Genomic DNA, 115,343 nt, shown 5'->3' on the forward strand with positions numbered 1-115,343 from the left:
CTAGACTAAATTGCTTTTGCGCTTCTTTTGGGAAAGTACGGAATAAAAATTCCGTATTTGGCTTTGTATTCGACCCGGCGATTCGCTGAACAAGAGGCACAATATGCTCCCGTAGCTTTCCAAATACCTCGTCTAAGATTTCAACCGTCATCCCCGGTTCAAAAAGGTCCAATAAACGGTTATATTTGTTTCCTTCATAACCCCAATACTCCACAAACTTCTGATTGAACGCTACAATTTTTTCGAGGTACGGTTGAAATAAAGCAAAATCTGCTTTTTCTTTTGCGTCTTCCCAAACCGACTCCGCTTTTGAAGTTAACGTAACGTATTCTTTATATTCATGCGGAGGAATCTTTTTATTTAAGTCATATTCTTTTTTACATTCTTCCACTGCTTTTTTCGTAATATCGTTTATGTAAGGCTGTGACTCAGGGTTCGTTAATTTCTCAATAAAACCTGCCATTTCATCAGAAACAGAAAGATTGAACGCTTCTGATGACATCATGCCAATAACTTCAGAACGCTGATCCGCCCCTTTTTTTGGAGCACCCGTCCTCAAATCCCAGTACATCACTCCGATTGCCTCGTGATAACTTTTGATTTTATTCATGTATTCATAAAACTGTTTCTCAATTTTCTGTATGTCTTCTCTCATTGTTTTTCCTCCTTACTTTCCTTATTTCACCATAAATTATTTTATCATAATAGTAACGGCGTGTATATAACTGAATATTCAATCTATTATGCATATAAAAAAGCGCGGCTACAACCGCGCTTTTTTATATGTTTTCTATTTTCGTTGGGACATTTTGTTCAATGATTGAACGCACTTTTGAATCTGTGCTTTTTGGCATAAAGATCGTGATTAGACCCTTATCGTTATGAGAGCGAATCAGTCTTCCAACTCCTTGCTTTAAGCGAAGAAGCATATAAGGCATATCTGCATCCCAGAATGGATCGACTACTTGATTGCGCTTTGCTTCAAAGACCGGATCATTTGGTGGATACGGCAGAGACCAAATAATTACATTAGATAGCGAAGGTCCAGGAATATCCAATCCTTCCCACAAATGAACAGCGCATAAAATTGTTTCTTCTTCCCTTTGGAACTGAGATACTAATTTACTGATTTCTTGATCGCCTTCAAATAAAAATGTGTACTGATTTAACTCTTTGGAAACTTCTTTGAACATCTCTAGTTCTTCTTTGCTGTTAAACAGTAAAAGTGCCCGTCCGTTCGTTTTTTCGAGCTGTGCAACAGCAAAGGCGAATTTTTCAGCAAATGCTTCTTCTTGATCATCCGAAACATTTTTTACCGCAATTTTCATTTGCTCATCATAATCAAATGGCGATTCAACAGAAAAAGAAAGCGGCTTTGCAATTCCTAAGCTATATGCTAAATAATCGAACGATTGGTTATCTGAAAGAGTGGCAGAAGTGAAAATATATGGTATTTTCTTTGCAAATACTCGTTCTTTTAAGACGTCTTTTACTGCTTGCGGCATAATAACCAACGTCAGCTGCCAGTTATTTTCTTCTACCCAGTAGATGGCATTTTCGTTGTCCATAAATAAGCGCAGCGAATAATCAATTTGATCCAGGTACTCATCTACAATTCGCAGCGTATATTCGTCTACTGTATAGGTCTCACTCTCAAACACAAGCTCGTTTCCGATATGCTCAAGCAGCGATAAAAGTTCTTTTCCTACACTTTGTAATCCGTTTGTACGGGCTACTTCTTTACGGCTAGAACCAACGATTTCTGTACTTGCTTCACTTAAACGGTCAAAGAACATTGCATATACATCGATAGCATGCTCGATCTTCACAGCAAATTCTTCTCGCACGTCATTTTCTAATAGACGCGTTAACAAGTTTTCTAACGTATCTTCTTGAATGCGATATGTTAAAGCCTTTTGTGCAGCAAATTCCAGCAGGTGACCTTCATCAAATACAACACAGCTGCTTTCAGGAAGAAGGGGAAGCTGTCCTTCACGCTTGCGGGCTTCATATGTCCAAATGTGCTCCATGTAAAAATCGTGAGAGCAAATAATTAAGTCATGTGCTTTTCTATAGTGCTCACGTGAAAGCGTTAAGCCGCATCTATGACGCTGCTCACAGGAAGAGCAGTCTTGAAACGTATCCCAGTTAATTTGATTCCATTCCTCATCCGTTAAATGAGGATATTCTTTACGGTCTCCGTAGTGATAGAACGACTGCATACCGCTATGATCATGAACAAAATCAGGAAGCGTATCGTAAATTTCTTCAATGTTTTCATTATCTGTTCGTGCTGTCACAGCATCTAATTTCTTTAAACACAGATACTGATCTTGAGATTTTGCTAGGCGAACATCCATGTTAATATCTAAAATACCAGAGAGCTTTGCAATGTCTCCTTCGGCTTTTACTAACTGTTCAATTAATGTTTCATCCGCACAGGCAATAATAGCTGGCTTGCCAATATACCTTGCATAACAAATAGCGTACAGTAAATACACAATAGTTTTCCCTGTTCCTACACCTGCTTCTGCAAAGATTACATTTTTTTCTTTAAAAGCTCGTTCGATTTGAAAAGCCATAAAAATTTGTTCATCCCGAAGTTCTAACCCAGCGTCTGGAAGATGATCATAAAAAACATCACCTATCCATTCATTTAATTTGTCAAAAAAGTTTTCATCCCGCTCAATTGTAAAAGGCAACCGCTCTCTCATCATCGATACTGACTCCTTTATTTATGTAAATATCTATCAATAAAAATTAGCTTCACTTCTTTTTATCTAGTAAATTTCTCATGTAAGCAAAACTTAATTATTGACTACTTTATCTAAAATGTCAATAAAAAGAGCTGAACATAAAAAAGTTCTGCCTGTAAGGACAGAACCTTTTTGTATAAAAGCTGAGTGTATAGAACGCAAACGGAATAAGTGCTATTAAAAATTAATTACAGCGGAATTTTGAGTCCGTGGACTGAGACAATAAAAAGGCCGCTTCATACTCGGCTTTTGCTTGTTCCAGCTGAGTAAGCGTCTCTCCGCTTACTTCTATTCCCTGCTGCATTAAATGATAGCTGTTTTCCAACGCTTGACGAATCATAGTGAACTCCGTGTTTCTATCCATTTATAAACATCCTCTCTCTGTAGTGCTTACTATAAAAGTGAATACTATCATTCTATACACCAGCTGTTTATTTTATTCTCAAAACCAGCATCTCTAGCTTAATAAGTGGCTTCTTTCATTTAAGAAAATAATCGAACTTATTAAAATATTTTAATTCTCATTTGACATATAGGAATAATATATTTTAAAATTACTTACAGATTCAATCACTCAAAACTACATAATACAGGCTTACCGGTCAACCGATAGCCTCTAATTGCCAGATACACGTACCATCCGTCTGTGCAATTAGAGGCTTTTATTTTTTTAAAAGCCTGCTGAAAGGAGAAAAAATGGCAGAACTGCAGTTACAGCATGTGTATAAAAAATACGGAAAAGATAGTCTTGCAGTTGATAATTTCAATCTTCATATTCAAGACAAAGAATTTATTGTATTTGTAGGACCTTCAGGGTGCGGCAAATCCACTACCCTTCGAATGATCGCTGGTCTTGAATCGATAACAGAAGGAGAATTGCTTATTAATGGAGATCGTGCAAACGATTTACCTTCTAAGGACCGAGATATTGCAATGGTGTTTCAAAACTACGCGCTTTACCCTCATTTAACAGTTTACGACAACATGGCATTTGGCTTGCAGCTCCGCAAAGTCCCAAAACAAGAAATTGATGAGCGCGTTCGTGAAGCGGCTCGTATTTTGGACTTAGAACCCTATTTAAAACGCAAGCCAAAAGCGTTATCAGGAGGGCAGCGTCAGCGGGTGGCTTTAGGAAGAGCCATTGTACGGAATGCCCAAATTTTTTTAATGGATGAGCCTTTATCTAACCTTGATGCGAAGCTTCGCGTACAAATGCGAGCTGAAATTAGTAAGCTTCATCAGAAGCTGCAGACGACCATTATTTATGTAACCCACGATCAAACAGAAGCGATGACGATGGCAAGCAGAATTGTAGTTATGAAAGACGGAAAAATTCAGCAAATAGGTTCACCTATGCAAGTATATAATGCTCCAGAGAATACGTTTGTAGCTAGTTTTATAGGATCACCGGGAATGAACTTTTTCACAGGAAAAGTAGTGAACAGTAAACTGCACATCAGTGAACATGAGTTTCAACTGACAGAAAATCAAATGCATTCGTTACATGAAAAAGGCTACAACAATCAGTTCGTTACTATCGGAATTCGACCTGAGCATATTACGCGGGCCTCTTCTGATGCTCCTCATATTTCATTACCGGTAGATGTGTCTGAGTTATTAGGAGCAGAGTACATACTATACAGTAGTTTAGGAGACCAGCTCTTTGTGGCTAAAATCTCTGGGGATGAACATATTCAAGTTCATCAGCACTTTCCATTTCATTTTCAAACGAATCATGCTCATTTCTTTGATCAAGCATCTACCAACCGTATTAAAATTGACCAATAACTATCTAAAATGAATTCTATAAGTGGGGGAACTAAAATGAAAAAATTATTAATTCTGTTAGCAATGCTCACCGTGATCATCGCGGGCTGCGGCAAAAACAGTTCAACAAGCGGTGACAGCAGCGACTCTTCTAAAAAAGTAACCATTAACTTTACGCATTGGCGAGGAGAAGATTCGAAAGCTTTTGATTCTATCATTGAGCAATTTGAAAAGAAAAATCCAAACATTCATGTAGAAATGACCGTCTTTCCTTCTGATTCCTATCAATCACAAATTCAAGGATCTCTACTATCTGGAGAAGGTATCGATGTATTTGCTAGTTTTCCAGGAAGTCAATTTGAAACGATTCGCAAAGCAAACGGTTTTGCAAAGCTGGACGACCAAAACTTACTCAGCAAATTTGACGAAAAGCTAATCCAAGCGGGTAAAGCGGATAATACGCAATATGCTCTTCCTTATCAGCTAGTCTATAACATCCCTGTCTATAACAAAGGCATTTTTGAAAAATTAAATTTAGATGTTCCTAAAGATTGGAATAGCTTTTTAAAAACAGCTGAAACATTAAAGAAAAATGGATACACGCCGATCTTATTTTCAGGAGACGTAAGTCCTTCTCAATTTATTAATCCCATGATTATGAATAACGAACCTACAAACAACGCCCTTCATGAAGTAGAAACGGGCAAGCGCAAGCTAACTGATGAATGGTTTACCAAAACCCTATCTCAAATTAAAGAATTAAATGACAAAGGTTACTTCCAAAAAGATGCTCTTGGTACGAAAAAAGAAAGTGCTGCAGCACTTTTTGCTCAGGAAAAAGGAGCAATGCTTGCTCAAGGTTCTTATATGATGGCTACAGTCAAACAGCAAAATCCGAAGATTGATCAAGGTTTGCTTGCACCGATTACAGTGAATCAAGATAAAGCAAAATACGAAGGTGTTCATACCACGACATTCTTATTAGGTGTTGCTGAAAAATCAAAACACAAAGAAGCTGCTGAGAAATTTTTAACTTTCCTTGCAGATCCAAAGATTTCTTCTGAGTATGCGAATGCTACTGGCCAGTTATTAACGGTCAAAGACGTGAAATATGATTCACCTGAACTCAAAGAAAGCGCAAAATGGAAAGACAAAAAAACGGTCTTCCAACCTCGATTTACAATTTTAAATGAGCGCGTATCAAAAGCTGTTGAAACATCTGTACAGGACGTACTATCCGGTATGTCAGCGAAAAAAGCTGCTGAAAAAGCACAAGGAGAGGTAGAACGTGTCGCTAAAAACTAATACGTCTATTCAAGAAGAAGAAAAGAGAACCCCTTCGTTCTCTTTTCCTCTCTTTTCATTTAAAAGTATCTCTAAAAGCCGACATCTATGGTTGTTTTTACTTCCCGGCTTTATCATATATACTGTTTTCTTTGCCTTGCCAACGCTTTCTGCTTTATTTTTAAGCATAACTGATTGGAATGGATTGTCTTCTCAGTTCTCATTTGTAGGGCTTCAAAACTTCAAAGAAATTTTAACAAACGATGCTATTTTTACACAGTCTCTTACAAACAACTTAAAGTTCACAATTGGCGTGCTGATCTTTCAAACGTTATTGAGCTTGGGATTTGCACTTTTACTTTATAAAAATTCTGCATGGAATACATTTTATCGCTCACTCTTTTTTGTACCGACGATTATTTCGTCCGTGTCGATTGCCTTCACGTGGAACTTTATGTATGACCCCAACATTGGAGGAGTTAACCTATTTTTAAGTAAAATAGGCCTTGAGCATTGGACCCAGTCTTGGATTGGAAATGGACATATCGCAATTTACAGCTTGGCTTTTGTACAATTTTGGGCACATACTGGTCAAATGCTTATTATTTTTGTAGCTGGAATTCAAGCTATTCCCAGTGAGTTATATGAAGCTGCTAGTATTGATGGAGCAACACGATGGCAAAAATTCAAGCGCATTACGTGGCCTCTGTTAGCTCCAGCTACGACAATGGTTGTAGCTTATACGACCATACAAAGTTTTAAAGCATTTGATTTAATCATTGCAATGACAAATGGAGGTCCCTCCAACTCAACTGAAATTCTTTCGACACTTCTTTATCACGAAGCTTTTATTAATTTTCGTTTCGGCTATGCCTCTGCCATTTCAGTTGTATTTATGATTGTAATTGCTCTTTTAACGTTTCTTCAATTTCGCGTACTTCGCTTGACCAAAATGTAAAAGGAGATTCTTTTATGAAACAAAACCCATTCAGACAACTGATTTTAGGGATATACGGTTTGATCATTCTGTTGCCCTTAAGCTTGGTTTTATTAACAACCTTTAAAACAACGCCTGAACTTTACAGCAACCCAATCGGATTACCAGCAGGCTGGAATATTGAAAATTATAAACAGCTGCTCGTCAATGAACCCATCTTTGGCTATATTAAAAACAGCGTGATTGTTACCGTCTTTAGCACGTTTTTTATTCTATGGTTTTCAAGCATGATTGCTTATGCTATTATTCAGCTACCTCAAAAGCTTGGATGGATTGTATACGGCTTTTTTGTTTGCGGAATGATTGTCCCTACTCAAGTCAATATGATTCCTGTCTTTTTGCTGATGAATAAGCTTGGACTCGTCAATACGCTAACAGGCGTCATTATCGTCTCCATAAGTTTTTTGCTTCCCATCGGTGTGTTTATTATCACGGGCTTTATGAAAACTTTGCCAAGGGAACTATTCGAAGCTGCTCGCATGGACGGAGCGTCAGAGTGGAAAATATATTCAAAAATCGCTCTTCGACTCTCAATACCATCAATGGCTACAGTAGGAATTTTTTCGTTTGTGATTGTGTGGAATGATCTGTTATTCCCTTTGCTGTTGTTAAAATCTAAAGAAGTAAAAACGCTGCCTATTGCACTATTGGACTTTCAAGGGGAATTTCTGACTAATTACCCTATGCTGTTTTCAGCAGTCGTTCTTTCTTCTATCCCATTATTGATTGCGTACGTGTTTTTGCAAAAGCATTTCATTTCAGGAATGACATCTGGGGCATTAAAATAGCAGGCAAGAAAATCACGTTTCCCTGCCTGCCCCTTTATTCGATAGGATTTTTTTAAAAAGCACGCTGAGGTTTCGGTTTCTCTACTACTAGATGTTGGTAAACGTACATTAAAGCAGCTTTCAACAGAAAGATACCTAGCAAATGGTACTCTTTAAATGTGCCTACCCTAAAAAGCTTTGCACGGCTCATAGCTCGTTGAAAAGGATAAACAAAAAATGTATCTACGATTGCATTTAATAACATATACCTTCCAAAATGGCCATATGTGAACTTTTTAATCCATAAAGAACCTGCTAAAAATGGACCTAAAAGTAAAGCAGCTTCACCTGTTAGATATGGATGAGGAGGATTAGGGAATATCCACCACTTCTTTTTTTCAGCAATATAGCTTTCAACCATAATTAAAAAGGAAATAAACATAGTAGATGATAAATAGCGCTTAATATGCTGTCGTCCTATAAAAGGGATGGTTAACCATGAAAGAAGCATCAGCCCCCCAAAAATCCGTGCTGATCGATTTTTTCTCATTTTATCACCTCTTAGGTTTTAGTATGAGATTTCCCTTTCGTAAGTATGTTAGAAATAAGCTAATCATTTCTCGTTTTAGGCCTGCTATTGAAAAGAAATGAATACATATATTGCCCTGCTACTCGCTCATACTATAAAAAACATAATGGGGTGAGTATATGCATGATTATTATGACGGACTATATAAATACCTGCTTAATGCTACATTTTGGTTTATTTTATTAATTGTCGTGCTCGGTATAGGCATGTTTGGAATGCTAGCTTATCGAGGTTTGAAAAAGAAATAACGTACAAAAGCCAAGCTGGTTTTTACACCGCTTGGCTTTTGTATTTATTGATCGTTGCGTGGAGGACGAGGTCCCCAATATTGATAGTAGTCTGTTTTAATAAACCCGTTAAACAATTTGCGTTTTTTCGCTGCTTTTTTACCGTAGTATTGTTCAAATTGTTCATGAGATGTAAGCATATAAATCGACCACGTATCAAGCTTAGAAAACGCTTCGCCCATTTCAGCGTACATTTTTTCAACAGAAGGACGATCGCTTAAACGTTCGCCGTACGGAGGGTTACCAATAATAATTCCATATTCTTTCGGCGTCGTAAAATCGCGCACTTGCATTTGCTTAAATTGAATTAAATCTCCAAGTCCAGCTTCAAATGCATTTTGCTCCGCTACTTTTACCATACGATGGTCAATATCATGACCAGCAATATCTAGCACTTGGTCGTAGTTCGCTAAGTCTTCTGCTTCTTCGCGCGCTTTGTCCCAAATACTTGCTGACATCCATGGCCATTCTTCTGATAAGAAGTCACGGTTAAATCCTGGTGCAATATTTTGACCGATAAGCGCTGCTTCGATAGCAATTGTACCTGAACCGCAAAAAACATCGACAAACGGACGATCCGCATTCCACGGCGTTAGCATAATTAGAGCCGCTGCCAGCGTTTCTTTTAAAGGAGCTTCCCCTTGCCCAACGCGGTAACCGCGCTTATGAAGTCCTGCACCGCTTGCGTCAATTGTTAATGTAGCAACATCTTTTAATAGCGCTACTTCAATTTTAAACGTTGACCCTGTTTCTTCGAGCCAGCCTGTTGTTTTGTTATAATGTTTTTTCATGCTGTCAACAATTGCTTTTTTCACAATGCTTTGACAATCTGATACGCTGAACAATTTAGATTTAACTGATTTTCCCGATACAGGAAACTGTGCATCTACGGGCAAATAATCTCCCCAATTTAATGCTTTTGTTTGTTCAAAAAGCTCATCAAACGTACGAGCTTTGAACTGTCCAACCTGCACTTTAATTCGATCTGCTGTACGAAGCCATAAATTGCAGCGAGCAATTGCGAGCTCGTCCCCTTCAAAAATAACCTTGCCATTATCTACTTCACAGTCATATCCTAAAGCACGCACTTCTTTAGCGACCAGTGCTTCAATACCCATTGCTGCTGTTGCAATAATTTTATATTTCACCATTTTTCAACCTCATTTTGTTTCTAATTATCTACACTAAGTGTAAAAGTACCATATACATGCGCCGTAGTCAAAGCTTTCTCCGTCTTTTTATTAAAATGCAAAAACTGCTGGCTTTGGATAGAGCCAGCAGTTTCTTCACCTATGTCGCCTATAAATGTGTTTTTAAAAGCTTTTCACTTTAAGATTGCGCAATCGGTTGCTCAACTTGTTTATGAAAGTAAGTATACACGTGTTTCATATGGGTGCAGCGTACATTTTTCAAGCGTTTCATTTTTATCCAACGGATAATTATGAATCAGCACTTCTCTGTTTGAAAACGAGCTCTCTGAAAGAAACTCGAACGTTTGATTTTTCGGTGACATATTACAAATAACAACAGCGGTTTTACCTTCTAATGTTCGCGTATACGCGTAAATAGCGGAATCTTCTTCTGCCAATAGCTTATAAGTTCCATATACTAACACATCATGCTGTTTTCTAATTTTAATGAGCTGTTTGTAAAAATTCAGCACCGAATTCTCATCAATTTTCTGCTCTTCTACGTTAATATCTACGTAATTTGGATTCACCTTCATCCAAGGGGTACCAGTAGAAAACCCTGCATTTCTTTCTATATTCCACTGCATTGGCGTTCTTGAATTATCGCGGCCTGTTTCCCAAATCACTTTCATAATCTCGTCATGTGTATCGCCTTTTTCACGCTGGATACGGTAGTAGTTAATCATACCAACATCATCATAATCGTCAATAGAATCAAACTTAACATTGGTCATTCCAAGTTCTTGTCCTTGATAAATAAACGGTGTTCCTTTCATTAAAAAGTATAGTGCAGCTAAGCACTTTGCACTTTCTACTCGGTAAGCTACGCTGCCGAATTTATTTACAGAACGAATTTGGTCATGATTTTCTAAATATAAAGCGTTCCAGCCGTTGATTTTTTCTAAACCATTTTGCCAATTAGTTAAAATCGTTTTTAACTCGATTAAATCAAGCGGTTTTTCTTCTCCTTTATCCCATAGTCCCATATGCTCGAACTGAAAAATCATATTGAAGTTTCCGCCATCTTCAGCTACCCACTCATCTGCGCTGTCCGATGTTACACCATTTGCCTCTCCAACCGTCATAATATCATATTTGGCAAACGTATTTTCTTTTAGCTCTTTTAAATGTTCTTGAATTCCCGGTCGATTCATATGCCCTTCAAACGATGGCACATAATCTAGTTTTTCAGGGTTCGGTAGGTCTGGGAAGCCGGCCACTTTCTTAATATGCGAAATAGCATCTACACGAAAACCGTCAATTCCTTTATCTAACCACCAGTTAACCATTTCATAAAGCTCATGACGTACTTTTTCATTTTCCCAGTTTAAATCGGGCTGTTTTTTAGAAAATACGTGCATGTAATATTCTTTTGTCTTTTCGTCTAACTCCCAAGCTGATCCGCTAAAAATAGATTCCCAGTTGTTTGGCTCTTTGCCATCTTTACCTTCGTGCCAAATATAATAATCACGATATGGATTTTCTTTAGAAGACCTGGACTCTAAAAACCAAGGGTGTTCATCTGAAGTATGATTAATAACTAAATCCATAATCAGCTTCATTCCGCGATGGTGAACTTCATCTAGCAGCTCATCAAAGTCTTCCATTGTTCCGAAATCTTTCATAATATCTTTATAATCACTGATATCGTAGCCATTATCGTCGTTAGGAGACTGATAAATCGGGCAAATCCAAATGACATCAATTCCAAGATCAGATAAATAGTCTAATTTTGAAATAACCCCTTGAATGTCACCAATTCCGTCGCCGTTTGAATCCATGAAGCTTCGCGGGTAGATTTGATACGCAACAGCTTCTTTCCACCATTTCTTTTCCATGTGCTCAACCCCTCAAAATAGTGCTTTTACGTAAGCGTTTGCCTTTACGCATATCGCTATTTTATAATGAATACATGCAAAAAAATAGGTTTTTCACAAAAAAAATCGTTATTCTCTTTTGAATAACGATTCTCACTGCGCTAATTTGTGTTTAAAGGCGTAGATGACGGCTTGAGTCCGGTCCTGTACATCCAGCTTACTTAACAAATTGCTCACATGTGTTTTTACCGTCTTTAGCGCAATAAATAATTCGTCTGCAATCTCTTGATTTGTTTTGCCTTGTGTCATTAGCAGTAAAATTTCCATTTCACGAGCCGTCAGTTCTTCATGAGGTAAAGACGGTTTTCTCATTTTAGACATCATTTTACCGGTTACTTCGGGCTCTAATACAGATTGCCCCTCATATGTACGGCGAATAGCAGCTGCAATTTCTCCTGCTTTAGACGTTTTTAATAAGTAGCTTGTTGCCCCTGCCTCTAGAGCGGGATATACTTTTTCATCATCTAGAAAGCTAGTGACAATGATCACTTTCGCTTCTGGCCACTGCTTAATCAGTTGTTTTGTTGCTTCAATCCCGTCCATTTCTTCCATGACTAAATCCATTAAAATAATATCCGGGCGCAGCTGAAGCCCTAATTCAACGGCCTGTTGGCCGTTTGCTGCTTCAGCTATTACATGGATGTCTGCTTGAGCCGATAAATACGCTCCTACGCCAATACGAACCATTTCATGGTCATCCACTAACAGTACATTAATCATTTTGCTTCTCCTCTCTTTCTACTAACGGTACTTTTACTTCTAGCTTTGTTCCTTTGTCGGGCAAGCTAATAATTTTTAATAGGCCCCCAATTTCAACTGCGCGTTCGTACATATTTTGCAGACCGTACGATCCGACTTTTTCCTTTTCTACATCAAAACCAACTCCGTTATCAACAATACGTAAAATAATGGAAAAGTCACGTTTAATCAGCAACACATCTAAAGCTGTTGCATTGGCATGACGCAGCGTATTTGATACGGATTCTTGCAAAATTCTAAACAAGTGGTCTTCAATGCCTTTATCAAGTTCAAATCCTTCTATTTTCCAATTTAATTCAAGCGGTACTTTTTGAGCAAGCTCATTCATCAGTTCTTTCATTCCAGCCTGTAGCGATTTTCCTTTTAATGCTGCAGGACGAAGATGAAGAAGCAAAGCCCTCATTTCAAGCTGTGATTGGTTAATCATTTTTTCAACCATCTTTAATTGCTTAGCTTCAGAGTCTTGCAGCCTAAGATTGGACTCCGTAATAGCAGACATAAGCATCGAAGCGGCAAATAGCTGCTGACTAACGGAGTCATGCAGTTCTCTAGCAAGCCGATTTCGTTCCTGAGAAACAATTTCTTGCACTTGCTTTTGCTGATTTTCCACTTTTTCCGTTGCCATCTTTTGAGATTGCTGTGCTTGAAGAATCATTTTATGATCTACTTTATTTAAACGGCTTATAATTCGAGACGTTTCTTGAATAAGCGGTTCATTTGCCGACATATGCCGGTGGCCATTTTCTATTTCATATAATCGGTTTTCAACATATGTCCACTGCTGTCTCCACATAAACCCCATGATTCCTCCAATCACGCTTCCAATCGTAAGGCTCAAACTGAAGGAAAACAGCACAAAAGGCATGCCAAATACGCTTGTTTTCCATAAGTCGCTAAGTTGAAAAACAGGATATGCAAAAAACACGGTAAGGAGCACGGATACAAATACAAAAAAACTTAGGAAAATCCCCCATAATAACTGCCGTTGAAGAATACTCATATCCTTTGCACCTCTAAATCTCCAATCACAACAGTTGTAACAATCTTCACCCTATGAGCAGATTGATCAAATTCCTCTGTTTTGATAGACAAATTTTCATTGAACGAAAAGCCGCGCTGATGTCCAAAAACCGTTACGTTTCCTGCTAGTTTAGAATGATTCACAGATACTTCCGTTTCGTAAGGAATAAGCACTTTAATATTTCCAAACACTTGACGAATAAAAATAACCGCATCGCCTTTTGGCAGAACGGTATTGCTTAAATCAACCACAATGTCGCCCCATACGCTTTGAATATTAATATCATCCCATTCGTATACGGAGTCTTCGGTTCTTTGACTACCAAGAAGTTTATTCGTCAAAACCGGCCGGACCTGCACCAAACTTTGGTTTGGCTGCTGGGTAAATTCGTCAGTTGGTCTGAATTCAACCGGATGCTTTCTTGATTGAATAAATCTAAGTAAAAAATACAGAAAAAGAGCAATAACTAAAAACTTAAAGGCAACCGTATTAAATATATTCAACACAAGCCCAATAACGCCAATCCAAAATAAAATGCGCCCTAGTTTTCTTCTCATTTTTTTTCGCCCAATATACATGAACGCACCGGCAATTAATACAGAAAAGATCAAGCCGCTGTGAAAAAACATAATTTCAATAAACAGGACAAATAAACTGCAAATAAAAATGAACATAAGAGATTCTGTTTTGTTTACGCTTTGCACAGCTCTCTCTCCCTTCTCCTCGTAGATGACATAGCGTTCTTTGGATGCCGCAGGTATCTATTCTCTCACCTTAAAAAGACGCAGAAACCTACGCCTTTTTTAGAATACCATGTTTTATGCAGAAACACTGATTTTTTACGATGATTTTACTCTTTTTTCTAATTCAGCAATCTTGCTGTCTACCGTTTGTCTATAGTAATTTGTATTAATTTGATTTTCAAGCTGGTCAATATAGGTTTCCATTTCGTCAAACTGGCTGTAAGACGTATAAGATGCTTCTGTTTTCATTACTGAATTCATACGATGATGCGCACGAGCAATATTTTCGCGCCCCATTAGTTCCATACGGCGAATATGCATATCTTTTACCTTATGCTTCATTTCTTCATACTTTTGTTCGAGCTCTTCTAACTGCTTGGATGCATCTTCATAAGATTCTTTTACGCGCTTTGCTCTCTCTTCGTAGTGAGCATGTTCTTTTAAAATAAATTCATGTAATTCCGCTTCTTCAGCTGCTTGTGCTACTTGTGCTTGTTCATGGCGCTTTTTCATCATGTCAAGGGCCAGATGATATTCGCGATTAAACTGTTCTTTTAACGTGTGCTGTCGCTCAACAAGCTGCCTTACCTTTTCGGTCTCCTGCTCGCATTGACGCAAATAGTGGTTTAGTGCAGCAATTGGATTTTTTTGTTCTTTGTGATCAAGCAATTGATGAAGGTCTGCAGAAATCGTTTCTTTCATTCGAGTAAATAAGTTTCTCATTTTGTTCATCTCCTTAGATAATAAAGTAAACTTTTATTATTTTTGATTTAAGTCAGCCCACTGACGTTCAAAATGCTTAAACGGATCTTCTTTTTCCGTTTTTATAGGGCTGCTGCTGTTCCACTTTTTATATACAATGTAAAGTACGACTGCTGCGATGATACCAGCAAGGGCCGGGAGGTTTGAAACAGTTGTTAAGAGTACGACAACACCAATAAACCCCCAGAGCCATTTTTTAAAGGGGGTCTCTGCTTTAACAAACCCTTTAAATGCTACGTACAAAATAACCAAGCCAAGTGCAAGCCCTACCATCGGACCGGCATTTGCAAGAAGAACGATAGCAGCTACCACTCCAATCAAAAACAAACCAACTTTTTTCATTTTGTCTCCTCCTTTCGCTTATCTATATACTTAGTTTAAGGATTATGACGTTTTTTCAAAACGAGCTAAAGCTTTATTTTCTCCTAAGACCTGAGGCTGACAACAAGCTCAGTCTGACTGTACAAAAAAATGACAGCTTATGATAAGCTGTCATTTTGACATAAAAAAAGCTCTTCCATTATACGAAGAGCTGGGTTGGATTAAAATATAGTGTATAACAACAAGTGTCGATTGCTTTTCAATAACGTTCTGTAAGCCATGTTTTGTACCATTGTACTGCAAGCGGCTAGCTACCTCGTACTCCGGTGGCAATTATCTATCTACAAAATGTAACCATTTTGTCCTTCCTTCCGTTCAGTTCCTTCCAGAAAGTTCCCCTACCATTATTTGGGTTTCTCGCTCGAGGGGTTTACCTCGTTCCACTCTTACCATTTCTGATAAGACTTCGTCACTGTGGCACTTTCAGAGTAGTCAAGCCATATCTTAAAAAAGACTTAGGCTTTTTCCCCGCCGTTAGCTTTTAACAGCTACCCTAGCTTATGACTTCGCTAGGCACGAACACTACAGACATCGCAGTCTGTGCGAGCATGGACTTTCCTCTACATCCTCATATGTGATGCAGCAATTACCCGAACGTTATTGATAACGACTTTCCTTAGTATAATAAAAATAGGAGTTGAATGCAACTCCTATTTTTAGGTTATTCGTATAATTTACTTCCAAACACATGTTTTTCTAAGTTCGACAAACGTTTTAAAATATCAAAGTTTGTCGTACCCGCTTGCTGCTGCTGTTGAGCCGGCGGCGGGGTAAACGAAGGTTGTTGCGGCTTTTTAGATAACTCTTCTACTTGCTTTTTTAAGCGTAAATTTTCGGTTTGTAATGCTTCAATTTCTTCATGAAATGCTTCATAATCTTTAATAACAGAATCTAGATACTTATCTACTTCTTCTTGATTATAGCCTCTCATGCCTGTTTTAAATTCTTTTTCTAAAATTTCTTTGGCCGTTAAACGGATTTTATCAGCTAACATCTCTATCACCTCGAATACGATAAACCTTATCTTTATTATAATTCATTTTTTCAAAAATAGCTTCAAATGTCAATTTATCTTTTAAAATGTTTCGCCAAGTGGCGTTAAAAAGACGAAAATTTTTCTTCATCCACGATATCCTGTAAGTCGTGAGACGTCACCATTATAATAGGGTATTCTTCTCGTTCAGCACGTTTTTTAGCCGTTTCTAACATATACTGAGGACTTCCTTCGTGCTCTTCGTCGTAAACTAAACAAATACCTTCACTTTTTTCTACTAAAAATTGATTTTTCAACCGAAACTGTGCTGGACTTTCATATTTCTTTTTTGTGATGCTATCTACATAATCTGCTTGACTTAAGACGAATTCATACAATTCTTTATTGACGTCATTCCATTTTTCTTCTTGCTCCAAAAACGGTGTTAAAACAGCTAACTGAAGCTCGGGATAATCGAGCTGAAGATCAAATACCACTTCTGCTGCCCAAATTTCTACTCCTAGCTGGCCGCTAATCAATACCCATTCTAATCCATCTTCTACTAATTCCTGTAATTTTTTATAGAGCGCTTTTTTTATATATGTAATACCTTGATGTTTTTCATTAAAAATGCCAAGTTCGAATGGCTTATAACCGGTAACTGTTAGCACCTTCATTATATAACTCCTTTGTAACAAAATAGAATAGGAACTGATGTAATCAGCTCCTATTAGCGTACATTATCTAAAATACCCTGAATTTGGTCCTTGATGCGCGCCTTTTGTATGACAGCTTCCTTGGCCACAGCCTTTGTGTCCCGGATAACTAGCACCTGCTACTTGACCTGGGTAGCCTGCTCCTGCCACTTGACCTGGATAGCCTCCCATTTGACCTGGATAACCAGCACCTGCTACTTGGCCTGGATAGCCTCCCATTTGACCTGGATAACCAGCACCTGCTACTTGACTTGGATAGCCTCCCATTTGACCTGGATAGCCTGCTCCTCCTACTTGAGTTGGATATTGCTGCGCGCCGCCAAAAAACTGTTGGTTTGAAGTTTCATTTACAACAGATTGCGTTTGCGGGAAGTAATGTACGTGCTTCACATTTGTATGATTCACCAATGTATTATGACTTGGATGAATGTGAGGTACTACTACCTCCTGAGAAGTAAACTGCGTGCAGCATTTTGTTGGATGCACAATTGGTGGCATACATTTTGTTGGTCTTGGATACATATCCTTTTTCCCCTTTCACTGTTTAGTTATTACACTATTACAATATGTGAAGGGCAATGTACATGTACTAAGACAAACACCTATTTTTGACCTACATAAAGGAGTTATACGAATTTTTTAAACTGCTTAAGACAATTACTGTTAAACAAATTAATGCGAAAAATGATACTAAAATCACATTTTTCATGGGGCCTCTCTCCATCTCACCAAAGTTCTATTTTTAAGCTGTAAGAATAAGTCTTACATTGACTAATTTTATCAATGACTGAAAAATAGAACAATATAAAACATCTACAAAAACAAAAGAATAATAATTCTGAATTTTTTAAAATAAATCAGCTGAAGTCTATGCTTTAGCTGATTTATTTTTTAGTCTAAGAAGTCTTTTTTCAAGCGCTTCCTTCGACGTTTTTTTAGTCATTCCTCTGAGTTGATTCCACTTCTCCAAGGCTAGCTCAGTATATAGAAGTGCTTGATGAACATCTTTGAGACGATGCTCATAAATTTTAGCTAGCTCAACCAATGCTTCTATAGCGACGTCACCTTCACATGTTTGAACCAAGGGTTCAAACATGTCCACTGCCTCTTTCCAACTCTTCTCTTTTTTATAATGATAAGCCATCGCTAGCCGAGCTTTTTCATGCTCTTCTTTTTCTTTTTCTGCTACGCCCTGATAAAGAGAGAAAGCGTGCTTGTTCTCCCCTAACTGCTCGTACCACCTTGCTACTTCGTACGTTTCTTTTTCTGTAAACTCCTCACTAGTAAGGAGATGCTTTGATAAATGAATGTATAAGGTAATAAGCGATAAAATATCATGTTCATTATGTTTCATAATATCGAATAAGCCTCTTGGATTCTTCGTTTCAATAAAATCAAAATAAATCATGGGAGCTAAAAAACCTGGAATATCATCAACTCGTTCAATTCCAAGTATTTCTTTTTCGACATTCGCAAGCTTCACCGAACTCATTTTGTGTTTCCACAGCCTTCTTGACGCATGCAGCAAATCAAAGTGACCGAACTTAGGCAGCTTGGGCAAATGATCTCTCAATAGCGTATGGCGAGTCTTCACGTGAGGCCAATCGAAAGATTTCCCATTATAAGTCACAAGCGTCGTATAGTCTACTTCTTTTAAAAAACTTTCGTAAAATGCTACTTCTCCACTTGGCTCCGTTAATATATGCTGACGAAAAACGACGGAATCTTTTAGCACCCTTGCATATCCTAGCAAAAAGATAGTCGTTCCCGTACCTGTACTAAGCCCCGTCGTTTCCGTATCAAAGAAAAATAAATCTGAATATGTGTGGCCTTTCGATGAAAGCGGATGAGCAACTGTAGACCGATTCCATACTTCCACTACTTTTTTCAGCTCATTAAATTCATAATGTCCATGTTTGTAGTCGAGCGGGTAAACCACTTCTCTAATCATACAGTAGCTGTCTTCCGCAAAGTAAGGCACAGCATAATTTCCCTTCCATTCCTGCTCATAGGGAATAGATGCGCTCTTAGGTCGCTGCGGGTTACTTTCAACCGGCGGCTTTGCTTCTGTAACATGAAGATGCTTTTTCATACGGTTTAATTTATTTTTAAAAGACAAGAGTTCACCTACTTTGCAGTTGTTGTAGCAGCACGAGCGCATCGCTTTTTGCGTGTTCTCCCTGTGCTTCCATACCGATACAAGACGGACAGCCGCTTTCGCAAGAACAATTTACAATTAATTGATTGGTTTGACTTAGCACATCATTCATTTGTTCGTACACTTTGTCACTTAGCCCAATGCCTCCCGGGTATCGATCATATAAGAAGATAGTCGGCTGTTCGTTGTGCACCGCTTTTACCTGAGGCACTACATGTAAATCAGACGGATCGCACATCACCATAAGCGGTGCAATTGACTGAAGGGCATTTGCCACGGAAATGAGCGCTTGTTCCAATCGTTGTTCTTCAGATTCGTAAAACTGTTCTTTTTCAAAGCTTAGCCACACGGCATTTGTATGAAGCTCTTCTTCTGGAAGTGAAATGGGACCTGACCCTATGTTTTCATGCGTCTCAAACTTTATTTTTTTAAATATCGTAGCCATAGCGCTGACCATTACATCGCCATAACCAATTGAATATGTTCTCTCCATCCGTTCTTTATCAGCTTCTAGCACCTTTAAGTTAACCGCTAAGTTTGCATCGGTGAAATAGTCTACATCGACTTCACGAACATACGCTTTTTTCTCATCCCAGTCCAAGTATTCTACCTGATACTGAATGCCTTGATGCAAGTAAATCGCCTCATCATGAAGAAGCGTCATGGCACTAAAGCGATCCATTTCTCCAATTACTTTCACATTTGCAACGTCCGATTGATCAATGATGACAACATTTTCTTGGGATGCAGAACGCAGACTGATATTATGAGCTGGGAACGAATCATTCATCCAGTACCATTTGTCTCCGCTAAAATGAATCACTCGCTCTTCTTGCAAAAACTCCAGCACATCTTCAATTTCTACCCCATCAAATGTTTCTCCCTGCTTAAACGGCAGCTCATAGGACGCACATTTTAAATGATCGACTAAAATAACAAGATTATCAGGATTAATTCGAGCTGTTTCTGGGTTTCTGCTAAAAAAGTAGTCCGGATGCTGAATCATATACTGATCAAGCGGACTTGAACTTGCGACCATCACAATGACGGCTTCTCCGTGACGTCTCCCTGCTCGTCCTGCTTGCTGCCAAGCACTTGCAACCGTGCCTGGATAACCTGTCATCACGCACACCTGCAGCTGCCCGATATCCACTCCTAGCTCTAAAGCATTCGTACTGACTACCCCGTAAATACTCCCCTCTCGAAGTCCTCTTTCTATTTCCCGTCGCTGCTTCGGCAAATATCCTCCGCGGTACCCTTGAATAGACTTATTTTGAAACTGGTTTTTTACGAGCTCCTGCAGATACGTTAAAATAATTTCTACTCGTACTCGGCTTCGTGCAAATACAATCGTTTGAATTTTATTTTTCAAAAACTCTCCTGCAATATTTCGCACTTCAAGCGTAGCACTTCTTCTAATGTTTAACGGTTTATTAACAATAGGCGGGTTATAAAAAATAAAATGCTTGCGGCCGCTAGGCGCTCCGTTGTTATCTACTAACATAACATGAGCTCCCGTTAAATGTTCAGCGAGTTCTTTTGGGTTAGCGATGGTGGCTGATGTACAAATAAAGATAGGATTGCTTCCATAGTAGCGGCAAATTCGCTTTAACCGGCGTATAACGTTGGCTACGTGGCTTCCAAAAACACCGCGGTACGTATGAAGTTCATCAATCACAATGTATTTCAGGTTTTCAAACAGTGATACCCATTTAGTATGATGAGGTAAAACAGCTGAATGAAGCATATCTGGATTCGTAATAACAATATGACCTGCTTTTCTTACCTTTTGACGGATATTTGCCGGAGTATCTCCATCATACGTGTAGCTATTGATTGGCACTTCCATTTCTTCAATGATTTCATTTAATTCACTTTTTTGATCTTGAGCAAGGGCTTTTGTTGGAAACAAATAAAGAGCTCTAGCCTGATCATTCTCCATAATACTTTGGAGTACTGGCAAGTTGTAGCACAATGTTTTCCCCGATGCTGTCGGCGTCACAGCCACAACATTCTTCTTAGCTGTCGCCAAATCAAACGCTGTTTTTTGATGCGTATAAAGCGAACCAATTCCTCGGTTCTCAAGTGCTTGCCGCAGTTTCGTATGCAAAGAAGCCGGAAATGGCGCAGTTTTAGCTTCTTTCTCTTCGATTGTATGCCAATGAACAATATTTTTTTGATATGACGGATTCGTTTGCAAGATATCCATTACTTCTTGTAAGTTTTTTCGTATTCTCATTTTCATCACCTGCTTCTATTTTAACGAATGAACGTTCGATAGAAAACCATAAGTTTTTGTATGTTTTTGGGGGATTCGGACATGGTATTAATACAGTAAATTTTTCAAGGAGATGTTAAAAATGGGAAGCCCTTATCTTTGCCCTAGCTGCAAAACAAATCGAACGCGCTTTAATATTATTGAACAAAATGCAAAACCTGTAAAAATGGACCCAAGAAGCGGAGACGTCGTAGAAGAATACACAAACGATACGCTCGATGCCTTTCACGCTGCTTATAACGGACCGCAAAAACGTATTCAGTGCGGAGCTTGCGGCTTAGTAGAAGATGAGACCATGTTTGTACGACATGCTGAATCCAATAAACTTCAATAAAAAAGGTGAGGCTCTTTGGCCTCACCTTTAATCATGTAAATCTTTATGCTTTTTCTTGATCAAAAAGCAGGCATTCTCATCTAAAAAATTCATGTCTTTTCTTATACAAACATGCTAAAATACCTAAAAAAAGATATGGAGATGATGGTCATGTCATTTCTTCTTTCGCTTTTACCTTTCTCCTTTCTGAAGAAATGTCATTTTCCTTCAGGAAGAGAAGTTAATGAAGATAAAATGTTCGATAAAACGAATGTAGAGATGCTTCAACAGAGAGTCAAGCTAGTTTCACTTGCTCTTGTAGTTTCCTATCCTATTTATATTTATATAGGGTTTTCTTTACTTCAACATGCGGGGACATCTCAGTTTAGACATACACTAATTGGTATTCATTTCACTAGTTTTGCTCTCTCCTCTCTTTATTTATTTTTCTATTATGTTAGTAAGAGAAAAGAACGGTTTGCTAACTACTTAAGCACCATTGTATATGGCTATATACTTTATTACGTATTTGCTGCAGCACTTTCTACTATTAACAGTCAGCTTTTCACAGGTCGCGTAGACGTGTATATGATGATTTTGATTTCCACAGCTGTTTTATGTCCTATGAAATTAAAACATCTGTGCATCATTTTTATTCCTAACCATCTTTTTTTACTATACGGCTTATCACGATATGTACCAGATTCTTTTTCTCTTATTTCAAAGCAGATCAATACAACTGCAGCAGTTGCTATCGCTTTACTTATTTCGTACATTCTTTATACATACCGTCACAAAGAATATATGAATCATTTACAGCTAAAAGAAAGCGAACGTAATTTTTTTACGCTGTTCAAAATTAATCCCTATCCTTTACTATTAACGAGATTATCCGACCACAAAGTGCTGCTCATTAACAATAAAGCTATTCATTTTTACAATCTTGCTGCTCAAGATCTTGATCAAATAGACGGATTTATAATCTATCCTACTGATGAAGATCGAGAGGAGATTTTAAAACGTCTTCAACAAAAGAAATATGTAAAAAACCACATCCTAGAAGCACGTGAACATGGAGATTCTAAGTGGGTTATGATCAATTATGAATTACTAGAGTATCAAAGCGAAAGCTGCATACTCGCAGGTATTACCGATATAACCGATTTAAAAGCGGTTGAGCATGAATTGAGCTTACACGCTTCAACTGATATGCTAACCGGAATTTTAAATCGAAGAAGCGGAATGGAAAAACTGCAGCTGGAACTGCTGAGAGCTAAAACCAATCATACATCTTTTCTATTATGTTTTATCGATATTAATTCTTTAAAACTAGTAAATGATCAATACGGTCATAGAGAAGGCGACTGGCTTATTAAAACAATAGCAGAATCAATTAGTGGTTATATTAGCAAAGATGATACGCTCTTTCGCTACGGAGGCGATGAGTTTTTATTAATTGCTCCTGAACAAACGGAAGAATACGTACAAGAGCTGTGGCAAAATATTAATGAACAGCTAGAAGATAAAAAGAAAGAATTTAATAAGCCATATGCCCTGTCTGCGAGTTACGGATTTATTATATGTGCGCCTTCAGACGACACCAACCTAGATACATTAATTCAAAAAGCAGATGCTGCCATGTATAAGCAAAAACATACGCGCGTTTCTTCCGCCTTTAAGTAAATCATCGAAGTTCTTGCGCCATCGATTCGCTAAATAGAATGATCAAGGAATAAATCCGTGCATGGATTACGCATGCACTTTCTTTCTTTGCAAAGAAAAACTATAATAGATGATGCAAGCATTTTACTGATATATGGAAAGGACGTACATATGTTTACAATTAAAGAATATACAGCTGAACAATTGCAGGATCCATTTGGTCTCCTTCTAGGTGAACGCTATGAATTTCATTTATACATTGAGGTAGAAGAAGATGATGAATTATATACGGGCAACGACCTAGCACTACGCTTAGTATATATTAAAGGCAAAGATAACACTTCTATTGCCCAAACTCATTTTTACGAAGTTTCAACAAATAAAGTATTAGACTTCGACCTTGAAGAAGAGGAAGAAGAAGCTGTAAAAGAGTTTTGCGGGAAGCACTTACCTTCAGAGGAAGGTACAAATAACGAGGAATAATTAAAAGAGACTGGGACAAACGTATTTTAGTTGAAGGAAAATCCGAACAATGAATCGAGATTCTTGGTAGAGAATCAAACTCGTTCGGATTTTTTCATTGGTAGAGTGAACATAGGTTTTATGTATGTAACTGCTTCTAGCTGTTGTGTAAAAAACGATCCCTACTAGCTCATTTATCTCATTTGTTCGTCTGTAGATTAAATTGATTGCGTTATGTCCAATCCTCATTTTTGATTTCGTTTTTCCATTAGCTTTTTAACTACTTCTTTTGGCTCCCAGCATGTAAACTGATAAGAAGGACGGGTTTCATAGCCCAGTCTTTTGCATCGATATTTCATTCCCTTATCCAATTTAATACTTTGAAAATGTTGACATGTGGCACAGCAATGAAATGAACTCATGCCTTCCCTTCTTCCCTACTTTAATCTATTTTCTTAATCATACAAATAAAACAAATTTGTATAAAAAAAGCTGCCTGTCGGCAGCCTTCATATGTAGCGTTGAATTATAATTTTACAACATTCTCCGCTTGAGGTCCACGTTGACCTTCAACGATTTCAAATTCAACTTTTTGGCCTTCTTCTAATGTTTTGAAGCCTTCAGATTGGATAGCTGAAAAATGAACGAATACGTCATTTTCGCCTGGTACTTCGATAAAACCGAAGCCCTTTTCACTGTTAAACCATTTTACTGTACCTGTAGTAGCCATGTAAAAAACCTCCAAAAAATGTAAAAATTTTAATATGTTACTCTATATTTACATTTATACCGTAAATAAAAAATTCACATATTATAAAAGAGACCTACGCGAAGTAGATCTCCTTTATAACAAGTGAATTTTCACTAAATCTAATTCGAGTGTATGGTCAAACGTAGTATTCATTACATTTATTAAATTTGGTTGCGTTTACATTATACTATATCTATATGTAAAATGCAAATATTGGGCCATTCTTAGTATATGGCTCAGCCGTTTTGCAAAATATTGATCTTCCTTACGTCAACATGTTATCAATATGGGCGTCGATAATTTCTTTTCGTTTATTTTGCAGGGTCTCAAATAATAACTTAGCTTCTTCTGAAGTTAGTGCAAACGTTGTTGTTTCTTCATGGTTTTCTTCTTTTGTATGAAGCACAAATATGCTTTGTTGAATTCCACTCATACATATTCCTCCTTTTTCGATAGTATAGGCTTTTTTATATTTTTCATGTATGCTTCACACGTTTTTAACAAATTATAAGAAAGGTTAAAACTTATAAGGAGTGATACTATGAAGAAATCGTTTTTGTTTGTTGTAGGCTGCATGACGACCCTTTCTTTATTCGGCTGCAGCACAGCAGATCAAGGTAAAGATGGCGTCATTGATGATGATACAGTCCGCAACGTCACATATGAAAATGGAAACAATAAAACGAAAATGAATGACGTGAACGATACGCAAGATGTACAGCGTAACGAAAAAGAACAATATAACCAGTCGGGCGGAATGAGAGTAGCCGATGTGGCGGCTGATCGTATCGTAGCATTAAAAAACGTTAAAGATGCTAACGTAATCGTAACCGATCATACAGCTTACGTAGCAGCTGTGTTAGACGATAACAAAGAAGGTAATCTCACAAAAGATATGGAGCATAAGATCGCACATGAAGTGAGAAAAGCTGACGGCAGTGTTCATCGAGTGTTTGTATCAACAAACCCTGACTTTGTAAACCGTATGAACGGATATGTAGACAAGCTTCAAACCGGCAAACCAGTCTCTGGACTGTTTGATGAGTTTTCAGAAGTTGTTCGCCGCGTATTCCCGAACTCACGCTAATATACATGAATGTCAAAAGAGCATTTTACGAAATGCTCTTTTTATTTTATTTTTTGCATAAAATATTGCATAAAAAATGCGCTTATAAATTTCTGAATATTTTTATTTTACTTTATTTTGAAAACGATTTCATTTCTATAATATAAAGGTTTAGGGGATTTTAGACTTAGGTAATTTACGGTTTTGTGGGTTGATAGTAAGGGGAAAGTTTGTTAGTTTTAGAAACCATAAGATGTTTGCATGGCGAGCACTGCTCGTTTCATGCATAAAAAATGCATAAAGGGGAGATTTGGTGGATATTGGTGTTTATATTTCACTGGGCATTTATTTTGTAGGAATGCTTGGAATAGGATGGTATGCCTACACAAAAACAACTCAGGACGTATCGGGTTACATGCTAGGCGGACGCGGACTAGGTCCGGCCGTTACTGCGCTTTCAGCTGGCGCTTCAGATATGAGTGGATGGATGTTAATGGGGCTTCCAGGATCCATGTATGTGACAGGTCTTTCAAGTTTATGGCTTGCAGTAGGTTTATCTATTGGTGCTTATTTAAATTATTTAATCCTCGCTCCGCGTCTTCGCACTTATACGGAAGTAGCGAATGACTCCATTACAATTCCAGACTTTTTTGAAAATCGCTTTGGCGACCATGCCAAGATTCTTCGAACCGTATCAGCGATTGTTATCTTTATTTTCTTCACTCTTTACACTTCAGCTGGTATGGTATCAGGCGGACGATTATTCGAATCGGCATTTGGTGTGAATTATCAAATTGGCTTATTTGTAACAGCATCTGTTGTTATTGCCTACACCCTTTTCGGTGGATTTTTAGCCGTTAGTTTAACAGATTTTGTTCAAGGTGTTATTATGTTTCTTGCCTTAGTTTTAGTACCTATTGTAGCTTTCACCAATGTTGGAGGCGTTAACACAACAATAGATATTGTACAGGACATTAATCCAGCATACCTTGACATTTTTAAAGGTACGACCGTTTTAGGTATTATATCTTTCTTAGCCTGGGGACTTGGCTATTTCGGACAGCCTCATATTATCGTTCGCTTTATGGCTATCTCTTCTGTTAAGGAGTTAAAACCCGCACGTCGTATTGGAATGAGCTGGATGATTATTTCTATTATTGGTGCTATGCTGACAGGACTGGTTGGGATTGCATATGTAGAAAAAACAGGTATGAAATTAGCAGATCCTGAAACTATTTTTATTAAATTTGCGGATATACTCTTCAATCCGTTAATTACTGGATTCTTATATGCAGCTTTACTAGCGGCAATTATGAGTACCATTTCTTCTCAGCTGCTTGTAACGGCAAGCTCTGTTACAGAAGACTTTTATAAAACATTTTTCCGACGCAAGGCCTCTGACAAAGAGCTTGTAACGGTTGGAAGAGCTGCAGTTTTAGGTGTTGCAATTATTGGCATTTTGCTTTCTTTAAAACCTAGTGATACGATTTTAGGACTGGTTGGATATGCTTGGGCTGGATTTGGTTCAGCTTTTGGTCCTGCTATTTTACTAAGTCTTTACTGGAAACGTATGACTCGATGGGGAGCACTTGCAGGGATGATTGTAGGTGCTGCTACAGTATTAATTTGGGTAAATACTCCATTGAAGGATGCCCTTTACGAAATGATTCCTGGATTTTTCTTAAGCTTGCTGGCTGTTATTGTAGTAAGTCTGTTAACAAAAAAGCCTTCAAAAGCTGTAGAAGATCAATTTAGAAACATGGAAAGCGTATTAGAACAGCATACAAAATAGTAAAAAAAGTACACAAGTCGTAACTTGTGTACTTTTTGCTTTTAATGCAAGCCATGTTGTCATATATATGTACTAAAGACAGATTAAGGAGGGTTTTTACATGCAACATTCTTATTTCCCTTACGAACCTACACAGCAACTGCGCGTAGATACACAAAATAGAGAAATTAAAGTAATTGGTGAAGGAAGTGTTTCAGCAGTTCCAAATGAAATTTCCATGACGATTGGAACCCGCACGGAAAACCGAGACGTTCAAGAAGCCTTAAAAGAAAATTCAGCTGTTTCAAATACTTTGCTGCAAGAAATAAAAAAACTTGGAATCAATGACCAGCAAATTGAAACAGCTTCGTTCACCATAAATCCTAAATATGATTACAGTGATGGAAAATCGACTCTTACTGGATACGAAGTACAGCACTTATTTAGAGTAAGAGTACAAGATGTAAAACAAGCTGGCGATGTCTATAACGCTACTTTTTCAAGCGGCGCCAACGTAGCGCAAGATCTTCAATTCCACGTTACAAATGATGATAAATATGAACAAGAAGCGATAAGTAAAGCTTTGCTTAACGCTAAAGAAAAGGCCTTTACCATTGCCAACACGCTGCAGCTCCCTATTAACCAAATCCCCATTTTAATCGAAGAAGGCCCCGTCTATCAGTCATCTGGCTCCTCGCCTAAGTTATTAGCAGCCTCTCCCCCTATTCAAGCTCAGTCCTTGACTGTATCTGCTTCTGTAAAAGTTACGTACACGTATTAATACTTATGGTAAACTATAGATTATTATAATGAAGAAACTAATCTAAAGGAGCTCTTTGCACAATGACTTCTGAACATTTACTAGCAGCTTATCAAACCCTATGGTTGAACCGTTCGTTCGCTTCTAAACAAGCCATGACAAGTGAAGATCAGCTTCACGAAGCCATTATGAAGGATTTAAAAGATGAAATGACTCATCCACGCGTCCGGCAAACACCGTATGTAAAATATCACCTTGGCATAAAAAGAATTCTAAACAGCAGTCTTTCCTCTGATGAAAAAGTTGCGCTTACGTCCCTATACACAAACCTTTTAGATAGCTGTATATAACGGATATCAATCCAGTGTAAAGACGAACAAATGGGATAAAGGAGCTGAACCGCTAGAAGCAACGAAATAGATGAAACCTACGTTCACCGTGACAACAAAAAACAAGAACTATTAATCAGTAATTTTGATTAATAGTTCTTGTTTAACTTTAACTACAATACTTTTGTCCCAGTCTCTTTTCTTTATTTAATTAACGCCTTTTCTTCTAAGCTTTGAAAAACAGCGTTAAAGTCTTGCTTCAAATCCTCAAATTCCTCTAACCCTACTGAAAGGCGAAGAAGTGAATCAGTAATTCCTTTTTCTTCACGCACTTCTTTTGGGATACTCGCATGAGACATTGTTGCAGGATGCGTTAGAATGGATTCAACTGCACCTAGACTAACGCCAATTGAAGCCAATTTGACTCCTTGTAAAATATGTCGCGCTACTTTTTCATCCTGTACTTGGAAAGAAATCATAGCTCCGTATCCATTTGCTTGTTCTGAAATCAGTTTGTGGTCCGGATGACTTTTTAAGCCCGGGTAGTATACACGGCTCACTAGAGATTGTTCTTCAAGCCACTTTGCAAACTGCAGCGCTGTTTTTAACTGCTGATCTAAACGAACTTTTAATGTCTTAATTCCTCGAAGCAGTAAAAAACAATCCTGCGGTCCTAAGATAGCACCAAAAGCATTTTGTACAAACTTTACTTCTTCTGCTAGCTTTTCATCGCTTACCACAACTAGACCGCCAATGACGTCACTGTGACCGCTGAGATATTTTGTAGCACTATGAATCACAATATTTACACCAAGGTCAATCGGCTGCTGTAGATAAGGTGTTAAAAACGTGTTATCCACAATTGTAAGGAGGTTGCGCTCCTTCGCCAAACTTGCTACTGCTTTAATATCCGTTACCTGTAAAAATGGATTTGAAGGGCTTTCGATATAAATAGCCTTCGTATCTTTTGTGATAGCTTCTTCTACTTTCTCAACCTTCGTTGTATCAACAAAAGTTGTTTTGATACCAAACTTTGAAAATAATCGTGTTAATACACGATATGTCCCGCCGTACGTATCATGTGAAACTAAAATTTCATCCCCTGATTCAAAAATAGATAACACCGATGAGATAGCAGCCATACCTGATGAAAAAGCAAAACCAGCGTATCCATTTTCTAGCTGAGCAATGGTGTTTTCTAAAGCCTCACGAGTTGGATTTCCTGAACGAGAATAGTCATAGCGGCCGTTGTTCGTCTCATCTTCTTGGTTAAATGTAGATACCTGATAAATAGGTACGTTAACCGCTCCAAAATGACCGTCAATTCCTGTATTTGCATGAATTAAGTTCGTACCAAATCTATGTTTATTATTGTTGGTATGCATCAAATGCCTCCTTCAAATCTTTAATTAAATCATCTGCGTGCTCAATTCCAACTGATAACCGCAGTAAACAGTTTGTTACTCCGACACGATTTCGAATTTCTTCCGGAATATCAGCATGTGTTTGACGAGCTGGGAATGTCATTAAACTTTCCACGCCTCCTAAGCTTTCTGCAAATGTAATAACTTTGACATTTTCTAAAAGTACTGACACGATGTCAGGGTGTGAGACAGCAAAAGAAATCATGCCTCCAAATCCAGTTGCTTGTTTCTTCATGATTTCATAGCCTGGATGTGTTTCAAGACCAGGGTAATACACTTTTTCCACGAGATCATGAGCAGTAAGCCAATTTGCAATTTTCAGTGCATTTTCATTATGCTTTTCCATACGAAGCGCTAGCGTTTTAACACCACGTAATAACAGCCAGCTATCCTGTGGACCTAAGATTGCCCCAGCTGCATTTTGATAAAAACGAATTTTCTCTCCTAAGCTACTACATCGAGCGACTACAAGACCAGCAACTACATCATTATGACCCCCAATGTATTTGCTTGCACTATGTATCACAATATCTGCTCCAAGCTCTAAAGGACGCTGATAATAAGGGGACATGAAGGTATTGTCAACGATGGTAAGCAAATCATGCTGTTTAGCTAACGCAATTGCTTCTGGCAAATCAGTCACGTGCATCATTGGATTCGTAGGTGTTTCAATAAATAAAGCTTTCGTATTGGGACGAAGCGCATCTTTTACTTGTTCGAGATGGGCTGTGTTGACGTACGAAACAGTAATTCCTTGCTCTGAAAAAATTTCATTTAGTACTCGGTACGTTCCTCCGTATAAATCCTCTGATACAATTAAATGATCTCCGTTTTTAAATAGTGCTAAAACTGCCATTACACCCGCCATTCCTGAAGCGAATGCTACTCCTACTTCTCCTTTTTCCAAAGCAGCAATTGCTTCTTCTAATGCTGTACGAGTAGGATTTGCCGTACGTGCATAGTCAAATCCTGTACTTTGCCCTAAAGCAGGATGAGCAAATGTTGATGCTTGGTAAATAGGGGTTGTAATAGAACCTGTTGAAGGGTCACGACCTACTCCTGAACGAACTAATAAAGTTTCAATTTTCATCTATTTCTCTCCTTAACTCAAAATAAAAAACACTCTTCACAGATGGAAGAGTGTTCGTTTATACACGATTTCTCTCATCTGTTAGAACAATACTGATGTTCCACAGGAATTAGCACCGTTCAAATGAATGTTTCATTTGATGGTTGCCGGGCATCGCAGGGCCAGTCCCTCCGCCACTCTGGATAAGAGTTCTATATAATTGTTGGTGGTTAACGTTTGTTGTTAATAACTTTAATAAAGATTTTCTATATTGTCAACATAATTTTCTAAAAAATTTAAATCGTCTCATTTGTTTATTCAATATACTTGTCCTGATAAACACATAAAAAAAGAGACGAAAGCGAGGTCTCTTTTTTTAAGGCAAGTGTACAGATTTTACGTGAGCTAACTTCCAATACATACTTTCTCCATTTGCCGTAATTAGTTCAACAATATTATTAGAAACTTCTTTAAGTACGCCAATCTTTTCTGATTGATCCCCTAAATCTAATACGACCAGCTGATTTTCATATTTTTTAAGCTGCTCTTCAAAGTTTCTGACAAAAGGTGCAGAGGCGGGCCTTACGGGGAGCTCTTTGTCACTTAAAGAATAAGGGGTTAACTCATTACTGTAAGGGGTAAGCCATTTCAAATGATGCAGAGAAACAAAGACATTTTTATACACTGGAGAATAAAACACAAGATAATCATTCAGCACGCTTGTGATATAGCCATGCAATGATTTCCCTCCCGTTACATAAATTTCAATAAATTTCCCTTTTGCCTGCTGTAAAATATTACGATAAGAAATCCGCTGACTTTCTTCTATCAAATTCTCTTCTATTTCACGTAAAACCGTATAGTCTTCTTCGGATACTTCCCGCAAACGATGCATGTGTAAAAGAGGAATATACAAATAATCATGTCCATTATACAAAACCATAATATCTAATCCAAGATCAATAAGTCTGCCAACAAATCTCGTTTTACCTGAAATATCCAACTCCACAATTTTATTGATATAATGATTCATACTCATACTCATTCTCCTCCTTTTTTCTATATGTTAGAAAAGGTGCTTTATAAGCACCTTTTATGTTCCATTTCATCATGCTTTCCAACGATAATTTTTCGTTTTAATAACTTTCTCGGCCGGTGCTGAAGAGCGTGAACCCGTACGGCGTCCTCGAGAGCGATCGTCTGTGCGTCCACCCGTACGGCGTCCTCCCGAGCGATCGTCTGTGCGTCCACCCGTGCGGCGTCCTCCCGAGCGATCGTCTGTGCGTCCACCCGTGCGGCGTCCTGTACGTTCTCCCGTACGGCTTCCTGTACGTTCTTCTGTAGACTTCGCAGCTTCAGCCTCTCCATTTTCTTCTGTTTCTTCATTATTTTGATTGTTATCGTTTTGCTTAAAAGCCCCTTTTGCTCCCACACAAATGGTTTTAACGTGTCTTGGCTGTAAGCGTAATACTTGATTATTCTGCACAAGTGTAAATGTACCATTTCGGCTTTGTACTAACACGCCCTCTACAGCTTCAGGTCCTCCATTATTGATTGATACCCATTTATGAGAAAGGTGGGCAAAAAGATCGTTAAAGCTTTTGGATTTCATATATTCTGGTTCTTGGCTCACTAAGAGTTCATTTGCAGATTGACTAGTTTGATCTCCGTTGTTGTTTTGATATTCACTCACACTCTTAACGTGTTCAGTATTAATATAGACGACACCGTCGTCCTCTGTGAGTAATACTATATAAGCAGATTCAAATGAACCTAAGACATCAAGAAGCTGACCTGCTTTTTTCTCAGGTCCACCTTGGTTAACCTGCACATATTTAGTTTTCATCAATGATAAAGTTGTAGCAAAAGTTTTTCCTCGATATAATTCTAATTCTGCGCTAATTCCAGTAAACGTTTGTGCCGAATTTGACATAGTATCTTCAGTGATACTTTTTACATGCGCTAAGTGATAATATACAAGTGTATATTCTTGTTGATTATTATTTTGGTTGTTTTGGTTGTTTTGGTTGTTTTGGTTGTTATTTTCACCATTATTGTTATTATTGTTGCTTTCCACTGCTAAGATTAAATAATCTGATTGCACGTCAACCAAATAACCTGTTTTAGATTCAGGTCCTCCACGATAAACGGTCACCACTCTTCCTTTTAGGGGTTTGAAGTGAGAAGAATAGCCTTTATCAGGCATTTGTATATTTCGGCTGCGTTTTTGGCTTGATTTTTGGCGTGGATTTTGATTTTGCCCTTGTTCTTGGCCATAGTAATAGTTACTCATTGTTTTTCCTCCTTATTAGTTATCCTTATTGGTCATTCATACTGTATATATACGTATCATGTACAGCTATTGATTTCCTGCATTTGCCTATTATTAACAAAATCCACTGTTGCCTATAAATTGCCTATAAATCTACCTCTTTTTAAAGAGTCAAAAGGTTATTTTCAATATATGCTGTTCGTTCTTTTATAAAAGACAGCATAAATTCCGGTTCTTTGTGAAATTGTTCCAAGTTATCTTTTACGTAAGGATCTTTTAATACATAAGGAGCAATATACTCATGCAGTTGATAAATGATTGGTTTCATGTATTCTATTGTAAATTGATTATTTAGAACATTGTTCATTTTTTGAATATACCGCTTTTTAATGCTGTTCACGGCCAGTAAGCGAGCTGTAAGCGTATTAAATCCTTGTGCGCGGACATAGTCTCCTTCCATTACTTTTCCATTTACATCTCTTCCCCAAGTTGCATCATAATCCCATGGAATCAGTTCAAAGCGCCCGCTTTCATGATTTAGATAGAGGGCATAGTTATGGACAAAACCGTCGTAATTCTGCATACAAATAATACCGACTAACCAAGATAAGTAGCGGTCGACGTTCAGGTACTTCTCAATATTCTGTTCGAATTCCGTATTTGTCCACGTATTAAGATTAAATATAAACTTTTCTAATTTTTCCTCATCCCCTTCTTTCACTGCTTTTTCTTCATATCCAGATAACAAAGTTGTTTTCGGCCTTTTATCCAAATCGCTCATCAAAGAAAAATTAGCATCTCCGTCCACTGCATAAAATATGGATCCATCCGCTAAATTTCTTTTTTTCAAAAATAGTTCATCTACCGATTCGAGTTGAAGATATATTCCTTCATTTTTCCCATTAATCTTAAGAGTGACAAACTGAGAATGAGGAGATAAAACGTCTAAAGAAGAGAAAAAATCGAGGGACAATTTGTTGCGCATAAGCGATGGATCTTTGTATTCAGCGTTTAGGTGTATTTCTTTGGCTCGCTGAAATATTTTTGGAGAATAAAATTCAATATAATATGACTTTTTTTTCATCTTCCGAATGTGGGAGCCTCTTAGCAGCAAATCAATATCGTAGCGTTTTTTGTTAAACTTCATCGTTGCCTGAACCGCTTCTTCTGACCAAATATCTCTTTGCATTTCCTTTAAATCTTTTACATTCACAAACAGAGCGTATTGAGGGATTTCTTTTTGCTTCATTATTCGACCACCTTTCTTCAATTATTAAAGTATATGAAGGGTAAATTCTCCATGATACCCCACCTCATCAACTATTTGCGCAAACTCCACTTTTGACTCATATCAAGGACAAGCATCAGTGCGTATTCTATTAATGCAAGACCTAGTCCAATTGACAAGGAGGTTTTTGTATTGCATATTACACCTGAAAAAATTAAAGAGGCTGCTGAAGCCCTGGAATGTACAGAACTGAAATCTTTTATGTTTCAAGAGCCAACTGCCGGTCCACTAACAAAGCCGCGTCGCTCTTCTCGTAGCACTGGCCGCTCTCGTCGTTCTACTCGTCGTTCTACTCGCCGTTCTACTCGCCGTTCTACTCGCCGTTCTACTCGCCGTTCTACTCGCCGTTCTACTCGCCGTTCTACTCGCCGCTCTCGTCGTTCACGTCGTTCTACTCGCCGCTCTCGTCGTTCTACTCGTCGTTCACGCCGTTCTACTCGCCGCTCTCGTCGTTCTACTCGTCGTTCACGTCGTTCTTCTCGTCGTTCACGTCGTGCTCGCCGTTCACGCCGCTCTTAATTTCTCTAAACACTCATCTTTATTGCAAAAAAAAGCCGAAGAACCATGAGTGTCTTCGGCGTTTTTTTCCACTTATAGTAGGGCACATTTGGAAATATACTAAGATGGGATGTTATTCATTTTACATAGAGAAGGAGAGGTTTTATGAAAAAAAGCAAGCATCAAATTTCAACTTCATCAACAACAGATGTCGAAGAAGTCAAACGTTTAAATGCTCAGTCTGGATTAACTTACAATGAAGTATTTACACTTCTTGGAGAAACCTATTTGAAAAATCAAAAGAAAAAATAATAAGCAGGGACTAGAAAACACCTTCTAGTCCTTATACTTTGAAAATCCCGGAAAACCCTTTAACTAGGGATGTTAATTGGTTCATGGCTCCCATCATCTGCCCCGCAGTATTCATCATCTTGTTCATATCGTAATTGCCATCACTCGATTTAAACTGAGACATTAATGACTGAAATTGAGAAGGCTGAGGCTTTTGTTGCTGAGCTTTAGGGTATGGATTAAAAGGCGCACCTGCATTATTGTACATGGGCTGCTGGTACATTCCGTTCATGTAGGGAATTTGCTGAGGACCAAAAGGCATTTGTTGCTGAGCGTACGGATGTTGCGGCATATAAGCTTCCGTCCATGGCTGCTGATGATACTGCGGAAATGGATGTACCTGACTTAAATCAAAACGTTCTGGTTGATGTTGCTCATAATACGGATAATGCTTACTTGTATACATGCAAAATCAATACCTCCTTTTTAATATTACATAATATATAGTATGTATGCAGAAATAAGAGGTGACGTTCGTCTACTTGTACTTTTGGAAAACACATTCAAAAATATGTAGGTTTCTGTCGAAAGTTTAAATTTTTCAAAAAAACGAGATTATTTAAATATATGGTACGATAAGAACAAGTGATACTACGATACGTAGTGGCACAAATGGGGATTAGGAGGGAATTTACATGTATGTGAACGAACTTCAAGAAGCTTTTATTGCGGTGAAACAGTATGAGCCGCAGTCAAGTAATGAATTACTCGATTTTGCTCAGCAGCAATATTTAAAAGGTTTTTTAACTCCTATGAATTACAAAGCCGCTGTACGTGAACTCGAACAAATTGGAGCTACTAAGCCCGATTTTAGTGCACAAGATGATTAATTTTTTTTACTACCACCGAGAAATCGGTGGTTTCTTTGTTTCCTATAAAGTGGACACATACTTCTTTTTTGACTTGTTTATACTATAAAAGCTTTAACGTAGTATTCAATAAAGGAGGTCTATCTCATGAGTCGTGGAAAACATTTTGATCATAAAAAGCAAGGCCAAAGTGCAGTAACTAAAACAAATAACGCCGTTGCTTCTAAACATACTGAAAAAGTTGATTATCATATCGATACAGTCGCTTCACAAGATCACCCAGCTGTTTCTATCCAATCTCAAAAAGATTTTGATTAACTTTTTTGATTGATATGATAAAAAGAGGCTGGGACATAACAAAATGAATCCAATCTTGAGACGAACAAATGGGATACATGAGCTGAACCGCTTATGACACCGCAGTTGATCTCCGTGCAAGGCTTCGCTTTCCGCGGGAGTAGGAGTCTTCGCCTTGCTCTCCAATCAACTGCTAGAAGGAACAAAACAAATGAAACCTATGCTTCTCATCAAAAAAAAAACGAACTACGAATCAAAAATTTTGATCGATAGTTCGTTTTTCATTTCGTGTAAAATACTTTTGTCACAATCTCATACATAGAAAATCCCCACCTTATAAGTCTCAACGGAAGGCCGGGATTAATTATTCAATATCGACTCGAGCACATACTTATTTGAGTGATACATCTTTTTAAATCGCTTTTCTCGCGTCTCGGGATAAAACGACTGTAGTACAACGTTTTGTAAATTTTCTTTTAACGTCTCTACTTGATTAACATGAATATATTTTGGTCGCTCTTTCTTCAGCCATTCCGTTACGAGACTAGCCCATTCATCAAGTTCTTTGAAGAAAATATCTCCATAAGGCTTTACTTCTTCAAAAAATTTCACTTCATAATTTTCTTCCTGTTGAATAGACGCTAATCGTTCTACAGCTACTTCATTATATTGAAACATGATCTCCGTACTTTTTTTCACATCTTCATTCATCGTTATTCGTCACCTCTACGATGACTATTGTAACATAAACAGTCTTTATACTGTATGAAGAACCATTTCTCTTCGGCTTCTATTCCATTCTGTTTCGGAAGGCATGCTTTCATACACAGCTACTTCAATTTCTTGCAGTGATTGGTCAATGCGATGAACTTGTTCCATATATGTTTCTTCACAATGTGTAAATGCTTCATTTATAGATGTAGACATCGTTTTATCCACTAAATCTACTTGCTCTAGTAAGCTATCTAATAAAGTCATCATTTCGCTTGTTTTAACCATACTTTGTTTCATCGCCATCCCTCCAAATTTTCCTTTGCATAACGTATTCTCTCTTTTCTTCATTGTCCCTTCACACATGACAAAACTAGTTTCTATTCGTCAAAGAAAGATGTTTTCGACATTTTCATTTATGGTGAATCGAAAGTGAACATATTGAAAACACTAGTATAGACATTTCAGCTAAGCAGATACATTCCGCTGCTGAACGTTTATTACAACATGATAGGAGGTGCCTAGATATGGCCAACAAACAGCAAAAATCACAGCCTAAAAATAAGCCTGAAACAAAAACCTACGGTGATCCTAAAAAGTTAAACGGTCCTAACCAGCCTTCTACTTAAGAACAAAACGGTCACTTGTGACCGTTTTTATTTACATTAAATACTTGCGCTACTTTCATTAATATATACAGCTGCTTTTGCTTTTGAAGATACCACTTTGTAAAATGAACTTTCTTTGGAAAAGACGGCTTTTTCATGAGCTTTTGTTCCTCTTTTTTCGTTAAAAACCACTCTTCTCTCTTCTTTTCATGATGTCTAATAGCCGGATACACCTTTCGAAGAGCAGGTGTACGGCAGCTGGTTTTATTCACAAAATACTGCTCATAATCGTATCTCGAACCCGTATGCTTTGTTTTCAAAGAAAATTCATAAAACAAGGGATAATACTTTTCATGAAATAATAAAGCCGCTAATTTCTTCCCCAAATCAATCCGATTATTTACTTTTGTAAAATCATGAACAGAACAACCGTATAATTCCCCTTTTGTAGTAGGAAAAAGGACGGAACTAAAGTGGAATATATCTTGAAAAAAAAACAGCGTACTTTTAAACACTCTATCTTGATAAAAAGGCTGTTCAATAACGGGCTGTTGAATAACATGCTGCTCATTCACAATTAACGCATGAATAAGCTGCAGTTCACAAGGTCTGTGCATAAATTGTCTCCACTTCTCTTCGATAAAAGATGAAACATTTAAATAGGGAAGTAAATGAACGTAAGAGACATGTTTTTTACGTGAAACAGCATACAATAGTAATTGCGGGAAGACATCTTTAAAAATAAGCCAATTTGCTCTTTCATACGTCAAAAATAATAAATCGCGCGTTTGCTTTGATAACGCTTTTTTCATGTTTTCCCCTTGCAAATCACACATATTCCATCCTGCGTTTCGTGACACCATACTTGCGAGAAATGCCCACTTTACTTCAGGATATCTATGATAAAAAGTTGCATAAGCCTGGGTTCTTGATATATTATCAATATTCAGCTTGTCTGTGGTTTTTTTAATCGCCGTCAACAGCGCTTGTTCCGAACTATTGAGTGACATCTCTTCATCTTCTTTCATCTATTTTTATTTGTAGGATTTGGTATAATAGAATTTGTTTGTTTAATAGATTTACACTAAAGGAGTGATGGTTATGATTCGCTATCCTAACGGAAAGGCCTATAAGCCATTGAATACCAGCAGTCCTTCCCCTAAAAAGCTAGAAGCTAGCTATAGCAATCGTGGTATGACGCTGGAGGACGATTTAAACGAAACAAACGAATACTATGTTTCAAAAGGAATAGCCATTGTTCACAAAAAACCAACCCCTGTTCAAATTGTAAAAGTAGACTATCCGAAGAGAAGTGCCGCTGTTATTAAAGAAGCTTATTTTAAACAGGCTTCTACTACAGACTATAATGGAGTCTATAAAGGAAAACACCTTGACTTTGAAGCAAAAGAAACGAGAAATAAAACCTCATTTCCGCTGCGTAATTTTCATGAACATCAAATTGAACATATGAAGCAAATTGTGAAACAAAACGGGATTTGTTTCGTTATATTAATGTTCTCTACTTTACAAGAAATATACTTGTTCGAAGCACAGTTCCTTTTTCCTTATTGGGATGCCATGAAAAAAGATGGACGAAAATCAATCCCTAAGGCAGATATTGAAAAAAAAGGACATTTCATCGAACTTGGTTACCATCCGAGAATCGATTACATAAAAACTATAGATAAATTATACTTTTAAGAGTATGATATATATGTTTACGGAAATCATTCTCTTACAATGCGTTGAAAGGTAGGAGTTTTTATGTCAGATAATTATCGCTCTCGTGAAGAACGACGAAGAGCTTTGAATGACAACAAACCAGAAGGTAAATCTCAAGGAAAACCGAAAAAGAAGAAAAAAGGAGGCCTATTTCGTAAAATTGTTGCCGCAGTTTTACTGATAGGAATCATAGGGCTCATTGCCGGAGTCGGAACTTTTTTTGCTATGATAAGCGATGCTCCAAAAGTTGATGACTCGGTATTAAAAAACTCTTTTTCATCTAAAGTATATGCAAACGATGGAAAGACAGTTGTAAAAGAAATTGGAGCTCAAAAACGTACATATGTGCAATACGATGAAATCCCTCAAGTCGTCAAAAACGCATTTATCGCTACGGAAGACGTTCGTTTTTATAAACATCATGGCGTCGACTTTTACCGAATTGGCGGAGCATTAATGGCGAACTTTAAAAACGGCTTCGGTGCTGAGGGCGGTAGTACGATTACTCAGCAAGTGGTAAAGAATTCGTTCTTATCACCAAAGAAGACGGTTAAACGTAAAGTACAAGAAATGTGGTTAGCTTACCAGCTTGAGCGTAAATATTCCAAGCAACAAATTCTTGAAATGTATTTAAACAAAATATATTTCGCATCAGGTGAAGTATACGGTATTGAACGAGCAGCTGAGAAATTTTACGGAGTTAAAAGCGTAAAAGATTTAACTCTTGATGAAGCTGCTATGTTGGCAGGCTTACCAAAAGCGCCAACTACTTATAACCCAGTTACAAACCCAGAGAATGCTACTAAACGCCGTAACACAGTATTAAACTTAATGGCTAAGAACGGCTTTATTACACAAGCCGAGGCAGACAAAGCAAAACAAGTAGATGTACAAGCTCACTTAGCTAAACAAACTGAATCAACATCTAAGTACGATGTATTTATTGATCAAGTAATCGAAGAAGTAAAAAAGAAAACAGACGCAGATCCATTTTCTGCGGGCTTAGAAATTTATACAACGCTTGACACTAATGCTCAGGACTATGTGGATGATGTGATGAATAACAAAGTAGTCAACTTCCCGAATGATAAATTCCAAGCAGGTCTTGTCGTTGTAGATAATGAAACAGGCGGTATTCAAGCAATTGGAGGCGGACGTAATCGTGTGTCAGGCGGCTTAAACTTTGCAACAAATATGAGACGCCAGCCCGGCTCAACCATTAAACCGATCTTAGATTACGGCCCAGCGATTGAGAACTTAAAGTGGTCCACTGGACAACCGATAAAAGATGAAGAATATCATTATTCAAACGGCACGCCAATCCGAAATTTCGGACGCAATTATAAAGGGTGGGTTTCAGCGCGTGAAGCTTTAGGACGCTCACTGAACATCCCTGCTTTAAAAGCGTTTCAAGCAACCGGGGCAGACAAAGCAAAAGAGTTTGCTACGGGCCTTGGGCTAAAATTAGACGAAGAAGACGGCGAAGCTTATTCTGAATCTTATTCTATCGGAGGCTTCCGTACAGGTGTTACACCGCTACAAATGGCTGGAGCCTATAGCGCTTTTGCAAATGAAGGTATGTACAATGCACCTCATACAGTGACAAAGGTAAAATTCCCAGATGGAACAGAAATTGATTTAACACCAAAATCAAAACGCGCAATGCAAGATTACACGGCATTTATGATGACGGACATGATGAAATCTGTTGTAAACGAGTCATATGGTACAGCTCGTGCTGTTCGTACACCTGGATTAGAAATTGCGGGTAAAACCGGAACTTCAAACTTTAGTGCTGACGAGAAAAAACGATACAACATTCCAGACGCTGGTGAAAAAGACGTTTGGTTTAATGGGTTTACGCCAAACTATACGATTTCCGTATGGACAGGCTATGAAACTGCTAAAGACGGCTATATTTTAAGTCCTAATGAAACAGGCATGGCAAAAAATATCTTTAAGCATGTTATTACTCATATTTCTGAAGGCAAACCTAAAGGAAGTTTCAAGCAGCCGGACAGCGTAGTTGAACGTTCCGTGGAAAAACCAACGGGCAAAGACTTAAAACGCCCAAGCGGCTCTACTCCTTCGAGCTTAATTACTAAAGAATACTTTGTACGCGGTACTGCACCGACAAAAGTATCTCAAACGTTTGTGAAGAAAGAAAAAGAAAAAGAAGAAAAGAAAGAAGATAAAAAAGAGGACAAAAAAGAGAAAAAAGATAATAAAGATGTGAAGCCAAAAATTACTGCTTCGTATAGCGGAGGAGCAATTTCAGTTAACTGGTCAGCGTCAAACGCAGCCAGTGATACGACCTTTACAGTCACAATGTCATCTCCTAACGGTTCTGAACAACTCGCATCTGGCGCAGGAGCCGGTGGAAAAACAATTTCCAACCCAGCACCAGGCGCAACGTATAGTTTCACCGTAACAACAAATACGGGCGAAAGCGCTAGTTCTTCTGTAAAAGTCCCTGATTCATCAGATCAAGCTACCGAAGATGATTCTACTAAGCCTGAAGATGACGGAACAACGGACGATAATCAAAATGAAGACAATAGCAACACTGATCAAAACAACGGCTCTGATCAAGGGGACGATTCATCTACTCAGCCGGATGATAACCAAAACAACAATAATGGCAGCAATAACGGCGGTAACAATAGCGGCAATACCGATAATAACAATAATAACAATAATGATAGCGGCAATGCTAACGATGGTAACAGCGGCAACAACAGTAATAACGGAGGCACAACAACTCCTCCAGCAGACAACGGTGGAAGTGACTCAGGAAGTCAGACACCACCAACAACCCCTGCTACACCATCGACGCCGTCAACACCTGCTACACCGCAGCAAGAGCCAACAACTGAAAATTAACGTAGCAGTAAAAAGCCCCTACACGTGTAGGGGCTTTATTTCTTGTGAAGAATAAGCATTTTTGCATACTGCTTACGTAGCTCATTAAATAACTCTGTCAGCTGAATATACGCTTGATAAGAAGAAACTCGCTGCAGCAAAAACATAAGTCTCTCAGCACAGTTAATAGGCTTATAGGTTAGGTCCGCTATATCTTCTTGCAGCCGATTTAAACGCCGAACGGGCTGTCCGTTAATCCAAAACAGTAAACTAATATACATAGCAGCAGCTTGTTTCATACAAGGGGCTGCTTCTTTTGCTTTTCGCAGAGAAAAAAGCGTATACAGTTCTTCCCTTTGAGTTTCCCACTTTTCAAAAAATGGCCGTATGTTCTTTTGAACATCCCTCCAAGGTGTTTTCGTTTCTTTATGTACATCGTATAAAATATCATAAGCAAAATAATTTTTTCCACCCACTTCAAGAATCCGGTCTTCTTTTGAATAGAATGGTTCGCATATGAAATGTGACGGCACTTCAATCGGTAACATCTGTCTTCTTCTCTCTTCCTTTCATTCGTTTCTTTCCTTCTCGGCAAAGATCAAGGAGCGGGCAGACATGACATTGAGGAGACTGTGCTTTACAGTGATAGCGTCCAAAAAAGATAAGTCGATGATGCGTGACTGACCATTCATCTTTCGGAACTTTTCTCATTAGCGTTTTTTCTACTTCCAAAACAGAATCTTTCCACCTGCAAATCCCAAGGCGTTTACTTACACGTTCTACATGCGTATCTACTGCTATTGACGGTACTCCAAAAGCTACGGATACAACAACATTAGCCGTCTTACGCCCTACTCCTGGAAGATTGGTCAGCTCATCACGATCTGTTGGAACTTCTCCTCCATACTCATCAATGAGCATACGGCAGAGCTTTTGAATATTTTTAGCTTTGTTTCTATATAAGCCGATTGATCTAATATCTTGCTGCAGCTCTTCTAACGAAACGGCTAAATAGTCTTCAGGCGTTTGATATTTTTTGAATAAATCCGCTGTTACGCGGTTGACTAGAGCATCTGTGCACTGAGCAGATAGCGCCACAGCAATGACTAAATCAAAGGGATTCCGATGATTTAACTCACAGTGGGCGTCAGGAAACATTTCCGCCATAGCATCTAGGCACTGTCTGATTTGTTTTAACGTTAACATACTAGTTCTCCTTCTCCTTACAGGTAGTTCCCTCCTATTTTACAATAGGGTTCCTGTCAAATGCTACTTTTGTCCATATTCTTTTAAAAAAGCTGCTTCAAGATTCAATTACTTGGATCTTGAAGCAGCTTTTTATCCTGTCATTGCTCTAGCCAGTTAAAAAAAGGAATGGCTGATGTAGACTGAGAAGGGTTAACAGAAGATAGTTTTTTGGGCTGTTGATTTTGACGAAATTTTTGGCTATGCTTGCGGGCTTGATCAATGGTCTGAATACCATTTTTCTTCCATTCAAATAAAATCCGATCAATATACCGGAAGTTTAATTTTCCAGACATCACCGACTCTCTTAGTGCCGCTTTAATAATAATGGGATCATGATGATCTTGATCAATCCACATCGCTAGCGTTTCGCATTCAAACGGAGACAATGCTCTGCCGAACTCTTTTTCAAACATTGTATATAAATTAAGCTCTTCTTGTTCTTCTTCACTTTTTTCTACTTCTCTTGTTTCTTGCATCATATGATGAATAAGCTTTTCCCAAAGCGGTTTTAATGAATAACGTTCACAAATAAGGGCGTTTTGCTGTTGATCTTGCTCAATAGATAAAAAGCCGCGCTGAATTAATGCTCGCAGCGTATCCATACAGACAGCACTTGAAATACTCATTTTTGCCGCCAATTCGTTAGGTGTCGGGAAACCTTCACCGCCTTCAATGGAAACATAAATATGCATTAACGTCATGAATTCCGTTTCGTTCATTCCCAAATCGCTATAGTGATTAAACAGCAGCTTCGGAATTGAAACTGTGCCTTGTTCAAACCATTCAATTAACGTTTCTTTTTTCATATCCGAACACCTCAGTAGTTAGTATATCATGAAGTTTATAGTCAAAGTAATAATTATTCGAAGCTAAAAAAGCTTCTATGTAAAACTTTCCGCTGAAACCGTACCATTGCTCTGCACATATAAAATATATACGAACGATGACTTCCTTCCAAGAATATTACACTAACTTATTTTTTCGAGAATTGCAACTCCCTTTTAAGTTAGGCTCTTTTCTATGTTTGCCTTTGTTTCCTTATGATATAAGTAAAAGCCTCGTTTTTCTTTTCTTTTTATAATTCATAAAAAAAGCTAAAAAAGTATCCTGACTACAAGAGTCAGAATACTTTTTTCACTTCCTTACGGGTATAGACGGTTTAATAAGCGTGGGAATGGAATCGTTTCACGAACGTGTTCTACGCCGCTAATCCATGCTACCGTACGCTCAAGGCCTAAACCAAATCCTGAATGTGGAACTGAGCCATACTTACGAAGCTCTAAATACCACTTATACGTTTCAGTATCTAATTTGTGCTCTTCTACACGCTGAGCTAAAAGCTCTTGATCATGAATACGTTCAGAGCCTCCAATGATTTCTCCGTAGCCTTCTGGTGCGATTAAATCTGCGCATAATACTAAGTCTTCATTTGTTGGATCTGGCTGCATATAAAATGGTTTTAATGACGTTGGATAGTGTGTAATGAATACCGGCTTGTCATAGCTTTCTGCGATAGCCGTTTCATGCGGTGCTCCAAAGTCATCTCCCCACTGAATGTCTGTAAATCCTTTTTCATGTAAGAATTTAAGAGCGTCATCGTACGAAATACGAGGGAATGGCGCTTTAATTTGTTCTAACTTAGATGTATCACGGCCTAGTACATTTAACTCTAACTTACAGTTTGTTAAAACAGACTGTACGACATGAGACACATACTCTTCCTGTACTTTCAAGTTATCTTCGAATTGGTAGAAAGCCATCTCTGGTTCAATCATCCAAAACTCAATTAAATGACGGCGTGTTTTAGATTTTTCAGCACGGAACGTTGGACCGAATGAAAATACTTTTCCAAGCGCCATTGCCGCTGCTTCCATATAAAGCTGTCCACTTTGAGAAAGATATGCATCTTCGTCAAAATATTTCGTGTGGAATAATTCTGTTGTTCCTTCAGGAGCACTTCCTGTTAGGATTGGCGGATCTACTTTTGTAAACCCGTTTTCGTTAAAGAATTCATACGTTGCACGAATAATTTCGTTACGAACCTTCATAACAGCATGTTGACGTTTAGAACGCAGCCATAAATGACGGTTATCCATTAAGAACTCTGTTCCATGTTCTTTTGGCGTAATTGGATAATCAACAGCTTCATGAATAACTTCAAGGCTTGTAACTGTTAATTCATAGCCAAACGGTGAGCGCTCATCTTCACGTACTACACCTGTTACATATAGTGATGATTCTTGCGTCATAGATTTAGCTAATTTAAAAGTTTCTTCTTCTACTTCAGCTTTTACAACTACCCCTTGCATAAATCCTGATCCATCGCGCAGCTGTAAAAAGGCAATTTTACCACTTGAACGTTTATTCGCTAACCAAGCACCAATTGTTACTTCTTTTCCTACATGCTTGCTTGCTTCTGAAATCGTAATTTTCACGATTAATATCCCTCCAAAAAACTTACATTTCGTAATTATGTATGCCATCCTATTATACATTTCGACAAACATAATAACAAGTAACAAACCAAAAGAGCCTTCTAACACGTGTGATTTGTGCTAAAAGGCTCTTTTGTTTCTACCTATTGTTACTTTTTTATTTCATGTGACGAGTCATGAATGATTGAATTCGTTCCAATGCCTTTTCTAGCAAATCTAGTGATGTAGCATAAGAAAGACGTACGTTTTCTGGTGAACCGAATCCTGATCCAGGCACTAGCGCTACCTTCTCTTCTTCTAAAATAGCTTCTACCCATGCATCAACTGTATCAAAACCAGTTAACTTTGCAGCTTCAATTGCATTAGGGAATAAGTAGAAAGCACCCTGTGGTTTTAAGCATGAGAATCCTGGAATATTAATCAGCTTTTCATGAATTACGTTTAGACGCTCTTCAAAAGCTTGTCGCATCATTTCCACCGGCTCCTGAGTGCCGTTATAAGCAGCAATTGTTGCATATTGAGCAATAGATGTTGGATTTGACGTGCTGTGACTCGCTAGGTTTGTCATCGCTTTAATAACTGTAGCATCACCAGCTGCATATCCAATGCGCCAGCCCGTCATGGAATGTGACTTAGAAACACCGTTAATGATAATTGTTTTTTCTTTTAACGCTGGTGAAAGCTGTGCAATCGATACATGTTCATTTTGACCATATACAAGCTTTTCATAAATTTCATCTGATACGATAAAAATATCGTGCTTCAAGCAAACTTCTCCTAAAGCTTGAAGCTCTTCTCTTGTGTAAATCATACCTGTTGGGTTGCTTGGTGAATTGATAATAACAGCTTTGGTTTTAGCAGTAATAGCCGCTTCTAATTGTTCAGGTGTGATTTTAAATTCGTTATTTTCAGAACCTTCAACGAATACTGGTGTACCTTCTGCTAACTTTACTTGCTCAGGATAACTCACCCAGTAAGGAGTTGGGATAATCACTTCGTCACCTTCGTCTAACAGAACTTGAAATAACGTATACAGTGCGTGCTTAGCACCTGTACAAACAATAATTTCAGAAGGTGAATACGTCAGGCCTTGGTCGCGTTTGAATTTTTCAATTACCGCTTCTTTTAATGGTGCAAGGCCGCCTGCTGGCGTATATTTTGTCTGACCATCATTCATTGCTGTAACAGCCGCTTCTAAAATGTGCTGCGGCGTATTAAAATCAGGTTCCCCTGCTCCAAGTCCAATCACATCATGACCAGCCGCTTTCAATTCTTTCGCTTTTGCTGTAATCGCTAATGTTGATGATGGCGTTAATGCTGATACACGTTTTGCTAACTTCACTAAAATCTCCCCCTATGAACTAAAGCTATAATCAGCCCGCGAGCTGATTATAGATAAAAAATTGGCTTCATTTTCATAAAGCGCTGAAACCTTATATTATGACACATATGGTATTTCATATGGTATAAACGATTTATGATTGAGATAAGCTGTATCGTTTTATAAATTCACCGCTAGAGAAATCAAGATAATAGTATGTTAAATGTTTTTTATCTTTATCCACATATGTTACTTCCCACAGCGGCTTTTTATTTTCAATGCCTAGGCGCACCGACTTAATTTCCTGCGGGTTTTTATCATTTTTCACAATGGAAATGGCTTTCTCTTTTGTGATCCCGCTGCTTGCTTTCTTTAAAACAGCTGTTTGCTTTTTGCTTTTAGGCATCCAAGCAATTACCTTTTGATTGCTTCGGTTTGTACCTTCTACTACATAAAATGCATGATTGCCGAAATATGGCTGGGTGCTTGTGACAGATTTCAAATTAAATTCTTTTTTTGCTTGGGATGCTGCTTTTTCCTCAGCAGACTGAACATCCTTCACGGACGAGTGATAAATGCTAAAAGAAATGCCTCCGATAATTAAAAGCACAGCAGCTACCGCTACAATAATTAACTTTTTCATAAAATCCCTACTTATGTACGATAAATTGTAAATACAGCTTTGCTTTGATCTTCTTCATCTAACGCTAATCCGAACATCAAATCTTGCTTTTTCAACGTGCGATTCAAACTATCAACAATTTTATATAAATCCGAGGAATTTTCCACGCGGACAGTTGATAATACTTCAATCCTACTTTCCATTGTAAACCTCCTAGCTCGTCTATCACGACGCAAAAATGACGATATTCGTATTATAACAGGTATCAAAAACCATCGTCATCTTTTTCACTCATCAATCCCGTCTGTACGTTTTGCGTAAAAACCGAATAAATAAGTAAACATATATAATATTATAAGGAATTTACCTCTTTTTGCAAAAGGAAATTTGTTTATTTTGCAGAAAATTTCATCACATCATAGGATTTTAGCGACATTTTAATAGAGTAAGCGCTCCCCTCTCTTACGTCATATAATTCAATCCATTGAGCTGTTAAATTTGAAAGCAGTCGAGGGGAATAGGAACGGCCTGGTTTCGTAAAAGAAACGGCAAGCTGTGTATCTAATTGCTTCAAAAATGCATTCGAAAAAAACGTTCCCTCTCCAAAATCAGGAATTTTCAATACATCTACATGGGTAAGAGGAATACGTAAAAACTTTTCTTCTACTTCATCTGAGCTGCTCATTGCATATAGAATCCGATGTTCTCCGATCGTAAATAATAGATCCATAGCCGCTATTTTTTGCTTCGATGCATGCAAGACATCAACGTGTATATTATTTGTTAACTGAAATAAATCATTTTCTTTCCACTTCTCTGTTTGAAATTCCGCCTGGTACTGAGCGGGGACAATAATACGCTCTATATGATAATCATTCACAGCTCGCTGAACATTTGAATCATAGTACTTTTGCTGTTTCGTAATCACTAATTGGTTGATTTTTTTCACTTTATATCGCTTCAACCACTTCTTCAGCTCGGGATAGGAAGATGCATTCCCGGTATTTATCAAAATAGTCTCACCGCTTCCGTCTTGAATCAGACTCGCTTCTCCAGCTGAAAGAGGTAAAAAGGTGATCACTACTTCATCAGCTTGTAAACCAAAATCTACGTTTTTAATGACGGCTGCTGAAACCGAGCAGTTCATAAAACTAAAAAACAGTACGGCGCTTATTAATATTTTAATCATACAATGTCCTCATTTGCTTATCATAGTATATTACTATCGTCTCTCAAGTGAAGAAACAGTATGCATAAAAAAAGACTTAAGCGTATGCTCAAGTCTTTTCATTCCACCATTCTTTGTAGTCCAGTAAGATATTCGAAAACGTTTTTTGAACAACCTGGACTTTTGGAAGTGAGTGAAGGAAATGGTACCCATATGCTGTTCGCGTAATACGATTATCAAAAATAAATATAGCTCCTCGGTCACTTTTCGAACGAATCAACCGTCCAAATCCTTGTTTAAAACGGATAACGGCCTGAGGAAGTGAATAATTCATAAAAGGACTTTTTCCTTCTTTTTTCATCTGCTCAAATTTAGCTGTCAGCAAAGGTTGATTTGGAGATGAAAAAGGAAGTCTGACAATTACGAGACATGATAATAAATCTCCTGGCAGATCAATTCCTTCCCAAAGGCTGTTTGTACCTAATAGAATGGAATGCTCAAACTGGCTGAAGTCCTTTAGCAGTCTATTACGATTTCTAGTTGTGACTCCTTGACCGAGCAGTACAAACTCTTCAAGATCGTTTAACTCTTTTAAATAACCATACGTAGCTTTCAGCATGTCATATGAAGTAAAAAGCACCAGCATACGACCATTTGTTACTTTAGCTACGTCAAGAATACTTTCTGCCATCATAGCGCTATACTCATATAATGATACTTCGTTAACAGCAGGCATATCTTGAGGAATATAGACTCTAGCTTGCTTCTCATAATCAAACTCAGAAGGGAGAATGAGTTGAGCAGGCTGAAAGTCATATAACCCTAGCTCTTGAATTAAATAATCAAATGTTCCATTCACCGTCAATGTAGCCGATGTTAAAATAACGCTTTGTTTCTTGGCGAAAAATTCATCAGCCAGCGTATCGGCAATGGAAGTAGGCTGACTATAGATATACGTAGCATTCGCTGCTCCTTTTGGTTCAATCTCAAACCACGTTACGTGATGACTCTGCTGTTTGAACAAAAGCTTTTCTATTTGCTGAGATATGTGTTCAAATCCTTTAACAGCCGTTTGAAATTCATGAAGAGACGACTGTTCATTTTTTGTGACTTTGTCATATAGTTCGTCAAAGGAATGTCTTGCCCCATCATTCCATGTAAAAAGATCGTGAATTAAAAAACGAATGCGCGACGCTGCTTCTTGAATAGCCGTCCAGTAATGCCCATGCTCTTTTTCCACTTTATATCGATAGCTGCTTCTTCCAATCTCGCCCTGCTGATTGCCGATTCTTTTTTGGACAAAAGAATGAATCAAACGAAATAAGTCATCGCACTCAGAATGGAGCTGCACAAACAGGTTTTGAAGAAATTCAGTGTTAAGCTCGATGCTATACTTTACAAACGTATGATGAATTTTTTTTAACAGCCCTTTGTCTTGAATGGTTCCGATTCGGTTTAATAGCGCATGAACCGCAAAATAATCTAAGCGCTCCCCCAGCTCTTCTCCAGCAATGTCTTCTAAGTGATGAGCCTCGTCAATAATAATCTGTTCATACTCAGGCAGCAGCTCATGATTACTCATCACATCCATCAACAGCAAGCGATGATTTGTCACTACTATATGGGCATTTTGCGCTCTGTTCTGCGCTCGTTCATAAAAAGAATAAAGTTTCCAAGGATGCTTAAAGTCACTCGGAGACGGATTGCTTTCATTTAGCTGTTCCCAAAAAAGTTTGCCGCCAGAAGGCAGGTTGATTTCATCGCTATCGCCCGTTTCCGTTTCCGTCAGCCAAATAAGCAGCTTCGCTTTTGTAAGAATTGCATCGTAATTATTATTGCGCTCTTTTAAGAGCTGAATAAATTTTCTTATACTAATGTAGTGTTCTCTTCCTTTTAAAACAGCTGCCGTAACAGGAAACGGAACAATCTTTTCTAGAATGGGCACATCTTTTTCGATGATTTGCTGCTGAAGCGTTACCGTGTTAGTTGAGATAATAACTGGGCGGTGATGAACAGAAGCATAAAACACGGCAGGAACTAAATAAGCGTAGGTTTTACCAATACCGGTCCCGGCTTCAATTAAAGCATGCTCATTACCTGCAAAGCACTCTTGTACAAAGTTCATCATCTCCCACTGCCCTTTTCGTTCTTCAAACAATGGCAGAGCCTGATGGAACAGCTTTTGCTTTTCAGTTTCAAATATTTCGTAAGTATGAGAGTGCTGCTTTTCATTAGCTGAATGCGGCTGATATTTGTTTAGCGCAATGCCATGTATAAATTCATAAGAATCATCCTCGGCATAGCTTTTATCATCTATAACTTGTTGAATCAGTTCTCCAATTTCACTTTTAAAGTGCAAGCTTAGCGCATACAGCTGCTTTAAGGTTGTTAGAGGTAGCTTCTTTAATTTTTCAATTAGTAACAGTAAAATGCGTGCCGTTACTTCTGCATCACTATCTGCTTGATGAGGGTTTTCATGTTCAATATGTAAATACTCAGCTAATTGGCTAAGTTTGTACCCATCAACTGTAGGCAGCAGAATCCGGGCCAGTTCGACGGTATCTACGGTTGAATTATAAAGCGTCTCCTCTCCGCACTGATAGAGTTCTTCTTGTAAAAAAGTTAAATCAAATGCCACATTATGCGCAACAAAATAAGCATCATCTAGCAATTCTATAATTTTAGGTGAAATTTCTTCAAATAAAGGCGCATCTTTCACCATATCATTTTGAATGTTAGTTAGTTGTGTAATAAAAGGCGGAATATCCATACCAGGATTTAAAAAACTAGAAAAACGTTCAACAATATTGCCGTCTTCTACTATGACAGCAGCAAATTGAATCATTTTATCTCCTTGTTTTGGAGAATGTCCCGTCGTTTCAAGATCTACCACAACAAAGCGTTTATTCACGGTCAACACCTCGCAAGTCTGTCTTTTTATAGTATAAAGTGAAAGCCTGCTCTATATGCTTTAAAAGCGCAACTCCTTCTCGTAAAAACAGAGAGGCTTTCATACATAGAGTTTTACTTTAGTGTGTATAGAGGTTTATACCGTTCACTTACTAGCGTATGTATTCAAATAAAAATCCCCCTCATAAAGGGGGACTGTTCTTATAGAATTGTACCAGCTGGTTCTTGTTTAAGCAATTGTTGGATTTTATTCTGCTCATTCATAATCGCTACGGTTGGATGATGGTGGGCTACTTCTTCATTTGCCACGAGCGCATAAGAGATAATGATGATAATATCTCCAGGCTGCACAAGTCTTGCAGCAGCTCCATTTAAACAAACTACGCCGCTCCCGCGTTCGCCGGGAATCACGTAAGTTTCCAAGCGAGCTCCGTTATTATTGTTTACAATTTGGACTTTTTCGTTTGCTGCTATTCCTACTGCGTCGATGATATCTTCATCAATGGTGATACTGCCAACATAATTTAAGTTGGCTTCAGTTACATGAGCTCTGTGTATTTTAGCGTTCATCATCGTGCGAAACATTTAGTTATCCCCCTGTACGTCTACAATTACATTATCAATCAAACGTGCTTTAGAGAATTGAACAGCTAAAGCAATAATGATTTTGCCAGCGGCTTGTTTAATCGGTTTTAGCTTTGGATACGTATAAACCTCGATATAATCCACTTTACCGCTCGTATATTGCTCAATTTCTTTTCGAATGGTCTGTTTAATAATTTCTACGTGCTTCTCTCCGCTTTCAAGCAGCTGCAGAGCGCTTTGTAAACTCTTAAATAAAACAGGTGCCTCTTCTCTTTCTTTTTCTGTTAAATATACGTTACGAGAACTTTTAGCTAAGCCATCTGCTTCTCTCACCGTATCTACTGGTCTAAGCTCCACTGGGAAATTAAAGTCTTCAATTAAGCTATCTACTACAGCAACTTGCTGTGCATCTTTTTTACCAAAGTATGCACGATCTGGTGTTACAATGTGAAAAAGCTTTGTTAGTACCGTGGCTACTCCGTCAAAATGGCCGGGACGCTTCTGTCCACACAATACGTCTACACGATCTGTCACGGTTATAGCAACTGAATGGCTTGACTTATACATTTCCTCTACTGAAGGATAAAATAAATAGTCGACGTTAGCTTCTTTTGCCACGCGCTCATCGCGCTCAAAATCTCTTGGATACGTATCAAAATCTTCATTCGGCCCAAATTGAGTCGGGTTCACAAAAATACTTAGCGCCACTACTTCATTTTCTGTGCGGGCTGCTCCAAGTAAAGTAGCATGGCCTTCATGCAAATAGCCCATCGTCGGGACAAATCCAATTGAACGTCCAAGCTGCTTTTCTTTTTTCATCTCCTGCTGCATGTCTTTAATTGTTGTAATGACTTTCATCTTATTTTCCTCCGTACAGTGCCGTTAACTGCTCTTCTTTCATTGAAAAAGTATGTGCTTCTTTCGGAAACTCTCTTTTTTTCACTTCACTTACATATTGAGAAAGCCCCTGTAAAATAGGCTCATTTATTTTCGCAAATGACTGAACGAATTTTGGCACACGCTCTACTCCGTACGTTAATACATCGTGGTATACAAGTACTTGACCATCCGTATCAGCTCCTGCTCCAATTCCGATTGTTGGAATGCTCAAGCGTTCAGCTACTTGTTTTGCTACTTGTTTAGGAACACATTCTAATACAACAGCAATAGCTCCCGCCTGCTCACACTTGATCGCGTCTTGGATTAGCTGTTTAGCTTCTTTTGCTTCTTTTCCCTGCACTTTATAACCGCCCAGGACACCGACAGACTGAGGAGTTAACCCGAGATGTGCCACAACCGGAATACCAGCTTGCGTCAATTCTGAAATTGTATAAAGAACATCCTTTGCACCTTCTACTTTTAAAGCATGAGCTCCGCTTTCCTGCATAATGCGAGCAGCATTTTTCATCGTGTCTTCTTTCGACACGTGATAGGACATAAATGGCATGTCGGTGACGATAAATGTATCAGCAGCTCCTCTTTTAACCGCTTTTGTATGATGAATCATATCATCTACCGTTACAGGAATCGTAGAGTCATATCCTAAAACGACCATTCCTAGAGAATCGCCTACTAAAATCATGTCTACGCCTGCTTCCTCAGCGTACTTAGCTGACGGATAATCGTAGGCAGTCAGCATCACAATTGGTTCATTGTGCTGTTTCATACGTAAAAAATCTAATTTTGTTTTCACTAACTTTCTCCTCCTTCTCAGAGGAGATGAGCGCACGTCTGCACACAAAAAGTCCTTCTACCTATAAAAGGAAGAAGGACTTTGACAGACTTCATCTATAAAAAGCACACTTTACCTAATGTGCTTACCTACGCGTCATCCCTCTGTCCTAGTCCTTAATGGATCAAGGCAGATTTATTATCGTATTTAAAATAAAAAAACGAGTATCAAGTGAAGTTCTTGCGATACTACCTTGATACTCGTATTATAATAAAAATTTCTTTATTTTTCTACTATTTTTTAGCAGAGAGCTCAATATCTGCAGAATGAATTCGGTGTATAACTCCTTCATCATCTTCAATTAATAGAACGCCTTCATCTGTTATACCTTTTGCAAAGCCTTCAATGTTGGCTGTCATCGTGCGTGCTATAATTCGCTTGCCAATACTGATCGCATACGTTTCCCAAAGAACTTTAATTAAACCAAAGCCATTTTTTAAGTATTCTTCGTAAAGGGTTTCTAACTTTAAGAAAAACGCTTGCATCAAAGCCGCACGATTAATTTCTTCACCTTTTTCAATACGTAAAGATGTGGCAATATGTTTGATTTGTTCATTAAAATCCGTTTCCTGCTGATTCACATTGATGCCGATTCCAATGATGACTGAGTGAATCCGGTCAAAATCAGCCTGCATTTCTGTTAAAATCCCAACTAGCTTCTTCCCATTTAATAAAACGTCATTAGGCCATTTAATGTCTGGAGAAAGGTTCGTCACTTCTTGAATGGCCTGTACAACAGCCACTGCTGATAGTAGAGTCAGCTGAGGAGCCTGCTGCGGAGGGATAGAAGGACGCAGTATAATACTCATCCAGGCACCAGTATATTTTGGGGAATACCAAGCTCTATCAAGTCTTCCTCTCCCTGCCGTTTGCTCTTCAGCAACTACGACCGTTCCTTCTTTTGCTCCTTCTTGAGCGATTCGATGAGCAATTTTCTGAGTAGAATGCACGCTTTCCTCATAATGAATATACTGACCGATTTTTGTTGTTTGGAGCCCTAATAAAAGCTCGTTGCTGCTTACTTTGTTCGGCTTCCCTACAATGCGATAGCCTTTTTTACGAACAGCTTCAAGTTCATAGCCGTCTTTTCGCAGCTCTTCGATATGCTTCCATACAGCTGTTCTTGAACAGCCTAATAAATCGCTGATCTTTTGGCCGGAGACATAGTCCCCATCTGCGTTCGTAAACATTTCAAGCAGCGTTCTTCTTATATCTGACTGCAAGACTGCACCCACTTTCTTATTGAAGATTTCGTGTTCATTAACTCATTGTATAGAACTTTCTCCTCAATTTCTTTTAACAGTTGAGACACCCATGGACCACCCTTTTTACCTGTCCACACTAAAAGATCTTGACCATTTATATCTAAATCTTTTAAAGAATGAATAGGCAGCTCGCTATAGATGTAAAGAAGCTCATGTTCATTCATATGCTCATTGCTTCGAAGAAGTTGTAAAATACGATTCACGCTTACGCTGGCCTGCTCTCCAATTGTATACATGATGCGTTTTGACCATCCATTTTCCAAAACGTCTCGAAGGCCAATAGACTGAAGCTGAATATCTTTAATTTGCTTATTAGATAATTTCCAGCTTTTAAAAAATGCCTGCTTGTCTTGAATATCGAGTAGATGTACCAGAAGTGTCCATGACTCCGATACTCGCTGAAGCATCATCCAATCGTGTGCACAAACAGACCGGAATTTTTGCGGATCTACATTCAATTGGGGCAAGTAGCGATACAGCTCCGTATCTGCTACAAGTGCTAATGCTAAAGACGGACGCTTTCCGCTCAGCATTTTTTCGAATTCAACTGTAATGCGTTCAATAGAAACATGCCTCAGCAGTTCACCGTATTGCTGAATGGCTCTTTTAGTTTGATCAGACAGCGAAAACGCCAGCTGACTGACAAAGCGAACGGCTCTCATCATACGAAGAGCATCTTCATGAAAGCGTTCTTTAGCATTTCCGACAGTGCGAATCAGCTGATTTCGCAAATCTTCTCTTCCATTAAATGGATCAATGATTTCTCCTTTTGCATTCATAGCCATTGCATTGATTGTAAAATCGCGACGCTGCAAATCTTCTATCAGAGACGAAATAAACGTAACGGACGAGGGACGACGAAAATCATCATATTCTCCCTCAGAGCGAAAAGTGGTTACCTCATAGGTCTCGTTCTCATGGACAACGACAACCGTACCATGCTCGATTCCTACATGAATCGTCTTAGGAAAGAGTTCCATCACTTGTTCAGGCCTAGCCGACGTAGCGATATCAATATCTCCAATCGTGCGATTTAAAATGAGATCCCTGACCGCTCCTCCAACAAAATACGCTTCGTAACCGGCTGTCTCCAGTTTTTCAATAATATAAAGCGGATGAATGAACGGTTCTTTCATAACTTCCTCCATTCTTCAACCCTGTACCAATTTATAATAAAGTTTTTCATATTGACTCACAATCTCTGTTGAATGAAATTTATGATTAACTGCGCTTAGAGACGCTTCCCTCATTTGGTGATGCAGCTGTTCATTTTGAAGTAGCTGAATTGCTTTGCTCGCTGCCTCTTCGACGTCTCCCACTTCGCAAATATATCCTGTTTTTTCGTGTTCAATTACTTCGGGAATTCCGCCTGTATTTGTTCCGATGCATGGAACACCACAGGCCATAGCTTCTAAAAGCACAAGCCCAAAGCTTTCTTTTTCAGATAATAACAGTTTTAAATCGCTAATCGAATATAGTTCTGCTACATTTTCTTGTTTCCCAAGAAATAACACAGAATCTTGAAGATTTAACTCTCTTACTAATTGAGACACTACCGTCATTTCAGGGCCGTCTCCTACAAGGAGCAGCTTAGACTGAAGCTTTTTATTAATAATAGCAAATGTTTTGACTATATCTGTAACTCTTTTGACTTGACGAAAGTTTGAAATATGAATAACGACTTTTTCATTTTCTAATATGCCATACTCCGCTTTTAAATACTGCACTTCTTTTTTATGATAAACTCGTTCATCAATAAAATTATACATCGTTTCAATTTCTTTATCTGGACTAATCAAATGGTGAGTTTGATCAACAAGTGACTGAGATACAGCCGTCACTGCATCTGATTTCTCAATTCCAAATTTAATTAAATCTTTTAACGATGGATCCTCTCCTAGAACCGTAATGTCTGTCCCATGAAGAGTCGTCACAATTTTCACTTCGTGCTCCACCATTTGTTTAGCTAAAATCCCGCAAACGGCATGGGGGATTGCATAGTGCGTATGAATAATGTCAAGCTTTTCTCTTTTAGCCACTTCAGCCATTTTACTGGATAAAGCCAAATCATACGGAGGGTATTTAAAGACGGAGTACTGATTTACATCTACTTCGTGAAAATAAATATTTGGATATACTTTCGTCAATCTAAAAGGCATGCTAGAGGAAATAAAATGAATTTCGTGCCCTTTTTCAGCCAGCAGCTTCCCTAGCTCCGTTGCTACCACTCCTGAACCTCCAACGGAAGCATAACATGTAATACCAATTTTTAACTTCATTTATTTTCCACCTACTAAATCGTCGTACATCAAAATCGGTTTTTTAGATAAAAAACCTTCACCGTATGCTACCCCGACTTCTTTGCCAAATAATCGCTCTCTGCTCTCTACCGTTTCAATATATCCGTTTACCAGCGGCGTATCAAACGTATCTGCTGTTTTTATAAATTGACTTTCATAAGCCTCTAGACTAGCTACTTTCTTTTGAAACGTGCTTGATACATCTACGATAAAATCTGGCTTATGAAATCCATTTATCATATAGAAATAAAGAGACTCAGCACGATGAGCTTTTTGCTTTTTATAATCGATATAATTTTTAACGCCAGCGGAAAACATGGCCTCTTCTACAAGCTTTGCACAATTTCCATGATCAGGATGACGATCTTCAAAGTAAGGAGCAAATATAATCCTTGGTTGATACGTGCGAATGACTGATGCTATTTCAGCTATATACTCTGCCTTTAAAACCAAACCTCTGTCTGGCAAATGCAGATGAATTCGCTCATGAACACCTAAGACATCAGCAGCTTTGGACGCTTCTTGTTTTCGAATTTCAACCGTTCCATTTGAAGAAAGTTCAGCTTGCGTCAAATCGCAAATAACTACCTTCAAACCTTGTTCACTCATTCTTGCAATGGTTCCACCCATGCCGATTTCTACATCATCGGCATGAGCACCAAAGGCAAGGATATCTATTGTTTCTTTCATTATCTTCACCCTATTTTTTTATAATTGAACGCCAATGCAAATCGCCTCGTTCAAGTCCATGAATTAAAATCTCTGCTGTTCCCATATTCGTTGCAAGAGGAACCGCATAGACGTCACATAGGCGCATCAGAGCTGAAATATCAGGTTCATGAGGCTGAGCTGTTAACGGATCGCGGAAAAAAATAACCATATCCATTTCATTTTGAGCAATTAAAGCTCCTATCTCCTGATCTCCTCCAAGCGGTCCTGATTGAAAGCGGTGAACCTTCAAACCTGTTGCTTCTGAGATACGCGTTCCTGTTGTTCCTGTTGCGAACAGCGAATGTTCCTGTAAAATCGCTTGATAGGCTGTTGTGAATTGGACCATATCATTTTTCTTTTTATCATGTGCAATTAAGGCGATTTTCATTTTTCTCGCTCCTTAGTCAATAATATTTTCTAATCCATATACAAGGGTGTCTACGTTCATAACTGTATCAACAGCTAGCTTCACACCTGACATAAAAGAAGCACGGTTGTATGAATCATGACGGATTTTTAATGTTTGTCCAAATCCTCCGAACATCACTTCTTGGTGAGCAATCAGCCCTGGCAGGCGTACGCTATGTAGGCGGATTCCTTCATAATCTGCACCGCGCGCCCCTTCTAGCAATTCTTTTTCCTCAGGGTGACCCTGTTTTTTTGCTTCACGAACTTCACTGATAAGCTCCGCTGTTTTTAAGCCTGTTCCTGATGGTGCATCTAACTTTTGATCGTGATGCATTTCAATAATTTCAACATCATCAAAGTATTTAGCTGCCATTTGTGAAAACTTCATCATTAAAATAGCGCCAATCGCAAAATTAGGTGCAATGATACAGCCAAGTTCCTTCTCTTCAGCAAGCTGCTTTAATTCTTTTAAATCTTCTTCTGAAAAGCCAGTTGTTCCTACAACAGGTCTTACTCCATATGTTAGGGCTGTTTTAGTATGAACGCGCCCAATTTCAGGTGTTGTCAAGTCAACTAAAACATCTGCCTTAACGTCTTGAAAACATTTCTCAATATCCGTGTAGATTGGTGCTTGTACATTTGGCATTCCTTCAATATCACTTATGTATTTTCCTTCATTGATACGATCTACCGCTGCTACTAATTCAAAATGCTCTGTTTCTTCTATTAATAATACAGCTTCTTTTCCCATACGACCTCTTGGTCCTGCAAGTACAATTCGAATTTTGTCCATTCTTTTTCTCTCCTTAGTCTTCTTTTTTCGTCCAGCGATCTTTGTCACGCGTATTAAATTTATTCATAACGCGATCATGCGCTTCTTGTAAATCGATATTTAATGAATTTGCAAAGCAAATTAATACAAATAAAATGTCGCCCATTTCTTCTTCGACCGTACGTTCTGCTTCAGTCGTTTTCTTCGGCTTTTCACCATAATAGTGGTTAATTTCGCGCGATAATTCGCCCACTTCTTCCGACATGCGCGCAAGCATAGCAAGAGGACTAAAATATCCTTCTTTAAATTGGCTAATATATGCATCAACTTCTTGCTGCATTTGCTCCATCGTTTTTTTTGACATCTTTTTATTTCACCTCTTTTAGAAGTACACTCAGCTTACTATTATAACATCTTTACTTCAAATTATTTAGTGTAATTACTTCTTCTTACCAAGCCTTTATCAGATGCTCTTTCACAATATTCCTCACGTTTCCCTTAATTCTCAAAAATCTGTCTATATTTTACGAATTGAGGATACTACTAATACATAGCACTAGAAGAAACATCATCACTTTTTACTATTTTCAAAAATCTTTTCGATAGTTATTTACGAAATGAAATATATTCCTTTATGATAAGGTAGTGCAAAAACGGTCATAGGAGGTTTGTAAGTATGAAAGGTCTCAGATTAAAAAATATTATTTTTATACTGCTTGGTGCTGCCATATTTGCGTTTGGACTTGTTAATTTTAACATGCAAAACAATTTAGCTGAAGGTGGATTCACAGGCATTACCCTGCTTTTATTTTTCTTATTTAACATTGATCCCTCTTATTCTAACTTAGTGTTAAATATTCCTTTGTTTTTTGTAGGGTGGAAACTATTAGGGAGAACAGCATTTATTTATACCATGCTCGGAGTCGTTAGCTTATCGCTATTTTTATGGATATTTCAGCGCTTCCCAGTGAATATGCCCCTGCGTCATGATATGACTCTAGCAGCTCTTTTTGCCGGTGTTTTTATTGGAGTGGGTCTTGGCATTATTTTCAGGTTTGGAGGAACAACAGGAGGAGTCGATATCATCGCACGTGTTGTTCAAAAATATATCGGGTGGAATATGGGGAAAACGATGTTTCTTTTTGACTTTATTGTGATTAGTGCGTCTCTCATTTATTTATCCTACCGAGAAGCTATGTACACACTTGTTGCAGTCTTTGTCGCTGCACGGGTTATTGACTTTATGCAAGACGGCGCGTATGCCGCCAAAGGAGCAACGATCATTTCAAATCATAACGAAGCCATATCAGATAAAATTATGAAAGAAATGGATCGAGGCGTGACGATTTTAAAAGGACAAGGTTCTTTTTCTAAGCAAGATACCAACGTGCTATACTGCGTGGTTAGTAAAAATGAAATTTTCCGTTTAAAGCAAGTTATTACTTCTGTAGATCCACACGCATTCGTTGCAGTTACGGATGTGCATGATGTCTTAGGCGAAGGATTTACCCTTGATGAAAATAAAAAACCGCTTGAAAGATAAAAAAATACCGCTAATGCGGTATTTTTTTAGTCGTCGTTATTCATTCCTGTATAAATCATGATTAAACGAACCAACTCAAGAACTGCTACTGCTGCAGCTGCTACGTATGTTAAAGCCGCTGCGTTAAGCACTTTACGCGTCTCGCGCTCTTCGTCATTTCGAATCGCTCCGACTGAGACGATTTGCGTCATCGCTCGGCTTGAAGCATTAAATTCAACAGGCAGTGTTACAACTTGGAATACGACCGCTGCTGCCATAAAAACAATACCTAACAATAGCAACGGCTTAATCGACGCAATAATTCCAATCATAATTAAAATCCAAGAAGCGTTTGATCCAAGGCTTGCCACCGGCACAAGCGAGTGGCGAAGACGTAAAAACGAATAGTTTTCTTTGTCTTGAATCGCGTGGCCCACTTCGTGAGCCGCAACGGCAGCGCCCGCGACAGACGTTCCGTAATAGTTGTCTTCTGATAAACGAATTACTTTTGAACGAGGATCGTAGTGATCCGATAAAAATCCGCCTACAGGCTCTACGTGAACGTTGTACAACCCGTTTTCATCCAAAATTTTTCTTGCCACTTCTGCGCCTGTCATTCCTGATGAGTTGCTTACTTGTGAATATTTTTTGTAAGCACTTCTCACCTTAAACTGTGCCCAAATTGGCACAAGGATAATAATGAGAAAATAAATCAAAAAGCTCATTTACCCACACCTTTCATTATGTGTTTGACTACTCTTTTATTTTAGACAATTCTGCGCTTTTACGTCAATCATTACGCCCTCTAGCTGACTTTCTTTTCTGGTCAGCAAAATATTTTCGCGCTCCTACATAAAAAAGTGTAGCAATAATAATACTTCCGGTGGTAATTGTAACCCAAATAAAAGACGGGTCTGTACGATTTTCTTTTACTTGTTCAAAAAAGTCTTTTAAGTTTTGTTCCATTTGGTTAAACTGCTCATCGTTAATCTCACTTAGCGTTCCTTCAGTTTGTAAAAAGTGAACGTCCGCGCTCACACGCTGTACGTAGGGAGACGACACGTCTACCTGCGCGCTCGGTAAGATCATATCATATTCCTTCAAAAATTGCTTAAGCTGCGCTTCATAAGCCGATTGTTCTCCTTTTACCGCTTCATTTCGCATCTCTTTAAATGTGGCTAGCATACTGCCTTCGAGCTCAGTCCACATAGGCTGATGCTTGCTGTGCAGCGCATCGACTAACAATCGAAATTGAGTAGCTTTTTGAAGACGTTCTTCATCACTGGAATCAGAAGATAAAAGAGACCTTTCTACCTGTTCATAACAAAGAGTTAAAATACGTATATCTTCGGCCGATACGCCCAAAGAAGCTGTATTGAGACTGGTAAATTCATTCGAAAAGTTTCTGAACAAATGTTGGGCTGCTTTATACTCCTTTTGCTCTACAAGCGATAGCGTTTGATCAGATAAGTTATCAAGCTTTTCCCACTGCCCTTCAGCTGCATGTACAGTAGTCGTATATGCAAAGAAAAGTACGAGCAATATTCCTACTATTCTTCCTTTCATTCTCGTCCCTCCTCTAACCTCTACTAAAACTTATGAGAAAGAGGACAAGAGTAGACCTATTTTCAAAAGGAAGTTTTAAACTTACTATTCATTCATCGGAGTGATAAAGTTTTGCGTATAATATTTCTCATATACACCTACACCAAGACGCGTAAACTCTTTATTGAGTAAAGCCTTACGATGTCCCTCACTATTAAGCCACCCTTCAACCGCAGCGATTCCATCCTGATAATTCGAGGCAATATTTTCGCCCGCGATACGGTATACTACATCACCTTTTTGCAGACGGTTGCCTAAATCACCTTGTGCTGGTGAAACGTGAGAGAAATAGTTTAAGTCGCTCATTTCTTTGCTGTGTAAATAAGCTACTCCGGCAGTGGCTTCGTCCCAAGCTAAAGGTGACAGCTGAAACCGGTCTCGAATTACATTTGTAATATCGATAATTTGCTGCTCTTCTCCTTCTTGGACACTTTTCCACTCCTCCGATGTCAATGACGGAGCTGTGGGAAGTTCGCCGCGATAAACAATTTCGTACGGACGCTGTTTTAATAGCGTCTCCATGTCCATAATTCGAATACTTGAGATTGTATTAAGGAACTGATCAAAATATAGTTGGACGTATACATCTCCATATTTAATAATAGGACGCATTTTCATATCCTCTTCACTCAGGCGAAATCGGTATTCATTTCCGTCTTTTTGAAGCGTGAGTTCGGATGAAAGTGAAACTCTTTTTTCTACTTCCTCTCGCTTCTCGCCAATCTCAAAAGGATCTGTATTTGTTTTTGAGCCAATGACGTATACAGATACGACTTGATTATTTTCTACTCCTACCTGCGCATACGTTTGACGATTCTTTTTGTAAATCCACCAGTCATAGCCATATGCAGAAGAATCAATACGATCCGGCTCTCCAAGCATTCCAATTAACTGTTCTGAATGATCTCCAATGAGCCTCATCATATTTTCACTTTGTTTTTCATAAGAAGCCACTTCTTGTGTGGGCTGACTTTTGGAATCCGTTTGGTTTTGCTCAATATTTTGACCCGTTAGATATTTTTCTAGCTGAGGTAAATAATCCTCCGCGTATACAAATGCCACTATTAATACGAGAATAAAAATAACTTTTTTCAGCTTTTCTTCCTCTCCTTACACCTGTTTTCTTTACCTGTTTAACTTATTTTTATCTCTATTATACATCCATTCAAAAAAAAATAGCTATCGGTATGAAGGAAACAAAAGAAAAAGCCAACTATTTACGAATATACTGCAAACAGTTGGCTTTCGCTTTTTAATGCGTTTGTTGTGAAATATCTGAGAGCGCTTCTCCTGCACGTTCATTTGCATAGCGAAACGTTGATAAATCACCTAGCGATACAATCCCTACTAGCTTTTGATTTTCCACAACGGGAAGACGACGGATTTGATATTGAGCCATAAGCTTAGAAGCTTCTTCTACAGAGGCTTCCGCTGTAATAGTTATAAGCTCTTCACTCATAACATCCGTTACTTTACTTGAATTTGGCTTCTTTTCTGCAATGCCTTTGATAACTAAGTCTCGATCTGTAATCATTCCTACTAGCTGATCTTTATCGACAATTGGAATTGCTCCTACATTCCATTCCTTCATTTTCACTGCTACTTCATATACGTTATCAAGCGTGGTGCATGTTTCCGTATCAGCTGTCATTACCTCTTGTACAGTTTTCATTGTTTTATCCTCCTTTACATCGTGTGTTCGTTTTATAGTGTGACCAACTTTTTAGTAAACTTTCGTATTTAAAACGTTTAAATAAAAATAGATAACGTTTACATTTTTCCTTATTAGATATTGCAAGTTTTATCCATTCGGCTTATGATTTAGTTGGGGTATATCTGTTTTGGGAGGGAGTTCATATGAAATTTGAATATGCAAAATTTGATTCATTAAAGGTTGATTTAGATTTATTAGATGAGATTATGCATCAATTTGGTCTGGTCCGCGCCGGACAATGGGATTATGAACGCGTCACGTACGATCGAAAATTCGAGTTTCAGCGAGATACCTTCTATTTGCGAGTCCAAGGACATGCTATTTCAGGCGACGTAGGGGGCAGGCATGCTGTTATTCATCTTATGACACCTCTACTAGGCAAACATTATTATCCTCACGGTGTAGAATATGGTGACGGCGAATACTTTCCGCCATCCCTTGTAGAACAGTGTGAAAAGATATTAACACAAATCAAATCACAGCTTGAAACCGTTCAGCTATAGAATTGGAAAAAGCGCAGTAATCACACTGCGCTTTTTTTAATTCAAAGGAGGAGTAGACGGAAATTCCTTTGGTTTTATATCTTGAGGCTCAGTAAAATCGGGCATGTACGTATCTTTCTCTCGTTCTTTTCGAGCCCACTGAAAAAAAATAAAGCCTAAAACCGTTCCATACACAATTTCTTGAATGATCTTCATAATAACGCCGCCTAGCTGCTGATCTTCCACGGGCGGCAGCGTATTAAACATCTCGGGAGCAAGCTGCCCTAAACTTGCAATCATAGAAGGCGGTACACAAAGGGAAAGAGCTTGTACCCAAGCGCTTGAGTCTGTATACGTCGCATATAAAGAATGATTTGCAAAAATAATCAGCGCGCACGCTGGAGTAAGGAGTACGCCATCTGCAAAAATGTATCCAAGCTTTTTTAAAGAACTTAGCGTCTGTTCTTCTTCTAGCTGATTAACGAGTGGCCACCACATGCAAAATGCAGCGATAAATAATACAACACTCACGATTCCGTGGAGCATCATATCCGTTTTAATAAAATCAAAAAGCAGCGGAATATGATACAAAGAGAATAACCCATTGAATAACAGTAGCGCAATTAAGGGCTTTGTAAAGAATTTAAAAATAGGTTTAACCCCTCTTACATAAATAACAGAACGAGCTAACCACGCCGGAATTCCTAAAATAAAAAGCGGAGGAATCACCAAGTAAACGATTGCCATTTGCGTCATATGAGCACTAAACATAAAATGCCCTAGTAAATCTACAGGTCCTCCTTTACATATATATAAAAGAACCATGCTGATAACAAAATACGCTTTTGTTTTTCTGTTTACGGCCACCGCTCCTATAAAATTCCTTCTCCATCTAGCAACGATGAAAAAATATAAGACGGTCACCAGACAAATGGTTAAAAAATAGTAAGGACTCCAAAGTGCTTCAAAACCAAACATCTGCAAATTGTTAATCAACATCTATTCCTCCTTCTACAGATGATGAAAAGGACTGGCGCATGCCAGCCCTTTTCTTTACCACCAAATAATGGTTACAAAAGCTAAAATGGTTAAAAGAGCTACCAATACGCCTGAATACAAGAAAAATGCTGGTATGGTATGTCCTTTGTGGTTCATATGCATGAAATAATAAAGTTGAAAGATGACTTGAACAACGGCCAAGAGCACAATCACCGGCATAATGTACCATCCGCTAAACTCTTGATAAACCGCAAAAAAAGCAATTAGCGTTAGAAACAACATCATCCCAAAAGAGATAACTTGCATTTTCATATCTTCTGCGTTTCTTTTTTTACGATAATCTAAATTGAGCCTTGGGTTATCTGAGTTTGATTGATTTGTCGTCATCAGCTTATCCCACCATTCCCATTAAATATACAACCGTGAAAATAAAGACCCACACAACATCGATAAAGTGCCAGTATAAACTTGCGACATAATATTTAGGAGCGTTATATAAGTTTAACCCCCGCTTTGCATTTCGAATCATCAAAGAACCAATCCAAAGCAATCCGAACGTTACGTGAGCTCCGTGGGTCCCAACCAGCGCGTAGAAAGAAGAACCGAATGCGCTGCTTGTAAACGTATGCCCTTCATGAACATAATGCCTGAACTCATAAATTTCTAGCCCTAAAAACGCTAAACCTAAAAGCCACGTAACGCCTAACCATAGCTGCATCTTTTTAAATTCAAAATTTTTCATATGATACATAGCATATACGCTTGTTAGTGAACTTGTTAATAAAATCATGGTGGCTGCAAAAACAAGCTTAATATCAAACAATTCTTCTGGCTTAGGTCCTGACATCGTTGAATTACGTAAAGCTAAATAAGTAGCAAAAAGTGAAGCAAACAAAACCGTCTCTCCGCCTAAAAAGAGCCAAAAGCCAGTAAATTTATTTTTCCCTTCAAGCGTTGCTTTTTCAGGCGAAGCAGGGAAAGTTTCAGCAGTTAGCTTTTGTTCAGTCTCCATTACATCTTCGCCTCCTTGTCATCATCAACTAAGTCTTCTTTGTGAATATGGAAGCCGTGATCATCAATCCATGAACGGAAGAACATTGATAAAAACATGACGATCATTCCGATAATCCCTACAATATCTCCCCACGCATGATCATTTCGATACAAAAAGCCCATCCCTGCAATAAACATTCCAAGCGATATCATAAATGGAATAAACGACGAGTTTGGCATATGAATATCACCAAGAGGTTCGGCTGGCGTCATTTCTTTATTTCCTGCCATTTTTTCAATCCAATATGCATCTAACCCGCGTACAAGCGGCGTTTGTTTAAAGTTATACTCTGGAGGCGGAGATGAAATAGCCCATTCTAATGTACGTCCGTCTCCCCAAGGGTCTCCTCCTACCCTTTGTCCTTTGGCAGTTGTTTTTATAATATTAACCAGTAAAATGAGCGTAGCAACCGCCATGAAAGCAGCTCCTGATGAACTGATTGCATTCCCAAGGTCGAGACCTTGATTAGGCAAGAACGTCCATACGCGGCGAGGCATCCCCATTAGGCCTAAGAAATGCTGAATAAAGAACGTTAAGTGGAAACCAATCAAAAAGAGCCAGAACGTTGCTTTGCTTAACTTTTCATCTAACATCTTCCCAAACATTTTTGGCCACCAGTATGTGACACCTGCTAATATAGCGTATACGACACCGCCTACGATAACGTAATGGAAGTGGGCAACGATAAAATAAGAATCTTGAAATTGATAATCTGCAGGTGCTACAGCTGCCATAACTCCTGTTACTCCCCCGATAACAAACGATGGAATAAAGGCGACAGCATACAGCATTGGAGACGTAAACTCAATACTTCCTCCCCAAAGCGTAAACAGCCAGTTAAAAATTTTAATTCCAGTTGGAACGGCGATAGCCATCGTAGCGACAGCAAAAATGGCATTTGCAATTGGACCAAGTCCGGTTGTAAACATGTGGTGAGCCCACACCATGAACCCTAAAAATCCGATTAATACGGTAGCAAAAACCATCGACGAGTACCCGAATAATCTCTTTCTTGAAAAAGTAGGTAAAATTTCAGAGAAAACACCAAACGCTGGAAGAATTAAAATATATACTTCCGGATGACCGAATATCCAGAAAAGATGTTCCCAGATAATGGTGTTCCCACCCATTGTGGCGTCAAAAAAGTTTCCCCCGAATAAGCGGTCAAAAATCATTAAGAACAATCCAACCGTTAGCGCTGGAAACGCAAACAAAATAAGAGCTGATGCAACAAACGTCGTCCACGTAAACAGCGGCATACGCATATAAGTCATACCTGGCGCCCTCATGTTAATGATTGTCACGAGAAAGTTGATACCTGAAATCAATGTCCCGGCTCCGGAAATCTGCAAACCTATCGCATAAAAATCAATTCCGTGACCAGGTGATGCAATAGACAGCGAAGCATATGATGTCCACCCTGCATCAGGTGCTCCTCCTAAAAACCAGCTTAGATTTAAAAAGAGTCCCCCAAAGGCAAACAACCAAAAACCTAACAAATTTAAAAATGGAAATGCTACATCTCGAGCTCCAATTTGCAGCGGAACAACTGCATTCATCATGGCAAAAAGAAGCGGCATTGCGGCTAAGAAAATCATTGTTGTTCCATGCATTGTTAAAATTTCATTATACGTTCCTGCACTAACAAAGTCATTGCTTGGTATAGCCAGCTGAATACGTATAAATAGCGCTTCCACTCCTCCGACTAGAAAAAAGATACCGCCGGCGATTAAATAAAGAATGGCGATTTTCTTATGGTCAACGGTTGTCATAAAATCCCAAATTGTTCCACCTACACCCTTCTTTTGACTGAGTGTACTCATCGCTAAACCTCCCCTTTTAAAAACGACTGGACGTTTATTTTTCTTTTAAACTCATTAAATAGTCTGCTAGCTCATTCACTTGTTCATCTGTTAAGTCAGGATATGTACCACTCATCTTATTACCCGGCTTAACTTTTTCAGGGTCTTTTAACCATTTTTTGATATTTTCCTTGTTGTGAGGAAGCACCCCAGCTACACGCTCACGTTCAGAAAAACCGGCTAAGTTTGGTGCTTGACGAGCTTGCTCTGGACGATTGTCTTTGACGTCAACAGCATGACATCCGATACAGCTTTCATTAAAGACCTCTTGACCAGCTTTTGCGGATGCTGTTTCTACATCAGGCTTTGCCTTTTTCAAATCTTTTGCCCACGTATCAAATTCATCGCTTGATACAGCCCGTACTTTAAAGTCCATAAGAGAATGAGATGGACCGCAAAGCTCAGCACATTTTCCGTAGAAAACCCCGTTAGCTTCCTTCGATTTCTTAGAATCAAACACTAGCCAGAATTTATTATCATTTTCTGTGTTAGCATCGAGCTTTCCTCCAACTGAAGGAATCCAGAATGAGTGCTTGACGTCAGAAGCTTTAATGTTAAAGTAGACTTTTTTATCCGTTGGAACAACTAGATCTTGCGATGTAATAATTTTTTGATTAGGATACTCAAATTCCCACCAGTACAAGTTAGCGCGCACATTTACTACGACAGCATCTTTGTCCTTCATTCCTTTTACATCCGCTAGCTTAAATGTTGAGATAACCGTTGGAACAGTCAAAATAATCAGCAGCAAGATAGGAATCACTGTCCATATAATTTCTAACTTTCTGCTTCCCTCTACTTGCTTTGGAATCACATTTTCTTCGCCTTTACGACGACGAAAGCGCAGAATAACAAATATAAAGATAATGGTGACAACAATAATAACTAAAACCATGATGGCTGTACTAAGCAGCATAAGCGAATATTGTTCTTCAGCTACCTCACCTGCAGGCTTAAGTGTCGACAAAAACGGTTTTCCACAGGCCGATAACACGAATGCAAGCAACGTAAATAACGACAAAACACGAAAGTTCAATCGCCATTTTTTCATACCATTCCCCAACCTCTCTTTCATTGACGTGATTTCATCTATGCCCTCTTGAGCATAAAACTTATTCCTTCTATAATGAATTCTACATGTAGAAGAAATCCCCCTTGTGCAGTGTCGCATTCAGTGAAAGATTTTATCTAGGCAAAAAGCGTTGCGACAATCATTGAGACAAATAAAATAGTTAAATAGTTTAGTGAGTAGACAAACATCATGCTAGCCCACTTTGTGTCTTCTTGTTTATTGTATTGAGCAAATCCTAAAAATAGCCATCCTATGTTTAAAACAGTGGCCAAAATTAGAAATGGAGTGCCTAATTGGTATAAATAAAGAGGTAATGGCAACAAACAAGCAATCCAAATGAGAATCTGTCGTTTTGTCAGCTCAAACCCGTGTACAACAGGCAACATAGGGATTCCCGCTGCCCGGTATTCTTCACATCTTCGCATAGCAAGAGCTAGAAAATGAGGGGGCTGCCAAATAAACATGATTAAAAATAATACCCAAGCCACTACATGTAAATTGGGATCGATAGCGGCCCATCCAATTAAAGGCGGGACAGCTCCTGATATACTTCCGATTACTGTATTAATTGTGTATAGTCTTTTGGACCACATGGTGTAAAGAACTACATATGTAAGTATTCCTGCTAATCCAATGAGAGCGGCTACTGAAGAAACAACTAGTAGCATAAGCAAGCCGGTTAACGTAAAACCGATTCCAATCCCAAGGACCGTCAAAGGTGTAAAACTCCCTGTCACTGTAGGTCGTCCCTTTGTTCGTTCCATTAGAGGGTCAATGTCACGATCTATGTAATTGTTCAAACTGCATGAACCGGCGATGATAAGTGAAGAACCTATTAAAGTAAAAAATGCTTTATCCAGGTTTTCTAAGAAGTGTTGTTCGTTGAAGAAAAGAGCTAGCCAAAAACCAGTAAAGGTGGTGATGAAATTCGAGTTGACTATTCCAATTTTAATCGTAGCTAAAAAATCTGACCAAACGGAACTATTTTCGCTTACATGAGCTGTGTTAGGCGATGCAGAAAGCGTTGAATCTTCCACCATTTTTGAATCTTCCATGGCGCTTCCTCCTTTACTCATCCACAGACTTTTATCTATCTAGTAAATAAAGAGTCTACAAATGAAGGCGTTTTCAACATATTTTTACAAAAATCTCCTCTTTGTTCAAAAAGAAGTCATATTCCTCTCACCAAAGCTACTTAAAAGCTTCACATGTAAACGGTAAAATAGTAGAGAAATATCTATTTCTCATGTTTATTAAACCATATTTTGCCGTTACTTTGTGAAGAATTCATGAAAAAAATATGGATTTTTTTTGTCATGAGCTAAATGCATGTCCCTGTCACTTGTTAAAAGATATTTGTGCAAGTAAAATAGTTTTTTGTACGGTACCTTTTACATATCTGCAGAGTCAAACTCATGAATAAACCTTACACTTTCTACCATTATAACAAATTCAATCAAGTTTATGGAGAATAAATGAAATTTATGTTTAATATACAAAAAGATTAGGATAAATTGTTTAGCTCGTTATATTACTTACTTTGCTTTTAGGATGGTGATTATTGTGCGACTTGGATTAAAATTTTTATCCGTTGTGACGAGCATGGCCATGTTACTTATTCTGCTTGGCGGTGCCCTTGTCACGAAAACTGGTTCAGCAGACGGGTGCGGAGATTCTTGGCCTCTGTGTAATGGACAGCTCATTCCTGACCCTTTAACATTTGAAACCGTTGTTGAATTAAGCCACCGCTTAGTTTCTGGCGTGTCAGGCTTTCTTGTGCTCGCTTTATGCGTATGGGCATGGATTTCACTAGGGCATATAAAAGAAGTTAGACCTTTAGCGTTTATCTCTTTTTTCTTCCTAGTACTGCAAGCATTAATTGGGGCCGCTGCCGTTATGTGGGGACAATCAGATGCAGTGCTTGCTCTTCATTTTGGTATTTCTCTTATTTCGTTTGCTTCTGTGCTGCTGTTAACACTTATTATCTTTGAAGTGGATCAAAAGCTCGACGCAACTAATATGCAGCTAGGCTCTAAAATGAAAAAACATATTTACGGGGTTATCTTGTACACATATGCCGTTGTGTACACGGGCGCGCTTGTTCGCCATAAAGAAGCTAGCTTAGCTTGTCCAGACGTTCCATTTTGTTCAAACGGAAACGGTTGGCTGCCTGTTGATTTGAATCAGTGGATTCAAATGGGACATCGATTCGCTGCTGTTTTAACGTTTGTATGGATTTTAGCCGCCTTTATCCATGCAGTTAAATATTATCGCCATCAAAAAAATATTTTTTACGGATGGTTAGCTGCTCTCATTCTAGTTACTTTTCAGGCGGTTTCCGGTATGCTTGTTGTTGTCACACGTTTGCAGCTAGAGCTCGCGCTTGCTCATTCTTTAATTATCTCTTTCCTATTCGGTGTATTAAGCTACTTAACCTTACTTGCAACGCGCCATACACATAATTGATCAAAAAAGGTACGAGCTCAGAGCTCGCACCTTTTTTGATCAGCTTTCTAATTCAATTAATAAATCTCCCGGCTGAATGCCATCTCCACTCGACACGTGTACTTGTTTAATCACGCCGTCAAATGGTGCTTGCACGGTTGTTTCCATTTTCATTGCTTCTGTGATCATTAAGTGATCACCTTTTGAGACTTTATCGCCTTTTTCTACTACTACTCGAATAACGGTTCCAGGCATTGAAGCGCCGATGTGGGCCGGATTTGCTTGATCGGCTTTTTGTTTTGCCGTAACGGTTGTTTTAACACTTTCGTCTTTAATCACGACTTCACGAGGCTGACCGTTCAATTCAAAGTATACTGCTCGCGTACCGTCTGCCTGCGGTTCTCCAATGGATACAAGGCGAACAATTAAGGTTTTTCCTTTTTCAATCTCAATTTCAACCTCTTCTCCTAAACGCATGCCGTATAGGAAAGTCGGGGTATCAAGAACAGAAATGTCCCCGTATTGTTCGACTGCTTTGTGATAATCCATAAATACTTTTGGATACAGCGCATAAGCAATGGCATCAAAACTCGTTACTTGACGATTTAAGTCTTTAAACAGCTTTTCTTTCACTGCATCAAAGTCCACATCTTCTAACAGTTCTCCAGGACGAACTGTAATAGGTTTTCTGCCTTTTAGAATGATGCGCTGAAGCTCTTTAGGGAATCCCCCGTGAGGCTGTCCTAAATACCCTTCAAACAATTCAATAACTGAATCCGGGAAGTCAAGCGTTTCACCGCGCTCAAACAGCGTTTCTTCTGTCAAGTTGTTTTGAACCATAAACAATGCCATATCTCCAACTACTTTTGATGATGGCGTAACTTTTACAATATCACCAAATAACAAATTCACGCGTGAATACATATCTTTTACTTCATCCCAGCGGTTTCCTAAACCAACTGCTTTTGCTTGTTGCTGTAAGTTGCTATATTGACCGCCTGGCATTTCATGCACATATACTTCTGTATGAGGAGCGTTCATGCCGCTTTCGAAGTCTTGGTAATATTTTCGCACGTCTTCCCAATAGTAAGAAAGCTCTTCTAGATTTTTAATATCTAGATTTGGTCTGCGGTCCGCACCTTCTAATGCGTAATAAAGAGAGTTAGCACTTGGCTGAGACGTTAAGCCTGCCATTGAGCTTACGGCTACGTCTACAATGTCTACACCTGCTTCAATTGCTTTTGCATACGTGTATACACCGTTTCCGCTTGTATCATGCGTATGAAGGTGGATTGGAATATTAACCGTTTCTTTTAGAGCCGATACTAAATCATAAGCTGCCTGTGGTTTTAAAAGGCCCGCCATATCTTTAATGCCCAGGATATGTGCTCCAGATTGCTCAAGCTCTTTTGCTAAGTTCTTGTAGTAATCCAAATCATACTTACGGCGCGTCGGATCTAAAATATCACCTGTATAACACATTGCTGCTTCTGCAATCTTTCCTGTTTGACGAACGGAGTCAATTGCAAGAGTCATTCCTTGCACCCAGTTTAAGCTGTCAAAGATACGGAAAACATCAATACCTGCATAAGCTGATTTTTCAACAAATTCTTTAATTACATTATCAGGATAGTTTTTATATCCAACCGCATTTGACGCGCGAAGAAGCATTTGGAAAAGAACGTTTGGCGCTTGTTGACGTAAAGTAAGCAAGCGATCCCACGGATCTTCTTTTAAGAATCGATAAGCGACATCAAACGTTGCTCCCCCCCACATTTCCATAGAAAATAAATCTGGAAGCAAGCGTGCAGTTGGGTTAGCTACTTGTTTTAAGTCATTTGTACGAATACGCGTTGCTAAAAGAGACTGATGGCCATCACGGAAGGTTGTATCCGTTAATAGCACTTCCTTGCGTTCTTTCACCCAATTTACTAGCCCTTCAGCGCCTTTTTCATCTAAAATCTGCTTTGTTCCGTTTTGAATTGGTTTGCTTATATCCACACTAGGAACGCGCGGTTTTGTAAAGATTGGCTTTTTCTTTTCCGATACACCTGGGAATCCGTTTACCGTAACATTCCCAATGTATGTAAGCATTTTAGTTCCGCGGTCTTTTCGCTTCGGGAAAACAAAAAGTTCAGGCGTTGTATCAATAAATGATGTATCATAAGCACCTGTTAAGAACTTATCATGCTTCACTACATTTTCAAGGAACGGAATATTGGTTTTAATTCCACGAATACGAAATTCTTTTAAGTTCCGTACCATTTTTGATGCGGCTTGATCGAATGTTAATGCCCATGTTGTTACTTTTACTAACAGTGAATCATAATAAGGCGTAATTACAGCACCTTGGAAACTGTTTCCCGTATCTAAACGTACGCCAAAACCGCCACCAGAACGATAAGCCATAATCTTACCCGTATCCGGCATAAAATTGTTTAACGGATCTTCTGTCGTTACACGAGATTGAATCGCATATCCATGTACGTGAATTTGATCTTGTGCAGGAATGGATACTTCCTTGCTGTGAAGCGCGTAGCCGTCTGCAATTAAAATTTGCGATTGAACGATATCAATACCTGTAATCATTTCAGTAATTGTGTGCTCTACTTGAACACGTGGATTTACTTCAATAAAATAAAAATCGTTTCCTGATACTAAAAATTCTACTGTACCAGCATTTATGTACTGCACTTTTTCCATCAGCTGCACAGCTGCTTCACAAATGCGGAGACGTAAGTCTTCATCTATAGAAACACTTGGTGCTACTTCTACTACTTTTTGGTGACGGCGCTGCACAGAACAGTCGCGTTCATAAAGATGCACAACATTTCCTTGTTCATCACCTAAAATTTGCACTTCAATATGTTTTGGATTTTCAACTAGTTTCTCGACATACACTTCATCATTACCAAAAGCAGCTTTTGCTTCTGATTTAGCACGGTCATAAGATTCGTTCAGGCTGTCTGCATCGCGAACGATACGCATGCCTCGACCGCCTCCGCCCAAAGCAGCTTTGATCATTAGAGGATATCCATGCTGATTAGCAAATTCTTTTGCTTCGTCAATTGAATCAATAGGACCATCCGTACCAGGAATAACGGGAATATCTGCTTGAATAGCCTGATGACGTGCTTTTACTTTATCCCCAAACATATCAAGATGCTTGGATTTTGGACCAATAAAAATAATGCCTTCTTCTTCGCAACGTTTCGCAAATTGGATATTTTCTGACAAAAAACCATAGCCAGGGTGAATAGCATCTACATCATGAGACTTAGCAATGTCGATGATGCCTTCTATATCTAAATAAGCATCAATCGGTTTTTTCTCCGCTCCTACTAAGTAGGCTTCATCCGCTTTGTAACGGTGATAAGAACCTGCGTCTTCCTTAGAATAAATTGCAACAGTCCGAATATTCAGTTCAGTACATGCTCGAAATACACGAATCGCAATTTCTCCTCGGTTTGCTACTAATACTTTTTTGATTTTTTTAGTTACAAAACTCATGTTGCTAATCTCCTCTCAATTTCGTATAAACTTCAATATATAGCAAAATTGGATAAAAGAAAAGCAAAAATCAATGGAAACTGATAAAATTCCAATAAATTTTTGCTTTTTTTACACAATTTTTTTACGAAAATCAATCGCTTGTTGTCGATGTATTGTTCGGATGTAGCACAATACTTTCCGTATTTTTCTGTTTTTTATTTTGATAATTTACGAAAAAAGAAATATTTACAATAATTCCCATAGATACCATCAGCGTTAGCAGGGAAGACCCTCCATAACTGATAAACGGAAGCGTGACGCCGGTAATCGGAATGAGTCCCGTAAGTCCTCCAAGGTTAATGCCTGTTTGAATACCTATCATACTGGCTACTCCAATACAAATCATGCTAGCAAACGGATCATGAGATTTTTTAGCCAGCATTAAAATCCTGAAAATTAAGAAGCCTAAAAGGCCCAGCACGAGCATAACTCCAAAGAACCCTAATTCTTCTGCAATAATAGCCATAATGAAATCGGTATGGGGCTCCGGAAGATAACCATACTTTTGTACACTCTCTCCTAAACCAAGGCCTTTTAAGCCTCCTGTACCTATTGCTAAATATGAATTAACCAGCTGATAACCGGTTCCTTGAGCATTGGTAAACGGATCTGATGCACCGGTAAAACGGCCAATTCGATTGGCAGTAAACTGACCTGTAAAAAAACCAATCGTAATAATTACCGTAAGCAAAATGATACCTAGTGCTAGCATGCGGAAAAAGGTTTTTTTAGAGATTCCCGAACATAGCATAATGGTAACAGCAATAGCAAAAATAATTGATCCCGTTCCAAGGTCAGGCTGAATAGCTACAAAGCCTAATATTAGAAATACAAGACCCATAGGTCCAAAAAAAGCTTTTTTGATGTTATCAATATACTCTTGCCTTTTAGACAAAACATACGATAAGTATAAAATGACAACGAGCTTGGCATACTCAGCCGGCTGCATGTTTGCCCCGCCAAGCTGCAGCCAACTTTGCGCATTGTTACTCGTATGTCCCATTACAAACACAAGCAAAAGCAGTACAAAAATGCCTAGAATCGCATAAGGCAGTATTTTAGGATACAGCTTGTAAGGTGTTAGCATTGTTAAAATGAACAATACAAGCGTAAAAGCAAGCCACATTTTTTGTCTGTTGTAAAAGAAATCGCTTGACGTATGATATCTTGTAATACTTACAATCATACTTGAACTGTAAACCATAACTAGTCCAACCGCACAAAGAAGCAGCACTGGAATTACAATTGAATAGTCAAAATGCCTAAATATTTTTTTTACCATAACCCTCTTCCTTTAAAAATGACGTGTTTCTGTTTCGTTTCATTTTTTATGTACAAATTTGAGTAAATTAGGAAATTTCAACCACCTGTAATAAAAAACTCAAACTACGTTTGTATATAGTTTGAGTTTCGATCGCGTGATTTTTATTTTTTTGTAAACGCTTCATGCAGTGCAGAAAGTTCACGCTCGAGGCGGTCTAGCAATGTTTTTCCAACACGTTCATCAATTAAACCAAGACGAACTGCAAAATCAATTTCTCTTGATAAACCAAACATTTGTGTATCTAAAACCTCTTCATAAAGAGGACATTGTGGCATTGTTAAGTTATCCATTTGAACTTGAATTAATTGCAAAATCTTATCTGCATCAGCTTTTAACAACGCATACGCTTTTTCACGATGATCTATCATTGTCTCAGGCGTCAAACTCAATCCCTCCGTTCGCGAGCGATTACCTAATCTATCTCTCAATTTTAAAGGCTATGCTCCAAAAAAGCAAGGATAAACATGTCCGTGAGGCTGGCCGTCTTTTTTATACTGTTACTTTCTCAAAACCGTTACCATAGATGTAGGAAATTTCGCACTTTCGTTGACCTTTACATTATATCATACGAGAATCACTCTCAACTAAATTTTTTCATCAAAGTGACAAATAAGTAGAAAGCGCTTATACTTTTAGCAAGGGGGCATTTATGATGAATTCAATTATTATGTTAAAAGGAAAAGTAAAATATACGCTGACACTCGACCCAAGCGTGTGGATTTTCGATGACCGCAAGCTCGATATGGAGGTTTTCTTTGAACATCCACCGGAGCAAAAAGACGAAACAGAAGCGTACACAAAGGCTGTTTCGAAGCATTGGGACCGTGAAATTCAAGAGGGAGCCGTCTTTCCTCCTACGTTAAAAACCGAAAAGAAATTCAAAAAACAGGAGCTAGTAAATGGAACATTCGGCATTTTATTTGCACCTTTTCTAGCTAACGCTTCACCTACTGAAGAAGCTACCAACGTTTCATTTAAAACAAAAGACGCACTGATTTCTTTTTCATTAGAAGAAGCACAAAAACTAATCTTTGGTTTCAGCCAAGATGGAAAGCCTCTTAGAGAAGATGGGCCTATCTATGTCTATTTACCTGACGGATCCAACCGAAATAACCCTATTAAATATGTGGAAGAAATCATCGTTACATAACAAAAGAAGCGGGGTTCCAAAAGGAACCCCGCTTCTTTTAAAGAATATCAGCTGCTAATTGTGCTAGCCCGGAGCGCTCTCCTTTGATTAACCGGACGTGGCCCGATACTTTTTGCTCTTTAAACTTTTCAACTACGTACGTTAATCCGTTGTTATACTCATCTAAATAAGGATGATCAATTTGAGCCGGATCTCCCATAAGGACAATTTTACTCTTTTCCCCTACCCTTGTTAAAATTGTTTTAATTTCATGCTTCGTTAAATTTTGCGCTTCATCAATAATAATGAACTGCTCCGGAATGCTTCGGCCTCTTATATACGTCAAGGCTTCCACTTCTATTGAACTGAGCCCCGCTAGAATCGCATCCAGTTCTCCAGGTTTTTTAGTGTTGAATAAGTACTCTAGGTTATCATAAATTGGTTGCATCCATGGACGAAGCTTCTCCTGCTTTTCTCCTGGCAAGAATCCAATATCTTTCCCTAAAGGAACAATTGGACGAGCTACAAGTAGCTTTTTAAAACATCCTAGATCTTCCGTCTGCATAAGTCCTGAAGCTAAAGCAAGCAGCGTTTTACCCGTACCTGCCTTTCCAATTAACGTGACCAGTTGAACGTCGTCTCTAAGAAGAAGTTCTAAAGCCATAATTTGCTGAACATTTCGAGGTTTGATTCCCCAGATATGATCATATTCAAATAAAAGCTTTTTTACTTTCGTTGTTGTTTGATCGACAATGCCGATGGCTGATCCGGATCCCCCAAATGCATCTTTCATCACTAAGAATTGATTTGCAAAAAAGGAGTGGTTCGCAATTTGAGACGTTAGCAGCTCTCCTTTTTCGTAAAATTGACTCAGCAGTTCTTTTGCAATATAGACTTCCGAAAAGCCAGTATAAATACTATTGAATTCCACTACTCGATCACTTAAAAAATCTTCTGCTCTTAAGCCGATTGCGTCAGCCTTCACACGTACCAACACATCTTTACTCACTAGTATCACTTCACGTCCATCTTCTTTTGTTTCCTCTTCAAGAGATAGATTTTTAGCAACAGCTAAAATTCGATTATCATTTGTTTTTTCCACAAAGATTTCTTGAAGCTGTTGAAAAGAGCGATGATTGAGTTCAATTCGCAAATGGCCCCCATTTTCTAAAGGGATTTTCTCATATAACTTTCCATGTTGTCTCAAGTTATCAATGAGTTTGGATACCTGCCTTGCATTTCGTCCGACTTCATCCATATTTCTTTTTTTCGAATCAACTTCTTCTAGCACAACGGCCGGAATCACTACTTCGTTATCATCAAATGAAAAAATTGAATGCGGATCTTGTAATAAAACATTCGTATCTAATACATAAATTTTTCCCAATAATTCAGCCTCCTACTCCGATTGTTTTTCCTGTAAGGAGTGAAACAAGGCACCCATCCATTTATATACTATGTAACGCACATGTGTGAAGTGACCTTAAATGGACGGACCATTTTCTTTAAATATATGAACACGTGTATAAAGATAGAAGAACTATTAGAAACTAAATACAAATTACTACAAAAAATGAGTCATTCATAAGGAGGAGTCTCCCACATGAACAAATTTTTTCTATCCATTAGCTTATGTTTTATTACACTAACCGGCTGCAACAATAACCAAGCAGACGTTGAAGAAGGGCAAAAAACAGATCGAATTGTACAGGTCAAAAATTCATCTCCTGAACGCTCTCACAAGCGTACTGCTAATGAAATATCAGCTCATTTAGTTGAACTGGCTTCAAGCGTTCCGAATGTAAATGATGCTACTGCCATTGTGCTCGGTAAGTATGCAATCGTAGGCATTGACGTCGGCAAAGATATTGATCGTTCAGAAGTAAGTTCAATCAAATATACAGTTGCCGAAGGTCTGAAAGCTGATCCGTACGGTGCTAATTCTGTTGTTATTGCAGATCCTGATACGGTCGCTCGGCTAAAACAAATTGGAAATGAAATTCGCAAAGGTCGGCCGGTTACAGGATTTTTAGATGAATTAGCAGCCATTGTAAACCGAGTGATGCCCGAATTTGCAGAAGAAATTCGCCGAAATCCTAGCTCAACAGATACAAACAATCAAAAATTAAATAATAAACAAGAGCAAAATTTAAAGAATGAGCAGGAAAAACAATCTAATAATCACCTTCAAAAAAATGAATAAGAAAGTCGCTTAGCGGCAGGCTGCTGCTAAGCTTTTTTTATCGCTTCAATTACTTGCTTATCGAGTTTAGCAGCTGCTACTGGATCATAGGTCTTTTCATATGAAGGGTTTACTGAAATCTTAGAACCATAGAACATGACATCTCTTACTTCATTAATATCTAGTTCAATTAGCGTCAGCTTTAAAGCTACTCCTTCTAATTTTTCTTGCACTACCTCAGCTATTCCGCTGATTGAGTAACATGATTCATTAGCAAGAATATTTACCACTGCTTTATTCGTATGTTTAATGTTTTCTACAATCCTCGATTTGACATCTACGGCAAATCGAATTTTTTGTTTAGTCGGAGCTACTAACCACGAAATGGCACTAACATTTGGACCGTTTGTTTCAAAATCAATAGTTGAAATGGTTGCAAATCTCTCTGTCTGTAGCTCATCGTATAATGCATCTACTAGTTGAGTCTCGACTTCGTTGGCCATTTTCATCCCTCCTACTGTTTATGTACTTACTAGTTACTATCTTCGAGCTAACAAGCAAAATTACCTGCTTCTTTAGGAATGTTTTCCTATCGTTCCTTTTCTACTGAGAGATAGCACCGCAAAAAAACTTTATAAAACAAGAATTTTCGGCTAGAATGATGTATAGAGAAGTTGAGGTGATAGAAATGAGAGTACAATGTGTCATGTGCGATAAAATTGAAACAATTGAGGATGAAACGCTCGTGGCAAAACGACTGCGCAACCGTCCTATCCATACATATATGTGCAATGAATGTTCTGAACGGATTGAAAAACGAACAAAAGAACGCATAGCTACTGGAAACTTTAAACTATATGAGTCGAAAAAGACAGAGGAGGATTGGTAAGGTGCTCCGATTAGGAATAAGTATTGGCATGTTAAGCGGGATTATCCTTGGGTTATGTTTAAAATGGATAGAATGGCTAACCGGCAAACAAGTTTATACCCTTTTATTAAATGTTGATTTTATTCCTATCATTGGCCCTATTCAATGGCCTGAATGGGTAGAGTTTGTTTTTCATTTATTCATTGCCGCTGCAATTGGGATCGTTTTTGTTTACATAGTAGGTAAATTAAATAATATGTCTATTCGAAAAATCGTATTGTGTTCCTTTTTATTAACACTTCCAACCATTTCTTTGTATTTTCCATTGACGCTGCTTGCGCTCAAGCCTACGCCTGCGGTGGATGATGCAGTAGCGATTTTTTATTGGACAGCTGGCCATTTAATTTTCGCAGCCGCTCTTGTCTTCGGCTATATCATACTAAAAAGACGCTTGTAGCTACAAGCGTCTTTTCATGTAGTCTTTTATGAACCCAACGTGGAGTTTTGCTTCTTAGCCTGATACAGCCGTATTTTATAAATAATTAATACAAGCGCTGCAACCACAAGCCCTTCAGCTACAGGTAAAAAAATGCCTAAAAACGTTAAGATCGTACATCCAAAAGCTAAAAATAGATAAATAACCATAGATTTTAAAAGCGGTAGCTTCTTTGCAAACCCGAGTTTGTACACGAGAACAGATAGCCCTAAAATGGTAAAGTATAACAGCCACATTCCTATTTTTGCATGTTCATCTACTTGATACAGAGCTGCAAAAAATGAAAGGTGTTCTTTTACATCCATATTTCTTCCCCCTATTCCTTACTTTACATTATTCGATATAAGCCACCTTTTTCCTTTCCAAATCCCTCTTTTATAAAACGCTTTCAAAAAATAGAAAATTCTGATATAATAGATAAAAAACAAGCCGCTAGCAGATAGAGCTAACGACTTACTTTTTTTATTATTTCGTGTCAGCGTATTTTTTCTTTTTCGCTGCTTTTTCACGTTCATTTTTATCAAGAACTTTTTTACGTAGACGAATAGATTCTGGTGTGATTTCACAATATTCATCTTCGTTTAAATATTCAAGTGATTGCTCTAGAGACATAATACGAGGTTTTTTCATACCTGTTGTTTGATCTTTATTCGCAGAACGCATATTCGTCATTTGCTTCATTTTACAGATGTTAACAACGATATCATTTTCACGAGTGTGTTCTCCTACGATCATACCTTCGTATACTTCTGTACCTGGCTCAACGAAAATTGTACCGCGGTCTTCTACGCCTTGGATTCCATAAGTAGATGATTTACCGCTTTCCATAGAAACAAGCACACCTTGACGGCGACCTCCAACTTGACCTTGCTGCATTGGTTGGTAGCTATCAAATGAATGGTTAATGATACCGAATCCACGAGTTAACGATAAGAACTCAGTTGTATAACCGATTAAACCACGTGCAGGAACCATAAAGATCAGACGAACTTGACCGCTGCCGTTGTTAATCATATCAACCATTTCACCTTTACGAGCACCCATTGATTCCATAATAGAACCCGTATGTTCTTCAGGTACGTCGATTTGCACACGTTCAACTGGCTCACAGCGAACGCCATCAATTTCACGAACGATTACTTCAGGTTTTGATACCTGAATCTCATATCCTTCACGACGCATATTTTCAATTAAAATAGATAAATGAAGTTCTCCACGTCCTGAAACAACCCATACATCCGGTGAATCAGTATTTTCCACGCGTAAACTTACATCCGTCTCAAGTTCAGACATTAAGCGCTCTTCAATTTTACGAGATGTAACAAATTTACCTTCACGACCAGCAAACGGTGAATTGTTTACTAAGAACGTCATTTGTAAAGTAGGTTCATCAATACGTAAAATTGGCAGTGCATCTTGGTGGTCAAACGGACATACGGTTTCACCTACGTTGATGTCTTCCATTCCTGATACAGCGATCAGGTCTCCTGCTTTTGCTTCTTCGATTTCAACACGCTTTAAGCCTAGGAAACCGAATAATTTTGTTACACGGAATTGTTTTACCGTACCGTCAAGCTTCATTAATGCAACTTGCTGGCCTACTTTCATTGTTCCGCGGAATACGCGACCTACACCGATACGACCAAGATAGTCATTGTAGTCAAGCATTGCCACTTGGAATTGAAGTGGTTCGTCGCTGTTGTCTACCGGTGCTGGAATGTGCTCGATGATTGAGTCAAATAGAGATGACATGTTCTCATCTTGCTTTTCAGGATTCGTGCTAGCCGTTCCGTTGATTGCTGAAGCATAAACAACAGGGAACTCAATTTGTTCCTCGCTTGCACCTAGTTCAATAAATAAGTCAATTACTTCATCCACTACTTCAGTTGGACGAGCAAAGTCACGGTCAATTTTGTTAACAACAACAATCGGCGTTAAGTTTTGCTCTAATGCTTTTTTCAATACAAAGCGAGTTTGAGGCATACATCCTTCATATGCGTCTACTACAAGTAGAACACCGTCTACCATTTTCATAATACGCTCAACTTCTCCACCGAAGTCAGCATGTCCCGGCGTATCCATAATGTTGATACGCGTATCTTTATAATTAATAGCTGTGTTTTTCGCTAAAATTGTAATTCCACGCTCACGCTCAAGGTCATTTGAATCCATCGCACGTTCTTCAACATGCTCATTAGTACGGAATGTTCCGGACTGATGTAATAATTTATCTACTAACGTTGTTTTCCCATGGTCTACATGGGCAATAATGGCAATATTACGTAAATCTTTACGAATGTTCACGCATTTCACTCCTATGCTTGTAATAACTAAGCTATTATATCACACTAACTCTAGAATTGCAGAATGATTTTGTTGTACACTATAAATATCCGTTATAAATGGGAGGAATCAACATGAGAAACATTAAGTGGGTATTTGTTTTATATGCATTTATCGCAACTGCGGCAATTATGTCAATCGGCATATTTATCGGAGAAGGAAGCGCTCTCGGGGTCATTTTAGCTATCGCAGCTTTAATTGTTGTAATGGGCCTTGGCTTTACGACTAAGAAAAAAATGCGAGAAAAAGGGCAGCTGTAATTTTTTTGCGATGATTGAAAGCGTCATGGCCATTTGCAACATCAAAATGGTTCATGACGTTTTTTCATCACAAAATTCTTTGACTACACGTAAGTCTTCACTTCTATTTTATTTATTCCACTTTCCTTCAAGGTACGTACGAAAGATTTCGTCATGTAATGTTGGTTTGCTTACAAATACACTGCTTTTTTCAAGAATTTCTAACGGCTTTCCTTCTAAATCCGTCATAACTCCTCCAACTTCTTCAATCAATACTTTACCGGCAGCAAAGTCCCATGGAGCCAAACGTAGAGTAATGTATCCATCCAAGCGTCCAGCCGCTACGTAAGCAAGCTCAATAGCTGCGGATCCATATGAACGGGTCCCTCTTACTTTACGCACAAGCGGACTTAATACGGAAGGATCAATACGGCGGTTCTCAGTTACCCATGTTGCATTTAGGCTAATAATAGCTTGTTCAACTGGTACAGGTTCAAGTTTCGGCAATTGGATGTCATTCATAAACGCGCCCTGTCCTTTTAAAGCATGATACAGCTCATTATGAATAACATCATAAATATAACCTGCTTGTCCTACACCATTTTCAAATATACCGATAGAAATAGCAAAATTCCGCTGCTGATGAACAAAGTTCATCGTCCCGTCGATTGGATCGATAATCCAAATCGTTCCTTCTTCTGATTCAAGCTCTTCTCCATATCCTTCTTCTCCGAGAATATGATGTTCCGGAAAGGTTTCATTGATTTTTGAGATAAAAAACTGTTCGATTTCTTTATCCATATTTGTTACTAAATCATTTGGATTCGATTTCGTTTGAATGAGAAGTTCTTTACTAAACGACTGTTGAATTTTTTGTCCAGCTTCTTTTAGCCACTCTTTAACGTATGTATCGATTTCTTTCCAGCGTTGCGTCATCTCAATTCCCCCTCAAAAATACGTCTCTTATTTAAGCTTAAAAAAACCTCTGCAAGATGTCAATTAACAGAGCACGTGGGAGAAGAACTGCCGCTTCTTCTCCCACGTGCTCTGTTACCACTTATGAATCTGCTCATTCAGTTTAATCCTTTTTTACAGTTTACCCTTATTTGTTCTATTTTATTCCCGTATCTGCTACTGAAGAGATATCATTTCTTCACGAAGTTTCTCGAGCTTTCGCTTACATTTTTGTTTTTGTTCCTCATTATTCTCCATCATGGCTTCATATAACGTCGCTAACTCGTAATCTAACTCCAAACGAATTACACCTAATCTTTTTTGTCCATCATTCTTCTTATACATATTCACCACTTGTTTCATGTTTCAAACACCCCTCTCAAATTATTGAACCCGCTTATAGAAAACTAAATTTTCAGATATTTTGATTGATATAGTCTATGTCGAAACCTAATCTCATGTAACTAAATTGTGTGATTACCTATAAAAAAATGATAGACACGTTTTGACAAGCATATGCGAATTAATTGGTGTTTATGCTTTTCATGTGGTAGAATCTTCGCGTAAATCATACTTACTTGCATAGATGCACAGCAGCTATACATATTCACTAAAAAACGGAGGTTTCACATGGCATTCTCAGGATTTTCACAAGATGACTTTAACGTATTCCGTATCGAGGGACTTGATGCACGTATGGAAGCCATCAAGACAACGATACGCCCAAAATTCGAACAATTGAGCAATCATTTTGCTCCTACTCTTTCTTCACTGTGTGGAGATGAAATGTTCGTACACATTGCCAAACATGCACGAAGAACAGTTAACCCGCCAGCAGATACGTGGGTAGCCTTTGCTAACAGTAAACGCGGGTATAAAAAGCTCCCTCATTTTCAAATTGGCCTTTGGGAAACACATGTCTTTGTGTGGTTCGCCGTCATTTACGAATCACCTATTAAAGAACAATTTGGAAAGCTGCTAAAACAAAACATTGAGGAGATTCGTCAAAATATCCCAGCCTCGTTTGTTTGGTCAAAAGATCATACAAAACCTGATAGTGACAAAATGGGCGACTTATCTTCTGAAGACTTAGAGAGTTTGTTTGAACGTCTAGAGACGGTTAAAAAAGCTGAGATCCTATGCGGTATTACAATTCCAAAAGAAGAAGCGATTGCAATGAACGGCGAAGAATGGATAGCTCGTATTGAACAAACATTTCATACGGTAACTCCATTATATGAACTAACTAAAAAAGCATATGCATAATTTTAACGAATTGATATAAAAAAAATGGAGCCAAGCTTGGCTCCATTTTTTACATTTTTATGATGTCTCCAGAAGAAGCAGCCTTTGCTTTTTGAATCGTTCGATAAGAAGAGTATTTGCTTTGATCTTCAAAATCGTTACAGATTGTTTTTTCTTCTGCTTTACTTGGCACAATTTCTTTAAATCGGCGATAGACTGCCATTAGGTGATCACGCTCAATACCTTTTTCATAAGCTCGTTCAATGCTTTCAAAAAACTTCACTACATCAATAATTTCTTCTGTACTCCAATCAAGGGAGATAGGGTATTGATATTCCACTTCTCATCACTCCATTTATTTCTTCAATCTATGTATATCTATATTCTTAACTCTATCACAATCTATAATGTACACAAAATTTATTCTCTTTTCACACAAAAGAATTTCTCCTTTTTTTTCTTTTTATTTTCTCTTTAAAATATCTTTGCAAATGGGTTAATAAGTGCTATAATTCTTTTGTTTTATGGGGATTTTCAAAACATAAAGAACTATAAAATCATTAGTAATAAGCAGTTTACAATTACTTGTATTTTTTTAACTAAAAATTGTATTTATATTATCAAACAGTAGTAAACATACACGTTTCATTCATTTATATAATGGTTAAAATCAAGAAAACTGCCGAATAGCATTTCTGTTGAATTTCTTTTATAGAAAAAAGATGTGATATTTTAATATGTAGAATTCAACAGCCACTAGTTTTTGGTATATAAAATTGAATGCTGTAATTTGATAAAAAAACAATCAAAGTCCCTCTAAGCTTTGCTTAGAGGGACTGACAATTTATGATAAAAGAGGTGTATAGCAAAGTTGTCTTCTCAATTTTCAACTCCATTATTTACTGGATTGGTTAATCACGCTAAGAAAAACCCAACACAATTCCATATCCCTGGACATAAAAAAGGAAATGGAATGGATCCTGAATTCCGCTCATTTATTGGCGATGATGCTTTATCCATTGATTTAATTAATATCGGTCCTCTTGATGACCTTCACCAGCCAAAAGGCATTATCAAACAAGCGCAAGATTTAGCTGCAGAAGCATTCGGTGCTGACCATACTTTTTTCTCTGTTCAAGGAACGAGCGGAGCAATTATGGCAATGGTCATGGCGACATGTGGGCCTGGAGATAAAATTATCGTTCCTAGAAACGTGCATAAATCTGTTATGAGTGCGATTGTTTTTTCAGGAGCTACGCCTATTTTTATTCACCCTGAAATTGACGAAAATCTTGGCATTTCTCACGGTATTACATCGGACTCTGTAGAAAAAGCCTTAAAGCAGCACCCTGAAGCAAAAGCAGTGCTTGTTATCAATCCAACTTATTTTGGAATTTCCGGAGACCTTCGTAAAATCGTAGAAATTGCCCACTCGTATCAAGTTCCTGTACTTGTTGATGAAGCTCACGGCGTTCATATTCACTTCCATGATGATTTGCCTTTGTCTGCTATGCAGGCCGGCGCAGATATGGCAGCAACAAGCGTGCATAAATTAGGCGGCTCTATGACGCAAAGTTCAATTCTAAACATACGCGAAGGCTTAATTTCTCCAAAACGTGTACAGTCTATTTTAAGCATGCTGACAACAACATCAACATCTTATCTGCTGCTGGCTTCTTTAGATGTTGCACGAAAACGATTAGCTACAGAAGGAAAAGAGCTGGCTGAACGTGCAATTTCTCTTGCTGAAAAAGCACGAAGAGAAATTAATACCATTGAGCATATCCGATGTATAGGCAGAGAAATTTTAGGGACAAAAGCTACGTATGATTTAGACCCTACTAAATTAATTATTTCTGTTTCAGATTTAGGAATTACGGGCTATGACGTAGAAAAATGGATGCGTGAAGCTCATAATATCGAAGTTGAAATGTCTGACCTTTATAATATTCTATGTATTATCACGCCTGGAGATACAGAGGAAGACCTTTCACGTCTGATCATGGCTCTGCGTGAGTTATCTGCAAAATTCCATAATCTTTCTGAGACAACGGCAAAACCGGCTATTTTATTGCCTGATATTCCTGTATTGGCTTTAACACCTCGCGATGCTTTTTACGCTGAAACCGAAGTGGTACCTTTTCATGAATCGGCAGGCCGTATTATTGCGGAATTTGTGATGGTCTACCCTCCTGGTATTCCTATTTTTATTCCTGGGGAAATCATCACTGAGGAAAATTTAACCTACATTGAAACAAACTTAGAGGCAGGTTTACCTGTGCAGGGTCCGGAAGATTTTGAATTAAAAACATTTCGTGTCATTAAAGAACATAAAGCAATTCAATAAAAAAGGTGCGGAAATCCGCACCTTTTTTTATTGAATTAATCTAAATCTTCATCTGCCTTTTGACATTCTCCGCTTTTACATGTTGAGTATAATCGCGTCACTTTCTCATCTTCGAAATGATCAATTGTGCAGTTACATGTTTGACATACGATTGTTCCCATTTTGTAAACTCCCCTTTAACCGTCTTTTTTGTAAGCGTTTTACAACTCTTGATATTATATTATTATGTCACATTAAATATGTCAACAACTAATTAGTATGTCACATTAAAAATATTTTTCACATAAATGTTATATTTGTTTTCAAAAAGCTGAACGCTTAGCATCATCTCTATTTATATGAAAAACAATGTCTAATTTCACATCTATTTCAGCACTTTAAAATAATTAAGAAAAATAAGAATTTGTTCTCTTTCCGCTTTTTCTTACTAATAGGGTAGACATTTCATACAAACTTCACTAAAATGTATAACCATGTGGTTTCATGTATAGCTGAAAAGGCTATATGAAACACTATGTTATGTAAAATAGAATAGGAAAGGAGTGTTAATCGATGAAAAAACTGACTCCCGTTTTTATCATTTCGGTTATTATTGCTGCAGTATTTATCGTATGGGGTGTTATTCCGGAATCTACGCTAGGAAGCGCAGCGCTCACACCTGTTACATCGGCAATACATAGTTTTATCATCGAGAAATTTGGCTGGTATTATTTATTAGCGGCTACATTATTCTTGGTTTTTACGCTGTACTTAATTTTTTCAAAGTACGGAAACATTAAATTAGGTAAACCTGACGAAAAGCCTCAGTATGGTTATGTCTCGTGGTTTGCCATGTTATTTAGTGCTGGTATGGGGATTGGACTTGTATTCTGGGGTGTTTCAGAACCAATCAATCATTTTCATACTCCACCTTCTGGTGAAGGCGGTACAGCAGAATCAGCTCGTGCAGCTCTACGTTATTCGTTTTTCCACTGGGGTTTACATCCTTGGGCTATTTATTCCGTTCTTGCACTGGCCCTTGCATATTTTCAATTTAGAAAAGGTTATCCATTCATCATCAGCAATATTTTACGTCCACTATTAGGAAAACGTGTTGATGGACCTCTTGGAACGATCATAAACGTCATCGCCGTATTTGCAACTATTTTTGGGGTGGCAACGTCTCTAGGACTGGGCGCTATTCAAATTACCGGTGGAGCCTCTTACTTGTCGCCAAGTATTGACAATAATTTCACGACTCAATTAATTGTTATTATTATCGTGACGTTCTTGTTCATGCTGTCAGCACAGACGGGGCTGAACAAAGGTATTAAGTATTTGAGTAACATTAATATTGTTTTAGCTATTCTGCTAATGCTATTCTTGTTATTTGCAGGTCCAACCAACTTTATTATGGACTTATTCGTTACAACCATTGGCAGCTACATTCAAAACTTGCCGTCAATGAGTTTTCGATTGAGCCCGTTTGATAACAGCACCTGGGTTCAAGATTGGACAATTTTCTACTGGGCATGGTGGATCGCTTGGGCACCGTTCGTTGGTACGTTCATTGCTCGTATTTCACGAGGCAGAACCATTCGAGAATTTTTAATTGGTGTACTAGCTGTTCCGACCGTATTTGGTGGATTATGGTTTGCTGTATTCGGAGGTTCTGGGGTCTACTTAGACTTTTTTAAGGATCTTCCTGTTATGGATGTTATCAACAATAAAGGAACAGAAGTTGCTTTATTCTATGTACTTGAACAGTTTCCATTTGGTACGTTCATGTCCATTGTCGCTATTTGCTTAATTGCTACGTTCTTTATTACATCAGCTGACTCAGCTACATTTGTTTTAGGAATGCAGACAACAAATGGTGATCTAAATCCTTCAGGCTCTATTAAACTTACGTGGGGATTAATTCAATCGTTAACAGCAATCATTCTGCTTTGGACAGGTGGTTTGGACGCGCTCCAAACAGCTGCGATTATAGCAGCACTTCCATTCTCAATTGTGCTGGTGCTAACCGTCTTCTCATTAATGAAAGCATTTAAAGAAGAAGGCGCATTGAAAAGAGAAAAGAAATCTGTGTAAGACAAAAAAAGCGTTAGCTTATATAAGCTAACGCTTTTTTTATGCAATCTTACGCTGTGCAAAATAAAATTAGTTGATAACATGTCAAGCAGACAGCTGAAGTCGTACCCGTCATCATAAGCGCCAGTCTTTTAGATTTGACGTTCATTTCTGCTATGCCGTAAGCTAAATAAGCAAATACTAAAAATAAAATAATTTTAGATGTCAACTGATCACGTTTTGATAGCAATTCAACCAGTGAATAACCCACCCAAATAACAATGTGTAAGCTCCAAACGAAATACGTCTTCATAGCTCCTTCGCCGCCTTTTCATTCGTTATCCAAAAGAGCAATTCTTTTATCTACCTATAAGGAAAGCACGTCCCACTTCATATGTATGCATCTAGAGCTCATTTAAGACTGCCTCAGCGCTTTTTACACGTTTCCTCTAAAGGAGATACTCATCATCCACAAAAACTGTCTGACAAGCATCTGATACTTTATGAAAACCGTTTTCTTCAAAAAAAAAGCTGATGCATACGCATCAGCTTTTTAAAAACATTATTTTACAATGTGAATTGGGCTTCCAATAGCTACTTCAGCAGCTTCCATTGTGATTTCACCTAATGTTGGGTGAGCGTGAATTGTTAATGCGATATCTTCAGCTGTTACGCCAGCTTCGATAGCAAGACCAAGCTCAGCGATCATATCAGATGCGCTAGGTCCAGCGATTTGAGCACCAACAACTACTCCGTCTTCTTTACGAGTGATAAGCTTTAAGAAGCCTTCTGCAGCGTTAAGTGCAAGCGCACGTCCGTTAGCAGCAAATGGGAATTTAGAAGCTTTAACAGCTAATCCTTCTTCTTTCGCTTGTGCTTCAGTATAACCTACAGATGCAAGCTCAGGCTCAGAGAATACAACTGCTGGAATTCCTAAGTAGTCAATTTCAGCAGGTTCGCCAGCGATTACTTCAGCTGCGATTTTACCTTCGTAAGAAGCTTTGTGTGCAAGTGGTGGTCCAGTTACGATATCACCAATTGCAAAGATATTGCTTACAGATGTACGAGTTTGGTTATCGATTTCGATAAGGCCGCGGTCAGTCATTTTAACGCCAACTTGCTCAAGACCAAGCTCATCAGTATTAGGACGACGACCTACAGTAACTAATACGTAGTCAGCATCGATTACTTTTGACTCTCCGCCTACTTCAAACGTAACTTGTACGCCGTCAGCAGTTTCTTCAACACCTTTAGCCATTGCTTTTGTATAGATTTCAACGTTTCCTTTTTTCTTAAGGTTACGTTTAACAAGTGAACTCATTTGTTTTTCAAAACCAGCTAAGATTTCATCAGCAGCTTCTACAAATGTAACTTCTGTACCGAAGTTAGCAAAAGCAGTACCAAGCTCAGTACCGATGTAACCTCCACCGATTACAACTAATTTTTTAGGAACTTCTTTAAGCGCTAATGCACCTGTAGAGTTGATTACGCGCTCAGAGAATTTGAATCCAGGGATCTCGATTGGGCGAGAACCAGTTGCAAGGATAGCATTTTTGAATTTGTACGTTTGTGCAGAATTTTCATCCATTACACGTACAGTTTCGCTGTCAACGAAGTAAGCTTCACCTTTTACGATGTCAACTTTGTTACCTTTAAGAAGGCCTTCAACACCGCCAGTAAGTTTGTTTACAACGCCGTTTTTGAATTCTTGAACTTTAGAGAAATCAACTGTTACGTTCTCAGCGATAATCCCCATGTCTTCAGAATGTTTAGCGTGTTCAAAACGGTGACCTGCAGCGATTAATGCTTTTGAAGGAATACAACCAACGTTTAAGCATACGCCTCCAAGGTTACCTTTTTCTACGATTGTAACTTTTTGACCTAATTGAGCTGCACGAATTGCTGCAACGTAGCCACCAGGGCCAGCACCAATGACAAGAGTATCAGTTTCGATTGGGAAATCTCCTACTACCATTTATTACGCCTCCATTAATAATAATTCTGGATCATTTAATAAACGCTTGATTTGGTTAAGAGCGTTTTGAGCTGTTGCGCCATCGATAATACGGTGGTCAAAGCTTAGTGATAATGCTAATACTGGAGCAATTACAATTTCACCGTCGCGTACAACTGGTTTTTCAGCGATACGTCCGATACCTAGAATTGCAACTTCTGGGTGGTTGATAACAGGAGTAAACCATTGTCCACCAGCAGAACCGATATTTGTGATTGTACAAGAAGCGCCTTTCATTTCAGCAGGAGCTAATTTACCATCACGTGCTTTTCCAGCAAGGTCGTTAATTTGATCAGAAATTTCGAACACAGATTTACGATCAGCATTTTTCACAACTGGTACTAAAAGACCTTTTTCAGTGTCAGCAGCGATACCGATGTTGTAGTAATGTTTTTGAATTACTTCATCAGTAGAGTCATCGATTGAAGTGTTAAGAGCTGGGAACTTCTTAAGTGCTGAAGTTAACGCTTTTACCACGTAAGGTAAGAATGTTAATTTAATACCTTGATCTGCTGCAACTGTTTTGAATTTTTTACGATGAGCAACAAGAGCTGTTACATCGATTTCATCCATTAAGGTTACGTGTGGAGCAGTGTGTTTAGAGTTAACCATAGCTTTTGCGATTGCACGACGGATACCGCTCATTTTCTCGCGAGTTTCTGGTAGGTCGCCTTCAGGAATAGCTTGTGCTGCTGCTGCTTTTGGTTCAGCTGAAGCAGTTTCCTCTTTAGCTGGAGCTTCAGCAGTTGCTGTAGCTGTAGAACCACCAGATAGGAAGCCATCGATGTCATCTTTAACAATACGTCCGTTTTTACCTGAACCAGGAACAGCTTTAATGTCTACACCTTTTTCACGAGCATATTTGCGCACTGAAGGCATAGCAATTACTTTACGGTTAGGATCAACATCAGCTTGTGCTGCAGGAGCTGTTGCTTCTTCAGTCACTTCTTCAGTTGAAGCTTCTTCTTTAGCTTCTTCTGCTGGTGCATCATCATGATCGTCACCTTTGAATTTTAAGTCTTCGTATCCAGGAGCATCAAAAGTAACGATAACTTGTCCTACAGTAGCTACTGTACCTTCGTCAACTTTTACTTCTAATACTTTACCTTTTACAGGAGATGGGATTTCAACAACAGCTTTGTCATTTTGTACTTCTGCTAGTACATCATCCTCATCAATTTCATCTCCAGCTTTTACGAACCATTTTACAATTTCACCTTCGTGGATACCTTCACCGATATCCGGCAGTTTAAATTCAAATGCCACGTGTCTTCACCCTCCTAGTTAGTTGCGTTCAATTTGTTAGTGTTTATTTTATCTAAGACAGAAATCAGCACAAAGCTGATTTCTATCACAGTAAAATGCTAATTAAAATTCAAGTACTTTCTTAGCTGTTTCAACGATATCTTTGTGGTCTGGTAACCATACGCCCTCAGCTTGAGAGAATGGGAACACAGTATCCGGTGCTGTTACACGTAATACTGGTGCTTCTAAGCTTAAGATTGCACGATCGTTAATTTCAGCTACAACGTTAGCTGCGATACCAGCTTGTTTTTGAGCTTCTTGAACTACTACTACGCGACCAGTTTTTTCAACTGATGCAAGAATTGTATCGATATCTAAAGGTTGAACTGTACGTAAGTCCACTACTTCAGCAGAGATACCTTCTTTTTCTAGTTCTTCAGCTGCTTTTAATGATGAGTGTACCATTGCACCGTAAGCGATAAGCGTTACGTCTGTACCTTCACGTTTCACATCAGCTGTACCTAAATCAATTGTGTATGATTCTTCAGGCACTTCTTGACGGAATGAACGGTAAAGCTTCATGTGCTCTAAGTATACAACCGGATCGTTATCACGAATTGATGAAATTAAAAGACCTTTTGCATCGTATGGAGTTGAAGGAATTACAACTTTTAAACCAGGTTGAGATGCTACGATACCTTCTAAGCTATCAGCGTGAAGTTCTGGTGTATGAACGCCTCCACCGAATGGTGAACGGAATGTGATTGGTGCATTCCAGCGACCGCCAGAACGGTAGCGCATACGTGCAGCTTGACCTGATACAGAATCAAGTACTTCGTATACGAAACCAAAGAATTGAATTTCAGGAACCGGACGGAAACCTTGAGTCGATAGACCCACAGCAAGACCACCGATACCAGATTCAGCTAATGGCGTATCGAATACGCGATCTTCGCCGAATTCTTGTTGAAGACCTTCAGTCGCACGGAATACTCCACCGTTTACGCCAACGTCTTCACCAAAAACTAATACGTTTTCGTCGTTTTTCATTTCTGTGCGTAACGCATCAGTAATCGCTTGAATCATTGTCATTTGCGCCATGGCTTACTTCGACTCCTTCTCTTTGTAGATTTCATATTGCTCTTGTAAGTTTGAAGGCATAGTTTCGTACATGATTTCCATTAAATCTGTAACTTTTTGTTTTGGATAATCGTCAGCCTTCTTAATAGCTTGCTTGATATCTTCTTTAGCTTGCTCGATTACTTTGTTTTCTTCTTCTTCATTCCAGATGCCTTTAGCTTCTAAGAATTTACGGAAGCGAACAAGTGGATCTTTCTTTTCCCACTCAGTGTCAAGCTCAGCTGTACGATAACGAGTTGGATCGTCACCAGCCATTGTATGTGGACCATAACGGTAAGTTAATGTTTCAATTAAAGTTGGACCTTCACCGTTTACTGCACGCTCACGAGCTTCGCTTACTGCAACGTATACTGCTAGTGCATCCATACCGTCTACTTGAACGCCTGGGATACCAACAGCCGCTGCTTTTTGAGCGATTGTACGTGCTGCAGATTGCTTTTCAACTGGTGTTGAAATTGCAAAGCGGTTGTTTTGTACAACAAAGATTGCCGGAGCTTTGAATGCACCTGCGAAGTTCATACCTTCGTAGAAGTCACCTTGTGAAGCTCCGCCGTCACCTGTATAAGTGATCGCTACTGCTTTTTTACCGCGCTTTTTAAGACCTAGTGCCACACCAGCAGTTTGCACGATTTGTGCACCGATGATGATTTGTGGAGAAAGTATATCTACACCTTCTGGCGCTTGGTTACCGTGGAAATGACCACGAGAGAATAAGAACGCTTGATATAGTGGAAGACCATGCCAAATTAACTGAGGCACATCACGGTACCCAGGTAAAATGAAGTCTTCTTTTTCTAATGCGAAATGTGAAGCGATTTGAGAAGCTTCTTGCCCAGCAGTTGGTGCATAGAAACCTAAACGACCTTGACGGTTCAATGAAATTGAACGTTGATCAAGAATACGAGTGTATACCATGCGAGTCATTAACTCTTTTAATTTTTCGTCAGATAAATCTGGCAACGCTGATTTATTTACTACTTCGCCCTCTTCATTAAGAATTTGGAACGTTTGGTACTGCTCAGCGATTTTATCAAGTTGCTTTGATACATCAATAATAGCCTTTTTAGTTTTAGCAGCCATCTAAGTCACCTCTTCCTTTCATTTAAGCCGTATAAATTCATTTTACTAATCAAACAAACATACACGCTTTTAGAATGTCCCAAATGGACAAGTAAAAGTCATATTTTGTCGAGTAGCTTTTTGAATTCGCTAATCCTTAACATTTCTATGTATTCCCCAGCGAATTCTGTGCAAACATTTACGTAAAAGGAAAGTTTAAGCGAAACGAGCGTTTCGTTAAACTGTATTAATTATTTTGCAAAAATGATTAATACAACACTTACTACGCTACCTAGTTTACAATACACTAAAACAGTTCGTCAATGCATTTACATCAAGAAATTACGCTTTTTTAGTTTGTGAAATAAAACACATAAAAAAGACATGCTGTACTATTACACAGATGCAAACTGTATTATATGTTTTATAATAACCTTTTCTTTTTTTACGTCTGCACATCTCCTATCTTGCCACAAATAAACGATTTTTTAAAACAATAACCTTTTGTAATTTTTACTTGAATCATGTCGAAACTCTTTCTTTATTTCAGAAAACCTTCCTTTTCAGCCAAAAAAAAAGACCTGTAAACTTCACAGGCCTTCTTATTTACCCTCGCTATTTTTCACCTTTAACTTCGTTTTGTTATAAAAATCCTCTTTGGCTTTGTTATAGTCAGCTGTTAATATGTTAAACGCTTCTTTTTTCTTTTCAACTTCTTTATAAGTAGCATTGATTGAAGCGATTTGTGTTTCAAGATTCTCTAATTTCACATTGTCTTTTTCAAAGAGCGTATATAGCTGACGATCTAATTCAATGGAATGAAGATAGGCATCATGTAAGGACTGGTACGCCTTATAACGCTTCTTCATTAACGAAGATAGTTCAAGCGCCTCTTCTTTTGCTTTGCCATCCTCTAGTTTTTGGATCTTCGGCTCTGTCGCTTCAAATTGTTTTTGCGAAGCGCTGATGCTTTTTTCTTCTTTTTGTAATTTACTTTCACGCTCATCTAATAACTGCTGCGCTTTTTGTGCTTTATTTTTTATTTTCTTTTTATCTTTAATCCCTAGCTCAATAATTTGGTCGTATATCGCATTTTCTTGCTGTTCTAAATCAGCTAACGGTTTTTGCTGATCAGCAAATTGCTTTTCTTGTGCTACCACTTTTTCTAATCCATTATATACCTCAAGCTCAGGCGATGAGCCCTCTGCACATCCTGCTAGTGACATAGCAGCAATGCCGATAACTATATATCTTCCGACGCACTTCATATCTGGTAAATCCTCCCTTATTCATGGGTCATTATACAATTTTTGTAGGAAATTAGCAATTTATCTACACCCTTTTTCCACCTTTTAATATATTATACTAACCCAATCGTGAAAAAAAGGGAGTTTATTACTTTTTACCTTGGGATTGATAACTACGGGAGGTTACATTATGTTGGGTTATGGTGGATATGGCTGTGGCGGTTCTAATAAAGGTTTTGTGTTATTAATCGTACTGTTCATTTTATTAGTTATTATCGGCTGCAGCTGTGGCGGCTGGTAATTATACAATAAAAGCGGCCAACGGTCGCTTTTATTTTTTCTTATGCATGTTTTTCCATATGTTTGATACATATAATTAGTAGAAACATTTATGTGATCAAGGTCGAGGTAATGACTTTTTTATACGGATTTGGTACACTTTATACCTATAAAATAGCCTAGGGAGATGTGAAAGTTGATTACAATGAACGATATTATTCAAGACGGACACCCAACGCTGCGAGAAGTAGCAAAAGAAGTACCGTTACCTGCTTCTGAAGAAGACAAAAAGATTTTACATAGCTTATTAGAATATGTAAAAAACAGCCAAGATCCTGAAATTGCTGCTAAATATGGACTGCGATCTGGTATCGGGCTTGCCGCTCCTCAAATTAATGTATCAAAACGAATGATTGGGGTACACGTTACGGATGAAAAAGGCAAGCTATACAGCTATGCATTATTTAACCCTAAGATCATTAGCCACTCAGTTGAAAAGACCTACCTTACAGGCGGTGAAGGCTGCTTGTCAGTCGATCAAGATATCCCAGGATTTGTTCCTCGATATGCACGTATCACAGTAAAAGGCACAACGCTTGAAGGCGAAGAAGTGAAAATTCGTTTGAAAGGTCTTCCTGCTGTTGTCTTTCAGCACGAAATTGATCATTTAGACGGAATTATGTTTTATGATTACATTAATAAAGAAAATCCATTTCAAGAACCTGAAAATGCTTTTCCATATGAACGCTGAAAAACGCGAGCTAGAGCTCGCGTTTTTCTTACTTTAATAATCCTACTAGCTCTAATCCGTGGAGAATACCATCTTCTCCTACATCTTTTGTAACAAGATTAGCAACTTCTTTCACGACTTCTTCCGCATTTCCCATCGCTACGCCATTTCCGACAAATTCCAGCATTTCGATATCGTTTAAGCCGTCTCCGAATGCATATACATCTTTTTTGTCAAAGCCAAGCTTTTCAATCATGGTCTCAATTCCTCGCGCTTTTGATCCACCTTTTGGCAAAACATCAGTTGAAAATTCATGCCAGCGAATAAAGTCAAATTTCTTAAATTTTTCTTCATAAGGAGCTTCTTCTCCCGCTGTACAGAATAAGAGGGATTGATAAATTTCACGCCCTTCGAAATAAGTAGGATCGTGGTGAGGGTGGGTAAATCCAATTTTCAGCGTGCTGATGCTGGATTCGATATAGTCATGAAACTCAATGTTTGATTTCATATCTTCATGATCCATGTATACGACAGGGTGATCATGCTCAACAGCAAAAGCTGTTAAATCTTGAAGCTCTTCTTTATTTAACGGGTTTTTGTAAAGAACTTCTCCATTTAAAACAATATACTGACCATTAAAGCTAATATATGTTTGAATATCCAACTCTTCACGCAGATCTTTAAACATGAAAGGAGCCCTTCCAGTTGCAATTGCCACTTCATGCCCCTGCTCTTTTAACAGCTGGACAGCTTTTTTTGTAGAAGCAGGCAGTTTTTTATCATGATCCAATAACGTTCCATCAATATCAAAAAAAATAATCTTTTGTTCCACGTTTATCACCTTATTTTTTATAATTTTTTATCTCTTTGTTAAGCCTTTCCAATTATATCAAACAAGCGCTAGTTTCTCTATAAATGGGCGGTCCTATTTACATTTTTTCCATATTTAACCACGAGAAACCTCTCCCTTTTCATCATATAATAGAAGTACAGAGAGAGACAGGCAGGTATTGCAAAAAACAAAGGAGCTGAAAAATCATGTTAAAAGATTTTCGAAAAAGGCTGCTAAAACGCTGGAATGAATTATTGCGTAAAAAAACGATGGCATAATCGATTTTTTTAGGGCTTTCTGTTGTAAAATTTGCAGAGTGTGTGTCTGCATCGTACAATGGAATAGCCCTTATTTTTTATACGCCCGGAAAATATAGTCTTGTATCCGTTTCCTATTAATATTATTCTATAATTAATTGACTTGTTATATTTAGATGACTAAAATGTAGTGAAAGCAAGTTTCTTTAGAAAATACATGAAATACATACACATTTTATAATATAATAAAATAAGTTATTTGAATTTCGGAATTAAGGAGAGATTTTTGTTATGATTTTTAAAGTTTATTTTCAAGAAAAAATGAGTGAAGTAGCTGTACGTGAAAATACAAAAACAGTGTATGTGAACGCAGATTCTGAGCGTGACGTTCGTAAAAAGTTAAAAGCGCGTTCAATTAATATTGAGTTTGTTCAAGCAGTGACTGGAGACTATCTAGAATATGAACAACAGCATGAAGATTTTAAAGTATTGGAGATATGATGAAAATGAAATTTGTAAAAAATAATCAAACGGCAGTTTTCGCCCTGGGTGGACTAGGCGAAATCGGTAAAAATACGTATGCCGTACAGTTTCAAGATGAAATTATTCTTATTGATGCAGGAATTAAATTCCCTGAAGATGAGCTTTTAGGAATTGACTACGTTATTCCTGACTACAGTTATTTAGTAAAAAATGCAGATAAAATCCGTGGCCTTTTCGTTACACATGGTCATGAAGATCACATCGGCGGAATTCCTTACTTATTAAGAGAATTAAACATTCCTATTTATGCAGGGAAATTAGCCCTTGGACTTCTTCGCAACAAATTAGACGAGCATGGGTTGCTTCGTACAGCTCAGCTTCATGAAATTACTGAAGATGACGTAATTAAATTCCGTAAAACATCGGTAACGTTCTTCCGCACAACTCACAGTATTCCTGATTCTTACGGAATTGTGGTAAAAACACCAAACGGACAAATCGTACATACAGGAGATTTCAAGTTTGATTTTACACCAGTGGGCGAACCGGCTAACTTAACAAAAATGGCTGAAATCGGCAAAGAAGGCGTTCTATGCTTGCTTTCAGACAGTACAAACAGTGAAATTCCTAACTTTACGATGTCTGAGCGCCGCGTAGGTGACAGCATTCATGACATTTTCCGTAAAGTAGACGGCCGTATTATTTTTGCAACGTTTGCTTCAAATATTCACCGCTTACAGCAAGTAGTGGAAGCAGCCGTATTGCATAACCGTAAAGTTGCTGTATTCGGACGCAGTATGGAAGCAGCTATTGAGATTGGCCAACAGCTTGGATATATTTCATGTCCAAAAGATACGTTCATTGAGCCTTCTCAAATTAACCGAATTCCAGCTAACCGCGTGACTATTTTATGTACAGGCAGCCAAGGTGAACCGATGGCAGCGCTATCTAGAATTGCAAACGGTACTCACCGCCAAATTCAAATTATCCCTGGAGATACGGTTGTATTCTCATCTTCACCTATTCCAGGAAATACAGTAAGTGTTAGCAAAACAATTGATATGCTATTCCGTGCAGGAGCAGAGGTTATTCACGGTGCTCTAAACGATATCCATACTTCTGGACACGGCGGACAGGAAGAGCAAAAATTAATGCTTCGTTTGATGAAACCAAAATACTTTATGCCAATTCACGGTGAGTATCGCATGCAGAAGATGCACATCAAACTTGCAACAGACTGTGGAGTTCCTGAAGAAAACTGCTTCATTATGGATAATGGAGAAGTGCTAGCTTTAAGCGACAGCGAAGCTTCAGTAGCTGGCAAAATCCCTTCAGGCTCTGTATATATTGACGGAAGCGGAATTGGTGACATTGGAAATATCGTACTTCGTGACCGCCGCATTTTATCTGAAGAAGGTCTTGTTATTGTTGTTGTAAGCATCAATATGAAAGACTTCAAGATCGCTGCTGGTCCAGACATTATCTCTCGTGGTTTTGTTTATATGCGCGAATCTGGCGACTTAATTAATGATGCACAGTCCCTCATTACAAAACACTTGAACAAAGTGATGGAACGTCGTACGTCACAATGGTCTGAGATTAAAAATGAAATCACAGACACATTGGCTCCATTCCTTTACGAAAAAACAAAGCGCCGTCCAATGATTTTACCAATCATTATGGAGGTTTAATAAAAGAAAAAGAGCAGATGCAATTGCATCTGCTCTTTTTTTATTAAGCACTGGCAAATTTATTTTCGAAGCGGTTGATATCTGCATCTGCTCCAATAACAATCAACACGTCCCCTTCTTGAATCGTTTCGGACGCCTGAGGAGAAACGATGATATCTCGATCACGCTTAATGGCTACAATGTTAATGCCATATTTTGCACGAATGTCTAACTCAATCAGCGTATTGCCAGCCATTCTTTTGCTCGCTACTAATTCGACAATGCTGTGTTCTTCAGATAGCTCTAAATAATCTAGCACGCTGTTTGAAATCATGTTATTGGCAATTCTTCGGCCCATATCTCGTTCGGGATGCACGATAAAATTAGCGCCAATTTTTGATAATACTTTGGCATGATAATCATTTTGCGCTTTTACCGTTATTTTTTCAACGCCCAGCTCTTTTAAAATAAGGGTCGTCAAAATACTTGCCTGAATATTGTCACCAATAGCTACGATAACATGATCAAAATTACGAATTCCTAAACTTTTTAGAACCCCTTCATCCATTGAATCGCCTACTACTGCATGCGAAGCAACGTTAGCATACTCATTTACCTTTTCTTCATCAATATCAATCGCCAGAACTTCCATTCCTTGATCGCTTAATGTTTTACAAATACTTCCTCCGAATCTACCTAATCCGATGACTGCAAATTCTTTTTTCATTTGAATTCCTCCATTATGTACAGGAAAAAATCTGAACTACCGTTATTTTACCACAATTCTTTTGTATCAACCTCATTTTCCCGTTAACACTTATATCTCTTTACTATTTCTCACACTCATAGAAAAACAGAAGGATGAGCTCCCTCTGTTTTTTTAAGCTGTAGCATGGGTTTGAACAAGGTCATAATATACGCCTTTTTGCTGCATTAGTTCCCCATGATTCCCTGTTTCAATAATGCTTCCGTGATCTAATACAATGATGTTATCTGCCTCTCGTATAGTAGATAACCGATGAGCAATCATGATGGCAGTTCTGTTTTTTAACAGCGTTTTAAGCGCCTGTTGAATCTTCACTTCTGTTTCTGTATCGATGCTTGCTGTCGCTTCATCTAAAATGATAATACGAGGATTAGCCAACAGCGTTCGAGCAAATGAAATCAATTGACGCTCTCCCACGGATAAGACGTTTCCTCGCTCTTCTACTTCCGTATCATAGCCTTTTTTCAGACGCTTTATAAAATCTGCAGCCCCTACCGCTTCCGCGGCCTTAATCACTTCATCATCAGTAGCATCCGGTTTTCCAAACCGAATGTTTTCCATAATAGTTCCTGAAAAAATAAAGGTTTCTTGCAGCACAATACTAATTTGCGCTCGTAAACTCGCTAACGTAATATCTTGAATAGGCATATTATCAATTAAAATCTGCCCTTCGTTCACATCATAAAAACGTGTGATTAAATTAGCAATGGACGTTTTTCCGGATCCAGTATGCCCCACTAAAGCAACCGTCTGGCCTTCTTTTATGTCAATTGATACGTTGTTTAAAGCTTTCCGCTTCCCATCATAGGAAAATGAGACGTGCTTGAACTCAACTTTTCCTTTCATATCCTCTAAAGACGTAGCGGTTTCCAAATCTGCGACGATAGGTTTTTCATCTAGAAATTCAAAAATACGCTCGGATGAAGCCATTCCCATTAATAATTGATTATACACTTGCCCTAAACGAGAAATCGGTTCCCAAAACATTCCAAGATAAAAAGCAAATGATACAAAAATACCAATTGTTAGCCGTTCATCTTGAATAAGTACAGCACCGAACCAAATTAAAATAGCCGTTCCGACAGCATTTGTGAGTTCTACAAACGGTCGAAACATGGCATTTTTTCGAGTAGCTTGCCTCCAGCTCTCGTAATTTTCACTGTTTATGCGCTCAAAAAACAGCATATTTTCTTGTTCTTGAGCAAATGATTGAGTGACGCGAATGCCTTGAATACTCTCATTTAAATGTGAATTTAATACTGACTGCTTCATACGAACAACTTGCCACGACCGACGAATTCTTCTTCTCAGCTTTGTGGAAATCAAAAACATAACCGGTAAAATGATTAAAACAGCACATGTCAAAGCAGGACTGAGAGAAAATAATATAACTACAATCCCCACTAACAATAAGAGATCCATAAACAGGTTAACTACCCCGTTGGTAAATAAATCTTGAAGAGAGTTAATATCATTCATGATCCTTACAAGAATAGAGCCTCCTGAACGCGTATCAAAAAACCGGTGCGACAGCCCTTGAATATGCGTAAATAAATGTTTTCTTAAATCATATATAACGTGCTGCCCGAGTTGGTTCATCCATTTAATTCGAAAGATATTCGAAATATAAGATAGTACATACAAGCTAAAGATTATGAAAACTAACTGCATGAGCAGCGTGCTATTTTTATCTTTTACAGCATGATCAAGCGTATATACACCTATCAAAATAGGAATAGCGAGTCTAATGACCGTTGTGATAATGACCATAAGAAACGAGAAAGGAAGCAAGTTTTTTCGATATGGATGAAGATAACGAAACAAGCGGGCCATTTGCTTCCAGTTAAACATCTTATCAATGATTTGATCTGTTTGATAATAAAAGCGCTCTCGCACAACTTTATTTTTTTCGGCTTCCATTCTATTCCTCCCTTGTTATACGTTCATCACTGACGTATTGCTTTCATATTGAATGTCATAAATATTTTTATAAATCCCTTCCTTTTGAATGAGCGTTTTATGGCTTCCTCTCTCTTTTATTTGACCTTCATGCAAGACTAAGATTTCATCGGCATGTCGCAAAGAAGAAAGGCGGTGTGCGATAATAAACGTAGTACGATTTTTCATCACTTCTTTTAAAGCCAATTGAATTTCTCTTTCTGTTTTCATATCAACAGCACTCGTGGCATCATCTAATACTAAGATGCTAGGGTTTAAGATAAGCGCTCGTGCAATCGCGATGCGCTGCTTTTGTCCGCCTGATAACCCCAGTCCTCTCTCTCCCAGCATCGTGTCATACCCATCCGGAAGCTCCATAATAAAGTCATGCGCCTGCGCTCGTTTTGCAGCATCAATAATGTCTTCTCTAGAAATACCCGGCACACCATAGGAAATGTTGGTTCCTATACTGCTTGAGAACAAAAAGGTTTCTTGAAGTACAAAACCAATTTCTTTCCGAAGAACGGAGAGCGGATACTCTTTAATCGGACAATGGTTAACTAAGATTTGTCCTGAAGTCGGTTCGTAAAACCTCGTGAGCAGCTGGGTTAAGCTTGTTTTTCCGGCTCCAGTTGCTCCGATTAAACCTACTACTTTTCCTTTAGAAGCAGAAAAAGATATGTTCTCAAGCGACTTTTTTTCTTCGTTTGGATAGGATAAGCTAACATGTTGAAACTCGACCGTTCCATTAATAGAGAAACTTCCGGCATGCTCATGGACTTTTTCTTCTTCTTCTAAAATTTCCAGCAGCCTTTCACCTGAAGCTTTAGACTGTGAAAACATATTGATAACAAACCCTAAATTCATAATAGGCCACATTAAATAAGAGGTTAAGCTAAAGAAAGCAACAAGCTCTCCCGGACGTACACTTCCGTTCATAACAAGCGCTCCTCCGTACGCAAGGAGACCAACAATAGATAAGTTTCCTATAAACTCCATTAAGGGGAAATAAGTTGCCCACACATTCGCGGTTTCAATGTTTCGATTTTTATAAACTCCGTTGGAGTCGTTAAATTTAGATGTTTGAAATTTTTCTCTTGATAATGACTTGACCGTTTGTATACCGCTTATATTTTCTTGGACATTTGTATTGAGCTCCCCAAACGATTGGCGAATTAAGCGAAACGCTGGATGAACGCGTTTATCAAAACGATAAACAGCTACCCCTAAAAAAGGCAGCAGACAGATTGTGACAAGAGTTAGTGAAATAGAGTAATAGAACATAACGGAAAAGCTGGCAGTAAGTAAAATAACGAAGCGAATTAATTCTGAGAAGCCAAAAGATAGAAAAAAACGAAATCCTTCTACATCAGCTGTCAACCTGGACATCAAGTCCCCTGTTTTAGCATTGTCATAGTAAGAAAACGGTAAATACTGAAGTTTGCGGTAAAGTTTATTGCGAAGAGTATACACGGACTTAATTCCAAATAAGTCGCCGTAATATTGCTGAATATATGTAAAGATTCCTTTGACAATCATTAGCCCAATAAAAATAAATGCTACATTATCGACTAGCTGATATTGTTTTCCTAACACAATATGATCAATCGTATATTGCAGCACAATAGGGTAAATCACAGTGATGGAGGTTACAAACAACAAGCAAATAGCAGAATAAAAAAAGTACATTCGGTACGGTAAATAAAAATCTTTTAGTTTTTTAAACGTTTCCATATACCCCGTCCTTCCTTTAGCTAAAATGCGGCACACATATTTAAATATATCGGTTCCCGAAATAATTTACCATAATTTTTAGATATTTTTTCAAAAAAAAGGTAAATAGTCATAAAAAAGAGGGTGGGATATAACTAAATGAATTCAATCTAAAGACGAACAAATGGAATACATGAGTTGAACTGCTAGAAAGATCTACACTGACGAAATTATTCACCATAACAAAAAAATGAACCACTAATCAAACATGTTGATCAATGGTTCATTTTTCGATTCGTCTAAAATACGTTTGTTCCAGCCTCTTTTTTTATTGTTTTTCTACTGCATGTCCGCCGAACTCATTGCGAAGAGCGGCAACTACTTTACCTGTAAACGTATCGTCTTCAAGTGAGCGATAGCGCATCATTAACGATAGAGCAATAACTGGCGTTGGCACTTGTAAATCTAGAGCGGATTCAACCGTCCATTTTCCTTCACCGGAAGAATGCATAACTCCTTTAATACTGTCAAGTTTTGCATCTTTTGAAAATGCACGTTCCATTAATTCGATTAACCATGAGCGAATAACAGAGCCATTATTCCATACGCGGGCTACAGCTTCATAGTCATAGTCAAATTCACTTTTCTCTAACACATCAAAACCTTCAGCAATTGCTTGCATCATGCCGTACTCAATTCCGTTATGAACCATTTTCAAGAAGTGGCCGCTTCCTGCTACACCTGAATAGAGATAGCCGTTTTCTACGTTGATGTCGCGGAAAATAGGTTCGATTGTAGCAAATGCTTCTTTATCTCCCCCAATCATCATACAAGCACCGTTTCGGGCACCTTCCATTCCGCCGCTTGTTCCAACATCAAAGTAGTGAATTCCTTTTTCAGCAGAAGCTGCAGCACGTCGTACAGAATCTTTATACTTGGAATTACCGCCTTCAATAATCATATCTCCTTCTTCAAGCAGTTCTTGGAGCTCAGAAATTACTTTTTCTGTGAGCTCTCCAGCCGGAACCATGACCCAAGCAATGCGTGGTTTTTCTAATTTGCTCACTAATTCTTTAATGGAAGAAGCGCCTTCTGCTCCCTTTTCTGATACTTTCTGTACGGCTTCGTTGTTCACATCGAATGCTACTACAGAATGGTTATGATCTAGTAAATTCAATACTAAGTTTGCTCCCATTTTCCCTAAGCCAATCATACCTAATTTCATATGTAAATTACCTCCAATAGTAAGTTTCGTATCATGTTGTTAGTGTTAGTATGGTGTAAACTCACAAGAAAAAATCCACATTTTTATATTTCCTTTATCAGTTACTTCCTACACACAAAAAAGAAAAACATTCGATGCAAGTTCTACTAAGCATCGAATGCTTTTCACCTGTTACAACTGCCTGTATTTATTCGTTCTCGCCTAATACACGATTCACGCGCTTTTCAAGCATTTTCATACCGCTTCCACCAGCTTGGAAGTGGCGTAGCTGACCTGTTTTGTCAAATACATAATATGCCGGTACATATTGATTTTCAAATGCATCCGTTAATTTATGCTCACTGTCTACAAAAATTGGCTGCGTAATATCATGTTCTGCTGCTACTTCTTTAATTTTTGATAAGTCTAAATCATCTTCAGAGCGCGGCATATGAACTGCTACTACGTTTAATTGATCTTTGTATTGGTCGCGAAATTCATTTACTTGAGGCATTGCTTCTTTACATAAATGACAGCTTACTGACCAAAAATGAATAAGCGTTGGCTTTTCGCCGATTAGCTGCTCTTTTGTAACCTCTCCGTTTAACCATTCTGTAGCGCCCGTTAACTCAGGCATTGGCTGACGTAATTTCATGAATAAAAGCCTCCCTTATTTTCACTATTATTGACTATATGTTCTTTATTATCCGATGAAAAAAAGGCCTAACGTGGACGTTAGACCTTTTAAACGTTGTGCTTACGCGTTTAAAGTAGCTTGACCTGGTTTCCAGTTAGCTGGGCAAAGTCCGCCAGTTTGTAACGCTTGAAGAACACGTAAAGTTTCATCAACGTCACGGCCAATATTGTTGTGGTTTACAACTGAATATTGTAATTCGCCTTCTGGGCTGATGATGAATAAACCGCGAAGTGCTACACCTTCTTCTTCAATTAAAACGCCGTACTCACGAGAAACAACGTGATTTGTATCAGCTGCTAATGGATATTTAAGATCACCTAAACCATTATCTTTACGATCAGTGTTGATCCAAGCTAAGTGTGTATGGATTGTGTCTGTAGAAACACCGATTACTTCTGCGTCAAGATCTTCAAACTCATCATAACGGTCAGAAAGTGCAGTGATTTCTGTTGGACATACAAATGTAAAGTCCATTGGATAGAAGAATAATACTGTCCATTTGTCATTTTTAATATTTTCTTCTAAGCTAACTTTACCGAATTCTTTGTTTGATAATACAGCTTCCATTTCAAAGCGTGGAGCTTGTTTACCTACCATACGTTCTGGCATACATGATCCCTCCAAATAATTATTAAATGAGAAAATGTATAAAACATTCTCACTTATGTACTGTTATAACGGTTTTCATTATAATGGATATTGTTTTTTTAGTCAATATTAATTAAGAATGAATTTAAACAACATCTTATAATGGTAACATAGTTGTTATGCCCGCCTTTAGGGCAAATTAAACCCTGACTTCAGCAAAAAAATGCTATAAAAGGGTTGCATTTATTTACCTTCTCAGTTTAGCATGTCTAATATCGGGAATAAACAAATGTGCTCATACTCTTACAAAATCTTTTCCACAGAATACATTCCCACTTATTAATATTGAAACAGAACATAGGAAGGATGAACAACGAATGTTTAAGATGCAAGATATCAACTGGGAACAGCTTCTTACCAATGCTGGAGTTATTGTGTTAAAACTTATTGCCATCACCATTGTATTTTTACTTGTACGAGCAATTGGTAAAAAAGTTATTGAACGTTCCTTTGAAAAAATGAGTGAGCGCGAAAATGCTACGCGCGGACGTATGCTCACACTCAAAAGTTTAACCGTTAATGTGTTTTCATATGTACTTATTTTTATTTTTGTCGTTATGCTGCTTGAAGCAGTAAATATCCACGCCACAGCTTTATTAGCTGGTGCCGGAGTTGTGGGTCTAGCAATCGGGTTCGGTGCTCAAGGACTGGTTAGCGACGTTGTAACGGGTTTCTTTTTACTTCTTGAAAAACAGCTTGATGTTGACGACTATGTAACAACCGGAACTTTTTCAGGAATTGTCGAATCAGTAGGTCTTCGTACTACTCAAATTCGCGGATTTGATGGGACCCTGCACTATGTGCCTAACCGGGAAATTACAAGCTTAAGCAATCATTCCCGAGGCAATATGCGCGCGTTGATCGATATTGGCATTTCGTATGATGATGATATTGACAAAGCTATTTCCGTACTAGAAAAAGTATGCGAGCGTGTTGCTGCAACAAATGAAAACATTGTAGAAGGACCAAACGTGATAGGAGTTCAAGGTCTAGGCGCATCAGACGTTGTGCTTCGTGTAGTTGGCAAAGCTAAAAACGGTGAACAGTGGGGGATTGAACGTCAGCTTCGCAAAGAATTTAAAGAAGCGTTTGACGCAAACGGTATTGATATTCCGTTCCCTCATCAAGTAAATATTGATAAAAAGCAGCCTGAAGATGCCAAGCAGCCTCAGCATGCATAAAAAATAGCCGAAGGATTTATTCCTTCGGCTTTCTTTTATCCTTGTACCTTGTTGCCTACTTGCTGACAAATTTCTTCTGCCGTTAATCCGCTAGCTGTAATAACTGAGCCTTGCGTTACTGCATCAGAAATCCCCATTACGTTTGAATCCTGTCCTGTTACAACACAGCAATCGCACCCTTGTGCATCACTTTCGTTGCGTAATTGTACCACTTCATGTCCGAGCTGCTGAAGTGCAGCCTGTACATCTGTTAAACCGTATTCTACACCAATTCGTGCCATCGTTGCCCACCTCCTCATGGTATTAATTTAGCCATAAGGAAAAATGATTATACGATTTATTGATTGCCTTTATGTTCAAAATATTTTGTAATAAGTGAAATCGCAATATCTATTGCGCCTTCATGAGGCTGCAGCTTTGCATGATGAAGCCCATATTCAGACTGAACGCCAAGCCAAAACATAAATCCAGGAATATCTTTTAGCATATAGCCAAAATCTTCTCCTGTCATTGCTTCTTTGCACTCAATGACATCCACGTCTGTTTGTTCTTTGGCAAATTCCATGAACTCTCGCGTGACTTCATGGTGATTATATACTTGATGATACATACAACCATAATCAATGGCTGTTTCACACTGGTACCCTACTTCTACTCCTTTAACAATCGCTTCAATTCGTTCTTTAACACGCATCATTGATTCAGGAGATAGCGTGCGAATGGTTCCTTCTATGCGAGCTCGCTCCGCAATAATATTTTGAACCGTCCCGCCTTGAATTTTTCCTACTGTAATTACAGCGCTGTCTAGCGGATCAACGTTGCGAGCAACAATAGTTTGAAGTTGTGAAACGAGCTGACATGCAGCAACTACCATATCATTTGTTGTGTGTGGATAAGCAGCATGGCCGCCTTTTCCTTTTAAATCAATAAATAGCTCAGACGTGTTAGCAAATAGCAACCCTTCCTTCAGCGCAATCGACCCAACCGGATATTCAGGCGCTACGTGAAGGGCGAAGATGAAATCTGGAAGCCATTCTTTCATGATGTCGCTTTGGAGCATTGGCTGTGCTCCTCCTGGACCTTCTTCTGCAGGTTGAAAGATAAACAGTACATTATCTTTAATTTCATGCTGAGCAAAGTAAGTGAGTACGCCTAGCCCAATGGCCATATGCATATCATGTCCGCAGGCATGCATGAGTCCTTCATGCTGTGATTGAAAAGAATAATTCGTTTCTTCCGTGATAGGAAGCCCGTCAATATCTGCTCGGTAACCTATTATTTTAGTTGGATTTGTACCATGTACTTTAACAAAGAGTCCTGTTTTCCACGTCTTTACTTCTAAACGCTCTTGCGGAAGAGTGTTAATATAATCAAGCAAAAAACGCTGTGTTTTCACCTCTTGAAACCCTAATTCAGGAATTTTATGTAGCTCTCTTCTTATTTTCACAAATTCATTTTCAGCCATGTGTATGTCCTCCTCACGAAATAAAGAAGAAAGCGTGGTTGCCCACGCTTCCAACTTGTCCATATGATACGTTCAAGGATTCAGTATCCCAATCGCTAAAACCTATTAATTCAACAAAGAAAAAGCGCAAACTGATCGTTTTTCTTATTCTTCGTTTAATTGACGCAATTCTTGCTTGATTTCTGTTTTAGACTTTGTTTTTTCGTCAATTTCTTTAATAACGCGAGCCGGCGTACCTGCTACTACTGTGTAAGGAGCTACATCTTCTACCACAATTGCACCTGCAGCAACTACGGCACCTTTACCTACTGTTACACCTTCAAGAACAACAGCATTAGCACCGATTACTACATCATCTTCTACTACAACTGGTTTTGCAGAAGGTGGCTCAATAACACCAGCTAATACAGAACCTGCGCCGATGTGACAGTTTTTACCTACTGTTGCACGACCACCAAGTACTACGTTCATGTCGATCATTGTTCCTTCACCGATCACAGAGCCGATGTTAATAGATGCACCCATCATAATAACAGCGTTGTCGCCGATTTCAACTTGATCGCGAATAATAGCGCCTGGCTCAATACGAGCTTTAATTCCTTTCATATCTAATAAAGGAATCGCAGAGTTACGGCGATCATTTTCAATTACGTAGTCTTCAATTTTTCCTTCGTTTGCTTCAATAGCAGCTTTGATTTCTTTCCATTCACCAAATACTACACCTGTGTTGCCCGTTACGAATGTTTTAGAAGATGAACCAAAGTCAATTCCTTCTACTTCACCTTTTACGTAAACTTTTACCGGTGTTGATTTTGTGCTGTTTTGAATAAATGAGATAATCTCATTAGCATCCATCATTTTCATTATGTATTCCTCCTAAGTAAGCAATGTCTCATTTAATGTAACAAAATGCTTTCACAATGACAAGCATCATTATCGTTTTAATAAAAAGATAACGATTGCAAATAAAAAAAGCGAGCATCTAGACTCGCTTTAGACCGTTTCTCTTACATATTCACGTACAATATCAACAAATGCTCGAACTTGCTTCAGTTTAAACGCTGATTCGTATCCAACTAAAGAAGTGTCTCGGGTAATTGGCTCTCCATTTGCTTTCAGAAGCGGCGTCCGGTGAATATGGCTTCCAGCTTCTTTAATAGCAATCGATGGTAAAATAGCGAAGCCAAGACCATTTAAAGCCATTTGCTTACACGTCTCAATCTGATCCACTACAATCGTACGCTTCGGTGTAGTATGAAACTCTCGATGCCACCATTCTAAAATTTCTTGATAATACGTTGAGTCACTTTTAAATTGAATAAATGGTCGATGAGTATTTACTACTTCCGCTGCCCTTTCAATTTCTGAATCGACTAGGTAAAGAGGATCTGTAAACAAATGTTCTTTGACACCTTTCCAATCCGGATTTCCGCGTATGATTCCAATATGTACCTCATCTTCGTACAGATAGCGAAGCATTTCACTGCTCCAGCCGGTTACAAGAGAGATTTTAGCATGTGGGTAACGATCCATATAGCGTTTTAACACCGCCGGCAGCCAGTGCTGTCCAATAATCGAAGCCACCGCTAATTTGAGTGTACCATATACCTCATTATCTAAATGATGCAAGTCCTCACGAACCCGATCTTCTTTTTCTACCACTTCTTTTGCAAATTGAACAATCTTTTCTCCAGCAGGCGTTAATGACAGTCCTTTTTGCGAACGAATGAAGATTTGTGTATCCCATGCTTTTTCAATGGTTTGCAGCCTCTGTGATAAAGCTGGTTGCGATACAAATAATCTCTCTGCAGCTTTTCTCATATTTAATTCTTGAGCTAATACAACGAGCATTCGACATTCTATTAATTGCATTCAGTTATTCCTTTCAAGCCTCTTTTTACTTTCATTTTACCTTTATCATATAAGAAAAAAACGGAGAAAGATAGGCTGAAACACGATTTCTTAAAAAAATTATTGAAATGACTCTTTCGGGAGAATGATGGACTGCCTTCTTAATGACTTTAACAAATTTCTTCGTGTTAAAATCCCTTCAAAAATGCCATCTTCATTCTCTACGCACAAAAAAGGATGGTTAATCATGGCATTTATGACTTTTAATACGGATTTTTTCATGGAGACACGAGGAACATTTTGATTCATAACTTCTTCTACTTTCATGGTTTCTAATCGTTCAAATTCAATGCGCTTTAATCCTAAAATCGAATCTAAAATAAGCGTCATACTCACGAACCCCTGCAGCTGGAACCTTGGATTTAATACGGGAATGGACGTATAGCCAGTCTTTGTTAACACAAGCAAAGCATGTTCTAAATTATTTCCCACTTGGACATGAGCAACTTTATCAGAAGTGACAAGCAAATCTCGAAGTTCAATTTGATTTAACTGATTGTGATCAATATCAATCATTTATACATTCTCCTTCCATTTCTCATAACTTCCACGTGTGTAAAGAGAAAAAGAACAAGCTACAAAATGAAAATAGCTTGCTACGTAAATGCGAACCTTTAAGAGGGAATAGAAGCAGACACACTCGATGTTCTCCCTTATATGTTAAGTCTAGATTTTTTTAAAACAAGTGTCAACGAAAGTTCATAATTATCTGAATTTTTTATTTTGATTTTTTTACAGCATTCGACCCGTTCCTTCTATTTATCAGAAAATCCGCTATCACTTTGTCGATATTTCTCGGGAAAATAGGGCGGAAGCCACCGCAAAAACTCCATACGCAGTAACAAAAAAATACCGCAAAGTATAAAATCCTTTGCGGCATTCGTTTTGCTTTATCCCTTAATGAATAAGTTCAAAAATTTCAATTGCAATCATATCAACGTTATCAAATTGATAAACGGCTGGCTTTTCACCATCTTGATATACTTCAAGTTCGTATGTTTCAGTTTTTGCATGATATTTCACGCTGCAAATTCTTTTTCCCTCTACTTCGAAGAAGCGTTGTGGCGCTTCACTTCCACTTGCTTGCTCACGGAGATTCACAAGACGAGTTAAAATACCTTGTAATTGTGACATATAATCTCTCCTTTCACCTATTACATCATTACGCATTCGACTTTTCTACAATATCAATTCAAATAAATACGTTATCTAAACTAATACTTAAAAGACACCATTTCACTATATGCCACATACTAAAAAAACACAAGTACTTTACGTGATTTTTCATAAGAAAATGCCTTATTATAGCGATATATGTCGTTTTTTATTATAATAACATAGCGATATACTATGTATCATACAAAACTTCATTCTACTTTAACACCATTCATTTTAATATAGGGAGGTGCTTTCATTGAGATCTATAGAGTTGTACACACAACCAGCTTGCCCACCTTGCGAAATTGTTAAACAGTTTTTACAGCATCATCACGTTTCTTATAAAGAATTTGACGTATCTAAAGATGCTTCTGCTCGAAAACGAATGACTACTGAGTTAGAGTCTTATTCCA

General features: G+C 38.3%; 123 protein-coding genes, 1 other RNA gene and 1 riboswitch (2 of these 125 running past the window's edge). Of the genes, 36 read left to right on the forward strand and 88 right to left on the reverse strand.

Annotated elements, in window-relative coordinates; translation table 11 throughout:
- The 3 genes from AC0KUU_RS13055 to AC0KUU_RS13065 form a co-directional block, all read right to left on the reverse strand.
- Positions 1 to 655 carry the start of a carboxypeptidase M32 gene (locus AC0KUU_RS13055; RefSeq protein ID WP_097823960.1) on the reverse strand. It extends 863 nt beyond the left edge of the window, so only the first 655 of its 1,518 coding nucleotides appear in the window; its start codon is at positions 653 to 655; the stop codon falls past the left edge of the window.
- A gap of 124 nt (positions 656 to 779) precedes the next feature.
- Positions 780 to 2,717: an ATP-dependent DNA helicase gene (locus AC0KUU_RS13060; RefSeq protein WP_025749341.1), complete on the reverse strand. Its 1,938-nt coding sequence runs from the start codon at positions 2,715 to 2,717 to the stop codon at positions 780 to 782.
- A 223-nt stretch (positions 2,718 to 2,940) separates the two neighbouring features.
- Positions 2,941 to 3,120 (reverse strand): hypothetical protein, encoded by a 180-nt coding sequence (locus tag AC0KUU_RS13065; protein ID WP_016763491.1) that lies wholly within the window; start codon positions 3,118 to 3,120, stop codon positions 2,941 to 2,943.
- Between the two features lie 332 nt (positions 3,121 to 3,452).
- Between AC0KUU_RS13065 and AC0KUU_RS13070 the strand changes: the two genes are divergently transcribed.
- From AC0KUU_RS13070 to AC0KUU_RS13085, 4 genes are read left to right on the forward strand one after another with little or no spacing between them, the layout of a single operon-like run.
- Positions 3,453 to 4,544, forward strand: coding sequence for an ABC transporter ATP-binding protein (locus AC0KUU_RS13070; protein WP_322551890.1), 1,092 nt, complete (start codon positions 3,453 to 3,455; stop codon positions 4,542 to 4,544).
- Positions 4,545 to 4,580: 36 nt separating this feature from the next.
- Positions 4,581 to 5,828: an ABC transporter substrate-binding protein gene (locus tag AC0KUU_RS13075; RefSeq protein ID WP_097823962.1), complete on the forward strand. Its 1,248-nt coding sequence runs from the start codon at positions 4,581 to 4,583 to the stop codon at positions 5,826 to 5,828.
- Positions 5,812 to 6,765 carry a carbohydrate ABC transporter permease gene (locus AC0KUU_RS13080; protein ID WP_043979440.1) on the forward strand — a complete coding sequence of 318 codons (954 nt, stop codon included), beginning with the start codon at positions 5,812 to 5,814 and terminating at the stop codon, positions 6,763 to 6,765. The genes AC0KUU_RS13075 and AC0KUU_RS13080 overlap by 17 nt, the downstream gene beginning before the upstream one ends.
- Positions 6,766 to 6,779: 14 nt before the next feature.
- A complete protein-coding gene (locus AC0KUU_RS13085; RefSeq protein WP_013056150.1) occupies positions 6,780 to 7,592 on the forward strand; it encodes a carbohydrate ABC transporter permease in 813 nt (270 codons plus the stop codon).
- A gap of 52 nt (positions 7,593 to 7,644) precedes the next feature.
- Here AC0KUU_RS13085 and AC0KUU_RS13090 read toward each other — a convergent pair whose 3' ends face one another.
- A complete protein-coding gene (locus AC0KUU_RS13090) occupies positions 7,645 to 8,121 on the reverse strand; it encodes a hypothetical protein (protein WP_237074681.1) in 477 nt (158 codons plus the stop codon).
- A 158-nt stretch (positions 8,122 to 8,279) separates the two neighbouring features.
- Between AC0KUU_RS13090 and AC0KUU_RS13095 the strand changes: the two genes are divergently transcribed.
- Positions 8,280 to 8,408 carry a hypothetical protein gene (locus tag AC0KUU_RS13095; RefSeq protein ID WP_013056148.1) on the forward strand — a complete coding sequence of 43 codons (129 nt, stop codon included), beginning with the start codon at positions 8,280 to 8,282 and terminating at the stop codon, positions 8,406 to 8,408.
- Positions 8,409 to 8,452: 44 nt separating this feature from the next.
- On the opposite strand, the gene AC0KUU_RS13100 is transcribed toward AC0KUU_RS13095, so the two are convergent.
- The 13 genes from AC0KUU_RS13100 to AC0KUU_RS13160 form a co-directional block, all read right to left on the reverse strand.
- A complete protein-coding gene (locus AC0KUU_RS13100) occupies positions 8,453 to 9,598 on the reverse strand; it encodes a THUMP domain-containing class I SAM-dependent RNA methyltransferase (protein WP_322551889.1) in 1,146 nt (381 codons plus the stop codon).
- 209 nt (positions 9,599 to 9,807) lie between these two features.
- Positions 9,808 to 11,475 (reverse strand): glycoside hydrolase family 13 protein, encoded by a 1,668-nt coding sequence (locus AC0KUU_RS13105; protein ID WP_162213880.1) that lies wholly within the window; start codon positions 11,473 to 11,475, stop codon positions 9,808 to 9,810.
- A 132-nt stretch (positions 11,476 to 11,607) separates the two neighbouring features.
- Complete coding sequence (locus tag AC0KUU_RS13110) at positions 11,608 to 12,234, reverse strand: response regulator (protein ID WP_013082360.1); 627 nt, start codon at positions 12,232 to 12,234, stop codon at positions 11,608 to 11,610.
- Complete coding sequence (locus tag AC0KUU_RS13115) at positions 12,227 to 13,273, reverse strand: sensor histidine kinase (protein ID WP_097823965.1); 1,047 nt, start codon at positions 13,271 to 13,273, stop codon at positions 12,227 to 12,229. Before AC0KUU_RS13115 ends, AC0KUU_RS13110 begins: the two co-directional genes overlap by 8 nt.
- The gene (gene liaF / locus AC0KUU_RS13120; protein WP_013082358.1) at positions 13,270 to 13,998 is read right to left on the reverse strand and encodes a cell wall-active antibiotics response protein LiaF; all 729 of its coding nucleotides are present in this window, start codon (positions 13,996 to 13,998) and stop codon (positions 13,270 to 13,272) included. The genes AC0KUU_RS13115 and liaF overlap by 4 nt, the downstream gene beginning before the upstream one ends.
- A gap of 135 nt (positions 13,999 to 14,133) precedes the next feature.
- On the reverse strand, positions 14,134 to 14,760 hold the full coding sequence (locus AC0KUU_RS13125; protein ID WP_013056142.1) for a PspA/IM30 family protein: 627 nt from the start codon (positions 14,758 to 14,760) through the stop codon (positions 14,134 to 14,136).
- A 36-nt stretch (positions 14,761 to 14,796) separates the two neighbouring features.
- Positions 14,797 to 15,141, reverse strand: coding sequence for a lmo0954 family membrane protein (locus tag AC0KUU_RS13130; protein ID WP_322551888.1), 345 nt, complete (start codon positions 15,139 to 15,141; stop codon positions 14,797 to 14,799).
- A 247-nt stretch (positions 15,142 to 15,388) separates the two neighbouring features.
- An RNA gene (gene rnpB / locus AC0KUU_RS13135) (RNase P RNA component class B) lies at positions 15,389 to 15,778 on the reverse strand.
- Between the two features lie 63 nt (positions 15,779 to 15,841).
- Positions 15,842 to 16,174 (reverse strand): cell division regulator GpsB, encoded by a 333-nt coding sequence (gene gpsB, locus AC0KUU_RS13140; protein WP_013056140.1) that lies wholly within the window; start codon positions 16,172 to 16,174, stop codon positions 15,842 to 15,844.
- A 104-nt stretch (positions 16,175 to 16,278) separates the two neighbouring features.
- The gene (locus tag AC0KUU_RS13145; protein ID WP_043979456.1) at positions 16,279 to 16,830 is read right to left on the reverse strand and encodes an SLOG family protein; all 552 of its coding nucleotides are present in this window, start codon (positions 16,828 to 16,830) and stop codon (positions 16,279 to 16,281) included.
- Between the two features lie 63 nt (positions 16,831 to 16,893).
- Positions 16,894 to 17,391: a spore coat protein gene (locus AC0KUU_RS13150; RefSeq protein ID WP_043979458.1), complete on the reverse strand. Its 498-nt coding sequence runs from the start codon at positions 17,389 to 17,391 to the stop codon at positions 16,894 to 16,896.
- Positions 17,392 to 17,737: 346 nt separating this feature from the next.
- A complete protein-coding gene (locus AC0KUU_RS13155; protein ID WP_322551887.1) occupies positions 17,738 to 18,988 on the reverse strand; it encodes a ribonuclease H-like domain-containing protein in 1,251 nt (416 codons plus the stop codon).
- Between the two features lie 4 nt (positions 18,989 to 18,992).
- Positions 18,993 to 21,266 carry a DEAD/DEAH box helicase gene (locus AC0KUU_RS13160; protein WP_322551886.1) on the reverse strand — a complete coding sequence of 758 codons (2,274 nt, stop codon included), beginning with the start codon at positions 21,264 to 21,266 and terminating at the stop codon, positions 18,993 to 18,995.
- 121 nt (positions 21,267 to 21,387) lie between these two features.
- On the opposite strand from AC0KUU_RS13160, the gene AC0KUU_RS13165 reads away from it, so the two are divergent.
- From AC0KUU_RS13165 to AC0KUU_RS13175, 3 genes are all read left to right on the forward strand, one after another.
- The gene (locus tag AC0KUU_RS13165) at positions 21,388 to 21,639 is read left to right on the forward strand and encodes a hypothetical protein (protein ID WP_013056134.1); all 252 of its coding nucleotides are present in this window, start codon (positions 21,388 to 21,390) and stop codon (positions 21,637 to 21,639) included.
- Positions 21,640 to 21,789: 150 nt separating this feature from the next.
- Positions 21,790 to 23,301, forward strand: coding sequence for a sensor domain-containing diguanylate cyclase (locus AC0KUU_RS13170; protein WP_322551885.1), 1,512 nt, complete (start codon positions 21,790 to 21,792; stop codon positions 23,299 to 23,301).
- 150 nt (positions 23,302 to 23,451) lie between these two features.
- A complete protein-coding gene (locus AC0KUU_RS13175) occupies positions 23,452 to 23,763 on the forward strand; it encodes a DUF6509 family protein (RefSeq protein ID WP_043980580.1) in 312 nt (103 codons plus the stop codon).
- A gap of 224 nt (positions 23,764 to 23,987) precedes the next feature.
- Here the strand turns inward: AC0KUU_RS13175 and AC0KUU_RS13180 are convergent, their stop codons facing one another.
- The 3 genes from AC0KUU_RS13180 to AC0KUU_RS13190 form a co-directional block, all read right to left on the reverse strand.
- Positions 23,988 to 24,164, reverse strand: a complete 177-nt coding sequence (locus AC0KUU_RS13180) for a hypothetical protein (protein ID WP_165575379.1) — start codon at positions 24,162 to 24,164, stop codon at positions 23,988 to 23,990.
- A 104-nt stretch (positions 24,165 to 24,268) separates the two neighbouring features.
- Complete coding sequence (locus AC0KUU_RS13185; RefSeq protein ID WP_013056130.1) at positions 24,269 to 24,472, reverse strand: cold-shock protein; 204 nt, start codon at positions 24,470 to 24,472, stop codon at positions 24,269 to 24,271.
- 286 nt (positions 24,473 to 24,758) lie between these two features.
- Positions 24,759 to 24,926, reverse strand: coding sequence for a hypothetical protein (locus tag AC0KUU_RS13190; protein WP_013056129.1), 168 nt, complete (start codon positions 24,924 to 24,926; stop codon positions 24,759 to 24,761).
- A 108-nt stretch (positions 24,927 to 25,034) separates the two neighbouring features.
- Here AC0KUU_RS13190 and AC0KUU_RS13195 point away from each other — a divergent pair, with 108 nt between their 5' ends.
- The 4 genes from AC0KUU_RS13195 (at position 25,035) to AC0KUU_RS13210 (ending at position 28,440) form a co-directional block, all read left to right on the forward strand.
- Positions 25,035 to 25,580 (forward strand): YhcN/YlaJ family sporulation lipoprotein, encoded by a 546-nt coding sequence (locus AC0KUU_RS13195; protein WP_016763474.1) that lies wholly within the window; start codon positions 25,035 to 25,037, stop codon positions 25,578 to 25,580.
- A gap of 337 nt (positions 25,581 to 25,917) precedes the next feature.
- Complete coding sequence (gene putP / locus AC0KUU_RS13200; protein WP_372482328.1) at positions 25,918 to 27,351, forward strand: sodium/proline symporter PutP; 1,434 nt, start codon at positions 25,918 to 25,920, stop codon at positions 27,349 to 27,351.
- 100 nt (positions 27,352 to 27,451) lie between these two features.
- Positions 27,452 to 28,111 carry an SIMPL domain-containing protein gene (locus AC0KUU_RS13205; protein WP_016763472.1) on the forward strand — a complete coding sequence of 220 codons (660 nt, stop codon included), beginning with the start codon at positions 27,452 to 27,454 and terminating at the stop codon, positions 28,109 to 28,111.
- A gap of 62 nt (positions 28,112 to 28,173) precedes the next feature.
- Positions 28,174 to 28,440 (forward strand): hypothetical protein, encoded by a 267-nt coding sequence (locus tag AC0KUU_RS13210; RefSeq protein WP_013082344.1) that lies wholly within the window; start codon positions 28,174 to 28,176, stop codon positions 28,438 to 28,440.
- A gap of 182 nt (positions 28,441 to 28,622) precedes the next feature.
- Here AC0KUU_RS13210 and AC0KUU_RS13215 read toward each other — a convergent pair whose 3' ends face one another.
- The 5 genes from AC0KUU_RS13215 to AC0KUU_RS13235 all read right to left on the reverse strand — a co-directional run bounded on the left by AC0KUU_RS13215 (position 28,623) and on the right by AC0KUU_RS13235 (position 34,433).
- On the reverse strand, positions 28,623 to 29,804 hold the full coding sequence (locus AC0KUU_RS13215; RefSeq protein WP_043979474.1) for a trans-sulfuration enzyme family protein: 1,182 nt from the start codon (positions 29,802 to 29,804) through the stop codon (positions 28,623 to 28,625).
- Entirely contained in the window at positions 29,788 to 30,933 is a 1,146-nt protein-coding gene (locus AC0KUU_RS13220) for a trans-sulfuration enzyme family protein (protein ID WP_034653411.1), read from the reverse strand. Before AC0KUU_RS13220 ends, AC0KUU_RS13215 begins: the two co-directional genes overlap by 17 nt.
- A 71-nt stretch (positions 30,934 to 31,004) precedes the next feature.
- Positions 31,005 to 31,122: riboswitch (SAM riboswitch) on the reverse strand.
- Positions 31,123 to 31,288: 166 nt separating this feature from the next.
- Complete coding sequence (locus AC0KUU_RS13225) at positions 31,289 to 31,951, reverse strand: hypothetical protein (RefSeq protein ID WP_043979476.1); 663 nt, start codon at positions 31,949 to 31,951, stop codon at positions 31,289 to 31,291.
- A 69-nt stretch (positions 31,952 to 32,020) separates the two neighbouring features.
- Positions 32,021 to 33,118 (reverse strand): spore coat protein, encoded by a 1,098-nt coding sequence (locus AC0KUU_RS13230; protein WP_473452767.1) that lies wholly within the window; start codon positions 33,116 to 33,118, stop codon positions 32,021 to 32,023.
- A gap of 229 nt (positions 33,119 to 33,347) precedes the next feature.
- Positions 33,348 to 34,433: a CotH kinase family protein gene (locus AC0KUU_RS13235; RefSeq protein ID WP_322551883.1), complete on the reverse strand. Its 1,086-nt coding sequence runs from the start codon at positions 34,431 to 34,433 to the stop codon at positions 33,348 to 33,350.
- A gap of 171 nt (positions 34,434 to 34,604) precedes the next feature.
- On the opposite strand from AC0KUU_RS13235, the gene AC0KUU_RS13240 reads away from it, so the two are divergent.
- Entirely contained in the window at positions 34,605 to 34,991 is a 387-nt protein-coding gene (locus AC0KUU_RS13240; protein ID WP_340597709.1) for a CotG/ExsB N-terminal domain-containing protein, read from the forward strand.
- A gap of 144 nt (positions 34,992 to 35,135) precedes the next feature.
- Entirely contained in the window at positions 35,136 to 35,282 is a 147-nt protein-coding gene (locus AC0KUU_RS13245) for a hypothetical protein (RefSeq protein WP_016763466.1), read from the forward strand.
- Between the two features lie 31 nt (positions 35,283 to 35,313).
- On the opposite strand, the gene AC0KUU_RS13250 is transcribed toward AC0KUU_RS13245, so the two are convergent.
- Positions 35,314 to 35,727, reverse strand: a complete 414-nt coding sequence (locus AC0KUU_RS13250) for a YppG family protein (RefSeq protein ID WP_013056116.1) — start codon at positions 35,725 to 35,727, stop codon at positions 35,314 to 35,316.
- Positions 35,728 to 35,956: 229 nt separating this feature from the next.
- Here AC0KUU_RS13250 and AC0KUU_RS13255 point away from each other — a divergent pair, with 229 nt between their 5' ends.
- Both AC0KUU_RS13255 and AC0KUU_RS13260 read left to right on the forward strand, forming a co-directional pair.
- Positions 35,957 to 36,151, forward strand: coding sequence for a YppF family protein (locus tag AC0KUU_RS13255; RefSeq protein ID WP_013056115.1), 195 nt, complete (start codon positions 35,957 to 35,959; stop codon positions 36,149 to 36,151).
- Between the two features lie 126 nt (positions 36,152 to 36,277).
- Positions 36,278 to 36,448, forward strand: a complete 171-nt coding sequence (locus AC0KUU_RS13260; RefSeq protein ID WP_013056114.1) for a hypothetical protein — start codon at positions 36,278 to 36,280, stop codon at positions 36,446 to 36,448.
- A gap of 339 nt (positions 36,449 to 36,787) precedes the next feature.
- Here AC0KUU_RS13260 and AC0KUU_RS13265 read toward each other — a convergent pair whose 3' ends face one another.
- Together AC0KUU_RS13265 and AC0KUU_RS13270 are read right to left on the reverse strand one after the other, a co-directional pair.
- Positions 36,788 to 37,138: a YppE family protein gene (locus AC0KUU_RS13265; protein WP_013056113.1), complete on the reverse strand. Its 351-nt coding sequence runs from the start codon at positions 37,136 to 37,138 to the stop codon at positions 36,788 to 36,790.
- Between the two features lie 45 nt (positions 37,139 to 37,183).
- The gene (locus tag AC0KUU_RS13270; protein WP_013056112.1) at positions 37,184 to 37,438 is read right to left on the reverse strand and encodes a hypothetical protein; all 255 of its coding nucleotides are present in this window, start codon (positions 37,436 to 37,438) and stop codon (positions 37,184 to 37,186) included.
- 227 nt (positions 37,439 to 37,665) lie between these two features.
- On the opposite strand from AC0KUU_RS13270, the gene AC0KUU_RS13275 reads away from it, so the two are divergent.
- Positions 37,666 to 37,767, forward strand: a complete 102-nt coding sequence (locus tag AC0KUU_RS13275; protein ID WP_016763465.1) for a hypothetical protein — start codon at positions 37,666 to 37,668, stop codon at positions 37,765 to 37,767.
- 11 nt (positions 37,768 to 37,778) lie between these two features.
- Here AC0KUU_RS13275 and AC0KUU_RS13280 read toward each other — a convergent pair whose 3' ends face one another.
- Positions 37,779 to 38,774, reverse strand: a complete 996-nt coding sequence (locus AC0KUU_RS13280) for a DUF2515 family protein (protein ID WP_162213868.1) — start codon at positions 38,772 to 38,774, stop codon at positions 37,779 to 37,781.
- A gap of 73 nt (positions 38,775 to 38,847) precedes the next feature.
- Between AC0KUU_RS13280 and recU the strand changes: the two genes are divergently transcribed.
- Positions 38,848 to 39,447 carry a Holliday junction resolvase RecU gene (recU, locus tag AC0KUU_RS13285; protein ID WP_014460963.1) on the forward strand — a complete coding sequence of 200 codons (600 nt, stop codon included), beginning with the start codon at positions 38,848 to 38,850 and terminating at the stop codon, positions 39,445 to 39,447.
- Positions 39,448 to 39,510: 63 nt separating this feature from the next.
- Complete coding sequence (locus AC0KUU_RS13290) at positions 39,511 to 42,351, forward strand: transglycosylase domain-containing protein (RefSeq protein ID WP_322551881.1); 2,841 nt, start codon at positions 39,511 to 39,513, stop codon at positions 42,349 to 42,351.
- A 35-nt stretch (positions 42,352 to 42,386) separates the two neighbouring features.
- Here AC0KUU_RS13290 and AC0KUU_RS13295 read toward each other — a convergent pair whose 3' ends face one another.
- From AC0KUU_RS13295 to AC0KUU_RS13385, 19 genes are all read right to left on the reverse strand, one after another.
- Positions 42,387 to 42,878: a YpoC family protein gene (locus AC0KUU_RS13295; RefSeq protein ID WP_016763461.1), complete on the reverse strand. Its 492-nt coding sequence runs from the start codon at positions 42,876 to 42,878 to the stop codon at positions 42,387 to 42,389.
- Positions 42,865 to 43,536 (reverse strand): endonuclease III, encoded by a 672-nt coding sequence (gene nth, locus AC0KUU_RS13300; protein WP_043979488.1) that lies wholly within the window; start codon positions 43,534 to 43,536, stop codon positions 42,865 to 42,867. Before nth ends, AC0KUU_RS13295 begins: the two co-directional genes overlap by 14 nt.
- A gap of 140 nt (positions 43,537 to 43,676) precedes the next feature.
- Positions 43,677 to 44,384: a DnaD domain-containing protein gene (locus AC0KUU_RS13305; RefSeq protein WP_016763459.1), complete on the reverse strand. Its 708-nt coding sequence runs from the start codon at positions 44,382 to 44,384 to the stop codon at positions 43,677 to 43,679.
- 336 nt (positions 44,385 to 44,720) lie between these two features.
- Positions 44,721 to 46,013, reverse strand: coding sequence for an asparagine--tRNA ligase (asnS, locus tag AC0KUU_RS13310; protein WP_322551880.1), 1,293 nt, complete (start codon positions 46,011 to 46,013; stop codon positions 44,721 to 44,723).
- Positions 46,014 to 46,170: 157 nt separating this feature from the next.
- Positions 46,171 to 47,355, reverse strand: coding sequence for a pyridoxal phosphate-dependent aminotransferase (locus tag AC0KUU_RS13315; RefSeq protein WP_013082327.1), 1,185 nt, complete (start codon positions 47,353 to 47,355; stop codon positions 46,171 to 46,173).
- 133 nt (positions 47,356 to 47,488) lie between these two features.
- Positions 47,489 to 47,977 carry a cell wall elongation regulator TseB-like domain-containing protein gene (locus tag AC0KUU_RS13320; protein ID WP_013056103.1) on the reverse strand — a complete coding sequence of 163 codons (489 nt, stop codon included), beginning with the start codon at positions 47,975 to 47,977 and terminating at the stop codon, positions 47,489 to 47,491.
- An 11-nt stretch (positions 47,978 to 47,988) separates the two neighbouring features.
- On the reverse strand, positions 47,989 to 48,159 hold the full coding sequence (locus AC0KUU_RS13325; protein WP_013056102.1) for a YpmA family protein: 171 nt from the start codon (positions 48,157 to 48,159) through the stop codon (positions 47,989 to 47,991).
- A gap of 188 nt (positions 48,160 to 48,347) precedes the next feature.
- Positions 48,348 to 49,145: a ComEC/Rec2 family competence protein gene (locus tag AC0KUU_RS13330; protein ID WP_322551879.1), complete on the reverse strand. Its 798-nt coding sequence runs from the start codon at positions 49,143 to 49,145 to the stop codon at positions 48,348 to 48,350.
- A gap of 88 nt (positions 49,146 to 49,233) precedes the next feature.
- Entirely contained in the window at positions 49,234 to 52,035 is a 2,802-nt protein-coding gene (dinG, locus tag AC0KUU_RS13335) for an ATP-dependent DNA helicase DinG (protein WP_230184587.1), read from the reverse strand.
- 200 nt (positions 52,036 to 52,235) lie between these two features.
- On the reverse strand, positions 52,236 to 52,619 hold the full coding sequence (gene panD, locus AC0KUU_RS13340) for an aspartate 1-decarboxylase (protein WP_013056099.1): 384 nt from the start codon (positions 52,617 to 52,619) through the stop codon (positions 52,236 to 52,238).
- Entirely contained in the window at positions 52,620 to 53,477 is an 858-nt protein-coding gene (panC, locus tag AC0KUU_RS13345; RefSeq protein ID WP_097823979.1) for a pantoate--beta-alanine ligase, read from the reverse strand. It abuts the gene before it with no gap.
- A 1-nt stretch (position 53,478) separates the two neighbouring features.
- A complete protein-coding gene (panB, locus tag AC0KUU_RS13350; protein ID WP_043979506.1) occupies positions 53,479 to 54,312 on the reverse strand; it encodes a 3-methyl-2-oxobutanoate hydroxymethyltransferase in 834 nt (277 codons plus the stop codon).
- A gap of 272 nt (positions 54,313 to 54,584) precedes the next feature.
- Positions 54,585 to 55,574 carry a bifunctional biotin--[acetyl-CoA-carboxylase] synthetase/biotin operon repressor gene (locus AC0KUU_RS13355; RefSeq protein ID WP_013056096.1) on the reverse strand — a complete coding sequence of 330 codons (990 nt, stop codon included), beginning with the start codon at positions 55,572 to 55,574 and terminating at the stop codon, positions 54,585 to 54,587.
- Entirely contained in the window at positions 55,559 to 56,752 is a 1,194-nt protein-coding gene (locus AC0KUU_RS13360; RefSeq protein ID WP_028407961.1) for a CCA tRNA nucleotidyltransferase, read from the reverse strand. Before AC0KUU_RS13360 ends, AC0KUU_RS13355 begins: the two co-directional genes overlap by 16 nt.
- A gap of 15 nt (positions 56,753 to 56,767) precedes the next feature.
- Entirely contained in the window at positions 56,768 to 57,895 is a 1,128-nt protein-coding gene (gene bshA / locus AC0KUU_RS13365) for an N-acetyl-alpha-D-glucosaminyl L-malate synthase BshA (RefSeq protein ID WP_043979511.1), read from the reverse strand.
- Positions 57,896 to 58,606 carry a bacillithiol biosynthesis deacetylase BshB1 gene (gene bshB1, locus AC0KUU_RS13370; RefSeq protein WP_016763451.1) on the reverse strand — a complete coding sequence of 237 codons (711 nt, stop codon included), beginning with the start codon at positions 58,604 to 58,606 and terminating at the stop codon, positions 57,896 to 57,898.
- 10 nt (positions 58,607 to 58,616) lie between these two features.
- Complete coding sequence (gene mgsA, locus AC0KUU_RS13375) at positions 58,617 to 59,015, reverse strand: methylglyoxal synthase (RefSeq protein ID WP_013056092.1); 399 nt, start codon at positions 59,013 to 59,015, stop codon at positions 58,617 to 58,619.
- A gap of 12 nt (positions 59,016 to 59,027) precedes the next feature.
- A complete protein-coding gene (gene dapB / locus AC0KUU_RS13380) occupies positions 59,028 to 59,828 on the reverse strand; it encodes a 4-hydroxy-tetrahydrodipicolinate reductase (RefSeq protein ID WP_013056091.1) in 801 nt (266 codons plus the stop codon).
- Between the two features lie 13 nt (positions 59,829 to 59,841).
- On the reverse strand, positions 59,842 to 60,171 hold the full coding sequence (locus tag AC0KUU_RS13385) for a nucleotide pyrophosphohydrolase (protein ID WP_013056090.1): 330 nt from the start codon (positions 60,169 to 60,171) through the stop codon (positions 59,842 to 59,844).
- A gap of 312 nt (positions 60,172 to 60,483) precedes the next feature.
- Between AC0KUU_RS13385 and AC0KUU_RS13390 the strand changes: the two genes are divergently transcribed.
- Positions 60,484 to 61,350: a YitT family protein gene (locus AC0KUU_RS13390; RefSeq protein WP_013082317.1), complete on the forward strand. Its 867-nt coding sequence runs from the start codon at positions 60,484 to 60,486 to the stop codon at positions 61,348 to 61,350.
- Between the two features lie 26 nt (positions 61,351 to 61,376).
- Here the strand turns inward: AC0KUU_RS13390 and AC0KUU_RS13395 are convergent, their stop codons facing one another.
- The 4 genes from AC0KUU_RS13395 to AC0KUU_RS13410 form a co-directional block, all read right to left on the reverse strand.
- The gene (locus AC0KUU_RS13395) at positions 61,377 to 62,054 is read right to left on the reverse strand and encodes a zinc metallopeptidase (protein WP_322551878.1); all 678 of its coding nucleotides are present in this window, start codon (positions 62,052 to 62,054) and stop codon (positions 61,377 to 61,379) included.
- 64 nt (positions 62,055 to 62,118) lie between these two features.
- On the reverse strand, positions 62,119 to 62,895 hold the full coding sequence (locus AC0KUU_RS13400) for a sporulation protein YpjB (protein ID WP_013082316.1): 777 nt from the start codon (positions 62,893 to 62,895) through the stop codon (positions 62,119 to 62,121).
- A gap of 84 nt (positions 62,896 to 62,979) precedes the next feature.
- On the reverse strand, positions 62,980 to 63,996 hold the full coding sequence (locus tag AC0KUU_RS13405; protein WP_043979519.1) for a CAP domain-containing protein: 1,017 nt from the start codon (positions 63,994 to 63,996) through the stop codon (positions 62,980 to 62,982).
- A 190-nt stretch (positions 63,997 to 64,186) separates the two neighbouring features.
- Positions 64,187 to 64,606, reverse strand: a complete 420-nt coding sequence (locus AC0KUU_RS13410) for a CBS domain-containing protein (protein ID WP_322551877.1) — start codon at positions 64,604 to 64,606, stop codon at positions 64,187 to 64,189.
- A 185-nt stretch (positions 64,607 to 64,791) separates the two neighbouring features.
- Between AC0KUU_RS13410 and AC0KUU_RS13415 the strand changes: the two genes are divergently transcribed.
- A complete protein-coding gene (locus AC0KUU_RS13415; protein ID WP_013056084.1) occupies positions 64,792 to 65,151 on the forward strand; it encodes a YugN family protein in 360 nt (119 codons plus the stop codon).
- A gap of 36 nt (positions 65,152 to 65,187) precedes the next feature.
- On the opposite strand, the gene ctaG is transcribed toward AC0KUU_RS13415, so the two are convergent.
- The 6 genes from ctaG to cyoE all read right to left on the reverse strand — a co-directional run bounded on the left by ctaG (position 65,188) and on the right by cyoE (position 71,172).
- Entirely contained in the window at positions 65,188 to 66,126 is a 939-nt protein-coding gene (gene ctaG, locus AC0KUU_RS13420; protein WP_322552490.1) for a cytochrome c oxidase assembly factor CtaG, read from the reverse strand.
- 57 nt (positions 66,127 to 66,183) lie between these two features.
- Positions 66,184 to 66,516 (reverse strand): cytochrome c oxidase subunit IVB, encoded by a 333-nt coding sequence (gene ctaF, locus AC0KUU_RS13425; RefSeq protein ID WP_013082313.1) that lies wholly within the window; start codon positions 66,514 to 66,516, stop codon positions 66,184 to 66,186.
- A 4-nt stretch (positions 66,517 to 66,520) separates the two neighbouring features.
- Positions 66,521 to 67,141: a cytochrome c oxidase subunit III gene (gene ctaE, locus AC0KUU_RS13430; RefSeq protein ID WP_013056081.1), complete on the reverse strand. Its 621-nt coding sequence runs from the start codon at positions 67,139 to 67,141 to the stop codon at positions 66,521 to 66,523.
- Positions 67,141 to 69,006, reverse strand: coding sequence for a cytochrome c oxidase subunit I (gene ctaD, locus AC0KUU_RS13435; RefSeq protein ID WP_043979522.1), 1,866 nt, complete (start codon positions 69,004 to 69,006; stop codon positions 67,141 to 67,143). The genes ctaE and ctaD overlap by 1 nt, the downstream gene beginning before the upstream one ends.
- 34 nt (positions 69,007 to 69,040) lie before the next feature.
- Positions 69,041 to 70,096 (reverse strand): cytochrome c oxidase subunit II, encoded by a 1,056-nt coding sequence (gene coxB / locus AC0KUU_RS13440; RefSeq protein WP_016763448.1) that lies wholly within the window; start codon positions 70,094 to 70,096, stop codon positions 69,041 to 69,043.
- A gap of 137 nt (positions 70,097 to 70,233) precedes the next feature.
- A complete protein-coding gene (cyoE, locus tag AC0KUU_RS13445) occupies positions 70,234 to 71,172 on the reverse strand; it encodes a heme o synthase (RefSeq protein ID WP_043979525.1) in 939 nt (312 codons plus the stop codon).
- A 508-nt stretch (positions 71,173 to 71,680) separates the two neighbouring features.
- Between cyoE and AC0KUU_RS13450 the strand changes: the two genes are divergently transcribed.
- Entirely contained in the window at positions 71,681 to 72,583 is a 903-nt protein-coding gene (locus AC0KUU_RS13450) for a COX15/CtaA family protein (protein WP_034653460.1), read from the forward strand.
- Positions 72,584 to 72,622: 39 nt separating this feature from the next.
- Here the strand turns inward: AC0KUU_RS13450 and pyc are convergent, their stop codons facing one another.
- The 3 genes from pyc to AC0KUU_RS13465 form a co-directional block, all read right to left on the reverse strand.
- Complete coding sequence (gene pyc / locus AC0KUU_RS13455) at positions 72,623 to 76,072, reverse strand: pyruvate carboxylase (protein ID WP_280559298.1); 3,450 nt, start codon at positions 76,070 to 76,072, stop codon at positions 72,623 to 72,625.
- Positions 76,073 to 76,205: 133 nt separating this feature from the next.
- Positions 76,206 to 77,396, reverse strand: a complete 1,191-nt coding sequence (locus AC0KUU_RS13460; RefSeq protein WP_280559297.1) for an FtsW/RodA/SpoVE family cell cycle protein — start codon at positions 77,394 to 77,396, stop codon at positions 76,206 to 76,208.
- A gap of 143 nt (positions 77,397 to 77,539) precedes the next feature.
- On the reverse strand, positions 77,540 to 77,806 hold the full coding sequence (locus AC0KUU_RS13465; protein WP_370506486.1) for an Fpa/YlaN family protein: 267 nt from the start codon (positions 77,804 to 77,806) through the stop codon (positions 77,540 to 77,542).
- A 281-nt stretch (positions 77,807 to 78,087) separates the two neighbouring features.
- Here AC0KUU_RS13465 and AC0KUU_RS13470 point away from each other — a divergent pair, with 281 nt between their 5' ends.
- The gene (locus tag AC0KUU_RS13470; protein ID WP_013082306.1) at positions 78,088 to 78,588 is read left to right on the forward strand and encodes a hypothetical protein; all 501 of its coding nucleotides are present in this window, start codon (positions 78,088 to 78,090) and stop codon (positions 78,586 to 78,588) included.
- 37 nt (positions 78,589 to 78,625) lie between these two features.
- On the opposite strand, the gene AC0KUU_RS13475 is transcribed toward AC0KUU_RS13470, so the two are convergent.
- Entirely contained in the window at positions 78,626 to 79,954 is a 1,329-nt protein-coding gene (locus tag AC0KUU_RS13475) for a PhoH family protein (RefSeq protein WP_013056072.1), read from the reverse strand.
- Between the two features lie 216 nt (positions 79,955 to 80,170).
- On the opposite strand from AC0KUU_RS13475, the gene AC0KUU_RS13480 reads away from it, so the two are divergent.
- Positions 80,171 to 80,770 (forward strand): YhcN/YlaJ family sporulation lipoprotein, encoded by a 600-nt coding sequence (locus tag AC0KUU_RS13480; RefSeq protein ID WP_013056071.1) that lies wholly within the window; start codon positions 80,171 to 80,173, stop codon positions 80,768 to 80,770.
- A gap of 26 nt (positions 80,771 to 80,796) precedes the next feature.
- Here the strand turns inward: AC0KUU_RS13480 and AC0KUU_RS13485 are convergent, their stop codons facing one another.
- Positions 80,797 to 81,252: a pyridoxamine 5'-phosphate oxidase family protein gene (locus AC0KUU_RS13485; RefSeq protein ID WP_013082304.1), complete on the reverse strand. Its 456-nt coding sequence runs from the start codon at positions 81,250 to 81,252 to the stop codon at positions 80,797 to 80,799.
- Between the two features lie 185 nt (positions 81,253 to 81,437).
- Between AC0KUU_RS13485 and AC0KUU_RS13490 the strand changes: the two genes are divergently transcribed.
- The gene (locus AC0KUU_RS13490) at positions 81,438 to 81,638 is read left to right on the forward strand and encodes a YlaI family protein (protein WP_013056069.1); all 201 of its coding nucleotides are present in this window, start codon (positions 81,438 to 81,440) and stop codon (positions 81,636 to 81,638) included.
- Between the two features lies 1 nt (position 81,639).
- Entirely contained in the window at positions 81,640 to 82,074 is a 435-nt protein-coding gene (locus AC0KUU_RS13495; RefSeq protein ID WP_043979532.1) for a hypothetical protein, read from the forward strand.
- A gap of 26 nt (positions 82,075 to 82,100) precedes the next feature.
- Here AC0KUU_RS13495 and AC0KUU_RS13500 read toward each other — a convergent pair whose 3' ends face one another.
- Entirely contained in the window at positions 82,101 to 82,418 is a 318-nt protein-coding gene (locus tag AC0KUU_RS13500; protein WP_043979535.1) for a YlaH-like family protein, read from the reverse strand.
- Positions 82,419 to 82,578: 160 nt separating this feature from the next.
- Complete coding sequence (gene typA, locus AC0KUU_RS13505; protein WP_028407947.1) at positions 82,579 to 84,417, reverse strand: translational GTPase TypA; 1,839 nt, start codon at positions 84,415 to 84,417, stop codon at positions 82,579 to 82,581.
- A 113-nt stretch (positions 84,418 to 84,530) separates the two neighbouring features.
- On the opposite strand from typA, the gene AC0KUU_RS13510 reads away from it, so the two are divergent.
- The gene (locus AC0KUU_RS13510) at positions 84,531 to 84,716 is read left to right on the forward strand and encodes a YlaF family protein (protein WP_016763441.1); all 186 of its coding nucleotides are present in this window, start codon (positions 84,531 to 84,533) and stop codon (positions 84,714 to 84,716) included.
- Positions 84,717 to 84,824: 108 nt separating this feature from the next.
- On the opposite strand, the gene AC0KUU_RS13515 is transcribed toward AC0KUU_RS13510, so the two are convergent.
- Both AC0KUU_RS13515 and AC0KUU_RS13520 read right to left on the reverse strand, forming a co-directional pair.
- Positions 84,825 to 85,631, reverse strand: a complete 807-nt coding sequence (locus AC0KUU_RS13515; RefSeq protein ID WP_016763440.1) for an inositol monophosphatase family protein — start codon at positions 85,629 to 85,631, stop codon at positions 84,825 to 84,827.
- A 195-nt stretch (positions 85,632 to 85,826) separates the two neighbouring features.
- Positions 85,827 to 86,012, reverse strand: a complete 186-nt coding sequence (locus tag AC0KUU_RS13520; RefSeq protein ID WP_013056063.1) for a hypothetical protein — start codon at positions 86,010 to 86,012, stop codon at positions 85,827 to 85,829.
- A 267-nt stretch (positions 86,013 to 86,279) separates the two neighbouring features.
- On the opposite strand from AC0KUU_RS13520, the gene AC0KUU_RS13525 reads away from it, so the two are divergent.
- Positions 86,280 to 86,915 carry a YktB family protein gene (locus AC0KUU_RS13525; protein WP_013056062.1) on the forward strand — a complete coding sequence of 212 codons (636 nt, stop codon included), beginning with the start codon at positions 86,280 to 86,282 and terminating at the stop codon, positions 86,913 to 86,915.
- Positions 86,916 to 86,964: 49 nt separating this feature from the next.
- Here the strand turns inward: AC0KUU_RS13525 and AC0KUU_RS13530 are convergent, their stop codons facing one another.
- Positions 86,965 to 87,234: a UPF0223 family protein gene (locus tag AC0KUU_RS13530; protein ID WP_013056061.1), complete on the reverse strand. Its 270-nt coding sequence runs from the start codon at positions 87,232 to 87,234 to the stop codon at positions 86,965 to 86,967.
- A gap of 531 nt (positions 87,235 to 87,765) precedes the next feature.
- On the opposite strand from AC0KUU_RS13530, the gene AC0KUU_RS13535 reads away from it, so the two are divergent.
- Positions 87,766 to 89,241: an aminotransferase class I/II-fold pyridoxal phosphate-dependent enzyme gene (locus tag AC0KUU_RS13535; RefSeq protein WP_043979540.1), complete on the forward strand. Its 1,476-nt coding sequence runs from the start codon at positions 87,766 to 87,768 to the stop codon at positions 89,239 to 89,241.
- A gap of 35 nt (positions 89,242 to 89,276) precedes the next feature.
- Here AC0KUU_RS13535 and AC0KUU_RS13540 read toward each other — a convergent pair whose 3' ends face one another.
- Positions 89,277 to 89,402, reverse strand: a complete 126-nt coding sequence (locus AC0KUU_RS13540) for a GapA-binding peptide SR1P (protein WP_013056059.1) — start codon at positions 89,400 to 89,402, stop codon at positions 89,277 to 89,279.
- 391 nt (positions 89,403 to 89,793) lie between these two features.
- On the opposite strand from AC0KUU_RS13540, the gene AC0KUU_RS13545 reads away from it, so the two are divergent.
- A complete protein-coding gene (locus tag AC0KUU_RS13545; protein ID WP_057241788.1) occupies positions 89,794 to 91,314 on the forward strand; it encodes a glycine betaine uptake BCCT transporter in 1,521 nt (506 codons plus the stop codon).
- A 49-nt stretch (positions 91,315 to 91,363) separates the two neighbouring features.
- Here AC0KUU_RS13545 and AC0KUU_RS13550 read toward each other — a convergent pair whose 3' ends face one another.
- The 6 genes from AC0KUU_RS13550 to AC0KUU_RS13575 form a co-directional block, all read right to left on the reverse strand.
- Positions 91,364 to 91,606, reverse strand: a complete 243-nt coding sequence (locus AC0KUU_RS13550) for a hypothetical protein (protein ID WP_043979546.1) — start codon at positions 91,604 to 91,606, stop codon at positions 91,364 to 91,366.
- A gap of 249 nt (positions 91,607 to 91,855) precedes the next feature.
- Positions 91,856 to 93,268 (reverse strand): dihydrolipoyl dehydrogenase, encoded by a 1,413-nt coding sequence (lpdA, locus tag AC0KUU_RS13555; protein ID WP_013082295.1) that lies wholly within the window; start codon positions 93,266 to 93,268, stop codon positions 91,856 to 91,858.
- Between the two features lie 3 nt (positions 93,269 to 93,271).
- Complete coding sequence (locus AC0KUU_RS13560) at positions 93,272 to 94,573, reverse strand: dihydrolipoamide acetyltransferase family protein (protein ID WP_013082294.1); 1,302 nt, start codon at positions 94,571 to 94,573, stop codon at positions 93,272 to 93,274.
- 102 nt (positions 94,574 to 94,675) lie between these two features.
- Positions 94,676 to 95,653 (reverse strand): alpha-ketoacid dehydrogenase subunit beta, encoded by a 978-nt coding sequence (locus tag AC0KUU_RS13565; protein WP_013056055.1) that lies wholly within the window; start codon positions 95,651 to 95,653, stop codon positions 94,676 to 94,678.
- Positions 95,654 to 95,656: 3 nt separating this feature from the next.
- A complete protein-coding gene (pdhA, locus tag AC0KUU_RS13570) occupies positions 95,657 to 96,772 on the reverse strand; it encodes a pyruvate dehydrogenase (acetyl-transferring) E1 component subunit alpha (protein ID WP_013082293.1) in 1,116 nt (371 codons plus the stop codon).
- Between the two features lie 581 nt (positions 96,773 to 97,353).
- A complete protein-coding gene (locus tag AC0KUU_RS13575) occupies positions 97,354 to 98,019 on the reverse strand; it encodes a YkyA family protein (RefSeq protein WP_162213858.1) in 666 nt (221 codons plus the stop codon).
- A 169-nt stretch (positions 98,020 to 98,188) separates the two neighbouring features.
- On the opposite strand from AC0KUU_RS13575, the gene AC0KUU_RS13580 reads away from it, so the two are divergent.
- Positions 98,189 to 98,299 (forward strand): YjcZ family sporulation protein, encoded by a 111-nt coding sequence (locus AC0KUU_RS13580; RefSeq protein WP_016763434.1) that lies wholly within the window; start codon positions 98,189 to 98,191, stop codon positions 98,297 to 98,299.
- Positions 98,300 to 98,473: 174 nt separating this feature from the next.
- On the forward strand, positions 98,474 to 99,028 hold the full coding sequence (gene def / locus AC0KUU_RS13585) for a peptide deformylase (protein ID WP_013056051.1): 555 nt from the start codon (positions 98,474 to 98,476) through the stop codon (positions 99,026 to 99,028).
- A 28-nt stretch (positions 99,029 to 99,056) separates the two neighbouring features.
- On the opposite strand, the gene AC0KUU_RS13590 is transcribed toward def, so the two are convergent.
- Positions 99,057 to 99,839, reverse strand: a complete 783-nt coding sequence (locus AC0KUU_RS13590; protein ID WP_162213857.1) for a Cof-type HAD-IIB family hydrolase — start codon at positions 99,837 to 99,839, stop codon at positions 99,057 to 99,059.
- A gap of 548 nt (positions 99,840 to 100,387) precedes the next feature.
- Between AC0KUU_RS13590 and AC0KUU_RS13595 the strand changes: the two genes are divergently transcribed.
- Positions 100,388 to 100,597: a DNA-dependent RNA polymerase subunit epsilon gene (locus tag AC0KUU_RS13595; protein ID WP_013056049.1), complete on the forward strand. Its 210-nt coding sequence runs from the start codon at positions 100,388 to 100,390 to the stop codon at positions 100,595 to 100,597.
- Between the two features lie 5 nt (positions 100,598 to 100,602).
- The gene (gene rnjA / locus AC0KUU_RS13600; protein ID WP_013056048.1) at positions 100,603 to 102,270 is read left to right on the forward strand and encodes a ribonuclease J1; all 1,668 of its coding nucleotides are present in this window, start codon (positions 100,603 to 100,605) and stop codon (positions 102,268 to 102,270) included.
- 43 nt (positions 102,271 to 102,313) lie between these two features.
- Here the strand turns inward: rnjA and AC0KUU_RS13605 are convergent, their stop codons facing one another.
- From AC0KUU_RS13605 to AC0KUU_RS13630, 6 genes are all read right to left on the reverse strand, one after another.
- On the reverse strand, positions 102,314 to 102,976 hold the full coding sequence (locus AC0KUU_RS13605) for a potassium channel family protein (RefSeq protein ID WP_013056047.1): 663 nt from the start codon (positions 102,974 to 102,976) through the stop codon (positions 102,314 to 102,316).
- A gap of 153 nt (positions 102,977 to 103,129) precedes the next feature.
- On the reverse strand, positions 103,130 to 104,935 hold the full coding sequence (locus AC0KUU_RS13610) for an ABC transporter ATP-binding protein (protein ID WP_043979555.1): 1,806 nt from the start codon (positions 104,933 to 104,935) through the stop codon (positions 103,130 to 103,132).
- Positions 104,936 to 104,950: 15 nt separating this feature from the next.
- Complete coding sequence (locus tag AC0KUU_RS13615; protein ID WP_280559295.1) at positions 104,951 to 106,687, reverse strand: ABC transporter ATP-binding protein; 1,737 nt, start codon at positions 106,685 to 106,687, stop codon at positions 104,951 to 104,953.
- A gap of 307 nt (positions 106,688 to 106,994) precedes the next feature.
- Complete coding sequence (gene gnd / locus AC0KUU_RS13620; RefSeq protein ID WP_043979562.1) at positions 106,995 to 107,891, reverse strand: phosphogluconate dehydrogenase (NAD(+)-dependent, decarboxylating); 897 nt, start codon at positions 107,889 to 107,891, stop codon at positions 106,995 to 106,997.
- A gap of 187 nt (positions 107,892 to 108,078) precedes the next feature.
- Positions 108,079 to 108,525 carry a redoxin domain-containing protein gene (locus tag AC0KUU_RS13625; RefSeq protein ID WP_013056043.1) on the reverse strand — a complete coding sequence of 149 codons (447 nt, stop codon included), beginning with the start codon at positions 108,523 to 108,525 and terminating at the stop codon, positions 108,079 to 108,081.
- A 102-nt stretch (positions 108,526 to 108,627) separates the two neighbouring features.
- Complete coding sequence (locus AC0KUU_RS13630) at positions 108,628 to 109,176, reverse strand: peroxiredoxin (protein ID WP_014461006.1); 549 nt, start codon at positions 109,174 to 109,176, stop codon at positions 108,628 to 108,630.
- 356 nt (positions 109,177 to 109,532) lie between these two features.
- Between AC0KUU_RS13630 and AC0KUU_RS13635 the strand changes: the two genes are divergently transcribed.
- Positions 109,533 to 110,396 carry a mechanosensitive ion channel family protein gene (locus tag AC0KUU_RS13635; protein WP_280559294.1) on the forward strand — a complete coding sequence of 288 codons (864 nt, stop codon included), beginning with the start codon at positions 109,533 to 109,535 and terminating at the stop codon, positions 110,394 to 110,396.
- A gap of 35 nt (positions 110,397 to 110,431) precedes the next feature.
- Here the strand turns inward: AC0KUU_RS13635 and AC0KUU_RS13640 are convergent, their stop codons facing one another.
- The 6 genes from AC0KUU_RS13640 to AC0KUU_RS13665 all read right to left on the reverse strand — a co-directional run bounded on the left by AC0KUU_RS13640 (position 110,432) and on the right by AC0KUU_RS13665 (position 114,906).
- Entirely contained in the window at positions 110,432 to 110,677 is a 246-nt protein-coding gene (locus AC0KUU_RS13640) for a YkuS family protein (RefSeq protein ID WP_013056040.1), read from the reverse strand.
- A 56-nt stretch (positions 110,678 to 110,733) separates the two neighbouring features.
- A complete protein-coding gene (locus AC0KUU_RS13645) occupies positions 110,734 to 111,861 on the reverse strand; it encodes an N-acetyldiaminopimelate deacetylase (protein WP_280559293.1) in 1,128 nt (375 codons plus the stop codon).
- A 144-nt stretch (positions 111,862 to 112,005) separates the two neighbouring features.
- A complete protein-coding gene (gene dapD / locus AC0KUU_RS13650) occupies positions 112,006 to 112,725 on the reverse strand; it encodes a 2,3,4,5-tetrahydropyridine-2,6-dicarboxylate N-acetyltransferase (RefSeq protein WP_013082280.1) in 720 nt (239 codons plus the stop codon).
- A gap of 129 nt (positions 112,726 to 112,854) precedes the next feature.
- A complete protein-coding gene (locus tag AC0KUU_RS13655; protein WP_013056037.1) occupies positions 112,855 to 113,733 on the reverse strand; it encodes a LysR family transcriptional regulator in 879 nt (292 codons plus the stop codon).
- 99 nt (positions 113,734 to 113,832) lie between these two features.
- Positions 113,833 to 114,288: a cyclic-di-AMP-binding protein CbpB gene (cbpB, locus tag AC0KUU_RS13660; protein WP_013056036.1), complete on the reverse strand. Its 456-nt coding sequence runs from the start codon at positions 114,286 to 114,288 to the stop codon at positions 113,833 to 113,835.
- A gap of 381 nt (positions 114,289 to 114,669) precedes the next feature.
- A complete protein-coding gene (locus tag AC0KUU_RS13665; protein WP_013056035.1) occupies positions 114,670 to 114,906 on the reverse strand; it encodes a YkuJ family protein in 237 nt (78 codons plus the stop codon).
- Positions 114,907 to 115,186: 280 nt separating this feature from the next.
- On the opposite strand from AC0KUU_RS13665, the gene AC0KUU_RS13670 reads away from it, so the two are divergent.
- A protein-coding gene (locus tag AC0KUU_RS13670) for a glutaredoxin domain-containing protein (RefSeq protein WP_013082278.1) crosses the window boundary here: on the forward strand, positions 115,187 to 115,343 show its 5' portion. Its footprint extends 80 nt past the window's final position; the window shows 157 of its 237 coding nt (coding positions 1-157); the start codon lies at positions 115,187 to 115,189; its stop codon lies off the right edge, out of view.

Source organism: Priestia sp. ST2 (genome assembly GCF_055810735.1).

Coding starts and splice junctions, on each gene's coding strand:
- AC0KUU_RS13060 (WP_025749341.1), bottom strand. CDS start 2,717: ATGATGAGAGAGCGGTTGCCTTTTACAATTGAGCGGGATGAAAACTTT.
- AC0KUU_RS13065 (WP_016763491.1), bottom strand. CDS start 3,120: ATGGATAGAAACACGGAGTTCACTATGATTCGTCAAGCGTTGGAAAAC.
- AC0KUU_RS13070 (WP_322551890.1), top strand. CDS start 3,453: ATGGCAGAACTGCAGTTACAGCATGTGTATAAAAAATACGGAAAAGAT.
- AC0KUU_RS13075 (WP_097823962.1), top strand. CDS start 4,581: ATGAAAAAATTATTAATTCTGTTAGCAATGCTCACCGTGATCATCGCG.
- AC0KUU_RS13085 (WP_013056150.1), top strand. CDS start 6,780: ATGAAACAAAACCCATTCAGACAACTGATTTTAGGGATATACGGTTTG.
- AC0KUU_RS13090 (WP_237074681.1), bottom strand. CDS start 8,121: ATGAGAAAAAATCGATCAGCACGGATTTTTGGGGGGCTGATGCTTCTT.
- AC0KUU_RS13095 (WP_013056148.1), top strand. CDS start 8,280: ATGCATGATTATTATGACGGACTATATAAATACCTGCTTAATGCTACA.
- AC0KUU_RS13100 (WP_322551889.1), bottom strand. CDS start 9,598: ATGGTGAAATATAAAATTATTGCAACAGCAGCAATGGGTATTGAAGCA.
- AC0KUU_RS13105 (WP_162213880.1), bottom strand. CDS start 11,475: ATGGAAAAGAAATGGTGGAAAGAAGCTGTTGCGTATCAAATCTACCCG.
- AC0KUU_RS13110 (WP_013082360.1), bottom strand. CDS start 12,234: ATGATTAATGTACTGTTAGTGGATGACCATGAAATGGTTCGTATTGGC.
- AC0KUU_RS13115 (WP_097823965.1), bottom strand. CDS start 13,273: ATGAGTATTCTTCAACGGCAGTTATTATGGGGGATTTTCCTAAGTTTT.
- AC0KUU_RS13125 (WP_013056142.1), bottom strand. CDS start 14,760: ATGAGAAACTTATTTACTCGAATGAAAGAAACGATTTCTGCAGACCTT.
- AC0KUU_RS13130 (WP_322551888.1), bottom strand. CDS start 15,141: ATGAAAAAAGTTGGTTTGTTTTTGATTGGAGTGGTAGCTGCTATCGTT.
- gpsB (WP_013056140.1), bottom strand. CDS start 16,174: ATGTTAGCTGATAAAATCCGTTTAACGGCCAAAGAAATTTTAGAAAAA.
- AC0KUU_RS13145 (WP_043979456.1), bottom strand. CDS start 16,830: ATGAAGGTGCTAACAGTTACCGGTTATAAGCCATTCGAACTTGGCATT.
- AC0KUU_RS13150 (WP_043979458.1), bottom strand. CDS start 17,391: ATGTATCCAAGACCAACAAAATGTATGCCACCAATTGTGCATCCAACA.
- AC0KUU_RS13160 (WP_322551886.1), bottom strand. CDS start 21,266: ATGAGAATACGAAAAAACTTACAAGAAGTAATGGATATCTTGCAAACG.
- AC0KUU_RS13165 (WP_013056134.1), top strand. CDS start 21,388: ATGGGAAGCCCTTATCTTTGCCCTAGCTGCAAAACAAATCGAACGCGC.
- AC0KUU_RS13170 (WP_322551885.1), top strand. CDS start 21,790: ATGTCATTTCTTCTTTCGCTTTTACCTTTCTCCTTTCTGAAGAAATGT.
- AC0KUU_RS13175 (WP_043980580.1), top strand. CDS start 23,452: ATGTTTACAATTAAAGAATATACAGCTGAACAATTGCAGGATCCATTT.
- AC0KUU_RS13180 (WP_165575379.1), bottom strand. CDS start 24,164: ATGAGTTCATTTCATTGCTGTGCCACATGTCAACATTTTCAAAGTATT.
- AC0KUU_RS13185 (WP_013056130.1), bottom strand. CDS start 24,472: ATGGCTACTACAGGTACAGTAAAATGGTTTAACAGTGAAAAGGGCTTC.
- AC0KUU_RS13190 (WP_013056129.1), bottom strand. CDS start 24,926: ATGAGTGGAATTCAACAAAGCATATTTGTGCTTCATACAAAAGAAGAA.
- AC0KUU_RS13195 (WP_016763474.1), top strand. CDS start 25,035: ATGAAGAAATCGTTTTTGTTTGTTGTAGGCTGCATGACGACCCTTTCT.
- putP (WP_372482328.1), top strand. CDS start 25,918: ATGCTTGGAATAGGATGGTATGCCTACACAAAAACAACTCAGGACGTA.
- AC0KUU_RS13205 (WP_016763472.1), top strand. CDS start 27,452: ATGCAACATTCTTATTTCCCTTACGAACCTACACAGCAACTGCGCGTA.
- AC0KUU_RS13210 (WP_013082344.1), top strand. CDS start 28,174: ATGACTTCTGAACATTTACTAGCAGCTTATCAAACCCTATGGTTGAAC.
- AC0KUU_RS13215 (WP_043979474.1), bottom strand. CDS start 29,804: ATGCATACCAACAATAATAAACATAGATTTGGTACGAACTTAATTCAT.
- AC0KUU_RS13220 (WP_034653411.1), bottom strand. CDS start 30,933: ATGAAAATTGAAACTTTATTAGTTCGTTCAGGAGTAGGTCGTGACCCT.
- AC0KUU_RS13225 (WP_043979476.1), bottom strand. CDS start 31,951: ATGAGTATGAATCATTATATCAATAAAATTGTGGAGTTGGATATTTCA.
- AC0KUU_RS13230 (WP_473452767.1), bottom strand. CDS start 33,118: ATGCCTGATAAAGGCTATTCTTCTCACTTCAAACCCCTAAAAGGAAGA.
- AC0KUU_RS13235 (WP_322551883.1), bottom strand. CDS start 34,433: ATGAAGCAAAAAGAAATCCCTCAATACGCTCTGTTTGTGAATGTAAAA.
- AC0KUU_RS13245 (WP_016763466.1), top strand. CDS start 35,136: ATGAAAAAAAGCAAGCATCAAATTTCAACTTCATCAACAACAGATGTC.
- AC0KUU_RS13250 (WP_013056116.1), bottom strand. CDS start 35,727: ATGTATACAAGTAAGCATTATCCGTATTATGAGCAACATCAACCAGAA.
- AC0KUU_RS13255 (WP_013056115.1), top strand. CDS start 35,957: ATGTATGTGAACGAACTTCAAGAAGCTTTTATTGCGGTGAAACAGTAT.
- AC0KUU_RS13260 (WP_013056114.1), top strand. CDS start 36,278: ATGAGTCGTGGAAAACATTTTGATCATAAAAAGCAAGGCCAAAGTGCA.
- AC0KUU_RS13265 (WP_013056113.1), bottom strand. CDS start 37,138: ATGAATGAAGATGTGAAAAAAAGTACGGAGATCATGTTTCAATATAAT.
- AC0KUU_RS13270 (WP_013056112.1), bottom strand. CDS start 37,438: ATGAAACAAAGTATGGTTAAAACAAGCGAAATGATGACTTTATTAGAT.
- AC0KUU_RS13275 (WP_016763465.1), top strand. CDS start 37,666: ATGGCCAACAAACAGCAAAAATCACAGCCTAAAAATAAGCCTGAAACA.
- AC0KUU_RS13280 (WP_162213868.1), bottom strand. CDS start 38,774: ATGAAAGAAGATGAAGAGATGTCACTCAATAGTTCGGAACAAGCGCTG.
- recU (WP_014460963.1), top strand. CDS start 38,848: ATGATTCGCTATCCTAACGGAAAGGCCTATAAGCCATTGAATACCAGC.
- AC0KUU_RS13290 (WP_322551881.1), top strand. CDS start 39,511: ATGTCAGATAATTATCGCTCTCGTGAAGAACGACGAAGAGCTTTGAAT.
- AC0KUU_RS13295 (WP_016763461.1), bottom strand. CDS start 42,878: ATGTTACCGATTGAAGTGCCGTCACATTTCATATGCGAACCATTCTAT.
- nth (WP_043979488.1), bottom strand. CDS start 43,536: ATGTTAACGTTAAAACAAATCAGACAGTGCCTAGATGCTATGGCGGAA.
- AC0KUU_RS13305 (WP_016763459.1), bottom strand. CDS start 44,384: ATGAAAAAAGAAACGTTAATTGAATGGTTTGAACAAGGCACAGTTTCA.
- AC0KUU_RS13320 (WP_013056103.1), bottom strand. CDS start 47,977: ATGAAAAAGTTAATTATTGTAGCGGTAGCTGCTGTGCTTTTAATTATC.
- AC0KUU_RS13325 (WP_013056102.1), bottom strand. CDS start 48,159: ATGGAAAGTAGGATTGAAGTATTATCAACTGTCCGCGTGGAAAATTCC.
- AC0KUU_RS13330 (WP_322551879.1), bottom strand. CDS start 49,145: ATGATTAAAATATTAATAAGCGCCGTACTGTTTTTTAGTTTTATGAAC.
- panD (WP_013056099.1), bottom strand. CDS start 52,619: ATGTTTCGCACGATGATGAACGCTAAAATACACAGAGCTCATGTAACT.
- panC (WP_097823979.1), bottom strand. CDS start 53,477: ATGAAAGTCATTACAACAATTAAAGACATGCAGCAGGAGATGAAAAAA.
- AC0KUU_RS13360 (WP_028407961.1), bottom strand. CDS start 56,752: ATGAAAGAACCGTTCATTCATCCGCTTTATATTATTGAAAAACTGGAG.
- bshA (WP_043979511.1), bottom strand. CDS start 57,895: ATGAAGTTAAAAATTGGTATTACATGTTATGCTTCCGTTGGAGGTTCA.
- bshB1 (WP_016763451.1), bottom strand. CDS start 58,606: ATGAAAGAAACAATAGATATCCTTGCCTTTGGTGCTCATGCCGATGAT.
- mgsA (WP_013056092.1), bottom strand. CDS start 59,015: ATGAAAATCGCCTTAATTGCACATGATAAAAAGAAAAATGATATGGTC.
- dapB (WP_013056091.1), bottom strand. CDS start 59,828: ATGGACAAAATTCGAATTGTACTTGCAGGACCAAGAGGTCGTATGGGA.
- AC0KUU_RS13385 (WP_013056090.1), bottom strand. CDS start 60,171: ATGTCAAAAAAAACGATGGAGCAAATGCAGCAAGAAGTTGATGCATAT.
- AC0KUU_RS13390 (WP_013082317.1), top strand. CDS start 60,484: ATGAAAGGTCTCAGATTAAAAAATATTATTTTTATACTGCTTGGTGCT.
- AC0KUU_RS13395 (WP_322551878.1), bottom strand. CDS start 62,054: ATGAGCTTTTTGATTTATTTTCTCATTATTATCCTTGTGCCAATTTGG.
- AC0KUU_RS13400 (WP_013082316.1), bottom strand. CDS start 62,895: ATGAAAGGAAGAATAGTAGGAATATTGCTCGTACTTTTCTTTGCATAT.
- AC0KUU_RS13410 (WP_322551877.1), bottom strand. CDS start 64,606: ATGAAAACTGTACAAGAGGTAATGACAGCTGATACGGAAACATGCACC.
- AC0KUU_RS13415 (WP_013056084.1), top strand. CDS start 64,792: ATGAAATTTGAATATGCAAAATTTGATTCATTAAAGGTTGATTTAGAT.
- ctaF (WP_013082313.1), bottom strand. CDS start 66,516: ATGACGACAAATCAATCAAACTCAGATAACCCAAGGCTCAATTTAGAT.
- ctaE (WP_013056081.1), bottom strand. CDS start 67,141: ATGGAGACTGAACAAAAGCTAACTGCTGAAACTTTCCCTGCTTCGCCT.
- ctaD (WP_043979522.1), bottom strand. CDS start 69,006: ATGAGTACACTCAGTCAAAAGAAGGGTGTAGGTGGAACAATTTGGGAT.
- coxB (WP_016763448.1), bottom strand. CDS start 70,096: ATGAAAAAATGGCGATTGAACTTTCGTGTTTTGTCGTTATTTACGTTG.
- cyoE (WP_043979525.1), bottom strand. CDS start 71,172: ATGGAAGATTCAAAAATGGTGGAAGATTCAACGCTTTCTGCATCGCCT.
- pyc (WP_280559298.1), bottom strand. CDS start 76,072: ATGAGTTTTGTAACTAAAAAAATCAAAAAAGTATTAGTAGCAAACCGA.
- AC0KUU_RS13460 (WP_280559297.1), bottom strand. CDS start 77,396: ATGGTAAAAAAAATATTTAGGCATTTTGACTATTCAATTGTAATTCCA.
- AC0KUU_RS13465 (WP_370506486.1), bottom strand. CDS start 77,806: ATGATAGATCATCGTGAAAAAGCGTATGCGTTGTTAAAAGCTGATGCA.
- AC0KUU_RS13470 (WP_013082306.1), top strand. CDS start 78,088: ATGATGAATTCAATTATTATGTTAAAAGGAAAAGTAAAATATACGCTG.
- AC0KUU_RS13480 (WP_013056071.1), top strand. CDS start 80,171: ATGAACAAATTTTTTCTATCCATTAGCTTATGTTTTATTACACTAACC.
- AC0KUU_RS13485 (WP_013082304.1), bottom strand. CDS start 81,252: ATGGCCAACGAAGTCGAGACTCAACTAGTAGATGCATTATACGATGAG.
- AC0KUU_RS13490 (WP_013056069.1), top strand. CDS start 81,438: ATGAGAGTACAATGTGTCATGTGCGATAAAATTGAAACAATTGAGGAT.
- AC0KUU_RS13500 (WP_043979535.1), bottom strand. CDS start 82,418: ATGGATGTAAAAGAACACCTTTCATTTTTTGCAGCTCTGTATCAAGTA.
- AC0KUU_RS13510 (WP_016763441.1), top strand. CDS start 84,531: ATGAGAAACATTAAGTGGGTATTTGTTTTATATGCATTTATCGCAACT.
- AC0KUU_RS13515 (WP_016763440.1), bottom strand. CDS start 85,631: ATGACGCAACGCTGGAAAGAAATCGATACATACGTTAAAGAGTGGCTA.
- AC0KUU_RS13520 (WP_013056063.1), bottom strand. CDS start 86,012: ATGAAACAAGTGGTGAATATGTATAAGAAGAATGATGGACAAAAAAGA.
- AC0KUU_RS13525 (WP_013056062.1), top strand. CDS start 86,280: ATGGCATTCTCAGGATTTTCACAAGATGACTTTAACGTATTCCGTATC.
- AC0KUU_RS13540 (WP_013056059.1), bottom strand. CDS start 89,402: ATGGGAACAATCGTATGTCAAACATGTAACTGCACAATTGATCATTTC.
- AC0KUU_RS13545 (WP_057241788.1), top strand. CDS start 89,794: ATGAAAAAACTGACTCCCGTTTTTATCATTTCGGTTATTATTGCTGCA.
- AC0KUU_RS13550 (WP_043979546.1), bottom strand. CDS start 91,606: ATGAAGACGTATTTCGTTTGGAGCTTACACATTGTTATTTGGGTGGGT.
- lpdA (WP_013082295.1), bottom strand. CDS start 93,268: ATGGTAGTAGGAGATTTCCCAATCGAAACTGATACTCTTGTCATTGGT.
- AC0KUU_RS13565 (WP_013056055.1), bottom strand. CDS start 95,653: ATGGCGCAAATGACAATGATTCAAGCGATTACTGATGCGTTACGCACA.
- pdhA (WP_013082293.1), bottom strand. CDS start 96,772: ATGGCTGCTAAAACTAAAAAGGCTATTATTGATGTATCAAAGCAACTT.
- AC0KUU_RS13575 (WP_162213858.1), bottom strand. CDS start 98,019: ATGAAGTGCGTCGGAAGATATATAGTTATCGGCATTGCTGCTATGTCA.
- AC0KUU_RS13580 (WP_016763434.1), top strand. CDS start 98,189: ATGTTGGGTTATGGTGGATATGGCTGTGGCGGTTCTAATAAAGGTTTT.
- AC0KUU_RS13595 (WP_013056049.1), top strand. CDS start 100,388: ATGATTTTTAAAGTTTATTTTCAAGAAAAAATGAGTGAAGTAGCTGTA.
- rnjA (WP_013056048.1), top strand. CDS start 100,603: ATGAAATTTGTAAAAAATAATCAAACGGCAGTTTTCGCCCTGGGTGGA.
- AC0KUU_RS13605 (WP_013056047.1), bottom strand. CDS start 102,976: ATGAAAAAAGAATTTGCAGTCATCGGATTAGGTAGATTCGGAGGAAGT.
- AC0KUU_RS13610 (WP_043979555.1), bottom strand. CDS start 104,935: ATGGAAGCCGAAAAAAATAAAGTTGTGCGAGAGCGCTTTTATTATCAA.
- AC0KUU_RS13615 (WP_280559295.1), bottom strand. CDS start 106,687: ATGGAAACGTTTAAAAAACTAAAAGATTTTTATTTACCGTACCGAATG.
- gnd (WP_043979562.1), bottom strand. CDS start 107,891: ATGAAATTAGGTATGATTGGCTTAGGGAAAATGGGAGCAAACTTAGTA.
- AC0KUU_RS13625 (WP_013056043.1), bottom strand. CDS start 108,525: ATGAAATTACGTCAGCCAATGCCTGAGTTAACGGGCGCTACAGAATGG.
- AC0KUU_RS13630 (WP_014461006.1), bottom strand. CDS start 109,176: ATGCCAGAACGTATGGTAGGTAAACAAGCTCCACGCTTTGAAATGGAA.
- AC0KUU_RS13635 (WP_280559294.1), top strand. CDS start 109,533: ATGTTTAAGATGCAAGATATCAACTGGGAACAGCTTCTTACCAATGCT.
- AC0KUU_RS13640 (WP_013056040.1), bottom strand. CDS start 110,677: ATGGCACGAATTGGTGTAGAATACGGTTTAACAGATGTACAGGCTGCA.
- AC0KUU_RS13645 (WP_280559293.1), bottom strand. CDS start 111,861: ATGGCTGAAAATGAATTTGTGAAAATAAGAAGAGAGCTACATAAAATT.
- dapD (WP_013082280.1), bottom strand. CDS start 112,725: ATGAAAATGATGGATGCTAATGAGATTATCTCATTTATTCAAAACAGC.
- AC0KUU_RS13655 (WP_013056037.1), bottom strand. CDS start 113,733: ATGCAATTAATAGAATGTCGAATGCTCGTTGTATTAGCTCAAGAATTA.
- cbpB (WP_013056036.1), bottom strand. CDS start 114,288: ATGATTGATATTGATCACAATCAGTTAAATCAAATTGAACTTCGAGAT.
- AC0KUU_RS13665 (WP_013056035.1), bottom strand. CDS start 114,906: ATGTCACAATTACAAGGTATTTTAACTCGTCTTGTGAATCTCCGTGAG.